Annotated in this window: 99 protein-coding genes and 3 tRNA genes (1 of these 102 running past the window's edge); 53 read left to right on the forward strand and 49 right to left on the reverse strand. The window is 65.2% G+C overall.

Annotated features, from left to right (window positions below):
• Positions 1-192 precede the first annotated feature (192 nt).
• Positions 193-366, reverse strand: a complete 174-nt coding sequence (locus U5A65_RS17445; RefSeq protein ID WP_321909188.1) for a hypothetical protein — start codon at positions 364-366, stop codon at positions 193-195.
• A 132-nt stretch (positions 367-498) separates the two neighbouring features.
• Between U5A65_RS17445 and U5A65_RS17450 the strand changes: the two genes are divergently transcribed.
• Positions 499-669 (forward strand): hypothetical protein, encoded by a 171-nt coding sequence (locus tag U5A65_RS17450; RefSeq protein WP_321909186.1) that lies wholly within the window; start codon positions 499-501, stop codon positions 667-669.
• A gap of 25 nt (positions 670-694) precedes the next feature.
• On the opposite strand, the gene U5A65_RS17455 is transcribed toward U5A65_RS17450, so the two are convergent.
• The 4 genes from U5A65_RS17455 to U5A65_RS17470 form a co-directional block, all read right to left on the reverse strand.
• A complete protein-coding gene (locus U5A65_RS17455) occupies positions 695-2047 on the reverse strand; it encodes an MATE family efflux transporter (RefSeq protein ID WP_415765080.1) in 1353 nt (450 codons plus the stop codon).
• Entirely contained in the window at positions 2044-2352 is a 309-nt protein-coding gene (locus U5A65_RS17460; RefSeq protein WP_321909182.1) for a DUF2288 domain-containing protein, read from the reverse strand. The genes U5A65_RS17455 and U5A65_RS17460 overlap by 4 nt, the downstream gene beginning before the upstream one ends.
• A 658-nt stretch (positions 2353-3010) precedes the next feature.
• Complete coding sequence (locus U5A65_RS17465; protein ID WP_321946878.1) at positions 3011-3739, reverse strand: peptidoglycan DD-metalloendopeptidase family protein; 729 nt, start codon at positions 3737-3739, stop codon at positions 3011-3013.
• Between the two features lie 165 nt (positions 3740-3904).
• Positions 3905-4819 carry an aldose epimerase gene (locus U5A65_RS17470; protein WP_321909179.1) on the reverse strand — a complete coding sequence of 305 codons (915 nt, stop codon included), beginning with the start codon at positions 4817-4819 and terminating at the stop codon, positions 3905-3907.
• Positions 4820-4856: 37 nt separating this feature from the next.
• On the opposite strand from U5A65_RS17470, the gene U5A65_RS17475 reads away from it, so the two are divergent.
• The 3 genes from U5A65_RS17475 (at position 4857) to U5A65_RS17485 (ending at position 6336) form a co-directional block, all read left to right on the forward strand.
• Entirely contained in the window at positions 4857-5087 is a 231-nt protein-coding gene (locus U5A65_RS17475; RefSeq protein WP_321909177.1) for a hypothetical protein, read from the forward strand.
• Positions 5088-5312: 225 nt separating this feature from the next.
• On the forward strand, positions 5313-6143 hold the full coding sequence (locus tag U5A65_RS17480) for an undecaprenyl-diphosphate phosphatase (protein ID WP_321909176.1): 831 nt from the start codon (positions 5313-5315) through the stop codon (positions 6141-6143).
• Positions 6144-6259: 116 nt separating this feature from the next.
• Positions 6260-6336, forward strand: a tRNA-Arg gene (locus U5A65_RS17485).
• Positions 6337-6419: 83 nt separating this feature from the next.
• Here U5A65_RS17485 and U5A65_RS17490 read toward each other — a convergent pair.
• Both U5A65_RS17490 and U5A65_RS17495 read right to left on the reverse strand, forming a co-directional pair.
• Complete coding sequence (locus U5A65_RS17490; protein ID WP_321934988.1) at positions 6420-6905, reverse strand: PH domain-containing protein; 486 nt, start codon at positions 6903-6905, stop codon at positions 6420-6422.
• Positions 6906-7092: 187 nt separating this feature from the next.
• A complete protein-coding gene (locus tag U5A65_RS17495) occupies positions 7093-8676 on the reverse strand; it encodes an acid phosphatase (protein ID WP_321946879.1) in 1584 nt (527 codons plus the stop codon).
• Positions 8677-8964: 288 nt separating this feature from the next.
• On the opposite strand from U5A65_RS17495, the gene U5A65_RS17500 reads away from it, so the two are divergent.
• Positions 8965-10383, forward strand: a complete 1419-nt coding sequence (locus U5A65_RS17500; RefSeq protein WP_415765084.1) for a cytochrome-c peroxidase — start codon at positions 8965-8967, stop codon at positions 10381-10383.
• Between the two features lie 21 nt (positions 10384-10404).
• On the opposite strand, the gene U5A65_RS17505 is transcribed toward U5A65_RS17500, so the two are convergent.
• Positions 10405-10665 (reverse strand): hypothetical protein, encoded by a 261-nt coding sequence (locus U5A65_RS17505; protein ID WP_321946880.1) that lies wholly within the window; start codon positions 10663-10665, stop codon positions 10405-10407.
• A 184-nt stretch (positions 10666-10849) separates the two neighbouring features.
• Here U5A65_RS17505 and U5A65_RS17510 point away from each other — a divergent pair, with 184 nt between their 5' ends.
• Together U5A65_RS17510 and U5A65_RS17515 are read left to right on the forward strand one after the other, a co-directional pair.
• Positions 10850-11248: an RT0821/Lpp0805 family surface protein gene (locus U5A65_RS17510; RefSeq protein WP_321909169.1), complete on the forward strand. Its 399-nt coding sequence runs from the start codon at positions 10850-10852 to the stop codon at positions 11246-11248.
• Between the two features lie 7 nt (positions 11249-11255).
• A complete protein-coding gene (locus tag U5A65_RS17515) occupies positions 11256-11705 on the forward strand; it encodes an NUDIX hydrolase (RefSeq protein ID WP_321909168.1) in 450 nt (149 codons plus the stop codon).
• An 81-nt stretch (positions 11706-11786) separates the two neighbouring features.
• On the opposite strand, the gene U5A65_RS17520 is transcribed toward U5A65_RS17515, so the two are convergent.
• On the reverse strand, positions 11787-13505 hold the full coding sequence (locus U5A65_RS17520) for a glutamine--tRNA ligase/YqeY domain fusion protein (protein ID WP_321946881.1): 1719 nt from the start codon (positions 13503-13505) through the stop codon (positions 11787-11789).
• A gap of 156 nt (positions 13506-13661) precedes the next feature.
• On the opposite strand from U5A65_RS17520, the gene U5A65_RS17525 reads away from it, so the two are divergent.
• Positions 13662-14216: an RBBP9/YdeN family alpha/beta hydrolase gene (locus U5A65_RS17525; protein ID WP_321946882.1), complete on the forward strand. Its 555-nt coding sequence runs from the start codon at positions 13662-13664 to the stop codon at positions 14214-14216.
• Positions 14217-14234: 18 nt separating this feature from the next.
• Here U5A65_RS17525 and U5A65_RS17530 read toward each other — a convergent pair whose 3' ends face one another.
• The gene (locus U5A65_RS17530; protein ID WP_321909164.1) at positions 14235-15455 is read right to left on the reverse strand and encodes a CaiB/BaiF CoA-transferase family protein; all 1221 of its coding nucleotides are present in this window, start codon (positions 15453-15455) and stop codon (positions 14235-14237) included.
• A 319-nt stretch (positions 15456-15774) separates the two neighbouring features.
• On the opposite strand from U5A65_RS17530, the gene alaS reads away from it, so the two are divergent.
• Positions 15775-18402, forward strand: coding sequence for an alanine--tRNA ligase (alaS, locus tag U5A65_RS17535; RefSeq protein ID WP_321946883.1), 2628 nt, complete (start codon positions 15775-15777; stop codon positions 18400-18402).
• A gap of 83 nt (positions 18403-18485) precedes the next feature.
• On the opposite strand, the gene U5A65_RS17540 is transcribed toward alaS, so the two are convergent.
• Positions 18486-19427 carry a LysR substrate-binding domain-containing protein gene (locus tag U5A65_RS17540; RefSeq protein WP_321946884.1) on the reverse strand — a complete coding sequence of 314 codons (942 nt, stop codon included), beginning with the start codon at positions 19425-19427 and terminating at the stop codon, positions 18486-18488.
• A 97-nt stretch (positions 19428-19524) separates the two neighbouring features.
• On the opposite strand from U5A65_RS17540, the gene U5A65_RS17545 reads away from it, so the two are divergent.
• The 3 genes from U5A65_RS17545 (at position 19525) to U5A65_RS17555 (ending at position 21953) form a co-directional block, all read left to right on the forward strand.
• Positions 19525-20745, forward strand: coding sequence for a YbfB/YjiJ family MFS transporter (locus tag U5A65_RS17545; RefSeq protein WP_321946885.1), 1221 nt, complete (start codon positions 19525-19527; stop codon positions 20743-20745).
• A 181-nt stretch (positions 20746-20926) separates the two neighbouring features.
• Positions 20927-21457, forward strand: coding sequence for an NUDIX domain-containing protein (locus tag U5A65_RS17550; RefSeq protein WP_321946886.1), 531 nt, complete (start codon positions 20927-20929; stop codon positions 21455-21457).
• Positions 21458-21509: 52 nt separating this feature from the next.
• A complete protein-coding gene (locus U5A65_RS17555) occupies positions 21510-21953 on the forward strand; it encodes a thioesterase family protein (RefSeq protein ID WP_321909155.1) in 444 nt (147 codons plus the stop codon).
• A 17-nt stretch (positions 21954-21970) separates the two neighbouring features.
• Here U5A65_RS17555 and U5A65_RS17560 read toward each other — a convergent pair whose 3' ends face one another.
• From U5A65_RS17560 to U5A65_RS17570, 3 genes are all read right to left on the reverse strand, one after another.
• Entirely contained in the window at positions 21971-22882 is a 912-nt protein-coding gene (locus U5A65_RS17560; RefSeq protein ID WP_321946887.1) for an ATP adenylyltransferase family protein, read from the reverse strand.
• An 8-nt stretch (positions 22883-22890) separates the two neighbouring features.
• Positions 22891-23376, reverse strand: coding sequence for an adenosine-specific kinase (locus U5A65_RS17565; RefSeq protein ID WP_321909151.1), 486 nt, complete (start codon positions 23374-23376; stop codon positions 22891-22893).
• Positions 23377-23591: 215 nt separating this feature from the next.
• Positions 23592-24854 carry an MFS transporter gene (locus tag U5A65_RS17570; protein WP_321946888.1) on the reverse strand — a complete coding sequence of 421 codons (1263 nt, stop codon included), beginning with the start codon at positions 24852-24854 and terminating at the stop codon, positions 23592-23594.
• A gap of 429 nt (positions 24855-25283) precedes the next feature.
• On the opposite strand from U5A65_RS17570, the gene U5A65_RS17575 reads away from it, so the two are divergent.
• Positions 25284-26966 (forward strand): methyl-accepting chemotaxis protein, encoded by a 1683-nt coding sequence (locus U5A65_RS17575; protein ID WP_321909149.1) that lies wholly within the window; start codon positions 25284-25286, stop codon positions 26964-26966.
• A 73-nt stretch (positions 26967-27039) separates the two neighbouring features.
• Here U5A65_RS17575 and iolB read toward each other — a convergent pair whose 3' ends face one another.
• From iolB to U5A65_RS17610, 7 genes are all read right to left on the reverse strand, one after another.
• Positions 27040-27843, reverse strand: coding sequence for a 5-deoxy-glucuronate isomerase (iolB, locus tag U5A65_RS17580; RefSeq protein ID WP_321946889.1), 804 nt, complete (start codon positions 27841-27843; stop codon positions 27040-27042).
• Complete coding sequence (iolE, locus tag U5A65_RS17585; protein WP_321946890.1) at positions 27840-28754, reverse strand: myo-inosose-2 dehydratase; 915 nt, start codon at positions 28752-28754, stop codon at positions 27840-27842. Before iolE ends, iolB begins: the two co-directional genes overlap by 4 nt.
• Before the next feature lie 30 nt (positions 28755-28784).
• Complete coding sequence (iolD, locus tag U5A65_RS17590; RefSeq protein ID WP_321946891.1) at positions 28785-30785, reverse strand: 3D-(3,5/4)-trihydroxycyclohexane-1,2-dione acylhydrolase (decyclizing); 2001 nt, start codon at positions 30783-30785, stop codon at positions 28785-28787.
• Positions 30782-32797 carry a bifunctional 5-dehydro-2-deoxygluconokinase/5-dehydro-2-deoxyphosphogluconate aldolase gene (locus U5A65_RS17595; protein WP_321946892.1) on the reverse strand — a complete coding sequence of 672 codons (2016 nt, stop codon included), beginning with the start codon at positions 32795-32797 and terminating at the stop codon, positions 30782-30784. Before U5A65_RS17595 ends, iolD begins: the two co-directional genes overlap by 4 nt.
• A gap of 37 nt (positions 32798-32834) precedes the next feature.
• Positions 32835-33644: an ATP-binding cassette domain-containing protein gene (locus U5A65_RS17600; protein ID WP_321909142.1), complete on the reverse strand. Its 810-nt coding sequence runs from the start codon at positions 33642-33644 to the stop codon at positions 32835-32837.
• Positions 33645-33657: 13 nt separating this feature from the next.
• Positions 33658-34821, reverse strand: coding sequence for an ABC transporter permease (locus U5A65_RS17605; RefSeq protein WP_321909139.1), 1164 nt, complete (start codon positions 34819-34821; stop codon positions 33658-33660).
• Between the two features lie 237 nt (positions 34822-35058).
• A complete protein-coding gene (locus U5A65_RS17610) occupies positions 35059-36120 on the reverse strand; it encodes a sugar ABC transporter substrate-binding protein (RefSeq protein WP_321909138.1) in 1062 nt (353 codons plus the stop codon).
• Positions 36121-36404: 284 nt separating this feature from the next.
• Between U5A65_RS17610 and U5A65_RS17615 the strand changes: the two genes are divergently transcribed.
• The 4 genes from U5A65_RS17615 (at position 36405) to U5A65_RS17630 (ending at position 39747) form a co-directional block, all read left to right on the forward strand.
• Positions 36405-37295 carry a MurR/RpiR family transcriptional regulator gene (locus U5A65_RS17615; RefSeq protein WP_158757465.1) on the forward strand — a complete coding sequence of 297 codons (891 nt, stop codon included), beginning with the start codon at positions 36405-36407 and terminating at the stop codon, positions 37293-37295.
• Positions 37288-38310: an inositol 2-dehydrogenase gene (gene iolG / locus U5A65_RS17620; protein ID WP_321946893.1), complete on the forward strand. Its 1023-nt coding sequence runs from the start codon at positions 37288-37290 to the stop codon at positions 38308-38310. The genes U5A65_RS17615 and iolG overlap by 8 nt, the downstream gene beginning before the upstream one ends.
• A gap of 36 nt (positions 38311-38346) precedes the next feature.
• Positions 38347-39402: a Gfo/Idh/MocA family oxidoreductase gene (locus U5A65_RS17625; RefSeq protein WP_321946894.1), complete on the forward strand. Its 1056-nt coding sequence runs from the start codon at positions 38347-38349 to the stop codon at positions 39400-39402.
• 117 nt (positions 39403-39519) lie between these two features.
• Complete coding sequence (locus tag U5A65_RS17630) at positions 39520-39747, forward strand: sulfurtransferase TusA family protein (protein ID WP_028214640.1); 228 nt, start codon at positions 39520-39522, stop codon at positions 39745-39747.
• A gap of 77 nt (positions 39748-39824) precedes the next feature.
• On the opposite strand, the gene galU is transcribed toward U5A65_RS17630, so the two are convergent.
• Together galU and U5A65_RS17640 are read right to left on the reverse strand one after the other, a co-directional pair.
• On the reverse strand, positions 39825-40706 hold the full coding sequence (galU, locus tag U5A65_RS17635) for a UTP--glucose-1-phosphate uridylyltransferase GalU (protein WP_028208043.1): 882 nt from the start codon (positions 40704-40706) through the stop codon (positions 39825-39827).
• Positions 40707-40785: 79 nt separating this feature from the next.
• Positions 40786-43653, reverse strand: a complete 2868-nt coding sequence (locus U5A65_RS17640; protein ID WP_321946895.1) for a valine--tRNA ligase — start codon at positions 43651-43653, stop codon at positions 40786-40788.
• Between the two features lie 235 nt (positions 43654-43888).
• On the opposite strand from U5A65_RS17640, the gene U5A65_RS17645 reads away from it, so the two are divergent.
• Positions 43889-46270: a UvrD-helicase domain-containing protein gene (locus U5A65_RS17645; RefSeq protein ID WP_321909130.1), complete on the forward strand. Its 2382-nt coding sequence runs from the start codon at positions 43889-43891 to the stop codon at positions 46268-46270.
• Between the two features lie 43 nt (positions 46271-46313).
• Positions 46314-47132 (forward strand): 5'-methylthioadenosine/adenosylhomocysteine nucleosidase, encoded by an 819-nt coding sequence (locus U5A65_RS17650; protein WP_321909128.1) that lies wholly within the window; start codon positions 46314-46316, stop codon positions 47130-47132.
• 4 nt (positions 47133-47136) lie between these two features.
• On the opposite strand, the gene U5A65_RS17655 is transcribed toward U5A65_RS17650, so the two are convergent.
• From U5A65_RS17655 to U5A65_RS17680, 6 genes are all read right to left on the reverse strand, one after another.
• Positions 47137-49038, reverse strand: coding sequence for a propionate--CoA ligase (locus U5A65_RS17655; protein ID WP_321946896.1), 1902 nt, complete (start codon positions 49036-49038; stop codon positions 47137-47139).
• A 167-nt stretch (positions 49039-49205) separates the two neighbouring features.
• The gene (locus tag U5A65_RS17660; protein ID WP_321934962.1) at positions 49206-49841 is read right to left on the reverse strand and encodes a hydrogenase maturation protease; all 636 of its coding nucleotides are present in this window, start codon (positions 49839-49841) and stop codon (positions 49206-49208) included.
• Between the two features lie 281 nt (positions 49842-50122).
• Positions 50123-50986 (reverse strand): HlyD family secretion protein, encoded by an 864-nt coding sequence (locus tag U5A65_RS17665; RefSeq protein WP_069268663.1) that lies wholly within the window; start codon positions 50984-50986, stop codon positions 50123-50125.
• A 40-nt stretch (positions 50987-51026) separates the two neighbouring features.
• A complete protein-coding gene (locus U5A65_RS17670; protein ID WP_321909219.1) occupies positions 51027-51230 on the reverse strand; it encodes a DUF1656 domain-containing protein in 204 nt (67 codons plus the stop codon).
• Positions 51217-53475 carry an FUSC family protein gene (locus U5A65_RS17675; RefSeq protein ID WP_321946897.1) on the reverse strand — a complete coding sequence of 753 codons (2259 nt, stop codon included), beginning with the start codon at positions 53473-53475 and terminating at the stop codon, positions 51217-51219. The genes U5A65_RS17670 and U5A65_RS17675 overlap by 14 nt, the downstream gene beginning before the upstream one ends.
• Positions 53476-53486: 11 nt before the next feature.
• Positions 53487-55097 carry an efflux transporter outer membrane subunit gene (locus U5A65_RS17680; RefSeq protein WP_321909119.1) on the reverse strand — a complete coding sequence of 537 codons (1611 nt, stop codon included), beginning with the start codon at positions 55095-55097 and terminating at the stop codon, positions 53487-53489.
• Between the two features lie 156 nt (positions 55098-55253).
• Here U5A65_RS17680 and U5A65_RS17685 point away from each other — a divergent pair, with 156 nt between their 5' ends.
• The gene (locus U5A65_RS17685) at positions 55254-56192 is read left to right on the forward strand and encodes a LysR family transcriptional regulator (protein ID WP_321909118.1); all 939 of its coding nucleotides are present in this window, start codon (positions 55254-55256) and stop codon (positions 56190-56192) included.
• Positions 56193-56347: 155 nt separating this feature from the next.
• Positions 56348-56491 (forward strand): hypothetical protein, encoded by a 144-nt coding sequence (locus tag U5A65_RS17690; RefSeq protein ID WP_199272076.1) that lies wholly within the window; start codon positions 56348-56350, stop codon positions 56489-56491.
• 22 nt (positions 56492-56513) lie between these two features.
• Here the strand turns inward: U5A65_RS17690 and U5A65_RS17695 are convergent, their stop codons facing one another.
• The 4 genes from U5A65_RS17695 to wrbA all read right to left on the reverse strand — a co-directional run bounded on the left by U5A65_RS17695 (position 56514) and on the right by wrbA (position 59972).
• Positions 56514-57320: a metallophosphoesterase gene (locus U5A65_RS17695; protein ID WP_321909217.1), complete on the reverse strand. Its 807-nt coding sequence runs from the start codon at positions 57318-57320 to the stop codon at positions 56514-56516.
• A 53-nt stretch (positions 57321-57373) separates the two neighbouring features.
• Positions 57374-58810 carry an FAD-binding oxidoreductase gene (locus tag U5A65_RS17700; protein WP_321909117.1) on the reverse strand — a complete coding sequence of 479 codons (1437 nt, stop codon included), beginning with the start codon at positions 58808-58810 and terminating at the stop codon, positions 57374-57376.
• A 119-nt stretch (positions 58811-58929) separates the two neighbouring features.
• Positions 58930-59286, reverse strand: coding sequence for a DUF2069 domain-containing protein (locus U5A65_RS17705; protein WP_321909214.1), 357 nt, complete (start codon positions 59284-59286; stop codon positions 58930-58932).
• A 68-nt stretch (positions 59287-59354) separates the two neighbouring features.
• Positions 59355-59972: an NAD(P)H:quinone oxidoreductase gene (gene wrbA, locus U5A65_RS17710; protein ID WP_321909115.1), complete on the reverse strand. Its 618-nt coding sequence runs from the start codon at positions 59970-59972 to the stop codon at positions 59355-59357.
• Positions 59973-60065: 93 nt separating this feature from the next.
• On the opposite strand from wrbA, the gene U5A65_RS17715 reads away from it, so the two are divergent.
• A complete protein-coding gene (locus U5A65_RS17715) occupies positions 60066-61367 on the forward strand; it encodes a YihY family inner membrane protein (protein WP_321909112.1) in 1302 nt (433 codons plus the stop codon).
• Between the two features lie 46 nt (positions 61368-61413).
• Here the strand turns inward: U5A65_RS17715 and U5A65_RS17720 are convergent, their stop codons facing one another.
• The 3 genes from U5A65_RS17720 to U5A65_RS17730 form a co-directional block, all read right to left on the reverse strand.
• Positions 61414-61734 (reverse strand): Mpo1-like protein, encoded by a 321-nt coding sequence (locus U5A65_RS17720; RefSeq protein WP_158757479.1) that lies wholly within the window; start codon positions 61732-61734, stop codon positions 61414-61416.
• Positions 61735-61829: 95 nt separating this feature from the next.
• On the reverse strand, positions 61830-62669 hold the full coding sequence (locus U5A65_RS17725) for an alpha/beta hydrolase (RefSeq protein WP_321934959.1): 840 nt from the start codon (positions 62667-62669) through the stop codon (positions 61830-61832).
• Positions 62666-64000 (reverse strand): O-acetylhomoserine aminocarboxypropyltransferase, encoded by a 1335-nt coding sequence (locus tag U5A65_RS17730; RefSeq protein ID WP_321934997.1) that lies wholly within the window; start codon positions 63998-64000, stop codon positions 62666-62668. Before U5A65_RS17730 ends, U5A65_RS17725 begins: the two co-directional genes overlap by 4 nt.
• A gap of 319 nt (positions 64001-64319) precedes the next feature.
• Between U5A65_RS17730 and U5A65_RS17735 the strand changes: the two genes are divergently transcribed.
• The 3 genes from U5A65_RS17735 to aroC all read left to right on the forward strand — a co-directional run bounded on the left by U5A65_RS17735 (position 64320) and on the right by aroC (position 68121).
• Positions 64320-64775, forward strand: a complete 456-nt coding sequence (locus U5A65_RS17735; RefSeq protein ID WP_028214657.1) for a CBS domain-containing protein — start codon at positions 64320-64322, stop codon at positions 64773-64775.
• Positions 64776-64887: 112 nt separating this feature from the next.
• Positions 64888-66873 (forward strand): MFS transporter, encoded by a 1986-nt coding sequence (locus U5A65_RS17740; RefSeq protein ID WP_321946898.1) that lies wholly within the window; start codon positions 64888-64890, stop codon positions 66871-66873.
• A gap of 147 nt (positions 66874-67020) precedes the next feature.
• The gene (gene aroC / locus U5A65_RS17745; protein WP_321909107.1) at positions 67021-68121 is read left to right on the forward strand and encodes a chorismate synthase; all 1101 of its coding nucleotides are present in this window, start codon (positions 67021-67023) and stop codon (positions 68119-68121) included.
• A gap of 96 nt (positions 68122-68217) precedes the next feature.
• Here aroC and U5A65_RS17750 read toward each other — a convergent pair whose 3' ends face one another.
• Entirely contained in the window at positions 68218-69891 is a 1674-nt protein-coding gene (locus U5A65_RS17750; RefSeq protein WP_321946899.1) for an electron transfer flavoprotein-ubiquinone oxidoreductase, read from the reverse strand.
• A gap of 176 nt (positions 69892-70067) precedes the next feature.
• Here U5A65_RS17750 and U5A65_RS17755 point away from each other — a divergent pair, with 176 nt between their 5' ends.
• Positions 70068-70844, forward strand: coding sequence for an SDR family oxidoreductase (locus U5A65_RS17755; RefSeq protein WP_321909103.1), 777 nt, complete (start codon positions 70068-70070; stop codon positions 70842-70844).
• Between the two features lie 65 nt (positions 70845-70909).
• Positions 70910-71350 carry an acyl-CoA thioesterase gene (locus U5A65_RS17760; protein ID WP_321909102.1) on the forward strand — a complete coding sequence of 147 codons (441 nt, stop codon included), beginning with the start codon at positions 70910-70912 and terminating at the stop codon, positions 71348-71350.
• Positions 71351-71374: 24 nt separating this feature from the next.
• On the opposite strand, the gene U5A65_RS17765 is transcribed toward U5A65_RS17760, so the two are convergent.
• Positions 71375-71947: a LuxR C-terminal-related transcriptional regulator gene (locus U5A65_RS17765; protein WP_321909100.1), complete on the reverse strand. Its 573-nt coding sequence runs from the start codon at positions 71945-71947 to the stop codon at positions 71375-71377.
• 257 nt (positions 71948-72204) lie between these two features.
• Here U5A65_RS17765 and U5A65_RS17770 point away from each other — a divergent pair, with 257 nt between their 5' ends.
• The 16 genes from U5A65_RS17770 to U5A65_RS17845 all read left to right on the forward strand — a co-directional run bounded on the left by U5A65_RS17770 (position 72205) and on the right by U5A65_RS17845 (position 87384).
• Positions 72205-72924, forward strand: a complete 720-nt coding sequence (locus U5A65_RS17770; RefSeq protein ID WP_321909099.1) for a CoA transferase subunit A — start codon at positions 72205-72207, stop codon at positions 72922-72924.
• A gap of 15 nt (positions 72925-72939) precedes the next feature.
• Positions 72940-73581, forward strand: coding sequence for a CoA transferase subunit B (locus U5A65_RS17775; RefSeq protein WP_321909097.1), 642 nt, complete (start codon positions 72940-72942; stop codon positions 73579-73581).
• Between the two features lie 170 nt (positions 73582-73751).
• On the forward strand, positions 73752-74645 hold the full coding sequence (locus U5A65_RS17780; RefSeq protein WP_321909095.1) for an alpha/beta hydrolase: 894 nt from the start codon (positions 73752-73754) through the stop codon (positions 74643-74645).
• A 96-nt stretch (positions 74646-74741) separates the two neighbouring features.
• Complete coding sequence (locus U5A65_RS17785; protein WP_158757491.1) at positions 74742-75095, forward strand: RidA family protein; 354 nt, start codon at positions 74742-74744, stop codon at positions 75093-75095.
• An 88-nt stretch (positions 75096-75183) separates the two neighbouring features.
• On the forward strand, positions 75184-77433 hold the full coding sequence (locus tag U5A65_RS17790; protein ID WP_321946900.1) for a bifunctional (p)ppGpp synthetase/guanosine-3',5'-bis(diphosphate) 3'-pyrophosphohydrolase: 2250 nt from the start codon (positions 75184-75186) through the stop codon (positions 77431-77433).
• A gap of 72 nt (positions 77434-77505) precedes the next feature.
• Positions 77506-77582: transfer RNA gene (locus U5A65_RS17795), tRNA-Val, on the forward strand.
• A gap of 275 nt (positions 77583-77857) precedes the next feature.
• Positions 77858-79765 (forward strand): threonine--tRNA ligase, encoded by a 1908-nt coding sequence (thrS, locus tag U5A65_RS17800; protein ID WP_321934955.1) that lies wholly within the window; start codon positions 77858-77860, stop codon positions 79763-79765.
• A gap of 50 nt (positions 79766-79815) precedes the next feature.
• A complete protein-coding gene (gene infC, locus U5A65_RS17805) occupies positions 79816-80337 on the forward strand; it encodes a translation initiation factor IF-3 (protein ID WP_158759059.1) in 522 nt (173 codons plus the stop codon).
• Between the two features lie 293 nt (positions 80338-80630).
• A complete protein-coding gene (gene rpmI / locus U5A65_RS17810; protein ID WP_004191477.1) occupies positions 80631-80828 on the forward strand; it encodes a 50S ribosomal protein L35 in 198 nt (65 codons plus the stop codon).
• Positions 80829-80858: 30 nt separating this feature from the next.
• Complete coding sequence (gene rplT / locus U5A65_RS17815) at positions 80859-81218, forward strand: 50S ribosomal protein L20 (RefSeq protein ID WP_004192938.1); 360 nt, start codon at positions 80859-80861, stop codon at positions 81216-81218.
• A 223-nt stretch (positions 81219-81441) separates the two neighbouring features.
• Positions 81442-82455 (forward strand): phenylalanine--tRNA ligase subunit alpha, encoded by a 1014-nt coding sequence (gene pheS, locus U5A65_RS17820; RefSeq protein WP_321909089.1) that lies wholly within the window; start codon positions 81442-81444, stop codon positions 82453-82455.
• Positions 82456-82563: 108 nt separating this feature from the next.
• Complete coding sequence (gene pheT, locus U5A65_RS17825; protein WP_321946901.1) at positions 82564-85020, forward strand: phenylalanine--tRNA ligase subunit beta; 2457 nt, start codon at positions 82564-82566, stop codon at positions 85018-85020.
• Between the two features lie 91 nt (positions 85021-85111).
• Positions 85112-85522 carry an integration host factor subunit alpha gene (locus tag U5A65_RS17830; RefSeq protein WP_028204248.1) on the forward strand — a complete coding sequence of 137 codons (411 nt, stop codon included), beginning with the start codon at positions 85112-85114 and terminating at the stop codon, positions 85520-85522.
• Between the two features lie 127 nt (positions 85523-85649).
• The gene (locus U5A65_RS17835) at positions 85650-86048 is read left to right on the forward strand and encodes a MerR family transcriptional regulator (RefSeq protein ID WP_321909087.1); all 399 of its coding nucleotides are present in this window, start codon (positions 85650-85652) and stop codon (positions 86046-86048) included.
• A gap of 93 nt (positions 86049-86141) precedes the next feature.
• Positions 86142-86218: transfer RNA gene (locus U5A65_RS17840), tRNA-Pro, on the forward strand.
• Between the two features lie 227 nt (positions 86219-86445).
• A complete protein-coding gene (locus U5A65_RS17845) occupies positions 86446-87384 on the forward strand; it encodes a DMT family transporter (RefSeq protein WP_321909085.1) in 939 nt (312 codons plus the stop codon).
• A 121-nt stretch (positions 87385-87505) separates the two neighbouring features.
• Here U5A65_RS17845 and U5A65_RS17850 read toward each other — a convergent pair whose 3' ends face one another.
• Complete coding sequence (locus U5A65_RS17850; protein WP_321946902.1) at positions 87506-88903, reverse strand: MFS transporter; 1398 nt, start codon at positions 88901-88903, stop codon at positions 87506-87508.
• A 352-nt stretch (positions 88904-89255) separates the two neighbouring features.
• On the opposite strand from U5A65_RS17850, the gene U5A65_RS17855 reads away from it, so the two are divergent.
• On the forward strand, positions 89256-89576 hold the full coding sequence (locus tag U5A65_RS17855) for a DUF190 domain-containing protein (RefSeq protein ID WP_321909081.1): 321 nt from the start codon (positions 89256-89258) through the stop codon (positions 89574-89576).
• Between the two features lie 186 nt (positions 89577-89762).
• Positions 89763-90623, forward strand: coding sequence for a 3-hydroxybutyryl-CoA dehydrogenase (locus tag U5A65_RS17860; RefSeq protein WP_321946903.1), 861 nt, complete (start codon positions 89763-89765; stop codon positions 90621-90623).
• Between the two features lie 20 nt (positions 90624-90643).
• On the opposite strand, the gene U5A65_RS17865 is transcribed toward U5A65_RS17860, so the two are convergent.
• On the reverse strand, positions 90644-91744 hold the full coding sequence (locus U5A65_RS17865) for an aldose epimerase family protein (RefSeq protein WP_321909078.1): 1101 nt from the start codon (positions 91742-91744) through the stop codon (positions 90644-90646).
• A 58-nt stretch (positions 91745-91802) separates the two neighbouring features.
• Positions 91803-93014 carry a DNA-binding transcriptional regulator gene (locus U5A65_RS17870; RefSeq protein WP_321909077.1) on the reverse strand — a complete coding sequence of 404 codons (1212 nt, stop codon included), beginning with the start codon at positions 93012-93014 and terminating at the stop codon, positions 91803-91805.
• 311 nt (positions 93015-93325) lie between these two features.
• On the opposite strand from U5A65_RS17870, the gene xylA reads away from it, so the two are divergent.
• The 6 genes from xylA to U5A65_RS17900 all read left to right on the forward strand — a co-directional run bounded on the left by xylA (position 93326) and on the right by U5A65_RS17900 (position 103650).
• Entirely contained in the window at positions 93326-94648 is a 1323-nt protein-coding gene (xylA, locus tag U5A65_RS17875; RefSeq protein WP_321909076.1) for a xylose isomerase, read from the forward strand.
• 116 nt (positions 94649-94764) lie between these two features.
• Positions 94765-96255, forward strand: coding sequence for a xylulokinase (gene xylB / locus U5A65_RS17880; protein ID WP_321946904.1), 1491 nt, complete (start codon positions 94765-94767; stop codon positions 96253-96255).
• A gap of 194 nt (positions 96256-96449) precedes the next feature.
• On the forward strand, positions 96450-97478 hold the full coding sequence (xylF, locus tag U5A65_RS17885; RefSeq protein ID WP_321946905.1) for a D-xylose ABC transporter substrate-binding protein: 1029 nt from the start codon (positions 96450-96452) through the stop codon (positions 97476-97478).
• Between the two features lie 79 nt (positions 97479-97557).
• The gene (gene xylG, locus U5A65_RS17890; RefSeq protein ID WP_321946906.1) at positions 97558-99111 is read left to right on the forward strand and encodes a D-xylose ABC transporter ATP-binding protein; all 1554 of its coding nucleotides are present in this window, start codon (positions 97558-97560) and stop codon (positions 99109-99111) included.
• Positions 99108-100307, forward strand: coding sequence for a sugar ABC transporter permease (locus U5A65_RS17895; RefSeq protein WP_321909067.1), 1200 nt, complete (start codon positions 99108-99110; stop codon positions 100305-100307). The genes xylG and U5A65_RS17895 overlap by 4 nt, the downstream gene beginning before the upstream one ends.
• Before the next feature lie 493 nt (positions 100308-100800).
• Positions 100801-103650, forward strand: coding sequence for an ATP-dependent Clp protease ATP-binding subunit (locus tag U5A65_RS17900; protein ID WP_321909065.1), 2850 nt, complete (start codon positions 100801-100803; stop codon positions 103648-103650).
• A gap of 72 nt (positions 103651-103722) precedes the next feature.
• Here the strand turns inward: U5A65_RS17900 and U5A65_RS17905 are convergent, their stop codons facing one another.
• Positions 103723-106014, reverse strand: coding sequence for an ATP-dependent DNA helicase (locus U5A65_RS17905; protein ID WP_321946907.1), 2292 nt, complete (start codon positions 106012-106014; stop codon positions 103723-103725).
• Positions 106011-107738 carry a VRR-NUC domain-containing protein gene (locus tag U5A65_RS17910; protein WP_321946908.1) on the reverse strand — a complete coding sequence of 576 codons (1728 nt, stop codon included), beginning with the start codon at positions 107736-107738 and terminating at the stop codon, positions 106011-106013. Before U5A65_RS17910 ends, U5A65_RS17905 begins: the two co-directional genes overlap by 4 nt.
• A 120-nt stretch (positions 107739-107858) precedes the next feature.
• Between U5A65_RS17910 and U5A65_RS17915 the strand changes: the two genes are divergently transcribed.
• The gene (locus U5A65_RS17915) at positions 107859-108437 is read left to right on the forward strand and encodes a hypothetical protein (RefSeq protein WP_321946909.1); all 579 of its coding nucleotides are present in this window, start codon (positions 107859-107861) and stop codon (positions 108435-108437) included.
• A 112-nt stretch (positions 108438-108549) separates the two neighbouring features.
• Here U5A65_RS17915 and U5A65_RS17920 read toward each other — a convergent pair whose 3' ends face one another.
• Together U5A65_RS17920 and U5A65_RS17925 are read right to left on the reverse strand one after the other, a co-directional pair.
• Positions 108550-109863 (reverse strand): DUF3443 domain-containing protein, encoded by a 1314-nt coding sequence (locus tag U5A65_RS17920; RefSeq protein ID WP_321946910.1) that lies wholly within the window; start codon positions 109861-109863, stop codon positions 108550-108552.
• Positions 109860-110333, reverse strand: coding sequence for a DUF2844 domain-containing protein (locus tag U5A65_RS17925; RefSeq protein ID WP_321909055.1), 474 nt, complete (start codon positions 110331-110333; stop codon positions 109860-109862). Before U5A65_RS17925 ends, U5A65_RS17920 begins: the two co-directional genes overlap by 4 nt.
• A gap of 388 nt (positions 110334-110721) precedes the next feature.
• Here U5A65_RS17925 and bamC point away from each other — a divergent pair, with 388 nt between their 5' ends.
• Positions 110722-111963 carry an outer membrane protein assembly factor BamC gene (gene bamC / locus U5A65_RS17930; RefSeq protein WP_321909053.1) on the forward strand — a complete coding sequence of 414 codons (1242 nt, stop codon included), beginning with the start codon at positions 110722-110724 and terminating at the stop codon, positions 111961-111963.
• Positions 111964-112064: 101 nt separating this feature from the next.
• On the opposite strand, the gene U5A65_RS17935 is transcribed toward bamC, so the two are convergent.
• The 4 genes from U5A65_RS17935 to thiC form a co-directional block, all read right to left on the reverse strand.
• Positions 112065-113663, reverse strand: a complete 1599-nt coding sequence (locus U5A65_RS17935) for an L-lactate permease (RefSeq protein WP_321946911.1) — start codon at positions 113661-113663, stop codon at positions 112065-112067.
• A 237-nt stretch (positions 113664-113900) separates the two neighbouring features.
• A complete protein-coding gene (locus tag U5A65_RS17940; protein ID WP_321946912.1) occupies positions 113901-114290 on the reverse strand; it encodes a hypothetical protein in 390 nt (129 codons plus the stop codon).
• A 357-nt stretch (positions 114291-114647) separates the two neighbouring features.
• The gene (locus U5A65_RS17945) at positions 114648-114869 is read right to left on the reverse strand and encodes a glycine zipper 2TM domain-containing protein (RefSeq protein WP_321934936.1); all 222 of its coding nucleotides are present in this window, start codon (positions 114867-114869) and stop codon (positions 114648-114650) included.
• 190 nt (positions 114870-115059) lie between these two features.
• Positions 115060-115343: the final stretch of a phosphomethylpyrimidine synthase ThiC gene (gene thiC, locus U5A65_RS17950; protein ID WP_321909047.1), read on the reverse strand. It continues 1648 nt past the right edge of the window; the window shows 284 of its 1932 coding nt (coding positions 1649-1932); its start codon lies off the right edge, out of view — the gene reads right to left on this strand; its stop codon occupies positions 115060-115062.

The following is a 115343-nucleotide window of genomic DNA, read 5'->3' on the forward strand; positions in this document are numbered from 1 at the left end:
TCTTATGCTGTAACGTCCAGAACCCCGGTGTCTCCGAAAGAGAACCGGGGTTCTGGCGTTTGGGCTGGCGTTGAAATGAAAGCGCGAGTCTGCCGTTCGCGAAACGACGTAGCGAAAGCCGACACACGGCCAGCTCGACTGGCCGCGGCGAGAGTCAGGCAATGTGCACGCCGTGGAATACCGGCGCTGGGTTCAGTGCCTGCGGCGAACCCTGTCAAGCACGTGATGCTCGGCTAGCCAGTGATGCATCATGCCTTCGCCGTCGTGCTCCTTCCGGTAGGCGCGCGATTCGAAAATCGATAGCCCGAGCAGAACGATCAGACCCACACCAAGACCGATCAGACCCGCAATAGTTTCGGCATCCATGGCAGCCTCCTGTCGATTGCAGCCATGTCCGCATCTTAGAACAATGTGGCAACGGAAAAAATAGCGAGTTCAGCCGCTTCGCAACCTCTCGGGAGCGCTGATCGGATCATCATTCAGAAAGGATTTGAGGCGATGCCCCGTGTTTATCTGGCCCTTGCAATGGCCGTTTTGCTTTCGGCATGCGCTGATAACGCAACGAATCACCGCCACGGCACCCCGCCGCAGGACCCGCCCGACTACCACGGCGTGCCGACCGACGATCGGCCGCCGATGATGATCGACAACCCGCCACCCGCTCAATAAGCGCCGATGCCGGGCGCGAGCACGCTCAGCGCAACTGCGCAGACATAGGGCCGATCGCGCCGCTAATGCGCGGCAGCAAGGGCGAGAGCGTCATGCCGCGCGCGGCCATGAAGACAAGCAGGGCAATCCACAATCCATGATTGCCGAGCGGCCCGACCAGCGCCCAGGACGCACAAAGAAACACAGCCAGCGACACGGCCATGGCTTGCATGAGCTCGCGTGTTCGCGTGGCCCCGATGAATACGCCGTCCAGCAGAAATCCCCACACGGAAATGAGCGGTGACAGCGCCGCCCATGGGAGGAATGCCTCGGCGGCGGCACGCACCGCTGGCTGATCGGTGAGCTGAGCGATGATCCACGGGCCACAGACCCAATAAACCAGCGAAAAACCAACGGCGCCTAGTGCTGCCCAGAACAGGTTGATCTTCACGGCTTGACGGAACGCATGACGATTGCCTGCGCCGATCGCCGCGCCCACCAGCGCTTCGGCTGCATGGGCGAACCCGTCGAGACCGTAGGCCATGAAGGTCTGGAAGTTGAGCAGCAGCGCATTTGCGGCAAGGATCGCGTCGCCTTGCTTGGCGCCCAGATGTGCGAACCACCCGAACGAGCCCAATAGACAGAGCGTGCGCAAAAAGATGTCGCGATTGATCGCGACGAGGCGCTTGAGCGCCGCGGGGGCGAGCACGATTTGCAGCGCAAGCGGTGCGAGCCCGCGAGGACGTAGCCTCCACAGCACGCAGGCCCCAAAGACAAAACCGAGCGTATCTGCCGTCGCTGTTGCCGCGCCGATACCGGCGATGCCCCATCGCAACGCGTACACGTAGGCGAGCACCGCGACGACGTTCGTGAGATTGATAAAGATCTGCGAAAGCAGCGCAATGCGCACGCGCTGCGTGCCGAGCAGAAAGCCGAGCACGACGTAGTTAGCCAGGGCGAACGGCGCCGAGCCGATGCGCGCAAGGCAGTAGACCCCGGCGTTGCGTTGCACCTCGATGCTGCCGCCAATGGCCGCGAGCGTGTACCGGATCAAGGGAGCTTGAATCAGCAAGATCGCGGCGCCGATCGCGAATGCCAGGAGCAGGGCGCGTACGACATTCGCGCGCAGGGCGGGGAGGTCGCGCGCGCCGTAGGCCTGTGCGACGAGTCCGGTCGTCCCCATGCGCAGGAAGCCGAAGCCCCAAAACACGAAGTTGAAGAACAGGCCGCCCAGTGCGACGCCGCCAAGGTCGGCCGCACTGCCGAGGTGACCTGCCACAGCCGTATCGACGGCACCGAGGATAGGCTGTGTGAGATTGGCGAGGACGATGGGAAACGCGAGCGTCAGCACGCGCCGATGCCAACCTCGTTGATCGGGCAGGGCCTCGGCGCCGCTCAAGCGCGTTCCTGCACGCACACCCACGGCGAGACGACAACCGCCCACAACTCGGGCTTGCGAGCCGCGTAATCCGCTGCGGTTTCCGCCTGCATGCGTTCGACGAGGCCCGAAGACAGCCATTGCGTGACGACCGCACTATTGTCGCTGGCAATGGCCTCGGCCACGCTCACGAGGTCGAGGTCGCGCGCTACGCTCAACAGCTTGCCTTGCGCAAAGAAGCGCTCGAGATCTTGCCAGTCGATCTTGGCGGTTTCGCCGAGCAGCTTGGTGTACGTCGAACTGGGGTTGGCGTCTTCGATAGTCATGGTAGTGGGGAATTCGTTGCGGCCGATACTATAAACGATAGTCGGTCTGCCGGCCGCTGGCCGGATGGCGAACGCCAAAGCAGCGGGATTAATCACATTAATTGTCGATATCCAGGCTTTCGCCGCCAAAATACAGACAATAAGCAACATTAAATCGGCCAAACATCTGATCTAAGCGTGCTGCGAATTGATGTTTCAAATTTGTACAGCACGCCGAATAAATGCGCTGTTACGTGCGCTCGCCCACTAAAGCCAGTGGCCTCGAAAATGCACAAATCGCCATGCTTTAAACCACCGATTCGGGCTTGCGAAAAGCCCTCGAAAGCGCAATCGACGTCAGCCTGAATGTCCCGTCCAGCAAGCCTTTGCGCCATTCGACGAGTTGTCGTCTTGTGTCATTGAAGCGCGCGATTCGGTGCACCCGAACAGTTGATTCGGCGTCCTCATTCGTTGCTGAAAAGTGATGCGACACATAATCCGTGCGGCGTAGCACATTTTCGGGCTAATTAAGTGATTGCGCCGCAGGAAGCCCGTTGATAGATTGCGATTCGGCGCATGGTAAACCGGTCCTTTGCCGATATGCGCCAAACCCCCGTTAGCCCGGCGCCATGCCGGGCTTTTTTTTTGTTCATTGATCGGCTGGCAGCAACGGCCAGTGTCAGCGCGCGGGGAGTTGTCGAGTTGGATCGATCGAGCGCCCCTGGTATCGCAGCTCGAAATGCAGCATCACGCGATCGTTGTCGCTGTTGCCCATTTCCGCGATCTTTTGCCCTTGCGTGACGCTTTGACCTTCCTTCACGAACAATGCCTGATTGTGTGCATAGGCTGTCAGGTAATCGCCGCTGTGCTTGATGATTAGCAAGTTACCGTAGCCCCGCAGTCCATTGCCTGCATAGACCACGGTGCCGGGCGCGGCAGCGACGATCGGCGTGCCGGCCGCATTGACGATGTCGATGCCCTTCGAATTGCGGCCATCGAAGCCGCGGATGACCTGTCCGCTAGTCGGCCAGACAAGCGAAATCGAAGGCGCGGCCGCTGTCGACGGTGCGGACGACTCCGCGGGTGACGGCGCAGCAGCCGTGTCGGCTGCATTGGCACTCTCGCGCGGCGCAGCTGCACTACGTGGCGCGCCACCGGTACGGGCGCTCGCTGTACCGGCGGGCGGCTCCACGCGCAGGACCTGGCCGACTTCGATGGCGTCGGGATTCGACAGATTGTTCCAGCGCACGATGTTCTGTACGGACTGGCGATTGCTGCGCGCGATCTTGTACACGGTGTCGCCGCGTTCCACGCGGTAAAAGCCGGGGCCGACTGGAGCCGATCCGCACGCCGCGAGCAACGCAACGAGCGCCGCACACGCAATCCGTCTGATTCCTGGTGCCAACATTGAACCTCGCATGACCTTGCCTCGACGGACCGAAGTCCGCCGCGCTGGCAAAACGCCCGATTTTAGCGGTTTTGCCAAAGCAACTGGGGTTTTGCCTGACGAATGACTGACGAAAGCGGCAGCGCCCATGTCCGTGCCGGCACCAGAGGAGGCCTGCGGGCGCGATTAGCCACCGAGCGTCTCGACGCCGATGCGCAGCGTCGCCGTCTCCGTTTGACCCGGTGCGAGCCAGCGCAGGCCGAGCCCGTTATGGATCGCATCAGGCAGGCCAAGCCAGGGTTCGACGCAGTAGAAGTCCGAGTCCGCGGCTTCCGTCCACGTCGTCACGGCGTACCAGGGGAGCGAGCCGGGCCGGTTCAGATCGATCGTCACCGCGCGGCCGAGTCCCGGTGCGACGAGGCGCACCGGCGTGGCGGGCGGCGTGGGTTCGAGCACATGGAAACGGTCGATGATGCTGGCGTCGTCGAGTCGGTATTGCGCCTTGCCGGGCTCGGGCGCGCTGATCGAGCCGTCCGCGAGTTGATGACGGCGCTGGGCAGGCGGCAAGTCGAGCGTCGTTTGCGCGCGCTGGGCGTGCGGCAGGGCGAAATAGAAGTGATGGCCCGCGTACCAGGGGAGCGGCTGCGCGCCGGTATTGGTCGCGGCGAGCGTGACTTCGAGCGTATGCGCGTCGGCGAGCCGGTAGGCCGCTTCGAAGCGAAAGGCGAACGGGTAGCCCGTGCGCGTTGCATCCGAGTCGACGAGCGTCATCTTCAGGCCGTGGCCATCGTCGTCGACAAGCGCTGCGAACGGCAGGTCACGCGCAAAGCCGTGCATCGGCAGATCGCGAACCACGCCTTGGGCGTCGCGCCAGCGGCCGATCTGGCCGTCCACACGATGGCGCCCAAGGAACGGGAAGAGCAGCGGATTGCCGCCGCGCACGCGTGCCGGTTCGGCCCAGTTTGCATTCTCCGGCCACACGATGACCGGGCGGCCGTCGACTTGCCACGAGAGCAAGCGGCCGCCGGCCCACGGCGCGAAACGCAACGTCGAGGCACCGCGGGTGAGGGTGAGGATGTCCTTTTCTGGATGAGCGTTCATGGGCGGGCCTGGAGTGGGTGGAAGGAGGGCGGCGCACATGCGCCGGGCAGGCGGATTTTGCGCTGCTTTCTCATGCGTGAAAACCCTTGTCGGGAAAGCGTGGGTATTGTTCAAGGACGAGAGTCAGCATAATCCGCATGACCGTGCGCTGGCGCACAGAGCATTTTCGCAGGAGACCCCGATGGACCTCGCAATGGCAATGAGCATGGCGCTGTTCAGCCTCTTTGTCGGCAGCAGCGCGTATTTCTTCTACAAGATGGCGCGCTGATCGCGCGACGTTCCGTCCCCCTCATCCGGTTCTCGCAAGCGCGACACGCGCGTTCGCGCCAGAATCCGTGTCTTCGCAGCCAACTTTGTTGCGACGCAGTAACTTTTCCGACAAATCCCTCTCCAGGCTTGGCGCTGCAATACGGCCCAGGCATAATCGGTGCGCTTTGCCGCACCGGCTCCGCAACGGTCCGGCCCCTTACACCATCATTACGAGGATCCGCGCGTGAGTCTCTGGTTTCTATTCTTCCTGAGCGTGTTGCAAGGCGTCACCGAACTGTTCCCCGTGAGCAGTCTTGGCCATACGCTGCTCGTGCCCGCGCTGTTCGGCATGCACATCGACAAGCACGCGCCGCAACTGCTGCCGTTCCTCGTCGCCTTGCATCTGGGAACCGCGGTCGCTCTCCTCTGGTATTTCCGTGAACGCTGGGTCGCGCTGATCAGCGGCTTCTTCAGTTCGCTGGCCGGCCGCAAGAACGACGACGGCCATATGATGTGGGCGCTCATCATCGGGACGATTCCGACCGGCATCGTTGGCCTCGTGCTCGAAAAGCGCATCGAAGCCATCTTTCACGATCTGCGCATTGTCGCGGCCGCATTGATGGTCAATGGCGTGCTGCTGTGGTTCGGCGATCGTCTCCAGCGCGCGCGTGCACATCGTCCGCCCGAGAAGCTCACGTTCCGCCAGGCGTTTCTCGTCGGCCTCGCCCAGATCGGCGCGCTCATTCCCGGTTTTTCGCGCAGCGGTCTCACGATGATCGCCGGCAATGCGGCAGGCCTCACGGCAGAAAAGGCTGCGGAGTTCTCGTTCCTGCTCGGCACGCCGATCATCTTTGCGGCTGGCGTGCTCGAACTGCCGAAGCTCTTTCACGCGCGAGATCAGCTGATGACTGCGGTCGTGGGCGGCGTGCTCACGGGCATCGCGGCCTGGCTGAGCGTGAAGTTCCTGATGAGCTATTTCGAGGGGCGTGGGCGCCTCGCATCGTTCGGTGCGTACTGCCTGATCGCGGGTGCGATCTGCCTTGGCTGGTTTGCGCTCCATCAGCAGCCGGTTTGAATCTGGCGCGAAGGCCCTTCGCAGGCGTGATGAGCAGGGCGCGACCGCATGGGACGATCGCGGTATAATCCAGCCCCGTCTTCGTGCGGCCCGCTTGCGGCCTTGCGCACGTCCACGCGACAGTAGCTCAGCTGGATAGAGCATCGGCCTTCTAAGCCGAGGGTCGGGGGTTCGAGCCCCTCCTGTCGCGCCAGATCAAACAAACAAAAAGCCCGGCCTTCACCGCCGGGCTTTTTGCTTTTTCACACACCGCGAATCGACGCGGAATCAATACCCTCACGCCACGAGCCGCAACGGCACCGGCTCCTCGGCCGCTTGCGCGAGAAACACCATACGGCGAAACTCATGCGGATTCGAAATGCCGGGAATCGGCGTCGCGATGAGGCCCCCACCACCAATTACGAGCGAACCGTAGTCGAATATCCGGCCAATCAGGCTTTGCTCGACCCGCACGCTCTCGATCTTCGCAAGCGTCAGCTCCACGGTGTGCCGACGCAGCGCGCCGAACTTCGCCACCACGCGTTTATTTGTCACGGCGAATTCCGTCGTCCACCAGGCGAGCAGCGAGGCGCCGAACAGTCCCAGACCTGCGACGAAAAACCCCACCGCAGCGAACGGCGACGTGCCCATGGTGCCGATGAGCACGCCCCAAACCATGAGCAAAAGGCTGAATGTGATACGCGGACCCATCGCCCAGAAGCAGGGGTGTCCCTCGCAGACGATCCTCTCGCCCGGCAGGAGAGTCGATTCGACGTATTTCACAATGACCTCCGTCAAGATTTGTGCAGTAACCAATCTGTAAGGTAGTGCATCTCGCGCAGAAGGATCCGTGGTCAAACGTCGCGGCTCAGCGCCTGGCGCCGGCGCAATAAAAAAGGGCAGCCCGAGGGCTGCCCGTCAAACCGGATGAGCAACATCCGGTCATCGATGGTCGGTTGGTGTCTCGCGCTTAGAGCTTCACGTCGAGCGCGTTGGTCAGATCGCCCATCGGCTGGGCGCCGTTGCTCTTGAGCGCGGCGTCGCGGTTCGCGAGCCCCGGCAGCGTCGGCAGCGAGAAGCGCCGCGTGATGAGGCGCAGGATCGAGGTCGTGTCGTACTGCGTGTGGTCGACGTAACCCTTCTTCGCATACGGCGAGATGATGAGCGCCGGAATGCGCGAGCCCGGACCCCAGCGGTCGCCCTTGGGCGGCGCAGCGTGATCCCAGAAGCCGCCGTTTTCGTCGTAGGTGACGACCACGACCATGTTGTTCCACTGCGGGCTCTTCTGCAGATGCGCGATGACGTCGGCAATATGTTGGTCGCCGCTCGCCACGTCCGTGTAGCCCGCGTGCTCGTTCAGGTTGCCCTGCGGCTTGTAGAACGCCACTGCCGGCAGCGCGCCTGCGTCGATCGCCTTGATGAACTCCGTGCCGTCCATGCCGCCGTCGAGCAGGTGCTTCGCGCGCGCGTCGGTGCCCGGCGCGTAGTTCGCGAAGTAGTTGAACGGCTGATGGTGGGGCTGGAAGTTCGGCGCCGTCATGTTCGCACCGTAGATCACGCCCGAGGTGCTGTTCTGCGCCGCGCTCACGGCCGCGCCCCACGCGCCGCCGTACCACGCCCACGTCACGCCCGCGTTCGAAAGCAGGTCGCCGATGTTCTGCGTCGTTTGCGCGGGCATCGTGGAGGCGTTCGACGGGTCGGCCAGGTTCGCGTCGCCGCCCGAAGCCGGTGCGTTGCCGCTCGGCTGATACGGCGGCTGCATCGTGTTCACCGCGTAGAAGTCCGGCGTCAGATTGCCCGATTTCACGAACTTCGGAATGCCGTCGAGCGCCGACTTCGGCGAGTTCGACGCGAGCGTGAGCGAAACGCCGTCGGCGTCCACGGCCGAGATCGTCGGCTTGGCCGGGTTCGTGTCCGCGTTCGCGTAGAACGGCGTGCACGCGCAGATCAGCCACTGGTGATTCAGGAACGAGCCGCCGAACGCGCCCATGAAGAAGTTGTCGGCGAGCGTGTATTGCTGGGCGATCTTCCAGAGCGGCAGCTTTTCTGCGCTCGTCGTGTAGTGCCCCATCACGAGACCGCCGGAGTCGGCGTAGGCCGCGAACATGTCGTTCTTGCCGCCGTGGATCTGCATCTGGTTCTCGTAGAAGCGGTGGTACAGGTCGCGCGTCGTGACCGAGAGCGGCACGTTGTAGCCTTTCGCGTCGTCGATGGCGAACGGCGCGTTCGGCATGTTCTCGGTCATTGCCGCGGTCACCACGGGCGTGACGCCCGTTTGCGTGAGGCCGTTCCAGACGGTCGGCAGCGTGGCGAGCACGGAGCCGTCGCGATCGAGCTGCTGCGTGCTTTGCGCGCTCAGGTTCTGCAGGCCATTGGCGCCCGGGAAGCTGCCGTACAGGTTGTCGAAGCTGCGGTTTTCCGCGTAGATCACGACAATGTTCTTCACCGACGAAAGGCCGGGCTTGCTGTTGTCGTTGCCGCCGCAAGCGGCGACGGCCAGGGTCGCCGCCGCTACCGCGATCGGCGTGGCATAGAACCACTTTTTGTTGATCATTTTTTCTCTCTCTCGCGTTGGGGGCCCGCATGGAGGGCCGGCGCGAATGACACCGGCCTTCGGGCGAGGCGCAGTGTCGCAATCGTTTTTGACAGCGATATGTAAAAAATTACATTTAGCTTTTTTGTGCCCTTTGATTGCATGACATCTGTCTTACTGCATGTCATTTGAGCGTCACATCCCTGACATACGCTTTCGCGACTTCGATGTGCGGGTGAGCGCATCGGCATTCGCACTGCAGCGGCGCGGCGGCAAGCGCGCGTCGCGCTCAAGCTTCGGGGACCAGGCATGTTGCGTAGATTGGCGCGTCGTACGGCGCGAACATACGGTGAGACGCGCGCTCGATCGCACGGCGGCGCGCGCCGCCAGGCGGGGCGCTTCCTGATGGCGGCGGCGCTGTCGTCGCTGCTGATCGCGTGCGACGGCAGCATGTCCGGTTCCGCGACCGCCGATGCAACGACAGGCGCATCTGGCAGCGCCTCGCGTGCGCAAGACGCCAATGCGAACGCGCGCGCCGCACAGGGCGTGAAGCTGATGAAAATCGCCGCGCCCGCGCAAGGTGGACAGACGCGTGCCGAGGTCTACGCGCAGGTGCGCCGCATGACGGTGCTCGGCAAACAGATGTTCTTCGACCCGTCGCTCTCGGGCTCGGGCAAGATGGCGTGCGCGTCGTGTCACAGCCCGGACCACGCGTTCACGCCGGCCAACGCGCTCGACGTGCAGATCGGCGGCACGGACATGCGACGCCAGGGCATGCGCGCCGTGCCGACGCTCAAGTATCTGCAGGCGGTGCCGGCGTTCGCCGAGCACTATCACGACTCCGACGACGAAGGCGATGAGAGCGTCGATGCGGGTCCGACCGGCGGGCTCACGTGGGACGGCCGCGTCGATCGCGGTTCGGACCAGGCGCGCATTCCGTTGCTCTCGACGTTCGAGATGGCGAGCTCGCCGAAGAAGGTAGCCGAGGCGGTGCGGGCGGCACCTTACGCTGAGGCGTTTCGCGAGGCATTCGGCGCGCGCGTCCTGGCTGACGACGATGCAACCTTCAAGGCCGTGCTGAAGTCACTGGAGACATTCGAGCAATCGCCCGAGGTGTTTTATCCGTACACGAGTAAATACGACGCGTATCTGGCCGGCAAGGCCACGCTCGGCGCCGCCGAGCTGCGCGGGCTGCAACTCTTCAACGACGAGAAGAAGGGCAATTGCGCGAGCTGCCATATCAGCCAGCGTGCAAAGGACGGCTCGCCTCCGCAATTCAGCGACTTCGGTCTGATCGCTGTGGGCGTGCCGCGCAACCGTGCGCTTACCGTGAATCACGACCGCAAGTTTTTTGATCTAGGGGCATGCGGCCCGGAACGCACGGACCTCGATCATCGCGCGGAATTTTGCGGACTCTTTCGCACGCCGACGCTGCGCAACGTCGCGCTCAAGAAGTCGTTCTTCCACAACGGCGTTTATCACTCGCTGGAAGATGTGCTGCGTTTCTACGCGCGGCGCGATACGAATCCGGAGGAGTTCTATCCGGTGGTGAAGGGCCGCGTGCAGAAGTTCGACGATCTACCGCGCCGCTACTGGGTGAATCTGAACACGGACCCGCCGTTCGATCGCAAGCCGGGCGACGCGCCAGTGTTCAGCAACGCTGAAATCAAGGACGTGATCGCGTTTCTCGACACGCTCACCGACGGCTGGCAGCCGGGGGCGCATTGAGCGTGGACTGAACGCGCGGCGTCAGACGCCCGCGATCAGCAGGCAGGCGCCGGCGAGCACGACGAAGGAGACGAGCAACGCGACCGTACCGATGCGCACCGTGGCGTCCGGCCAGCGCGGCGCGTGCTCGGTGCGCTCAGGGCGCTCAAGGTGTATTGCGAGGTTCGGGCCAGGTGTTTGCGTTTGTGGCGCGTGCGTGTAGTGCGCGACGAACGACATCAGGCCGATGCAGATGAGGGCCAGCAGGACCGCAAAGACCCTTAGGGCGATGGCGTAGGTCATGTCAGATATTCCTGATGGAGGTGTAAGTGGGCGACGGACCCATCGTAGTGATCGGTGCTAGCCCTCACCATCAGATCAATCTGAAAAGAAACCGGGCGCGAGCGCGGCCTCGCTCGGTGAGCCGAAAAAAGGGCGCGTGTTATGCTTTTCGCCGAATCGCTCAGTCAGTCGAGGAGAACACAAAATGTCGAGAATGCCCCGAACCCTGCATACGCTGAGCGCCCTGGGCGCGGCGCTCTTTGTCACGGTCGGCATGGGCAACGCACATGCCGCCAACCTGGGTTTTCTGAACAACACGCCCATGTCGTTCATGAACCAGGCGGACTACAGCTCGCTGCAGAACGCTGTGCGCGATGCCGTCGAGCACAAGGCCGATGGCGAGGCCACGGCGTGGTCGAACGAGGGCTCGCGTAATGGCACGCGCATCACCTCGACCATCACGCCGTCGAATACGCAAAAGGAAGGCGACAAGACCTGCCGCGACACCGAGGTCGTCATCAACGCGAAGGGCCAGTCGATGACACTGCGTCCGCACTTCTGCCGCACGGGCCAGGGCGCGTGGGTTTTCCAGAAGCAGCACTGAGCGCGCGGTGAACGGCAAGATCGTTTCGTGCGGCATCGTGCTGCTCGATCCTGAAGGCCGCGTGCTGCTCGCGCACGCAACCGGCACGAATCACTGGGACATTCCGAAGGGGCAGGGCGAGCCCGGCGAGTCCGAATCGCAAAGCGCGCGCCGCGAGATGGTCGAGGAGACCGGCATCGAAGTCGCGGCGTCGCGGCTCGTCGATCTTGGGCGCTATCTGTACCGGCGCGACAAGGATCTGCATCTCTTCGCCGCGCGCGCGAGCGCCGATGAACTCGATCTCTCGCGTTGCGTTTGCGTGTCGCTCTTTCCGCGCAGGGAGGACGGCGTGATGATCCCGGAAATGGACGCCTGGCGCTGGACCCCGCCAGGCGAAGTCGATCGCTACGCGAGCCGCAGTCTCGCGCGCCTTTTCAACACGACGCTTTCGCTCGCCGAATTGCATCGCAAACTTTAGGGCGTTCTCGCTAGCCGCTGTCGAAAAGAAAAAGCCCGCACAAATCTGTGCGGGCTTTTTGCTTGCTGGCGGGCGCGCGCCTTACTTGCCCCAGCTGTCGCGCAAACCGACGATGCGGTTGAACACCGGCGCACCCGGCTTCGAATCGTAGCGGTCGGCGACGAAGTAGCCATGGCGTTCGAACTGATAGCGGTCTTCGGGCGCGGCGTCGCGTGCGCCCGGTTCGACAAAAGCCTGAACAACGCGCTTCGAGTCCGGATTCAGCGCCTCGAGGAAGTTGCGGCCGCCCGCATCGGGCTGCTCTTCGCGGAACAGGCGGTCATAGAGGCGCACTTCGGCTGGCACGGCGTTGTCGGCGCTGATCCAGTGGATCGTGCCTTTGACCTTGTAGTTGCTCGCGCCTTCGGTGCCCGATTTGCTGTCGGGGAAGTAGTTGCAATGCACGGCAATGATGTTGCCGTCGGCGTCCTTCTCCGCGCCCGTGCATTCAACGACGAAGCCGTACTTCAGCCGCACCTTGTTACCCGGGAACAGGCGGAAATAGCCCTTCGGCGGCGTTTCCTGGAAGTCCTCGCGCTCGATCCACAGTTCGCGCGAAAACGTGAACGCGCGATTGCCGCGCTCCGGATGATGCGGATGCACTGGCGCGCTACATGCCTCGGACTGGCCTTCGGGGTAGTTGTCGATCACGAGCTTGAGCGGGTCGAGCACGGCCGTCGCACGCGGCGCCTTGTCGTCGAGGTCGTCGCGCAGCGCGCCCTCGAACACGCTCATGTCGATCCACGAATCGACCTTCGTCACGCCGATGCGCTCGCAGAAGAGCTGGATGGCTTCGGGCGTGAAGCCGCGGCGGCGCACGCCGACGATGGTCGGCATGCGCGGGTCGTCCCAGCCGTCCACGTGGTTTTCGGTCACGAGTTGCAGCAGCTTGCGCTTGCTCGTGATCGCGTACGTGAGGTTCAGACGCGAAAACTCGATTTGCTGCGGCAGCGGGCGCGCGAACACGCCGGCGTCGGCCAGTTCGCTGAGCACCCAGTCGTACAGCGGACGGTGGTCTTCGAACTCGAGCGTGCACAGCGAATGCGTGATGTTTTCCAGCGCGTCCGAGATGCAGTGCGTGTAGTCGTACATCGGATACACGCACCACTTGTCGCCGGTGCGGTAGTGATGCGCGAAGCGGATGCGGTAGATGACCGGGTCGCGCATGTTGAAGTTCGGCGACGCCATGTCGATCTTCGCGCGCAGCACGTGCGCGCCTTCGGCGAATTCACCGGCCTTCATGCGGCGGAACAGGTCGAGGTTTTCCTCGACCGAGCGATCGCGGAACGGCGAGTTCTTGCCGGCCTCCGTGGCCGAGCCACGGTTCGCGCGCATCTCTTCCGGCGACTGGCTGTCCACATACGCCTTGCCGCGCTGGATCAGCAGTTCGGCGAACTCGTAGAGCTTGTCGTAGTAGTCGCTCGCGTAGAAGAGGTATTCCTGGTCGTCCTTCTTCCACTCGAAACCAAGCCACTCCACAGCGTCGATGATGGAGTTGACGTACTCGACGTCTTCCTTCTCCGGGTTCGTGTCGTCGAAGCGCAGGTGGCACACGCCGCCGTAGCTTTTCGCCACGCCGAAGTTCAGGCAGATGCTCTTCGCGTGGCCGATGTGCAGATAGCCGTTCGGCTCCGGCGGGAAGCGCGTTTCGACGCGCTGCGCCCACTTGCCCGACTGGTTGTCGTCGTCGATGATGTTGCGGATGAAATTGGATGCCGCAGGCGCGTCCGTGCGGTCGGCGTCTTTACGTTCGGTATTCATGCGAAAAGGGAGTCGTTCGAGGGCACCCGTCAAAAGGATAAAAGCGCGTAACCGGGCACCCGATGGTGTCTTCCATTCTACCTGACGCGACCCGCCGTGCCAGTCCCGGTGCCGGATCGTCGCGCGGACCACAACAAGCGAGGAAAAAACGTGACGATGATTGAAACGTCTGTGCTGGTACTGCCGGGCTATATGGATTCGGGGCCGGGGCACTGGCAGACGCGCTGGGAAGCCGCACACACGGGCTTTACGCGGGTGCAGATGCCCGACTGGATGCACCCGGACTGCGAGGCGTGGTGCACGACGCTCGAAGCCGCCGTGCAACGCGCGCCTGCTGGCGTGCGCCTCGCCGCCCACAGCCTGGGCTGCCTGACCGTGGCGCACTGGGCCGCGCATCACGCGAGCGCCGCGACCCGCGCGAAGGTGGCTGGCGCGCTGCTGGTGGCGCTACCCGATCCACACGGTCCCGAATTTCCGCGCGACGCACGGGGCTTCGATCCGGTGCCGCTGGCGGCGCTGCCGTTTGCGAGCGTCGTGGTCGCCAGCAGCGACGATCCGTATGGCGGCGTGGCGTTCTCCGAACGCTGCGCGCAGGCGTGGGGCAGCCGCTGGTTCGAGATCGGCGCGCGCGGCCATATCAACGCGGAAAGCGGGCTCGACGACTGGCCGCAGGGGCTCGCGTGGCTGATGTCGGCGGGGAACCGCGGCTAGCCGCCCTGGGCGTCGTGGTTACACCACGCCCTTGCCGCGCAACGCCGCTACCTGCTCGTCGCCGTAGCCGAGCACCTCGCGCAGTACCGTATCGGTATGCTCGCCGAGCGTGGGCGGATGGCTCGTCACGCGCGGCGGGGTCTCGCTCATGCGGATGGGGTTGCCCACGAGCCGCGCCGTGCCGCCCGAAGGATGCGGCACATCGACCTGCAGCCCGCGCGCGATCACCTGCTCGTTATCGAACACTTCCGCGAGGTTGTTGATCGGCCCGCACGGCACGCCCGCGGCTTCGAGCGCGCCGATCCAGTCGGCTTTCGTGCGCCCGCGAATCAACCCGGCGACGATCGGCACGAGCGTGTCGCGATGGCGCACGCGCGCCGGATTGGTCGCGAAGCGCTCGTCGTCGGCAAGCTCGGGCTGGCCCGCCACTTCGACGAACTTGCGGAACTGTCCGTCGTTGCCCACCGCGAGGATGATCCAGCTGTCGCTCGTCTGGAATGCCTGATAGGGCACGATGTTCGGATGCGCGTTGCCCCAGCGCGCAGGCGGATTGCCGCTTGCGAGGTAGTTCGAGTTCATGTTCGCGAGCATGGCGACCTGCACGTCGAGCAGCGCCATGTCGATGTACTGGCCCACGCCCGTGCGGTCGCGGTGGGCGAGCGCCGTGAGCACGGCGATGGTCGAATACATGCCGGTCATCAGGTCGGCGATCGCGACGCCCGCCTTTTGCGGGCCGCCGCCCGGCAGCGCGTCGCGCTCGCCGGTAATGCTCATGAAGCCGCCCATGCCCTGCACGATGAAGTCGTAGCCTGCGCGCGAGGCGTAGGGCCCCGTTTGGCCGAAGCCGGTGACCGAGCAGTAGATGAGGTCGGGCTTCACTTCGCGCAGCGACTCGTAGTCGAGCCCGTACTTCTTCAACTGGCCCGCCTTGTAGTTCTCCAGCACGACATCGCTTTGCGCGGCCAGCTCGCGCACGATGCGCTGCCCCTCGGGCGTGGCGATGTCCACCGTCACCGAGCGCTTGTTGCGGTTCGCGGCGAGGTAGTAGGCCGCTTCCGCGGTGTCCGCGCCGTCGGGCGTTTTCAGGTACGGAGGCCCCCAGTGGCGCGTGTCGTCGCCGGCGCCGGGGCGCTCGACCTTGATCACGTCGGCGCCGAAGTCGGCGAGGGTCTGTGCGCACCACGGTCCGGCGAGGACGCGGGTGAGATCGAGTACGCGAATATGGCTGAGAGCGCCCATGCTGTGTCTTCCAATGTCGTTCTAAGGCAGGCCGCGAGCGCACATGGCGCGCAGGCCGATGCCGCCCATAGTAAGCGAAAAGGCGGGGAGCGCGTCAATATTCGGTACAGGGTTCCGCACTGCGGAACATAACCGCGCGACCCCTCGCCGCCGCCCACCCTGTCGCGCCCATGCAAACCGCGCCGGACGCGCCGCCGCGAGCGCTCGGCGATCCCGTATAATCGTTCGATTCAGCATCGGGGTTTTCGCCACCGGCCGGGGCCCCGACCACGACCAAGATTGAAGCACCGGACGCCCCAGGAAGGACCCAACGCACGCCATGAAAGCCGCCGACATCCGCGAGAAATTCCTCAAGTTCTTCGAATCGAAGGGCCACACGATCGTGCGCTCGTCGAGCCTCGTGCCGGGCAACGACCCGACACTGCTCTTCACCAACTCGGGCATGGTGCAGTTCAAGGACGTGTTCCTCGGCACCGACAAGCGCCCGTACTCGCGCGCCACGACCGCGCAGCGCAGCGTGCGCGCCGGCGGCAAGCACAACGACCTCGAGAACGTCGGCTACACGGCGCGCCACCACACGTTCTTCGAGATGCTCGGCAACTTCTCGTTCGGCGACTATTTCAAGCGCGACGCGATCCACTACTGCTGGGAACTGCTGACCAAGGTCTACGCGCTGCCGGCAGAGAAGCTCACGGTGACCGTCTACCAGGAAGACGACGAAGCCTTCGACATCTGGGCGAAGGAAATCGGCGTGCCGGTCGAGCGCATCATCCGCATCGGCGACAACAAGGGCGCGCGCTACGCTTCCGACAACTTCTGGCAGATGGCCGATACCGGCCCGTGCGGTCCGTGCTCGGAAGTGTTCTACGACCACGGCCCGGAAATCTGGGGCGGCCCTCCGGGGTCTCCTGAGGAAGACGGCGACCGCTTCATCGAGATCTGGAATCTCGTGTTCATGCAGTTCAACCGCGACGCCCAGGGCAACATGACGCCGCTGCCCAAGCAGTGCGTCGATACGGGCATGGGTCTCGAGCGCCTTGCCGCCGTGCTCCAGCACGTGCACAGCAACTATGAGATCGACCTGTTCCAGAACCTCATCAAGGCGGCTTCGCGCGAAACGAACACGCCCGATCTCACGAACAATTCGCTGAAGGTCATCGCCGACCACATCCGCGCGTGCTCGTTCCTGATCGTCGACGGCGTGATTCCGGGCAACGAAGGCCGCGGCTACGTGCTGCGCCGTATCGTGCGCCGCGCGATCCGCCACGGCTACAAGCTCGGCAAGAAGGGCGCGTTCTTCCACAAGCTGGTGGGGGATCTCGTCGCCGAAATGGGCGCGGCTTACCCGGAACTCGCCGAAGCGCAGCAACGCGTGACGGACGTTCTGCGCCAGGAAGAAGAGCGCTTCTTCGAGACCATCGAGAACGGCATGTCGATCCTCGAAGCCGAACTCGCAGACCTCGAGGCCAAGGGCCGTAAGACGCTCGACGGCGAACTCGCGTTCAAGCTGCACGACACGTACGGTTTCCCGCTCGACCTCACGGCCGACGTGTGCCGTGAGCGCAACATGACGGTCGACGAGCCGGCGTTCGACGAAGCGATGGCGCGTCAGCGCGAGCAGGCGCGCGCGGCAGGCAAGTTCAAGATGCTGACGCAGGGCCTCGAATACTCGGGCGCGAAGACGACGTTCCACGGCTACGAAGAAATCGTGTTCGACGACGCGAAGGTCGTCGCGCTCTACGTGGACGGCTCCTCGGTCAACGAAGTGAAGACGGGCCAGGACGCCGTGGTCGTGCTCGACCACACGCCGTTCTACGCGGAATCGGGCGGCCAGGTGGGCGACCAGGGTGTGATCTCGAACGCGAGCATCCGCTTCGCCGTTGCCGACACGCTCAAGGTTCAAGCCGACGTTTCCGGCCACCACGGTACGCTCGAGCAAGGCACGCTCAAGGTTGGCGACGTCGTGAAGGCGGAAATCGACGCCATCCGCCGCGCCCGCACCGCGCGCAACCACTCGGCCACGCACCTGATGCACAAGGCGTTGCGCGAAGTGCTCGGTGCGCACGTGCAGCAGAAGGGCTCGCTCGTCGACGCCGATAAAACCCGTTTCGACTTCGCGCACAACGCGCCGATGACGGATGACGAAATCCGCCGTGTCGAGCAGATCGTCAACGCGGAAGTGATCGCGAACGCGCCCGGCATCGTGCGCGTGATGTCGTACGACGATGCCGTGAAGGGCGGCGCGATGGCGCTGTTCGGCGAGAAGTACGGCGACGAAGTGCGCGTGCTCGACCTCGGCTTCTCGCGCGAGCTGTGCGGCGGCACGCACGTGCATCGCAGCGGTGACATCGGCCTCTTCAAGATCGTAATGGAAGGCGGCGTGGCCGCGGGCATCCGTCGCGTGGAAGCGATCACGGGCGACAACGCCGTGCGCTTCGTGCAGGACCTCGACGCCCGCATCAACGCGGCAGCGGCGGCGCTGAAGGCGCAGCCTTCGGAGCTCACGCAGCGCATCGCGCAGGTGCAGGACCAGGTCAAGTCGCTGGAAAAGGAACTGGGCGCGCTCAAGTCGAAGCTCGCTTCGAGCCAGGGCGACGAGCTCGTCGGCCAGGCGATCGAAGTGAATGGCGTGCACGTGCTCGCCGCGACGCTCGACGGCGCCGATTCGAAGACGCTGCGCGAGACCGTGGACAAGCTCAAGGACAAGCTCAAGAGCGCGGCCATCGTGCTGGCGGCGGTGGAAGGCGGCAAGGTCAGCCTGATCGCCGGCGTGACCGCCGAGGCGAGCAAGAAGGTCAAGGCCGGCGAACTCGTGAACTTCGTCGCCCAGCAGGTGGGCGGCAAGGGCGGCGGCCGTCCCGACATGGCGCAGGCGGGCGGCACGGAGCCTGCCAACCTGCCGGCCGCGCTTGCCGGCGTGAAGGGCTGGGTCGAAGCGAAGCTGTAATGCCGCGCGCGGCGGCTTGATCGCCGCTTGGCAATGAAAAAAGGGCTGTCCGCGAGGGCAGCCCTTTTTGTTTTCCGCGCGGCTTAAATGGTGTGCAGGCCTGCCGCCGTCGCTGCAGCTTCACCCGCTAACGGCAACGCCGCACAGCCTGTGTGTTGCGCATGCTCCATCAGCGCGTCCTTCAACGCGCCGAGCGCGGGCGAAAAGTGGCCACGACGCCAGGCAAGCAGCGTGTCGATCTGGCCGAGCTTGCCAAGGGAATGCACCGTGACCTCGTCGGCGCTGCGTTGCAGTTCGAGCACCGAGCGCGGCGCGACGGCCACACCCGCGCCCGCCGCCACGCACGCGACGATCGCGTGATACGAGCCCAGTTCCAGCACGCGTGACGGCCGGATGCCATGCTCCAGATACCAGCGCTCGACGTAGGCGCGATACGCGCAGCCGCGCTCGAACGCGACGAGCGTGGAGAGCGCGATATCGCGAGGCTGACGGATTGCCCGGTGCCCGCGCGGCGTGAGCATCACGAGTTCCTCGCGATAGACCGGCACGACGTCGAACACCTCGGGGTCCGGCAGGCCGTCGAGCGGCGTGGCGATCAGCGCGGCATCGATTTCGTATTCGCGCAGACGTTCGATCAGCGTGCCCGTCGTGCCCGTTTCCAGTTCGAGCGTGACCTCGGGCCACGTCTGGTGATAGTGCGCAAGCAGGCCGGGCAGACGGCTTGCCGCAGCGCTTTCCATGGTGCCGAGCCTCAGGCGTCCCGCCGGGCGCCCGGCCTTCAGCGCATGGCGCGCTTCGTCGGCTAGCGCGAGCAGACGCTCGGCGTAGGGCAGCAGCGTTTCGCCCGCGGGCGTGAGAATGAGGCGGCGGCCCTCGCGCGTGAAGAGCGGCGTGCCGAGCTGATCTTCGAGTTGCTTGATGCGCGTCGTCACGTTCGACTGCACGCGGTTGAGCTTGGCGGCGGCCCGCGTCACGCCGTTTTCCCGCACGACTGCCCGGAAAATCGCCAGTTCGGCGAGGTCCATAGTTCTCTCCTCGGGATGCATTGATTCATGATAATTCATTTTTCGTGAACGATAGAATTGCCTACGATGGTAGGCAATCGCTTAACGCAATGAACTCATGAACGACTACGTCCCCCGCGCCGCCTGCGTTTCCGGGCCACGCCCGCATGCCGGGCGCCGCGCGGCGTTGGCCTGCATGGTGACCCTCGCCGTCGCCTTGGGTGTCGGGCGCTTCGCGTTCACGCCGCTCTTGCCACTGATGCTGCACGGCGGCGCGCTCGACCTGCGCCACGGTGGCTGGCTCGCATCGCTGAACTACGCGGGCTACTTCGTCGGCGCGCTCAGTTGTGTGGCGCTGCGCATCGCGCCCGCAAAGATCGTACGCGCCGGCCTCGTGGCCACGGTGCTCCTCACGCTCGCGATGGGCCTCACCGAGCAGTTCTGGATCTGGGCGGCGGTGCGTTTCGTGGCGGGCGCGGTGAGCGCATGGACGTTCGTATTCGCCTCGCAATGGGGCCTGCGGCGGCTTGCGCAACTGGGCGCGAACGAGTGGGGCGGCGTGATCTACACCGGTCCGGGCGTCGGCATTATCGCGACCGGGCTGTTCGTGAGCGCGGCAGGCGGTCTCGGCGCGCGCGCGGGTTGGCTAGGCTTCGGGCTCATCAGCGCGCTGCTCGCCGTGCTCGTCTGGCCCGCGTTTGGCGAGGACATGCGCGCGCTGGCGCCGCGCCCCGCTGCGAGCACGACGGCCGGCACCGCGCACGACACCGGCGAAGACCGCCGCGCGGACGCTCTCTGGCTCGTGCTGCTGTATGGCGTGCCCGGCTTCGGCTACATCATCACGGCGACGTTCCTGCCCGTGATCGCGCGCCACGCGCTGCCCGGCTCGGCGTGGCCCGACCTGTTCTGGCCGATGTTCGGCGCGGCGCTGATCACCGGCGCGCTGCTGGCGGCGCGCTTCCCGCTGCATTGGGACAACCGCGTGATGCTGGCGGGCGCGTACGTGCTGCAGGCCGTGGGTATCGCGCTCGGTATCGTCTGGCCCAACGCCGCGGGATTTTCGTTCGGCAGCGTGTTGATCGGATTGCCGTTCACGGCGATCACGCTCTTCGCGATGCGCGAGGCGCGCCTTCTGCGCGGCGAGCATGCGGCCGCGCTGATGGGCTATGCGACGGCTGCCTATGGCGTCGGGCAGATCGCGGGGCCGCTCGTGGCCGCGCCGCTCGCGGCGTCGACGGGCTCGTTCTCGCCATCGCTGTGGCTCGCGGCGGGCGCGCTCGTGGCCGGGGCGCTCGGACTGCTGTGGCGGGTGTGGCTCACGCGCGAGGCGGCGCGCTAGTGTGAGCCGTGAGGTCGTGCAGAGGCGTGAAAACGGCGGGCACGCGGCATCGCACCGGTTTTGCGCGGTCGCACGCGCGTGCCGATAGCGCACTAGAATGGACGCTTTCGCGCGAGCCGCGAGCGTGCCCGCCGGGCCGCGCAGCGGGTTCGCAGCGCCATCGACCCGTGCCTTTTTCCCCATGAGCGACTACCAGTTTTGCCCGCGCTGCGCCACGCGCCTGACCGAGCGCGCCGATCCCGACCACGAAGGCGGCCGCGTGCGTCTCGCCTGCCCGGACTACGCCTGCGGCTACGTCCACTGGAACAACCCGCTGCCCGTCGTGGCGGCGATCGTCGAGTACGAGGGCCGCATTCTGCTCGCCCGCAACGCCGCGTGGCCCGAAGGCATGTTCGCGCTCATCACCGGCTTTCTCGAAAATGGCGAGACGCCCGAAGAGGGCATCGCGCGCGAGGTGTGTGAAGAGACCGCGCTGCGCGCCGAGAGCGTCGAACTGGTTGGCGTGTATGAATTCATCCGCAAGAACGAACTCATCATCGCGTATCACGTGAGGGCGTCGGGCACGATCGCGCTCTCGCCGGAACTGCTCGAATACCGCCTCGTCGAGCCCGCGAAGCTGCGGCCGTGGCGCGCCGGCACGGGGCAGGCGCTCGGAGAATGGATGCGCCGGCGCGGCCTGCCGTTCGAGTTCGTCGAGCGTCCGGGCCAGTGATGGCCGCAAGACGCTCGACACTTTCCCGCTACGCCTTCCCTGGATCACGCTGATGAATCGACCCGTCACCGTCGCCCGCTCCGGGTATCGTCATTTCCTGCCGATCGGCACGCGCTGGATGGACAACGATGTCTACGGCCACGTGAACAACGTCGTCTACTACAGCTACTTCGACACCGTCGTGAACGAGTATCTGATACGCGCGGGCGCGCTCGACATCGAACACGGCACGACGATCGGGCTCGTGGTCGAAACGCAGTGCAACTACTTCGCGCCGCTCGTGTTTCCGGAGCGCGTGGAGGCGGGGCTGCGTGTGGCGCGGCTCGGTTCGTCGAGCGTGCGCTATGAGGTAGGCCTCTTTCGCGAAGGCGAGGACGCACCCGCGGCGCAGGGGCATTTCGTGCACGTCTACGTCGATCGTGCGACGCGCCGGCCCGTGAGCGCGTTGCCCGATGCGCTTCGCGCGGCGCTCGAGCCGCTCGTTGTCGAGCGCTGAACGCACGTCAGCGCACCTCAGCGCGCCACACTCACGCGTTCTAGCGCCGTCATCGGGCCGAGTTGCGTGAGCGTCTGCAACTGCGCTGCGTTGCGCACGAAGAACGAACCGGCAAAGCCGAGCGAGTTCACCGAGATTCCCTCGACGCATTCCGCCGTGCGCGGCACGACCAGCATCCACTTGCGCGTGACGAGCAGGTTGTACGGCGCACTCTGATGCGCGACGCCGCCCACGTCGATAGCGCTCACGCCCGCCGCGTCTAGCAGCGCGCGATAGCAGTCGAGTGCGACCTGCGCGGCGGCGTCCGGCGTGGCCTTGTCGGGGCCGAGGTCGAGGCGCGCGAAGGCGTGGCGAAACGCGAGCCCTGGCACGATCGCGATGGGGCGCGCGCCGTGAACCGCCTGCGCGCTGCCGAGCAGCGCTTCGAGGGGCGTCACGCGAGGCCCGTCGCCTGCGAGCGGCAGCGGCACCATCTGCAGATGCTTGTGCGGCTGGCTCGCGCCTGCGGCCGCGCCGCCGTTGTAGAACGCGAGACCGTCGATCTCGCGCAGCGCCTCGACCAGTGCGGTGAAATCGGCCGCGTCAAGCAGCGCTTCCTGCGGCTCGTAGCGGCGCGTCACGATCAGCAGGTGCTGGTCGATCACATTGAACTTGTTGAGCAGCGCGACGTGCGTGGGCGACAGGTCGCAGACAAACAGATCGGGTTCGTAAGGCAGGAACGGATCGCGCGGCGGCTGCGAGCCGGACGCAACCGAAGTCTGCGACGTGAGCCGCGCCGCTTCCTTGCGCGCAAGATTCCCGGCCACGCGCACATAGAAGCGCATACCGCCATCGTCGATGAAGGTATGCGCGGTCTCAATGGGGTGGAGCGCGCCGCACGCGAGCGCGTGCGCCGTCTGCCGCTCGATGGCCTCGCGCAGTGCTGCCATGGGCGCGCTCAGGCCTTGTAGCCGATCGCGCGCAACAGGTCCTTGCGCCAGCGCACGTCGTCCTCGGCCTCGACGCCGAGCGGCGGCATGCCGTCCACCACGCCGACGATGCCGCGTCCTTGATCGGTTTCCGCGATCAGCACCTGTGTCGGGTTCGCGGTGGCGCAGAAGATGCGGCAGACCTCGGGCACGGCCTTGATCGTGTTGAGCACGTTGATGGGGAAAAAGCCGTCGCCGAGAAAGACGATGAAGCAGTGACCCGCGCCGATGCGCAGTGCGTTTTGCGTCGCCATCTCGATGAGCGCGTCCTGCGTGCCCGAGCGCCGCACGAGCCGCTTGCCCGACGCCTCGCAGAACGCGAGGCCGAACTGGATGCCCGGCACCGTGCCGTAGAGCGCCTCGTGCAGGTCCTCGACGGATTTGATGAAGTGGGTCTGGCCAAGGATGAAGTTGGTGGCTTCGGGCTTTTCGATCTCTACCGTGGACAGTTGCATGACGGACCTCGTGGGCGGGCGTCTCGGAAGCGCCGCATCTCGCCTCGTCTGGCCGGACATGGCCGGGATGGCTGGCGGGCGAGCGCCGGCGGCCAACAACAAGCCTAGTACGAAGTCGCGGCGAGGCAAAGCGTGTGCAGGCGCACAAAGCAAAACGGCCGGAGCCCCGAGGGGCGTCCGGCCGTTTTGCTGGGCAATGAGGCGTGCTGCAGCGCTTATGCGGCCTTCTTCGCGCGCTTGCCTTCCACGTTGGGCAGCAGCACGGTGAGGATGCCGATGAGCGGCAGGAACGAGCAGACCTTGTAGACGAAGGCGATGCTCGTGGCATCGGCCAGTTGGCCGAGCACCGCTGCGCCGATGCCGCCAAGGCCGAACGCGAAGCCGAAGAACAGACCCGCGACCATGCCCACCTTGCCCGGAATCAGCTCCTGGGCATACACGAGGATGGCCGAGAACGCCGAGGCCAGCACCACGCCGATGATGACCGTGAGCACGCCGGTCCAGAACAGGTTGGCGTAGGGCAGCAGCAGCGTGAAGGGCGCCACGCCGAGAATCGAGACCCAGATCACGTACTTGCGGCCGATGCGGTCACCCACCGGACCGCCGATGATCGTGCCTGCGGCAACGGCGGCGAGGAACACGAACAGATGGATCTGCGCGGCCTGCACGGAAAGGTGGAAACGGTCGATCAGATAGAACGTGAAGTAGCTGTTGATGCTCGCGAGGTAGAAGTACTTCGAGAACACGAGCAGCACGAGAACGCCGATGGCGCCCGCCACGCGTGCGCGCGAGAGCGCCACGTGTGGCACCTCGGCGCGCTTTTTCTTCAGCGCGGGATGTGCCTTGTACCAGCGGCCGATCTGCGTGAGCACGACCATGCCGACGAGCGCGGCTGCCGAGAACCACGCAATGCTGCGCTGGCCGTGCGGAATGACGATCGCGGCGGCGAGCAGCGGCCCGAGCGACGAGCCCGCGTTGCCGCCCACCTGGAAGAGCGACTGCGCCAGACCATGCTGGCCGCCCGAGGCCATGCGGGCGACGCGCGACGATTCCGGATGGAACACGGACGAGCCGCAGCCCACCAGCGCCGCTGCCACGAGCAGCACGCCGAAACTTGGCGCGACCGACATCAGCAGGAGGCCGCACAGCGTGAAGCCCATGCCGACGGGCAGTGAATACGGCAGCGGCCGCTTGTCGGTATACACGCCAACCAACGGCTGCAGCATCGATGCCGTGATCTGGTAGGTGAGCGTGATGAGCCCGATCTGCGTGAACGACAGCGAGAAGTTGTCCTTGAGCATCGGGTAGATGGCGAGGATCAGCGACTGGATCATGTCGTTGAGCAGGTGCGAGAAACTGATCGCACCGAGCACCGAATAGACGGTGCGTTGCACCGCGGCGGGGGCGGGGGCGGAAGCGGCCGCGGACGAACCCGCGGCGGCGCCCGGCAGAGCGCCCTTGTCGAGACTGGTTTCCATGTTTTCGGTAGCAGCAGAGAGTTTTCAGCGGGAACCACTCCAGGCGGGCAGCGGCGACGGCATGAAAGGACATGTATAAGAGTTATGAGCGCAGTGTAATGTGTCTTGCTCGAACTGTACGGACAAGATTTGTCGAGAATCGGACACGGGCGGCACACGGTTGCCCTGCGGCCCAATGCCGCAATAGGCTGGAGCCAATACTCGAAATTGATCCGGGATTTTTGGCGTTTCATTTTGGCCATGTATAAACCGGCGATGTGCGCGCCCACGAGGTGCGCAATACGGGGCCGGAATACGAGCCGCGCCGCGCGCCGCAGGGGTAAAAGGCGGGGTTAAAGATTGCGCGACGGCGTGCCGTAGACCGGAGTTGAGGCGTAACGCACATCAAGAACGGTGGCGTTAGGCCGAACAACAATGCTGGAGACCAAAATGAAAGCAGTACCGCAAGGCGGCAGGCACGCGGGCTTCGTGCCGCTGGATCCGGCAGGCAGCGCGGCGAACGCGCAATTGCACAAGGGTGGACGCACCGGCGCTGCAACGCGCAGTTCCCGGCTTTCCGTGAAGGCCACACTGCGCCTCGCCTTCGCGCTGGTGCTGATCGGCACGCTTGCGATCGGCGCTGTTTCACTCGCGCAAATCAGCCGTCTCAACGGCTCGACGCAATCGATCTACGAACAGGGCTACGTCGCGAGCCGCGCCGCCGAGGAAGCGCGCGGTCACGTGCTGCGCGCGAGCCGCGCCCAGAAGATGCTGCTCACGGCGACCACGGCGCGCGAGCGCGAAGAACTGGGTCAGGACATCGACAAGGATCTCGGCGCGCTCGAGCGCGGCGTAAGCCAGCTGCAGCAATACGCGCAGGAGCAGGGCGGCGACGCGCTCGCACTGCAAAAGAAGCTCGCGGACGCGACCACGACGTGGAGCGGACACTTGCGCGACTTCGTGACGCTCGTGAAGCAGCAGCCGCTCGATCTCTCGCAGATGAGCTGGCAGGTGGGCACGCAGGACGTGTCGCTGCTCGTGGAGACCGGCAAGCTCGAAACGCTCGTGAACGACCTCGTTGCGCAGCGCGGCACAGCCGCGAAAGCCACGATCGAGAAGGCGGAGTTCATCTTCAAGTCGTCGTTCGTGATGATGGCCGTGGCGACCGTGGCCATGTTCGTGCTCGCGTTCTTCGTGAGCGAATGGGTCGTGCGCCGCATCGCACGGCAACTGGGCGGCGAACCGGCGCACGCCAAGGCCATCGCGGCCCGTATCGCGGCCGGCGATCTCGCCCAGCCCGTCTCGGTTCATGCGCGCGACGCGGCAAGCATGCTGGGCGCGCTGCGCGACATGCAGAAGGGCCTCTCGACCACGGTGGCCGAGATCGCCGCGAGCGCCGAGGCGATCGCCTCCGCCTCGGGCGAAATCTCGACCGGCAATCTCGATCTCTCGCGCCGCACCGAAGAGCAGGCCATGGCGCTCGAACGCACGGCAAGCAGCATGGAGCAGCTCACATCCACGGTGCGCCTGAACGCCGAGAACGCGGAGCAGGCCAGCACGCTCGCGGGCAACGCGTCGGCAATCGCGGAGAAGGGCGGCTCGGTGGTGGGCCGCGTGGTCGCAACCATGCAGGAGATCAACGACAGCGCAAAGAGCATTGCCGACATCATCGGCGTGATCGAAGGCATTGCGTTCCAGACCAACATTCTCGCGCTCAACGCGGCCGTGGAAGCAGCGCGCGCGGGCGAGGACGGACGCGGCTTCGCGGTGGTGGCGGGCGAGGTGCGCAGCCTCGCGCAGCGCAGCGCGGCGGCGGCCAAGGAGATCAAGGCGCTGATCGGCGCATCGGTCGAGCGCGTGTCCAATGGCTCGACGCTGGCGCAGGACGCGGGCTCGACGATGGACGAAGTCGTGAAGGCCGTGAGGCGCGTGAACGACATCATCGGCGAAATTTCTGCGGCTTCGCGCGAGCAGCGCTCGGGCATCGAGGAAATCAGCCGCGCGGTCACGCAGATGGATGCCGGCACGCAACAGAATGCGGCGCTCGTGGAAGAGGCGACCGCCGCGGCGCAATCGCTCGACGATCAGGCGAAGGTGCTCAAGCGCCTCGTGGGGAAATTCAGGCTGGCTTGATACTCGCAACCTGGTTGCGTGCACAACAAAAACGCCGCGTGGTGCTACACGCGGCGTTTTTTTTATGGACCTGTCACTTCGCGTCGCGCTCGATGATCCACTCGTGCGCCGGGTCGTTGTGGAAGTGCCACTCGCGCGTCGGGCCCGCCATCACGTTCAGGTAGTACGAGTCGTAGCCATACGGGACGACGACCGGGTGATAGCCGCGCGGCACCATCACGACATCGTGATTTTCCACGGCCATCGTTTCGTCCAGATCGCGCGCGTCGGTGTACACACGCTGGAACGCGAAACCCTGCGGCGGATTGAGCCGGTGATAGTAGGTTTCCTCGAGCGCGCTCTCCTGCGGCAAACGGTCGGCGTCGTGCTTGTGCGGCGGGTAGCTCGACGAGTGGCCCGAAGGCGTGCGCACCTCGACCACGAGCAGCGATTCCGCGGGCGCGTCTTGCGGCAGGATATCGCACACGTAGCGCGTATTCGCGCCTTTGCCGCGCGTGGAACGCTTCATCTGCGCGGGTTCGATGAGGCGAACGGGCAGCGTGCCTTTGGCGGGCGCGCTCGCAACGCCCACTTCGGCGTTGCGTTTCGCGCGCACGGTCGCTTTGACGCAGGGCGGCACGTAGAGCGCATACGGCGCGGCGTCTTCGAACACGCTGTCGCGCGAGCCGAGGCTCGTCCAGCGCTCGCCGCCCGCTTCGATATCGACCGCACCCGAAAGCACGACGATGCAGCTTTCGCGATCGGGTTCGGATACGTAGACCACTTCATCCGCCTCGAGCCGATAGGCGGCGAAGCCGACATAGCGCCAGCCCGCGGTGTCGGGCGTGACGCGCGCGATCGTCTGGCCCTCGCGCGCGGCCTTGACCAGCAGTGTCATGCTGCCTCCTTCGATTGGGTGTCCGTAGCATCGACGAGCGTGCGCAGCGTACGATACCCCTTTTGCGCATATTCGTACGACGGTGCGATCACCGGGTCCTGTTCGGCTTCGACAACGAGCCAGCCGCGATAGCCGTGGCGTTTCAGGCGCGCGATGATCGCGGAGAAATCAACGGCGCCGTCGCCGGGTACGGTGAACGCGCCGGCCAGCACGGCGTCGAGAAAGCTCCAGTTGCGGTTGCGCGCCAGCTTCATGACGGCAGGACGCACGTCCTTGCAGTGCACATGGCACACGCGCGCAATGTGCTTGTCGAGTTCGGCAACCGGGTCGCCGCCGGCAAACGTCATGTGGCCTGCGTCGAACAGCAGGCCCACGGCGTCGCTCGTGCGCGCCATGAGCTTGTCGACGTCGGCGGGCGTTTCGACGTAGGCGCCCATGTGATGATGGTACGCGAGCCGCACGCCGCGCGAGAGCGTGTGGCGCGCGAAGGCGTCCACGCGCGCGGCGTATTCGTCCCACTGCTTGTCGCTGAAAAAGCGCGGCCGTTGATAGAGCGGGCGCGACGCGCCCTGGATCGAATCGGCGACCTCGCCGTACACCATCACCGTTGCGCCGTTCTGCGCGAGCAGGTCCAGATGCTTGTCGACAGCGGCGATCTCTTCCTCGACGCTGCGCCGCGCGAGCATGCCCGAATACCAGCCGGACACGAGCGAAAGATCGTATTGCGCGAGGAGCGCCTTGAGCGCCTGCGGCTCGCGCGGAAACTTGTTGCCTAACTCGAAGCCCTCATAGCCGATCTCGCGGCCCTCGGTCAGCGCCTGGGAGAGCGGCGTCTCGCCGCCGAGCGAGGGCAGGTCGTCGTTCATCCACGACAGCGGGTTGATGCCGATGCGTACTTCAAATGCGCTCATGTGCGCTCCTCGATGTCTGTGTCGTCCGCGTTATGCATGGCCGGGTTCGTCGTCGCCGGCGGGCGCGTTTTCGTTGGATTCGGCCGCTTGCACGCGGCCGCCGCGCTCGGCGACATGTTCTTCATAGCGCTCGCGCGCCTCGCGCACGGCCGCGCGCGCGGATACCTCGGGCACCGCGACCTCCCACCACCAGCCGCCTTCCTCAGTCGTGCGCGCGGGATCGGTGTCGATGCAGACCACGTAGGTGCGCGTCGAAGCGCGCGCGCGTTGCAGCGCCGCTTCGAGTTCCGCGACGTTCGCCACGTGTTCGGCCTGCGCGCCGAGCGAGCGAGCATGCGAGGCGAAGTCGATGCGCGGCGCGCCGAGCGGTCCTTGCGCGCAGTCGTCGAACAGATTGTTGAACGGCGCGCCGCCGCATGCCTGCTGCAACCGGTTGATACAGCCATAGCCGCGGTTGTCGAGCACGACGATGATGAGCTTCGCACCCAGCATGACCGAGGTGGCGATCTCGCTGTTCATCATCAAATAGCTGCCGTCGCCCACCATCACGATGACTTCGCGATCGGGCCGCGCGAGCTTCGCGCCGAGGCCGCCCGCGATCTCGTAGCCCATGCACGAATAGCCGTATTCAACGTGATAGGCGCCGGGCTGGCCCGCGCGCCACAGCTTGTGCAACTCGGCGGGCAGCGTGCCGGCTGCGCACACGACGATATCTTCGGTGTACGAACGGCTCGACGAGCGCTGCACGGCACCAATCACATCGGCGTCGTAGGGCAGGCAATTGCGTTCCTGCGGCGCATGCGTCAGGCGCTCGACGCTCGCACGCCACTCGTTGGCAAGACGTTGCGCGTGGGCGGTCCAGTTCGCGTCGGCACGCCAGTTGATCAGCTCGTCGTTGAGCGCGGCGAGCGCCTGGCGCGCGTCTGCCTGCACGGCGAGGCCGTCGTGCTTGAGCGCGTCGAAGGCATTGGCGTTCACGCCGACCACATGCGCATTGGCGAAAAGCGAGTTCGAGCCGGTCGTGAAGTCCTGCAAACGCGTGCCCACGGCGAGCACGCAGTCGGCGTCGCGCGCCAGTTCGTTGGCGGCGGGCGAGCCCGTCACGCCAAGCGCGCCGACGTTGAGCGGATCGTCCCACGCGAGCGAGCCTTTGCCCGCCTGGGTCTCCGCCACGGGAATGCCGCGCGAGGCGGCGAGCGTCTGCAAGGCCTGCGAGGCGCGCGAATAGAGCACGCCGCCGCCCGCGACGATCAGCGGGCGTTTCGCGCGATGCAGTTGCGTGAGCGCCGCATCGATCTCGGTCTGAATGGGGGCGGGCGCGTGGAACGTCACGAGGCGCGGCGTGAAGAAGCTCACCGGATAGTCCCATGCCATGGCCTGCACGTCCTGCGGCAACGCTAGCGTGACCGGGCCACAGAGCGCGGCGTCGGTGAGCACGCGCAGCGCGCGCGGCAGCGCCGTGAGCAACTGCGCGGGATGCACGATGCGGTCGAAGTAGCGCGATACGGGCTTGAGCGCGTCGTTGGCGGAAATGCCGCCATCGTGCAGGTCCTCGATTTGCTGCAGCACCGGATCGGGTTCGCGTGAAACGAAGATGTCGCCGGGCAGCAGCAGCACGGGCAGGCGGTTCACATGCGCGAGCGCCGCCGCGGTCACGAGATTCGTCGCACCCGGGCCGATCGAGGTCGTGACCGCCATCATGCGGCGCCGGAAGTGCGCTTTGGCATAAGCGATCGCGCTGTGGGCCATGGCCTGTTCGTTGTGCGCGCGCAGCGTGGGCAACTCGTGCCGATGCTGATAAAGCGCCTCGCCGATGCCAGCCACATTGCCGTGACCGAAGATCGCGAACACGCCGCCGAACAGCGGCTCGGTGCGGCCCGAGCCGTCCTCGCTCGCCACGCGCTGGGCGGCGAGATAGCGCACGAGCGCTTGAGCCGCGGTGAGCCGCACGGTGCTCGCGTGCGCGCCGGACGATGCGTGCGGCGCGCTTTCCTGCGAGGCGTAGTCGCCAGGAGCGATGCGTTGGTTCATGCCGCCTTCTCCTCATGGTTGGCGTGCGTGCCGTCTGCTTCGGCGCGCGCGGCGCGCCATGCGCCGATCAGCGTTTCGAAGGCGCGGCGAGCGCGGGCGATCACTTCGTCGTCGCTAATCTCGCCGGCGAGCCACGCGAGGCTCGGCTCGTAGAAGATCGAGCGGCCTACCGTAAAGCCTCGGCAGGTGTTCGAGGCGGCCGCCGCGCGGAAGCCTTCCACGAGTTGGTCGATCGGTGCGGAGAGACCGAGCAGCACGACGCCGCGGCAATACGGGTCGCGCTCGGCGATCAGCGCGTCGATCTCGCGCCATTGCGCCGCGCTCGTCGGCTCGAGTTTCCACCACTCCGGATAGAGGCCGATGTTGTACAGCCGCTTGAGCGCGCGATAGACCGTATCGGGCGCATTCGGTTTGCCACCGAGCTTCGGCGGAATGACTTCGAGCAGCAGTTCGTGGCCGCTTGCCTGCGTTGCGTCATAAAGCGCGCGCAACTGCGCTTCCTGTTCCAGACGCTGTTCGATCGGCTCGTCAGGATGGAACTGCACAAGGCACTTCACCGTGTGGTCGATAGGCCACGAGGCGAGTGTCGTGCCGATCGAGCGGCCGTGGTCGAACACGAGCGGCACCGACCCAGGAAGCTCGACCGGGCGGCCGATCCACCAGCCGCGGCCGGTCGCGGCGTTGAGCGCGTCCTGGCCGTAGCGGTCGTCGATCAGGACGCCGATGCGTCCCTGCAGGCCGAGCGTGCGTTCGGTCTGCGCCACCGCCTCGACGAAGAGATTCTTCAGATACGCAATGCGCGCTTCGCTCACGCCGGTTTGCTGCGCCAGATCGAAGAACTGGTTGCGATGATCGAACGCGAAGCCGAGCACTTCGTCGTGCCGCTTGCGCGCGGGGGTCACGCGATGCAGGCGCGCGAGCGTCGCGTCGCGATCGGGGCGGCGCATGCGCACGGGGTCGGCGGCGGCTTCGCGCAGGAAGTAATCGAGTTCCACCGGCGTCGGCATGGCGGGCGCGCAACCGTGTCGCGAGACGACGAGCGCGCCGCATGCATTGGCCGCGCGCGCGCAGTCTTCGAGCGAGGCGTCGCGCAACCAGCCCGAGAGGAAGCCGGAGGCGAACGCGTCGCCCGCGCCGAGCACGTTGAGCACTTCGACTTCCACGCCGCGCTGCATCGGCAAATCGTCCATCGAGGCGGGTACGGCGCCTTCCACGATCTGGCAGCCAAGCGGCCCACGCTTGACGAGCAGCGTCGCGCCCGTCACTTCGCGCACGCGCTTGAGCGCATCGACGAGCGTGTCCTTGCCGCCCGCAATGCGGAACTCCTCTTCGGTGCCGATCACGAGATCGAAATGCGGCAGGATGCGCTGCAAATGCGCGCTCACGCCTTCGCTCGCGACAAAGCGCGTCTCGCCGTCGGCCTTGCCCGTGAGGCCCCACAGCACGGGCCGGTAGTCAATGTCGAGCACGGTGCGCACGTTGTTGCGGCGCGCGTAGTCGAGCGCGGTGAGGCTCGTGCGATTCACCTGCTCGGTCGAGAAGTGCGTGCCGGTGATCAGCAGTGCTTTCGAAGAAGCGATGAAGGCTTCATCGAAGTCGCCCGAATCGACGGCCATGTCGGCGCAGTTCTCGCGATAGAAAATGAGCGGGAACGTGTCGCGGTCTTTCAGACCCAGCAGCACGAGCGCCGTAAGGCGTTCGTGATCCACGCGCACGTGGCTCGTGTCGCAGCCTTCCTTCGTGAGCGTTTCGACGAGAAAGCGCCCCATGTGGTCGTCGCCCACGCGCGTGAGCATGGCCGACTTCAGGCCAAGACGCGCGCAGCCGAAGGCGATGTTCGCGGAGGAGCCGCCCAGATACTTCGCGAACGTGGAAACGTCTTCGAGCCGCGCGCCCACTTGCTGCGCGTAGAGATCGACACCCAGGCGGCCAAGGCAGACGATGTCGCGGCTGCGCCCGGCGGCGAAGCGGCCTGGCGTTGAACGGGGCGGGGTGGATTGAGTCAGGGCCATGAGTATTCCTGTTGAGTGCTGTGCCGTGCGCGCGTGATCAGATGGTCGCGCCGTCGAGTTCGGCGATCATCTTCTGCATCTCCGCGCCGCCCGCCATCATGTCGAGCACTTCGTTCTTGCTGATGGTGTCCTTCGTGTAGGTGCCGAGCGAGCGGCCGCGATTGAGCAGCGTGAACGAGTCGCCGATCGGGTAGGCGTGGTGCACGTTGTGGGTGATGAAGATCACCGAAATGCCCTTCGCGCGCGCCGCATGAATGAGCTTGAGCACATTGAAGCTCTGCTTCACGCCGAGCGCGGCAGTCGGCTCGTCGAGAATCAGCACGCGCGCACCGAAGTGAATGGCGCGCGCGATGGCCAGACACTGCTTCTCGCCGCCCGACATCGTGCCGATGGCCTGATGCGGGTCGCGCACGTTGATGCCCATGCCGGCGAGTCGGTCCTTCGCAATCGTTGCGCTCGCATCGAGATCCATCACGTTGATAAAGCCGAACAGCTTCTTCTGCGGCTCGCGGCCCATGAAGAAGTTGCGCGCAACCGAGAGCAGCGGCACGAGCGCGAGATCCTGATAGACGGTGGCGATGCCGAGGTCGAGCGCGTCTTTGGGCGAATCGAACGCCACGGGCTTGCCGTCGACGAAATACTGGCCGGAAGTGGGCTGGTGCACGCCCGCGAGCGTCTTGATGAGCGTGGACTTGCCCGCGCCGTTGTCGCCGAGCAGGCAGTGCACCTCGCCGCGTTTCAGGCGCAGCGTGACGCCGTTGAGCGCAATGACCTTGCCGAAGTACTTGCTGACGTTCTCGAGCGCGAGAATCGTGTCGTCGTTGGCGGTGCTGGTGGTATCGGACATTTGAGCCTCCGGCTTACGATTGCGCGACGCGGCGGCGCACATAGTGATTGAAGAGCACGGCAATGAGCAGCATCACGCCGAGGAACACGCGGAACCAGTCCGAATCGATGTTCGTGTAAGTGATGCCGATCTGCACGACGCCGAAGATGAGCGCGCCGAACGCCGCGCCGATGACCGAGCCGTAGCCGCCCGTGAGCAGCGTGCCGCCGATCACCGCGGCAATGATCGCTTCGAACTCCTTCTGAAGACCGCGGTCGGCGGCGGCCGAACCGATGTCGCACACTTGCAGCACGGCAAAGAGGCACGAGCAGAACGCGGTGAGCATGAAGAGCGAGATCTTCACGCGCTTCACGGGTACGCCCACGTTCTTTGCTGCGTTGGAGTCGCCGCCTACGGCGAGAATCCAGTTGCCGTAGCGGGTCTTGGCGAGCACGAATGCGCCGATGGCCACGAGCGCGAACCACCAGAGAATCACCTTGGGAACGCCCGGCACGAGCGGCTGGCCGTTGTCGAGCATCTTGCCGATGCCGATATGCGCGAGCGCGACGAACAGGCCTTTGAACGCCGTGCCGTGAAAGAGCAGGTTGGTGATGAAGTCGGCTTTGGCCACGTCGCCCACACCCGAGACGATCGTGCGGTCGGCGAACATGATCGAGAGCGCAAGAGTCAGGCCGCGCAGGATGAACAGGAACGCGAGCGTGACGATGAACGAGGGCAGCCGCGTGCGCATCACGAGGTAGCCATTCAGCGCGCCGAGCGCGGTGCAGCCCACGAACGCGAACAGAATGGAAAGCGCGATGGGCCAGTGGAAGTACATCGTGGGGATCGCCACCATCATGCCGGCGAAGCCGATCATCGAGCCGATGGAGAGGTCGAACTCGCCGGCGATCATGAGCAGGCACGCGCCGACGCTCAGGATACCGAGGTAAGCGGCGACCTGGGACCAGTTCATCACGCCGTCGAGATCGAACATGCCCGATCCGCCCGCGCCGATCGCAAAGACGGCGAAGACCAGCACGGTGCCGGAAATCGCGGCGAATTCGGGGCGGCCGAGCAGATGGCCGAACCACGATTCGCGGCGCACGCGTTCGTCGCCGGCGCCCGGCTGCGGCGTGGGCGCGTCTTGCGCGCCGCTCTCCTGAGCGTGCGAGGGGAAGTGTTTGCCGGCTACACCCATGATGTCTCCTGTATCGACCCGAGTGGGCGCATTAGCGCGTGACTCCGGTCCTATGCACGGCTTTCGGCCGTGTGAGGCGCATTCGCACCTGCGTTGGCTCAAATGCCCGAGCGCATTCCCCACAAGCAACAGCCTTGCAGTAGAAGCAACACGGTGAATGGCGCGCGGCGAGGCTGGCGAGAGGCGATGGGCATCGGAAGATGCTAGCCGCCGCCGCGCGTGGCTGACGAAAAAAGCTTAGCGGTACTGACCTGCGTACTTCACAACCTTGTCGACATTCTCCTTGGTGATGAAACCCGGACCGGAGCGGATATTCTTCGGCCCGTACGAGGGCTGCAGGCCATAGGTTTCAAGGCGCTGCTTGAACTTCGGATTCGCTTCGAGAATCTGGCGGATCTTCTGCGGGTCGGTGGTGTGTTCCTTCTTCACGATCGCGAGCACGGCCACCGGGATATAGCCCTGCAGGTACGGCTGCTGGTCGATCGCGAACTGGATGGTGCCCGCGCGGATCGCCTTGGCAATGTCATCCGAGAAGTCGAACGTGCAGAAGTAGATCTTGCCCGCGAGGCCCATCTGGTCGACGGCCTTGAGCGTAGCGGCCGCCGGCACCGGGCCGAGCGTGAGGATCGCGCCCGTGTTCGGATGGTTGCGCAGATACGCGCTCACCTTCGACTGGATTTCGGTCGGGTCCTGGCCGGAGTCGATCGTCGAGGTCTTGTAGTCCACGCCGAGCGCATCGGCAAAACCGCGGCAGCGTTCGAACGACACGGCGTTGGTGGCGAAGTGGTTCACGCACAGGAACGACTTCACGCCGGCGGCCTTGGCTTTTTCGCCGGCGGCTTTCCCCGCCACGTATTCAGGCTGGCCCACGTGCATGATTGCGCCGAGTTTCTCGCTCTGTTCCTCAGTGCCCGAGTTGATCGTCACGAGCGGGATCTTCTTTTGCGTGACCTTGCCGATGGCACTCTTGAGCACGTCGTAGTCGGCAATGGTGACGATCACGCCGTCATAGTTGCGCGCGGCGGCCTGTTCGATCAGGCGCGACATGTCGGCGATATCGCCGTTGGGCGGATTGCGGTAGTCGGTTTCGACGTTCCAGTCGTCATCGGCCTGCTTGATGGCGTTCTTGATCGTGTTCCACCACGAGTCGGAATCGGGCGCGTGGCTGATCAGCACGAAATGCGCGTCGGCGGCTTGTGCGGTTTGCGCGCTGAGCACGCTGGCACCGGTCAGTCCCGCTGCCAGCGCGAGCACTGCGGCCAACTTTCGGAGCATGGTCTTGCCCTTGCGTTGAGTCATTGTCTCCACCTTTCTCGGTCTGTCGTTCGTTCTTGGGGTGAGCGTCGCAGCCGCGCTTTTTACATGCCGCTTGCTACATGGACCGAATGGACCAACTGCCGCGCTCATCGACAAGATTAGGACATCGCCTCGCGACTTGCAACGAAAATTTCATTGCAAATAAAAATGGAAAATCTGTTCCATTCGTGTGACACGCTGCCTATAATCGGCTCCGTCGGCATGCCGTGGAATGCAAGCCGGATAAGGCTTTGCGGCAATGCGGCAATCAGCGAAGGAAAACGATCATGGCGGATGACACAACCGACGCCGTAGCGGGCGTAGACGAATTGATGCAGCGCATCGCGCAGGATTACGAGGCGCTGCCGCGTCAGCTGAAAAGCATCGCGACCTACATCGAACAGCACCGCGCGAGCGTGATGATGGACCGCACGAGCGACATTGCGGCGAGTTGCGGCGTGCATCCCTCGGCGGTGGTGCGCTTTGCGCAGCGCTTCGGTTTCTCGGGCTTCTCCGATCTACAGGCGGTGTTCCGGCAGGCGTATGCGGGGCAGGGCGCCTCGGCCACGAGCTATCAGCAGCGCATTCGCCAGCTGATCGACGCCAAGGAGGGCGAGACGAGCCCCGACATGGGCGGCGCCGTCGCGCGCGAATTCATCGGTGCGTGCCGCAGCGGGCTCGACGAACTCGAAGCGGGCCTCGACGGCGCGCAGTTCGACGAAGCCGTGAAGATGCTCGAGCAGGCGGACAACATCTACGTGATCGGCGTGCGGCGCTCGTTTCCGGTGGCGAGCTACATCGTTTATGCCTTGCAGCACACGCGCAAGCGCGTGCACCTGGTCTCGGGGCTCGGCGGCATGTATCACGAGCAGATCCGCAGCGTGAAGAAAGGCGACGTGGTGATCGCCATCAGCTTCGCGCCTTATGGCAAAGAGACACAGTACTGCCTGCGCGTCGCGCAGCAGCATCACGCCAAAACGCTCGTCATCACCGACAGCCAGCTTTCGCCGCTCGCGCGCCACGCGAACGCGCAACTCTATGTGAAGGAGGGGAGCGCGTTCGCGTTCCGCTCGCTCACCAGCACTTTCTGCCTGTGCCAGGCGCTCTTCATTGCGCTTGCGTACCGGCTCGAACTCAACGTGGAAGAATCGACCGACACCGGAGGATACGATGACTAGTGCAGCAAGCGGAGCCGCGAAAACGCTGGATGTGGCGGTATTCGGCGCGGGGCGCATTGGCCGCATTCATGCGGGCAATCTCGCGCGCCAGCCGGGCGTGCGTCTGAAGTACGTGATCGACGTGAATCGCGAAGCCGCCGCCGCGCTCGCCGCGCAGCACGGCGCCCAGGTGGTCGACGTGGACGCCGCATTCGGCGACGCCTCGATCGGCGCCACGGTAATCTGCTCGAGCACCGATACGCACTCCGAACTGATCCTGAAATCGGCGGCGGCCGGTAAGCATATCTTCTGTGAAAAACCCGTCGATTTGACCATCGAGCGCGCACGCGCTTGCGCAGAAGCGGTTCAGCGTGCGGGCGTCGTGGCCATGATCGGCTTCCAGCGTCGCTACGATCCCACGTTCGCCGCGCTCAAGACGCGCCTCGACGCAGGCGAGATCGGCACGCCGGAAATGCTGATCGTCACGAGCCGCGATCCGGGCGCGCCGCCCGTGGAATACATCAAGCATTCGGGCGGCATCTTCAAGGACATGCTGATCCACGACTTCGATATCTTCCGCTGGATTCTCGACGACGAAGCGCTGAGCGTGCATGCCACGGGCAGTTGCCTGTCCGATCCGGCGATTGCCGATGCGGGCGACATCGACTCGACGGCGGTGACGATCCGCACGAAGCGCGGGCGCCTTTGCCAGATCAACACGGCGCGGCGCGCGGCTTACGGCTACGACCAGCGTTTCGAGGTGCTCGGCAGCGAGGGCATGCTGCAGGCCGGCAACATGAAGCCGACCGAAGTGGTGGCGTGGTCGAAGACCGCCGTGGCGCAGGACGTGCCCGAAGCCTTCTTCCTCGAACGCTATCGCGCGGCCTACGCGCGCGAAATGGCGCACTTTCACGAAGCGGTGACGCTGGGCACGCCGGTGCGCACGTCGGTTGCCGACGGCCTGAAGGCGCTGGAGCTGGCCGAAGCTGCCTCGCTGTCGTGGCGCGAGGGCCGTGTGGTGACACTGGGCGACTGAAACCGGTCTAACGTGGATCAAGCGAGGAGACGAGGAATGCAGGCAATCGATCGTGCCCAGCCGTTGCGCGTGGGTGTGGCGGGACTGGGGAGGCTGGGGCGGCGGCATGCGCAGAACCTGGCGTATCGCGTGCCGGGCGCGACGCTCGCGGCCGCGTGCAGTCCGCTCGAAGCGGATCTCGCATGGGCGCGCGAGGCGCTGCCCGCCGCGCGGCTGTATGGCGAATATGCAGACTTGCTGGCGGATCAATCGGTCGATGCGGTGTGGCTCGTCACGCCTTCGGCTTTGCACGCCGAGCAGATCGTGCAGGCGCTCGAAGCGGGCAAGCATGTGTTTTGCGAGAAGCCGCTTTCGCTTGATGTGGCTGAATGCGAGCGGGTGGTGAACGTGTCGCGCCGCCATGCTGACCGGCAGGTGACGATCGGCTTCATGCGCCGCTTCGATCCGAGTTATCAGGATGCCTATGCAAAAGTGCAGGCGGGTGCGATCGGCAGGCCGTTTCTCGTGCGCTCGCAAACCTGCGATCTCAACGATCCCGAAGGCTTCTTCGTGCGCTTCGCGCCGACCTCCGGCGGGATTTTTCTCGACTGCACGGTGCACGATATCGACGTCGCGCGCTGGCTGCTCGGCAAGCCGCGCGCCACGCGTGTCTATGCCGCTGGTGCGATCGCGCTGCACGAGGGCCTGCGCGAAGCGGGCGATGTGGACAACGGCGTGGCGATCTGCGAGTTCGAGGACGGGCGTCTCGCGATGTTCTACGCGTCGCGCACGATGGCGCACGGCAACGACACGTCGAGCGAGGTGATCGGCACGGCGGGGGCGCTTACGATCGGGCGCATCCCGCGCGCGAATCGCGTGGATGTCTACGACGCGACCGGCGTGCGCAGCGTTTGCACGCCCACGTTCTTCGACCGTTTCGAAGAGGCGTTCCTGATCGAAGCGCAGGCGTTCGTCGCGGAAGTCGCGGCGCGCAAGGCGGGGGCAGCGGAGAACGGAAGCCTTGGCGCGACGCTCGAAGACGCGCTGGAGGCCACGCGCATTGGCCAGGCGCTGCGCGAATCGCTGCATACGGGGGCGGCGGTCACGCTGTAAGCCGTGCCGCGATCGGGGGCAAGCGGCGGCTGGCGTGGCTGCGGTAAAATCGACGCTATTGCCAGCACCGTCTCACGCCGCGACGGTGCGCCACCGAAGGATCCAACCCCGATGCAGATTCAGGTTCACAAGGAAGTGGATGCACGCGGGCTGAACTGCCCGCTGCCGATCCTGCGCGCCAAGAAGGCGCTCGCCGACATGGAAAGCGGCCAGATCCTCAAGGTCCTCGCGACCGACCCCGGCTCGCAGCGCGATTTCGCCGCGTTCGCGAAGCAAACCGGCAACGAGATCGTGGAAAGCTCGAAGCAGGAAGAGACGTTCGTGTTTTTGATGCGCCGGCGCTAAACACCGAACGCCGAAGCAGATAAAAAAATGGCCCGCATGAGAATGCGGGCCATTTTTGTTTGTGCAGCCGGGGGCGCCTAGCCTTCCAGCACCGGCTTGCGCGTACGCAGATACTCGTCGAAATCGGCGCCGACTTCCGGGTGGCGCAGCGCGAACTCCACCGTCGCCTTCAGATAGCCGAGCTTGCTGCCGCAGTCGAAGCGCGTGCCGTGGTACTTGTACGCGAGCACCTGCTCGTCGGCGAGCAACGACTGGATCGCGTCGGTGAGCTGCAGTTCGCCGCCCGCGCCGGGCTTGATCGACTTCAGATGCTCGAAAATGCGCGGCTTGAGCACGTAGCGGCCCACCACGCCGAGGTTCGACGGCGCGACTTCGGGCGCCGGCTTTTCGACGATGCCCGAAAGCTTGACGATCGAGTCTTCCCACTCCTTGCCGTCGACAATGCCGTACGAGCGCGTTTCCGAGGGCGGGATCTCTTCCACGCCGAGCACCGAGCTATGGTAGTGGTCGAACACCTCGACCATCTGCTGCATGACGGGCGGCGTGCCGTAGAGCAAGTCGTCGGCGAGAATCACGGCGAACGGGTTGTCGCCCACGAGCTTTTCCGCGCACAGCACGGCGTGGCCCAGGCCGAGCGCCTCCGGCTGACGCACGTAGAAGCAGTCGACGTTGTTCGGCTTGATGTTGCGCACCAGTTCGAGCAGCTTGGCCTTGCCGCGCGCTTCGAGTTCGGCCTCGATCTCATACGACTTGTCGAAATGGTCCTCGATCGCGCGCTTGCTGCGCCCGGTCACGAAGATCATTTCCGTGATGCCCGCAGCCACGGCTTCTTCGACCGCGTACTGAATGAGCGGCTTGTCGACCACGGGCAGCATTTCCTTCGGGCTGGCTTTCGTGGCCGGAAGGAAGCGCGTGCCTAGGCCCGCTACCGGGAATACCGCTTTTGTCACTTTCAGCATGTCTTTAGTCCCTGTCCTGGTGCTCGTGTGACGCCGCGGGTGCGACGTCACACGGTACAGCCTTTGGCCGGTATGGCGCTCAGGCCGGCAACCGCGTGAGTTGCGCGGTCAGCTTGTCCAGCGTTGCCTGGTATTCTGCCAGTCTTTTCTGCTCCTGCTCAACGACTGCGGGCGGTGCTTTTGCTACAAAACTGTCATTTCCTAGCTTGGCCTTGCACTTCGTCACCTCATTGCTGAGGCGGGCAATTTCCTTCGACAGGCGTTCGCGTTCGGCGGCGACATCGATCTCCACCTTCAGCACGAGCTTGTCCGTTCCTACGATAGCAACTGGCGCGCCTGCCGAGGCGGCGTCGAGCGCGGCTTCGTCGGCGATGATCTGGACCTCCGAAAGCTTCGCCAGCGCCTGCGCATAAGGCGCGAACGTCGCGAGGCGCTCGGCGTTGCCCGTGGCGAGCAGCGGCACCTTGGTGGCGGGCGAGAGGCCCATTTCGCCACGCAGGTTGCGGCATGCGTCGATCACGGCCTTCAGGTCGGCGGCCCACTGCTCAGCGGCTTCGTCGATCTTCTTCGCATCGGCCACCGGGTAACGCTGCATCATGATCGATGCCTCGCCTTCGGCCGCGCCTTGCGGGTACGCGTCGGTGAGCGGCGCCACCTTCTGCCACAGCGCTTCGGTGATGAACGGAATCACCGGATGCGCGAGGCGCAGCACCGTTTCCAGCACGCGCAGCAGCGTGCGGCGCGTGGCGCGCTGCTGCTCGGGCGTACCCGTCTGGATCTGCACCTTCGCCAGTTCCAGATACCAGTCACAGTATTCGTCCCAGACGAACTTGTATATGGCGTTGGCCACGTTGTCGAAGCGATAGTCCGCGAAGCCCTTCGCGACTTCGGCTTCCACGCGTTGCAGGAGCGAGACGATCCAGCGGTCGGCCTGGGAGAAGTCGGTGTAGCCGCCGGGGCCGCAATCGCCGGGCTGGCAATCGCCCGGCTTGCTGAAACCGCAGTCGTGGCCTTCGCAGTTCATCAGCACGAAGCGCGTGGCGTTCCAGAGCTTGTTGCAGAAGTTGCGATAGCCTTCGCAGCGCGCGAGGTCGAAGTTCACGTTGCGGCCGAGCGTGGCCATCGAAGCCATCGTGAAGCGCAGCGCGTCGGTGCCGAACGCGGCAATGCCGTCCGGGAACTCCTTGCGCGTCTTCTTCTCGATGGTCGCGGCCTGCTTGGGATTCATGAGGCCGGTCGTGCGCTTGGCCACGAGCGCTTCGAGGTCGATGCCATCGACGATATCGATCGGGTCGAGCGTGTTGCCCTTGCTCTTGGACATCTTCTGGCCTTCGGCGTCGCGCACGAGGCCGTGCACGTACACCGTGTCGAACGGCACCTTGCCGGTGAAGTGCGTGGTCATCATGACCATGCGCGCCACCCAGAAGAAGATGATGTCGAAGCCCGTGACGAGCACGGAAGAGGGCAGGAAGGCCTTCAGTTCAGGCGTTTCCTGGGGCCAGCCGAGCGACGAGAACGGCACGAGCGCCGACGAGAACCACGTGTCGAGCACGTCTTCGTCGCGCTTCAATGCGCCCTTGTAGCCCTTGGCGTCGGCTTGCGCGCGCGCTTCTTCCTCGTTCTTCGCAACGAAGATCTCGCCGTTCTCGCCGTACCACGCCGGGATCTGGTGGCCCCACCAGAGCTGGCGCGAGATGCACCAGTCCTGGATGTTCTCGAGCCACTGGTAATAGGTCGTCGTCCAGTTTTCCGGCACGAACTTGATCTGGCCGCTGCGCACCACGTCGAGCGAGGTTTCGGTGATCGACTTGCCGGGGTTGAAGGTGCCCTCAGGCGCCGGCTTCGTCATCGCGACGAACCACTGGTCCGTGAGCATCGGCTCGATCACCACGCCCGTGCGGTCGCCGCGCGGCACCATGAGCTTGTGCGGCTGGACCGAGTCGAGCAGACCCAGCGCTTCGAAGTCGGCCACCACCTGCTTGCGCGCCTCGAAGCGGTCGAGGCCGCGGTATTTTTCAGGGGCGTTGTCGTTGATCTTCGCGTCGAGCGTGAGGATCTCGATCATCGGCAGGCCGTGGCGCAGGCCCACCTGGTAGTCGTTGAAGTCGTGCGCGGGCGTGACCTTCACGACGCCCGTGCCGAACTCGCGGTCCACGTATTCGTCGGCGATGATGGGGATCTCGCGGTCCGCGAGCGGCAGCTTCACCGTCTTGCCGATCAGGTGCGCATAGCGCTCGTCTTCCGGGTGCACCATCACGGCCGTGTCGCCGAGCATGGTTTCCGGGCGCGTGGTGGCGACCGTGAGGTGGCCCGAGCCGTCCGCGAGCGGGTAGCGCAGGTGCCACAGGTTGCCGTTTTCCTCTTCGCTCGCCACTTCGAGGTCCGAGACGGCGGTGAGCAGCACCGGGTCCCAGTTCACGAGGCGCTTGCCGCGGTAGATCAGGCCCTGTTCATAAAGGCGCACGAACACGTCGCGCACGGCGGCCGACATCTTGTCGTCCATCGTGAAGTATTCGCGCGACCAGTCGATCGAGGCGCCCAGACGCCGCACCTGGCCCGTAATGGTCGAGCCCGACTGCTGCTTCCACTCCCATACGCGCTCGACGAACTTCTCGCGGCCGAGATCGTGGCGCGAGATCTTCTGCGCGTCGAGCTGGCGCTCCACGACGATTTGCGTGGCGATGCCCGCGTGGTCCGTGCCCGGCACCCACAGCGTGTTCTCGCCGAGCATGCGGTGGTAGCGCGCGAGGCCGTCCATGATCGTCTGGTTGAACGCGTGCCCCATGTGCAGCGTGCCGGTGACGTTGGGCGGCGGCAACTGGATCGAGAAGTTCTTGTGGCCGGGCTCGAAGGTCGCGGCGGCGTAGCCTCGACGCTCCCATTCGGGGCCCCAATGGGCCTCGATCGTTTGGGGCTCGAAGCTTTTCGCTAGCGTGCTGTCGCTCATGGGTGGAATCTGCCGAAAAAAGGATGCGGAAACGTTCGATTATAAGGGGAAGTCCTGTCGGAGCCGACGTGCCAGCCGAGGCCGGGCCAAGCGCGGGCCGACGCGCGACGCCCGGGCTGCCCGAGCCGCCGCGTGCGCGCGCACTTATAATGGCGGTCTGCCATTCAACGGCGCGCCTTTGCCGCGCGCCACGTCCCTGCGGTGATGTCCCCAGGGGCACGCTCCTTTTCAGCCCATGCCCGAACTGCTCGCGAACCTGAACCCCGAACAACTCGCCGCCGTCACGTTGCCCAACGAACCGGCGCTCATTCTGGCCGGGGCCGGCAGCGGCAAGACGCGCGTGCTGATCACGCGCATTGCGTGGCTGATCCAGCAGGGCATGGCTTCGCCGTCCACCATTCTGGCCGTGACCTTCACGAACAAGGCCGCGCGCGAAATGATGAGCCGCCTTCAGGCGATGATGCCCATCGACACGCGCGGCATGTGGATCGGCACGTTCCACGGCCTGTGCAACCGCATGCTGCGCGCGCATTTCCGAGACGCGGGCCTGCCGCAGACCTTCCAGATTCTCGACACCGCCGACCAGCTCTCGGCCATCAAGCGCCTGATGAAGGGTCTGAACGTCGACGACGAGAAGTACCCGCCCAAGAACTTGCAGTACTTCATCAACAACGCGAAGGAGCAGGGCCTGCGTCCGAAGGACGTGGACGTGAGCGACGACTTCAACCGCAAGTTCGTCGAGCTCTACGAAGCCTACGACCAGCAATGCCAGCGCGAAGGCGTGGTCGACTTCGCCGAGCTGCTGCTGCGCTGCTACGAACTGCTTGCCTACAACCCGCCGCTGCGCGCGCACTATCAGGGGCGCTTTCGCGACATTCTGGTGGACGAGTTCCAGGACACCAACAAGCTTCAGTACGCGTGGCTCAAGCTGCTCGCGGGGCCGGGCAACGCGATCTTCGCGGTGGGCGACGACGACCAGTCGATCTACGCGTTCCGCGGCGCGAACGTCGGCAACATGCGCGACTTCGAGAACGAGTTCCGCGTGAAGCACATGATCAAGCTGGAGCAGAACTACCGTTCGCACGGCCATATTCTCGATGCGGCCAACTACCTGATCGCCCATAACTCGCGGCGTCTGGGCAAGAACCTGCGCACCGATGCGGGCCACGGCGAACCGGTGCGCGTGTACGAGGCGGCGACCGACTCGCAGGAAGCGGGCTGGATCGTCGAGGAGATTCGCGCGCTCATCAATCAGGGGCTCGCGCGCCACGAAATCGCCATTCTTTACCGCAGCAACGCGCAGTCGCGCACGATCGAGCACACGCTCGTGAACGCGGGCGTGCCGTACAAGGTGTACGGCGGGCTGCGCTTCTTCGAGCGTCAGGAAGTCAAGCATGCGCTCGCGTATCTGCGCTTGATCGACAATCCGAACGACGACACGGCGTTCGCGCGTGTCGTGAACTTCCCCACGCGCGGCATTGGCGCGCGCTCGATCGAACAGCTGGCGGATGCTGCGCGCCTCTACAACTGCTCGATGGCTGCGGCGATTCCCTACGTCACGGGCAAGGCGGGCACGAGCCTCGGTTCGTTCGCCAATCTGGTCGCGAAGATGCGCGCCGAGACGGCGCAGATGAGCCTGCCGGAAACCGTCGAATACACGGTGCGCATGAGCGGCCTCGCCGAGTTCTATCAGACCGAGCGCGAAGGGCAGGATCGGCTGGAGAACTTGCAGGAACTCGTGACCGCGGCCACGGCGTTCGTGAGCGAAGCGGGCTATGGCCTCGACACGCCCGCACGCTCGATTCCGCTGCGCCCGGGTGCGAGCGCGGTGCCCGAGCTTGTCTCGCAGGACGGCGAGATCGAGGTGCTCGATGCGCCCACGATCACCGACCCCGCGCAGAACCCCGACGTCATGACGCCGCTCGCGGGCTTCCTCTCGCACGCCTCGCTCGAAGCCGGCGACAATCAGGCGCAGGCGGGCCAGGACGCCGTGCAGCTGATGACGGTGCACGCCGCCAAGGGCCTCGAATTCACGGCGGTCTTCATCACCGGTCTCGAAGAGGGCCTGTTCCCGCACGAGAACAGCGCGATGGAAGCCGACGGCCTCGAAGAAGAGCGCCGCCTGATGTACGTGGCGATCACGCGCGCGAAGGAGCGGCTCTATATCTCGTTCGCGCAGAGCCGATTGCTGCACGGCCAGACGCGCTACAACGTGCGCTCGCGCTTTTTCGACGAGCTGCCGCAGGAGTCGCTGAAGTGGCTCACGCCCAAGGTCGAAGCGGGTGCGCGTTGGGGCGGACGCTCCGACAACGCAGGCTGGGGCCGCGACTGGTTCTCGAAGCCGGGCGGCGCTGGCAATGGCGAGAGCGGCGGCGGCCGCCGCGAGCGCGACGCCTATATCGCGGACAAGAGCCCGGCGCCCGCGTTCGCCAACGAGCAGCGCGCAGCCGAAACGGGCTTCCGTGTGGGGCAGGGCGTGTTCCACACGAAGTTCGGCGAAGGCACGATCACGGCGCTCGAAGGCAGCGGCACCGACGCCAAGGCGCAGGTGCGCTTCAAGCGCCACGGCGAGAAGTGGCTCGCGCTGGCGGTGGCCAAGCTGCAGCCGGTGGAGTGAGCGCGCCTCAGTTTTTGACGAACCAGACGGACAACCTTCAACGATGAACTCTTCGATCCAGGCGAGCGGCACGGCCGCCCGTCCGCTCGGCGTGCTCGCCGCGCTGCCCCAGGAACTCGGCGATCTGATCGCGGCGATGCAGGCTGAATCGGGTGTCGTCACGCGCACGTTTGGCCGGCGTGACTATCACCTCGGCACGGTGCATGGCGCGCCTTGCGTGGTGACGCTCGCGCGCGTGGGCAAGGTGGCCGCCGCCGCGACCGCGAGTGCGCTGATCCATGCGTTCGATGTGGAAGCGATCGTCTTTACGGGCGTGGCCGGCGGCGTGGGCGAGAACGTCCACGTGGGCGACGTGGTCGTGGGCGAAACGCTGCTCCAGCATGACATGAACGCCGAGCCGCTCTTTCCGCGCCACGAGATTCCGCTGCTCGCGCGTTCGCGCTTCGACGCCGACCGCGCGCTCGCCGACGCGCTTGCCGCTGCCTGCGAGCGCTTCATCGCGGAGGAAGGCCCGTCGCTCGCCGCGCATTTCGGCGCAGCGTTGCCGCGTCTCGCGAGTGTCGCGCCGCAGGTGCACCGCGGGCTCGTGATCAGCGGCGATCAGTTCGTGGCGAGCGCGGCCGCCGTGGGCGCGCTGCGCGCGCAGTTGCCCGACGCGCTCGCCGTCGAGATGGAAGGCGCGGCGATCGCTCAGGTCTGTCACGAGTACGACGTGCCCTGCGCGGTCGTGCGCACGATCTCCGATACCGCCGACGAACACGCGAGCACCTCGTTCTCGAGCTTCCTCACCGATATCGCGGGCACGTATTCGACAGGCATCCTCAAGCGTTTTCTCGCCGGGTACCGCCCGCTCGCGCGTTAAGCGATCAACCGTTGTTGCCCGCGCTGACCGCCTCGCGAATCGACTGCAGCGCGGAGGCGTCCTCAATGGTCGGCAGCTCGCCCGGATCGCGGCCTTCGGCGAGGGCCGCAATCGCGCGGCGCAGCAGCTTGCCGGAGCGGGTTTTCGGCAGCATCGGCACGAAGTGCACGCGCGCGGGGCGGCCGATCGCGCCGAGCTGGCGGTCCACCGTCACGGCTAGCGCGTGCGCGAGCTTTTCCGCATCGGCGGGATGGGCGGCCGCGTTCGCGTCGCGCAGCACGACGAACGCCAGCGCGGCCTGACCCTTCACCGCATCGTTCACACCCACCACGGCCACTTCCGCGACCGCCGCGTGCGACGAGATCGCCTCTTCGATCTCGCGCGTGCCGAGACGATGGCCCGCCACGTTGATCACGTCGTCGGTGCGGCCGAGGATCGTCACGTAGCCGTCGCTATCCTGCACACCCCAGTCGAAGGTCGAATACACCGGCTGGCCGGGCACGCTTTCCCAGTACGTCTTCACGAAGCGCGCGTCGTCGCCCCACACCGTTTGCATGCAGCCGGGCGGCAGTGGGTAGCCGAGCGTGATCACGCCTTTCTCGCCTTGCGCGCAGGGCTCGCCCGTGTGCTCGTTGCGCAGCACGAGGTCGTAGCCGTAGCAGGGCACGCCCGGCGAGCCGAGCTTTTGCGGCATGGGGTCGACGCCGCGCTGGATCGCGAGCATCGGCCAGCCGGTTTCCGTTTGCCAGTAGTTGTCGACGACGGGCTTGCCGAGCGCGTCCGAGATCCATTGCGCCGTGGGCTCGTCGAGTGGTTCGCCCGCGAGAAAGAGCGTGCGCAGGCTCGAAAGATCGGCGCAGTGCAGGAGCGCCGGGTCCTGCTTCTTGAGTACGCGAATGGCCGTGGGCGCAGTGAACATCAGGTTGATGCGGTGCTGCTCGACGAGCCGCCACCAGATGCCGCCGTCGGGGCGGATCGGCGTGCCTTCGTACATCACGGTGGTCATGCCCGCGAGCAGCGGCGCATAGATGATGTAGCTATGACCCACCACCCAGCCGATGTCCGACGCCGTGAACATCGTGTCGCCCGCGCGCCCCTCGAAGATGTATTCCATCGAAGCGGCGAGCGCCACGGCGTAGCCGCCCACGTCGCGCTGCACGCCCTTGGGTTTGCCCGTCGTGCCCGAGGTGTAGAGGATGTACGAAGGCTCGTTCGATTCGAGCCATTCGCACGGAATCTGGACGTCGTAGTGTTGCTCGCGCAGCGGCTCGTAATCGACGAGATACGGCGCGTTCAGCCGCTCGGGCGCGAGCTGGCGATCGATCAGCAGCACCTTGGGCGGCGCGAATTCGGCGCGCGCCATCGCTTCGTCCACGAGCGGCGTGTAGTCGATCACCTTGCCGCCGCGCGCGCCGGCGTCGGCGGCGACGAGCAGCACGGGCTTCGCGTCGTCGATGCGCGCGGCGAGGCTCGGCGCGGCGAACCCGCCGAACACCACCGAGTGGATCGCGCCGAGGCGCGTGCAGGCGAGCACGGCGAACACGGCCTCGGGAATCATCGGCAGATAGATCAGCACGCGCTCGCCGCGCGTCACGCCGAGCGAGCGCATCACGGCGGCCATGCGGTTCACTTCGGCGTGCAGGTCGGCGTAGGTGTAGCGGCGCTCGATGCCGGTTTCGGTCGAGACATAGACGAGCGCGTTCTGGTGCGCGCGCGACGTGAGGTGGCGGTCCACGGCGTTGAAGCACAGGTTCGTGCGGCCGCCGCAGAACCAGCGCGCGAACGGCGGGTTCGAGCGGTCGAGCACCTGGTCGAAGGGCGTCTCCCAATGGATACGCGCGGCTTCGCGGCGCCAGAAGTCGTCGGGGTTCGCGATCGACTCGCGGTGAAAATCGCGGTAACGCATGACTGCCTTCCTCCCGTGCTGATGGTGCAGGCGACCGGTGCGGTGATCCAGCACAGTGGTCCGGATCTGGCGCAGTTTTTCAGGATAGTGCAGTGCAATGCATGCGGGCAACGCGGGTTCTCCCGCGGGTTCTGCCGCAGATTCTCAATGACGGCTGTACGCGGCCTTCAGCCGCGCAGGTCCGGATGCGCGAGACGCGGCAGTGGTGCGGCGCGCCAGCGGTGCAGCCAGCCGCGCGCGGCTTCGACCGTGGCATCGAGTTGCGCGCGCACCAGGCTCGACAAGCTCGCGCCGTAACAGTCGCTGGCCTGCGGCTGCACGCCGATCAGCACGAACTCGCGCGGCGAGCGGCCGCTCAACTGCGCGCAGGCGAGCGCATCGGCGAAACCCATGCCTGGGCGGCTCGGACGACACATGTAGAGACGTTCAGCCGCCGCGTCGCCGGTGAGCACGCGAAGCGCGCCCGGCGCGAGCCCGAAATCGATTGCCGTGAGCACGATCAAACGCTGCGTGGATTCGACGACGGGCAAGAGCGCACGGCCGCGCGTGCCGCCTTCCACGAGTTCGACCTGGGCGGGGCATTGCCAATTCGTCTTCAACTGCTCTAGCGCCAGAACGCCCACGCCAGCATCGCCCCATTGAACGTTGCCGAGGCCGAGCACGACCACGCGCTGCGGCGCGCTGGCCCGGCGGTTCGCGAGCCCGGCCAGCGCGCGGTGCGCGAAGGCGCGCACCGCGCCAGGCTCGCGCGTTGCCTGCGGGATGTTGCCGATCTCTGGGGGGCGATGTAGGCGAGGGATCACGTTGAGGGTGGGTAGGGAGAGTTTGCGAATAGGAATAATCCGAGTAATTCGGGAAATCTCTGTTGATGCGTATCAATCGAGATAGGTTTTATCGTGATAAGGACAATGTTTTGCAATACTCATCGATTGGCCGTCAGAACAACGTGCGGCAGCCGCTAACACTCCGTCTGCGCGCAGCAACAAAAAAGGGGAACGCCAAACTGGCGTTCCCCTTTTGCGTGCGCTTTTGCGTCGTCCGGCTGGCGGCGCGTGCGCGGTCAGCCGGTTCCGTCGCCGTTCCATCACGTCCCCGGCTTCACCACCACCGTGCAGGTCGTGCCGGCCGCGAGCACCATGTCGTCCGGCACCTTGTCGATATGGATGCGCACCGGCACGCGTTGCGCGAGCCGCACCCAGTTGAAGGTCGGATTCACATCGGCGAGCAGTTCGCGGCTTTGCGGATTGTCGCGGTCGTAGATGCCGCGCGAGATGCTTTCCACGTGACCTTGGAGCGTGCCACCGCTCATCAGCTTGATATCGGCCTTGTTGCCCACCTTCACGTGCGGCAGCTTGGTTTCCTCGAAGTAGCCGTAGACCCAGAACGAATGGCTGTCCACCACGGCGAGCTTGGCCTGGCCCGAGATCGCGTAGTCGCCCTGGAACACTTGCAGGTTCGTGATGTAGCCGTCCACCGGCGAGACCACGCGCGTGCGTTCGAGGTTCAGCTTGGCGGCGTCGAGCGCGGCGATGGCCTGCTGATATTGCGCCTGAGCCGAGTTTGCCGTGTGCGAAGCGTTCTCGCGGTTTTCCGCCGAGACCACTTCGCTGTCCATGTCAGCGCGGCGGCGCGCGTCGTCCTGGCGCATGGTCAGCTCGGCCTTGCGCGCGGCCACGGCGGCTTCGGCCTGCTCGACGGCGATCTGATAGTGCGACGGGTCGATCTGCATGAGCAAGTCGCCCTTGTGCACGAACTGGTTGTCCTTCACGGGCAGCTCGACCACGGCGCCCGAGACGTCGGGGGCGATATTCACCACTTCGGCGCGCACGCGGCCGTCGCGGGTCCACGGTTCGTCCATGTAGTGAACCCACAGGACGCGCCCGACCAGAATGGCGACGACGAAGATGATGGCCGTCGCGATAAAGCCAATGAGGTTGCGGATTGTCATGATTCGGTTGATTCGTTCAGCGATGCATTCAGCGGCGCAATTAGTGATAAACCGCGAGGCCGAGCACGCAGCACACGACCACGAGCAGGCTCACGCGAAAGAGGGATGGGTGCCACACGACCCGATACAGGCCGGTTCTGGCCAGCACGGAATCGAGCACCCAGGTGACCGCCGCGCCCAGAATGAAGAGCAGCACGATCGCCGGGATATAGGCGTCGAGAAACGCGACGTCACGAGGCATGATTGGCTCCCCGATTGTCTTTATGAGGTTGACGGGCACTCTCGCCCTCGCTGCCCGCATAGGCCGCGAGCGGCGATTGCGGGTCGATGAGCGCGGTGCGGATGAAATGCAGATGGCTCTGGATGCGCTGCAGCTGGTGGCGCTCTTCGCGCGGCGGCGTGTCGCCACGCTCGGCCGCGCTCGCTGCATCGGGCTTCCACATGCCTTGCAGCACGCTCTGGCTTGCGTCGATGGCGTGCACGGTTGCCGCAAGCGCGGCGCGGTAACGTGCCTCGCTTGGGCGCTCGAAGAGCGCGCCCACGGCCTTGAGCGTCGCGTCGATCGCCACGCGCCAAGCCGTTCCCCGTGCGTACTGCGGATGCGCGGGCAGCGTGGCCAGTTCGTGGCGCAGATCGAGCGCGGCGTTGCCCACTTCGAGCGTCGAAAAGAGCCAGCGCAGCGTGTCGCGGCGTTGCGCGTCGTCGTTGCCGGCGATCGCCGAGAGCTGGAACATCAGGTCGCGCGCGCCGCTCTCGAAGCGGTTGCGCAGTCCCTTCAGGCGCGCGCGGCAGGCCTGCACGGCGCCGCCGCGCAGGTCGGCGAGCAGTCGCCGACGCAGCCACGGCGTGGAAGGCGGCAGCAGCACGGCGAACGCGAGCGCCGAGACAGCCATCGACGCGATCAGCGCGAGCGCATCGTTCATATAGCTGCTCGGGTTGTACTGCACGACGTTGTCCGGGCCCGCGAGAAAGCACAGGAAGATGCAGTAGCCCACGCCGTAGCCCGCGTATTTCGGGCGCGTGGTGAGGAACACGCCGAGCGCGAGCGCGGGCGTGAGCGCGACGCACAGCATGGCGAAACCGTCGATATGCGGAAATACGCCGAACGTGAGAACCATGCCGACGAGCGACGCGAGCACGGTGCCGAGCGCCATCTGCGTCGCCATGCGCGAGGGCTGCGGTGCCGCCGAGGCAAGCGCGCAGGTCGCGGCGGCATTGAGCACGAGGGTCGAGCCGCTCGGCCATGCGGTGGCGATCCAGAACGCGCCGAGCAGCGTCATCACGATCGCGGCGCGCACGCCCGAGACGCCTGCTGCGATCAGGTTCGTCTTCGGCACGTAACGCGCAATCCATTTTTCGCGCGAGTGCGTGTCGACGGCGAGCGAGGCGTAGGTGGCCGTGTACTCGGTCATCTCGTGTACGAAGCGGTAGAACAGTTCCGTGGCGGTGTCGAAGTCGAGCAGGCGCGCATTGCCTTGCGCTTCGAGTTCGGCGCGCGTGGTGCGCACGCGCTTCGGCAGCGCCGAGCGGTAGTCTTCGAGTTGCTTCGAGGCGTGCGTTGCATCCGCGGCTGTGAGCACCGGCTCGCCCGCTTTCGCGAACAGCGGCGCGATCTCGCGGAAGTACGGTTCGAGCGCATCGACGGTGACCACGGAGCCGTCCGCGCGCAGACGGTTCATCAACTGATGCAGCGCGTGAAAGCGCGTGGAGACCGTCATGAACTCGGTGTTCAGACGCGCGAGGCGCCCCGAGCGCATGCGCGCGTCGGGAGACTCGAACACGGCCATGCTGCGGTTCGCTTCGAGGCCCACGACGTCGGCGACGAAGCGTGCATTGCTCGCTTCGATATGCGAACGATCGATACGGCCGGCGAGCGCTGCGGACACGTAGTCGACGAACGACGAGAAACGGCGCCGCACGTTCGAGCGCAGCAGCTCGCCCGTAAACTGCGGAAACACCACGGCGCTGACGAAGCCCGAGCAGAGAATGCCGATCGAGATCTCGCCCACGCGCGTCATGGCCGACATGAACGCGCCGTCGGGATGCTGCGAGGCCGGAATGCCGATGAGCGCCGCCGTATAGCCCGCGAGCACGAAGCCGTACGAGCGGAAGTTGCGGTTGCGCGCCGCGCCCGCGGTGCACAGCCCGACCCACAGCGCCGTCGAGACGATGAAGAGTTCCGGCTGTTGCGCGAAGAGGCCGATCAGCGCGAGCATCACGACGAGGCCCACGAGCGTGCCGCACAGCCGGTAGAAGCTCTTTGCGAACACCGGGCCGCTTTGCGGCTGCATCACGATGAACACGGTCGTCATGGCCGTGCGCGGCTGCGGCAGGTCGAGCTTCATGGCGATGCCGAGCGCGAGCAGGGCGGCTGCGATCGCCTTGAAGAGATAGATCCAGACGAGGCCGTCGGTGCGCGCCCAGTCGGCGAGCGCCGCATAGAGGCTTTGGCCGCCCGGCTGCGAAGGTGAGGAGGTGGACGCCTGCATCTTCGGCTGCCTTAGTGCGCCGCGCCCGATGCGCTGGCATCGGCGGCGTCGGGACCGGACGAAGCATGCGAGCCGTGCGGCGCGAGCAGCGCCGCGGGCATCAGCGGCACGTCGCGCGTCTTCTTGCCGTGCGCGGGCAGTTGCTCGGCGTCGGTCGGGCCTTTCGCGGCGGCATCGCTCGATGCGTCGATCATGCCGCCGCCCAGCGCCGCGACGAGCGTGGCGTGTGCGGCGAGGCGCTCGGCCTGGATGTGCGCCACGCCTTCCTGCGCGCGCAGCAGCTGCGTTTGCGCAATCAGCACGTTCACATAGTCGGTCAGGCCACGGCGGAAGCCTTCCTGCGCGAGATCGTAGTTGCGCTGCGCGGCTGAGACCGAGCGGTGCGCATCGTCTTCCTGCGTCGCGAGCGAGCGCATGCGCACGACCTGATCGGCGATTTCCTTGAGCGCGGTGACGATCGTCTGGTTGTACTGATCGACGGCGATGTCGTACGCGGCGGACTGCGCGCCGAGCTGCGCGCGCAGGCGTCCGCCGTCGAAGATCGGCAGCGAGAACGCGGGGCCAGCCGCGTAACTGCCGCTCATCGACTTGAGGAACTGGAACAGCGGGCCGGCCGCCGCGTAGCCGCCCATCGAAACGAGCAGGTTCACGTTCGGATAGAAGTCGGCCTTCGCGACGTCGATGCCGCGCGCTTGCGCGGCGACGAGCCAGCGCGCCGCGACCACGTCGGGGCGATAGCCGATCAACTGCGCGGGCAGCGCCGAAGGCAGGCCTGCGGGTGCGGCGAGCGAGAGCGCCGGGCGCTCAATCGATTCGCCGGCGCCCGGGCCCTTGCCCGCGAGCGCCGCGAGCTGGTTCTTGCCGAGCGCGATGGATTCTTCGAGCGCGTCGATCTGGCGCTCGTACTCGGGCAGCGGCGTTTGCGCCTGGCTCACTTCGAGCTGGGTGCCGATGCCGCCCGCGAGACGCTTTTGCGCGAGCGCGAGAATGCGCTGCTGCTGGCCGAGCGTTTGCTTCGCAATGTCGAGCAGCGCGTAGTTCATCGACATCTCGATGTAGGTGCGCGTGACATTGACTTCGAGTTCGAGCTGCGCCGCGCGCGCGTCCGCAGCGGTGGCGTGCGCCACGTCGAGCGCGCGCTCGGCGTTGTTCTTGTCCTGGCCCCAGAGGTCGAGGTGATACGAGAGGCCGAGCGTGGCCGTGTTGTTCCACGTGTTCGAGCCCGCGAGCGACCCCGGTCCGTAGTAGATGTTGTCGGACCATTGCTGGCGCTGGATGGACATGCTGCCGTTGATTTGCGGCAGGAGCCCGGCCTGGGCCACGCCCACCATCGAGCGGGCTTCGCGCACGCGCGCCTGGGCGGCGGCAAGCGAGGGGTTGCCGGCCACGGAGGCCTCGATCCAGGCGTTCAGTTGAGGGTCGTTATAGCCGCGCCACCAGTCGCTGGCGGGCCAGCTCGCGTCGGTGTTGGCCGCGCGGATCGCCGATCCGGCGTCGAGTTGCGCGGCTTCGGCCTGCTTCGCTTGCGGTGCGATGCCCCCGGTACTGGCGCAGCCCGCGATTATCAACGAGAACGTAAGAACCGTGAGTGCGGCTAGTCCTTTCGGTACCGGAGACTGCACGATTTACTCCTTATCTTGACTATGAATCACTGTGCGTCATTATATTTTTTGCGCGATTGGTGAATAACCGGTAAGGATGCAAGGCATTTTTACGAAACATGAGACAATCGATCTTACGAAATATGAAACAATTCGTGAGTCAGATAGAGGATTGGTATGGATACGCTTCAAAACATGCGTGTATTCGTCCGGGTGGTGGAGGCGGGCAGCTTCACGGGCGCGGCGCAATACCTGAACACGACCACGGCTTACGCCTCGCGCGCGGTGTCCGATCTGGAGGCGCATCTGCGCACGCGCCTCTTGAACCGCACGACGCGCCGCATCGCGCTCACCGAGGCGGGCGAGCGCTACCTGCAGCGCTGCGAGCAGATCCTCGCCTACGTCGATCAGGCGGAAGCGGAAGCCGGCGACGCGCATGCGCGCCCCTCGGGCAAGCTCAAGGTCCATGCCATGACGAGCTTCGGCCAGCACTATGTGGTGCCGGCGGTGGGGCAGTATCAGCAGCGCTATCCCGACGTGCACGTGGAGCTGACGCTTGCGCAGCGCATGCCGGACCTGCTCGACGAGGGGTATGACGTGGCCCTCGTGGTCGCGACCGATCTGCCGGATTCGGGTTTCGTGTCGCAGCGGCTCGCGAGCGCGTTCAGCATCGCGGTGGCGTCGCCGGCGTATCTGGAGAAGCGCGGCGTGCCGCAAAAACCCGCCGATCTCGCGCAGCACACCTGCCTGCAGATGGTGACGCCCGTGTTCCCGACCGCCCAGTGGCACTTTACGGGCCCTGAAGGCGAGGCCACGGTCGATCTCGGCGCGGCGACTTTCCAGGTGAACGTGGCAGAGGCGATGGCGGTGGCCGTGCGCGAGGGCATGGGCGTGGGCCTGCTGCCGATCTATTCGGCGATCAGCGGTCTGCGCAGCGGCGAGCTGCAGTGGATCCTGCCGGAGTACAAGTCGCAGGAGATGAACGTCTTTGCGGTGTACCCGTCGCGCCAGTATCTCGACGCGAAGATCCGCACATGGGTCGAACTGCTGCGCGAGAGCATGCCGTCGACGCTCGCACGCGATCAGAACGAGTTGCGCCAGTTCGCACGCACCTGAGGCGCCTGCGCTTGATCAAGAGGCGCGCGCGGGCTGTGACAGCCTGTTACAGCTTGCGCAGATGGCAACACTTGCTTACGCCCGGCGGCGCGGCGGCTTGGTAAGGTAGCGGGACTGTTTCACGCAACCCTCTTCTGCCAACACCGGGAACTTACATGGATACGCATCTGATGATCGGCATCGCCGTGATGATGGGCCTGATCGGCATCGCGGCATCGCGCGATCTGCTGCGCATGCGCCGCGCGCAGCTGCAGCCCGTGACGCTGCGCGTGCGCCGCGACGACGCGCGCATGCACTAAACCCGCAGGCGCATTCGCCTCGCTAGATGTCCACCACCTTGTCCCATGCAAAGGCCGGATTCTCCGGCTGCCCCGTGCGGCGGTCGCGATAGCCGCGCGGATTGCACACCACGCGCGTGCCGTTGACCGTGTAGTCGAAGCACGTATGCGTATGGCCATGTATCCATAGCGCGACAGGCGCGCGCACGAGCGCGTCGAGATCGCTCACGAATCCCGCCGACACCTGATCTTCCGCATAGCGCGGCGCAAGGCTTTGCCTGTGCGGCGCGTGGTGCGTCACCACGATCGTCTCGCCCGCGAAGGGCTTCGCGAGTTCCGCTTCGAGCCACGCGCGCGAACGCGCATGGAGCGCGAGCGAGTCGGCTGGGGTGAAGTCGCGCGCCAGCGCTTGCGGGCTATCGGGCCAGGACACCTGGATCAATCCGCGAAAGTCGAGCATCACGCGCATCGCGGCCGCAATGGCGGCTTCGCGCGCGGCGTCGTCGGCGCCAAAGAGCGCGAAGTCCGCCCACAGCGTCGTGCCGAGCACGCGGAAGCGGCCCGCCGGATCGACATACACGCCGTCGTTGAGGAAATGCACGTTGTCGAGCGTGGCGGCGGCGTCGCGCATCGCCGTTTCCAGCGCGCCGAGATCGCCGTCGTAGTACTCGTGATTGCCGGGCACGTACACCACCGGCACCTGCGGATCGAACGTCTCCGCCGCCCAACGCAAACCGAGCCCGTGATTGTGGATGTCGCCCGCAAGCACGACGAGATCGGCCTGCGCATGCGGGATCGTGTCGGGCTCGTCCTGCTCCAGATGCAGGTCGGACAGCACGCGGATCTTCAGCGGGGTTTTCACCGAGTCTTTCACCGGGTCTTCCACGATTCTCGCTCCTTCGATCAGGGCAGCACTTTCCCCGGATTCATCAGGTTCAACGGATCGAGCGCGGTCTTGATCGCACGCATGAGCGCAATTTCGACCTCGCTCTTGTAGTGCATGTTCTCGTCGATCTTCAACTGCCCGAGGCCGTGTTCCGCGCTGATCGTGCCGCGATGGCGATCCACGCTGTCGTAGACGATACGGTTCAGCGTCTTTTCGTTTTCGGCGAGAAAGCGCTTCGGGTCGCCGCCTTCGGGCGCCTGCACGTTGTAATGCAGATTGCCGTCGCCGAGATGGCCGAACGTGACCATGCGCGCGCCGGGCACCGTGCGGGCGATCTCGGCGTCGGTTTCCTCGATGAAATGGCCGATACGCGAGATTGGCACGCCGATATCGTGCTTGATGTTCAACCCTTCCTGCGCCTGCGCGAGCGGAATGTGCTCGCGGATATTCCAGAACGCCTGCGATTGCGCGAGGCTTTCGGCGACTACGGCGTCTTCCACGAGACCTTGTTCGAGCGCGTCTTCCATGAGCCGCTCGAAGAGTGCGCGTGCGTGTTCCTCGCTTTCGTTATCCGAGAGTTCGAGCAGCACGACCTGTGCGTGATGCTCCGCGAACGGATAACGCATTTGCGGGAAATGACGGCCGACGAGCTGCATGCAGAAGTCCGACATCAGCTCGAAGCCCGTGAGCAGCGGTCCGGCGTAGCGCTGCGCGAGCGCGAGGAAGTCGAGCGCCGCGTGCGCCGAGCCGAGCGCGGCGAGCGCGGTGACGCGCGCGGCCGGCAGCGGATGCAGCTTCATCACGGCGGCGGTGATGATGCCGAGCGTGCCCTCCGCGCCAATGAAGAGATCGCGCAGATCGTAGCCGGTGTTGTCCTTGCGCAGCCCGCGCAGGCCGTCCCAGATCTCGCCTTGTGGCGTGACGACTTCGAGGCCGAGACACAGCTCGCGCGTGTTGCCATAGCGCAGCACGCCGGTGCCGCCGGCGTTGGTCGACAGATTGCCGCCGATCGTGCAGCTGCCTTCGGCAGCGAGCGACAGCGGGAAGAGGCGGCCCGCATCCTTGGCGCGCGCCTGGACTTCGGCGAGGATCACGCCGGCTTCGACGGTGATCGTGTTGTTGTGCGCATCGATTTCCCGCACGCGGTTCAGACGGCGCAGGCTCAGCACGGCCTGGCTGCCGCTCGCGTCGGGCGTTGCGCCGCCCGCGAGGCCCGTGTTGCCGCCTTGCGGCACGAGCGCGACGCGATGCGCGTGCGCGAGCTTCACGACAGCGGCCACTTCCTGCGCGTTGGCCGGGCACAGCACGGCGAAGGCCGCGCCCTGGTAGCGGCGGCGCCAGTCGGCGAGGTAGGGCGCGGTGTCGTGCGCGTCGGTCAGCACGTTTTGCGCGCCGATGGCGGCGGCGCAGGCGTCGAGAAAGGCTGGGCTGGCGGTCGGGGTGGAGTCGGTCATGGTGTCTCGGAGTGTCGCGCCTGCGCTGGGCTGGCGCGCGGCACGATTGTCGTGAAGCTCAAACGCCTAGTGTGACACGGCGATAGCCTTCACGCAGCGTGCGCGGTGGAGAGAGCCGCTCAGGCCGACTCGCGCTTCGCGGACTTTGCGGCAGGTTTTGCAGCACGTTTCGCGGCACGCTTGTACGGCGCGACATAGGCAAGCGCGCACGCGAAGAAGCCGAGCGAAAGTGCGACTTCCACCCAGCCGAGCCGGTTGCCGGGCGCGGGATCGGTCATGCCGCGCACGATGCCCTCCGCGAAGTAGAGCAGCACGAGCATCGCCGCCCATTGCAGCGTGTAGAGCCTGCGTCGCAGCACGCCGGGCAGCGCAATGGCGAGCGGCACCGCTTTGAGCACGAGCGCGCTGCCACCCGGGCGCAGTGGCGCGAGCCGCCATTCCCACGCGATGCACAGCAGCGTGAGCGCGGCGAGCATCGCAAAGGCGCCGAGCGCGGCGCCGCGACGCTGGGCGATGGGCTCGGTGACGCTCTCCACGCTGGCATTCACAGCCGCTGGCCTCGCTCGCTGGGCGCGAGCGCGAGCGCCGCGCGCGCCAACCGTACGCCCAGCGCGCTCGCGAGCGTCTTCTCTTCGGGGCTCAAGCCGTGGCCGCGCGCGTCGTGGCGCGCGTGATGCGAGGCGCCGTAGGGCGTGCCGCCGCCCTGCGTAGTCGTGAGCGCGCTTTCGGTGTAAGGGATGCCCACAAGCAGCATGCCGTGATGAAGCAGCGGCAACATCATCGAGAGCAGTGTGCTTTCCTGGCCGCCGTGCAGGCTGCCCGTCGACGTGAACACGCACGCGGGCTTGCCCGCGAGCGCGCCCGAAAGCCACTGGGGCGTCGTGCCGTCGAGAAAGTACTTGAGCGGCGCGGCCATATTGCCAAAGCGCGTGGGCGAGCCGAGTGCGAGACCCGCGCATTCTTCGAGGTCGCGCAGTTCGACGTAGGGCGGCCCGTCGGAGGGGATATCGGGCGCGGTGGCCTCGCAGACCGTCGAGACGGGTGGCACCGTGCGCACGCGCGCCTCGGCGCCGGGAACACTGTCGATACCCTGGGCAATTGCGCGCGCGAGCTCGCGGGTTGCGCCATGTCGACTGTAGTAGAGCACAAGAATCGGTTTCATCGGGCCTCGTCGGTGGACGGGATATTATAGGGGTTGGGTTTGCCGCCGCCGCGCGGCAGTCAAAGTGTTCACGGTGGCGAGGAAGACGGGCCAATGGATGTGCTGTCGACAGTGAAGATCGATCTGGACATCGTGAAGCGGCTCGCTCGCTTCGCGGCGCGGCGCAGCCGCGAAGATCGCATTCCGCAGGTCGCGGGCAGCCTCACGTTCACCACGCTGCTCTCGCTCGTGCCGCTCGCCACGGTTGCGTTCGCGCTCTTCACTGCATTCCCGATCTTCGCGTCGTTCCAGAACTCGCTGCAGGCTTTTCTCGCCGATCACCTCATGCCGGCGCAGATCAACAGCCAGATCTTCAAGTACCTGAACCAGTTCGCCTCGAAGGCCAAGGGCCTCACGACAATGGGCATGATCGTGCTGTTCGTCACGTCGGTCATGACCATGATGACTGTGGAGTCGGCCTTCAACCTGATCTGGCGCGTGCGCAAGGCGCGGCCGTTCGCGCAGCGCGTGCTCGTCTACTGGGCCATCCTCACGCTCGGGCCGATCCTGATCGGCGTGAGCCTGTCGATCTCTTCCTACGTGTTCACGCGTTCGGCTGTGATCGCGACCGAGCAGCACGTTTCGGTCATTCTCGACTGGATGCTCTTCGGCGCTTCGCTGCCGCTCACGGCGCTCGCGTTCGCGATGCTCTATGTGTACCTGCCGAACTGCCGCGTGCAGTGGCGCGATGCGCTGGTGGGCGGCATCGCCGCGGCGATCGCGTTCGAGGCGGCCAAGCGCGGCTTCGGCTACTACGTGCGGCGCATTCCGACCTATACGGCCGTTTACGGCGCGTTCGCGGCCGCGCCGATGTTCCTGCTGTGGATGTACCTGAGCTGGTTCATCACGCTCGTGGGCGCAATGATCACCTCGGCGTTGCCCGAAATCCGCACCGGGCGCTTCGACCGGCCGCGCTTTCCGGGCAGCGATCTGCTCGATGCGCTCGAACTGCTGGCGGGCCTCGCCGAAGCGCGGGAAGCGGGCGAGCCGGGCCGCACGACCGAGCAACTCGCGCAACTGCTGCGGCGCGACCTGGCCACGGTCACACGCCTGATCAACGGTCTCGAAGAAGATGAACTCGTGGGGCGTCTCGAACAGGACGACCGCGCGAAAACGCTGTTCCTGCTGATCGGCAATCCCGCGCGCATCACGGTGGCGCGCATCTTCGACCGCTTCGCGATCGATCGCGAGGAACTGGCGTATCAGCTCAAGTCGAGCAGCATCGACGCGCCCATGCTGCTAGGCGCGCTCGACAACGACAGGCTGTCAATTTCACTCGCGTCGCTGATTGCGACGCGGCGTTTCCCGGCGCTAACGGAAGAGCACGCGCCGGTGCTCCCGCACCCGGCGGCGTGACGGTACGGCGCGCCTGCGAGAGGCGCGCCACCGCGTCCGATCGCGATCAGAGAGAGATCTTGCCGCGGCAGATATCCGCGAACATGACCCAGTCGCCCATCAGGCTGTAGATGGGGTGACGGAAGGTGGCCGGGCGGTTCTTCTCGAACTTGAAATGTCCGACCCACGCGAAGCCGTAGCCGCACACGATGGCGAGCGGCAGCCAGAGCCAGTTGCCCGTGGCGATCGCCATGCAGACGAAGCCGATCACGCCGAGCGACCCGATGAAATGCAGCCGCCGCGAAACGGGATGGCTATGCTCGCTCAGGTAGAACGGATAGAACTCCGCGAAGCTCGAAAAATGCTCGGTATGCGTGGTGGGTTGCATTGTCTCCTCCTTTCTGCGTGGGCCGCAGGGGATGGTTGATTCGGCCATTTTCCGGCGTTCCGAACGACCGTGCAACCAGGGCAGGCGTCTAAATCTCAGCCGTTGCCCACGCGCGGCACCTGCTGCGTTGCAAAAGCGTAGAGCGCGTCGAGCGTTGCATCGGGCTGCTCGGTCATCAGCGCGTGGCCCGCGTCCAGCGTGACGGTGTCCACCGGCGTGCCGGCTTGCGCGAAGGCGTCGGCGAGGGCGCGCGCCGCGCGTGGGGGCGTCATCGCGTCGCGTTTGCCGACGATCAGGCGCACCGGGCAGCGCACCTTCGCTGCACTAGCGAGGCCATCCACGTAAGCGTTGCACGCCGCGAAATCCGTATGGAAAAGCTGCGGCTCGCCGCGTGCGGCGACACGCTCCATCAGCCGCTGGTTCATGCCGCGCAGCCAGAAACCGGGCCCGGGGCTCGACGGCTTGGCGGCAAGCGTCGAGTGCGACCACGCGTTGACGAGCGCGATCGCCTCCGGTTCGCGCTCTCGCGCGGCTTCGAGCAAGCTGGGCGCGACCGTCATCGGAAACGCGGTGGCGAGCAGGGCGATGCGCTGCGCGCGCTCAGGATGGCGGGCCGCGAATTCGAGCGCGATGAGCGAGCCCATGCTGTGGCCGGCGACGAAGGCCTGCGGCGCGTTCACCGCGTCGAGCAGCGCAGCCACCCAGTCGGCGAGCGCGCCGATGCTCGTGAGCGCCGGGCCCGCGCTGCGCAGGTGGCCGGGCAGATCGACGGCCAGCGCATTGAAGCCGTGGTTCGCGAAATAGCGCGACTGCAGCCCCCAGACGCTATGGTCGTGCTGCGCGCCGTGGACGAACACCGCGAACGGCAGCGCGGGGTCGATCGCGCGCGAGGCCGTGTAGGCATAGACCGGCTTGCCGGCGACATCGACGATCATGACGCCTCCCTGCCGGCGGCCTTGGCCTTCGACGCGTCCGCTTTCTGCGACGCCTTCAGCGCGCGCTTGAGGTCGTCGACCAGGTCGGCGGGGTCTTCGAGTCCGATCGAGAGCCGGATCGTGCCTTCTGCGATGCCGGCGGCGGCCAGCGCCGCGGCGTCCATGCGGAAATGCGTGGTCGAGGCAGGGTGGATCACGAGCGAGCGCGCGTCGCCGACGTTGGCCAGGTGCGAGAACAGCGTGAGCGATTCGATGAAGCGCTTGCCTGCCTCGCGTGCCCCGCGCAAGTTGAAGCTGAACACGGCGCCCGCGCCGCGCGGCAGCAGACGTTTGGCCAGCGTGTAATCGGGATGGCTCGGCAGTTCGGGCCACGCAACCGATTCGACCGCCTCGTGCGCAGCGAGAAATTCGACGATGCGCCGCGCGTTCGCCACATGCCGTTCCATGCGCAGCGGCAGCGTTTCGATGCCTTGCAACAACTGCCAGGCGGCCTGCGGATGCAGGCACGCGCCGAAGTCGCGCAGGCCCTCGCGGCGCGCGCGCAGCAGGAACGGCGCGACCGTGCTTTCCTCGCTGAACACCATGTCGTGAAAGCCCGCGTAGGGCTCGGTGAGTTCGGGAAAGCGGCCCGACGCTTCAAAGTCGAACGTGCCGCCATCCACGAGCACGCCGCCGATCGTCGTGCCATGGCCCCCAAGGAACTTGGTGGCCGAGTGATAGACGAAATCCGCGCCATGCTCGAAGGGGCGCAGCAGGTAAGGCGTGGTGAACGTCGAATCGACGAGGAGCGGCACGCCGTGCTCGTGCGCGATGTGCGCGACGGCTTCGATGTCGAGTACGTCCAGGCCCGGATTGCCGAGCGTTTCGCCGAACAGCAGGCGCGTGTTGGGCCGCAGCGCCGCGCGCCAGGCGTCGAGGTCGCCGGGCTTCACGAAGGTCGTCTCGATGCCGAAGCGCTTGAGCGTGTAGTGCAGCAGGTTGTGCGAGCCGCCGTAAAGCGCCGCCGAGGCGACGATGTGCGAGCCCGCGCCCATCAGCGTGGCGATCGCGAGATGCAGCGCCGCCTGGCCGCTCGCGGTGCCGATCGCGCCCGCGCCGCCTTCGAGCGCGGCCACGCGCTCTTCGAACACAGCGACGGTCGGGTTCGAGATGCGCGAATACACGTGGCCCGCCCGCTCCATGTTGAAGAGCGCGGCGGCGTGGTCGGTGTCGCGAAACGAGAACGAGGTGGTGAGGTAGATCGGCGTTGCGCGGGCGCCGGTGGCGGGGTCGGGCGCCGCGCCGGCATGCAGCGCGAGCGTGTCGAAACGGCTATCGGGATTCGATGACATCGTGGCGGCGCGGCCGGCGCGAACCGGCCTGGTGTCGAAGGTGAAGGGCATCGTAACACCGGCGGCGGGGCGCAGGGACGCCCGGCCAGGCGTTTTTCGGGCCCGATGGAGGGCCGCCCGCGTGTCTGCCCGCGAGGCCGCGCGGGCGGCCAGTCTTGCGCCGGAAAACCTTTCGCCACGGGTTTCGGCAGACGTTTCGGAGCGCCGTGGACCGCCCGCCGCGCGGCTTTCCTTTTAACAATCTTTCCGCTAGGATCGAATGAGGTAGGCATCTTTTCAGCATTTCCCCCATTACTAGCGGCATTCCTGGAGACACATCATGCGTGTCAGCGACATCCTCAAGGTGAAGGGCAATACGCTCTTCACCGTCACGCCCGATACTGCGCTGCACGAGGCAGTCAACACCATGGCCGAGCACGATATCGGCTCGCTCGTCGTCATGGAGTACGGCGATCTGGTCGGCATGCTCACGTTCCGCGAGATCATCCTTACGCTGCGCGCGAACGGCGGCAGCGTCGGCACCACGACGATCCGCAAGGTCATGGACGATCATCCGATCACCTGCACGCCGGAAACCGAGGTCGACGAAGTGCGCCGCATGATGCTCGAGCATCACGTGCGCTATCTGCCGGTCATGGAAAGCCGCTCGCTCATGGGCGTGATCTCGTTCTACGACGTGGCGAAGGCCGTGGTGGAAGCGCAGGGCTTCGAAAACAAGCTGCTCAAGGCCTATATTCGCGACTGGCCGGAAGAGGAACGCCAGCCGGCGCGCTGAGCGCAGCCGTCCTTCCGTCCAACGCCTGGGTTGGTCAGCATGAAAAAGCGCGCGTCAGGCGCGCTTTTTCGCGTCTGGGCCTCACGAATTCCGTCAGTGCGACTCCTACTCGATGAACGATAGACCGATGCCCGCGGCGCAGCGCGACAAGCGCAAAGCACACCATGAGGGTGATCACGCATCGCAATTCACGCTGCTGCGCCAGCGCCGTTTCGCGCCGTTTTTCTGGACACAGTTCCTTGGGGCGATGAACGACAACGTGTTCAAGATCGGCTTTACGTCGCTCGTCACGTATCAGGCTGCGCGGTTTTCCGGCGTCGATCCGAAGACGGTCGCGTTTCTGATCTCGGCCATTTTCATTTTGCCGTTCGTGCTGTTTTCCGCGACCTCGGGCCAGGTCGCCGACAAGTACGACAAGGCGATGCTCACGCGCTGGGTCAAGACCTTCGAGATCGCGGTCATGCTGATCGGCGCGGCCGGTTTCTGGATGCACAGCGCGCCGCTGCTGTATGCGTGCACGTTCCTGATGGGCGTGCATTCCACGGTGTTCGGGCCGGTCAAGTACGCATACCTCCCGCAACGGCTCACGCCCGAAGAACTGGTTGGCGGCAACGGGCTCGTCGAGATGGGCACGTTCGTCGCGATTCTGCTCGGCACGATCGTGGGCGGCGTGGCGGCGGGTATCGGGGCGATGGATCCCGCGTCCGCGCATGCCGACGCTGGGCCGCCGCTTGGCGCATGGTGGCTCGGCGGCATGTGTATTGTCATCGCGCTCGTGGGGCGGGTGGCCTCGGGTTTCGTGCCGCCGTGCGAGCCGTCGCAGCCGGATCTGCGCATCAACTGGAATCCGTTCTCCGAAACCTGGCGCAACCTGCGCCTCGCACACGGCAACCGCACCGTCTTTCTGAGCCTGCTCGGCATCTCGTGGCTCTGGTTCGTCGGCGCGACGTTTCTGGCGTCGTTCTTCAATTTCGCCAAAGATGTGATGTCGGCCGATCCCGACGTCGTGACCGTGCTGCTCGCGATGTTCTCGCTTGGCATCGGCTCGGGGTCGCTGCTGTGCGAGCGGCTCTCGCGGCGGCGCATCGAGGTGGGCCTCGTGCCGCTCGGCTCGATCGGCATCAGCGTGTTCGGCATCGATCTCTTCTTCGCGAGCCATGCGTTGCCGGCCGCCTCCCATCTGCTTTCGGTGGGCGAATTCCTGCGCACCGCCGCGCACTGGCGCGTGCTCGCCGACCTGTTCCTGCTCGCCATGTTCGGCGGTTTTTACAGCGTGCCGCTCTACGCATTGATCCAGAGCCGCAGCGCGCCCAGCCACCGCGCCCGCATCATCGCCGCGAACAACATCCTCAATTCGCTCTTCATGATCGTCTCGGCGCTCATGGCGATGGCGCTCACGTCCGCAGGCGTCGGTATTCCGGGCATTTTCCTCACCACGGCGCTGCTCAATATCGTCGTGGCGGCGTATATCTACACGCTCGTGCCCGAGTTCCTGCTGCGTTTCGTGGCGTGGGTGCTCGTGCACACGGTCTACCGCGTGCGGCTCGTGCACACCGAGCGCATACCGGCAGAGGGCGCGGCGGTGCTCGTCTGCAATCACGTGAGTTATGTCGATGCGATCGTGATCATGGCCGAGAGCCCGCGGCCGATCCGCTTCGTCATGGATCAGCAGATCTTCCGTTCGCCGTTCTTCGGCTGGGTGTTCCGTCACGCCAAGGCCATTCCGATTGCGCCCGCTCACGAAGATCCGGCTGCGCTTGCTGCTGCCTATGACGCGTGCGCGGCTGCGCTGGCCGAGGGCGATCTTGTGTGCATTTTTCCGGAAGGCAAGCTCACGCGCACGGGCGACATGAACCCGTTCCGCCACGGCGTGACCGAGATCTTGCGGCGCACGCCGGTGCCCGTCGTGCCGTTGGCGTTGCGCGGGCTGTGGGGCAGCGCGTTCTCGCGCTTTCCGGCATCCGGGCAGGACCGGCCGCTACGACGGGGTTTGACGAGCCGTTTGACGCTCGCGGTGGGCGAGCCGATCGCGGCGGCGGACGCCACGCTCGAGCGCTTGCAGGAGACGGTGGCGGAGCTGCGCGGCGCGCGGCGCTGACGCAAGCGGCATGCGGGGCACGCGGGGCGGCAGGCTGTGCCGCCCAAACCGGCGTCGCGCCGCCTTTTCGCCCAACCGAGCGGTCGGGCGTCGCCGCGCGCGGGCTGGCATAATGCTGGATTCCCCGATTCACTTTGGACGACCGCCATGTCCGGCAACACGCTCGGTACGCTTTTCACCGTCACCACCTTCGGCGAATCCCACGGTCCGGCCATTGGCTGCGTCATCGACGGCTGCCCGCCCGGCCTGGCGCTCACCGAAGCCGATATCCAGATCGACCTGGACCGCCGCCGCCCTGGCACGTCGCGTCACGTGACGCAGCGCCAGGAAGAGGACAAGGTCGAGATTCTCTCGGGCGTGTTCGAAGGGCGCACCACGGGCACGCCCATCGCTCTGCTTATCCGCAATACCGACCAGCGCAGCAAGGACTACGGCAACATCGTCGAGACCTTCCGTCCCGGTCACGCCGACTACACCTATTGGCAGAAGTACGGCATTCGCGACTATCGCGGCGGCGGCCGTTCGTCGGCACGCCTCACCGCGCCCACGGTCGCGGCGGGCGCCGTGGCGAAGAAGTGGCTGCGCGAGCGCTTTGGCGTGGAAGTGCGCGGCTACATGCGCGCGCTCGGCGAGATCGACGTGCCGTTCGTGAGCTGGGAGCACGTGCACGAGAACCCGTTCTTCGTGCCCAACGCCGACGTCGTGCCGCAGCTCGAAGACTACATGGACGCGTTGCGCAAGGACGGCGACTCGATCGGTGCGCGCGTGAACGTGGTGGCGAGCGGCGTGCCGGTGGGTTGGGGCGAACCGCTGTTCGACCGGCTCGACGCCGACATCGCGCACGCCATGATGGGCATCAACGCGGTGAAGGGCGTGGAGATCGGCGCGGGCTTCGCGAGCGTCGCGCAACGCGGCTCGGTGCACGGCGACGAGCTCACGCCGAACGGCTTTCACGGCAACCACGCTGGCGGCGTGCTTGGCGGCATTTCGACGGGGCAGGACATCACCGTGTCGATCGCCATCAAGCCGACCTCGAGCATTCGCACGCCGCGCCGCTCGATCGACAAGGCGGGCGACCCCGCGACGGTCGAGACCTTTGGCCGCCACGACCCGTGCGTTGGCATTCGCGCGACGCCGATCGCCGAGGCCATGCTCGCGCTCGTGCTGATCGATCACGCGCTGCGCCACCGCGCGCAGAATGCCGACGTCGTCGTGACGACGCCGAAGATCGCGGCCAGCGACGAGTGATGTTCGCCGGTGCGGCGCGAGCCGCACTCGTTGCGCGGGCAACAAAAAAGCCGCTTCAGGCTGACACCTGAAGCGGCTTTTTTTCGCTTGCCGAACTTACATGTTCGGATAGTTCGGACCGCCGCCGCCTTCCGGCGTGACCCACACGATGTTCTGCGTCGGGTCCTTGATGTCGCACGTTTTGCAGTGCACGCAGTTCTGCGCGTTGATCTGCAGACGGTCGCTGCCGTCGTCGTTCTTCATGAACTCGTACACCGCAGCAGGGCAGAAGCGCGCTTCCGGGCCCGCGTAGGTGCGCAGGTTCACGTTCACGGGCACGCTTGCGTCCTTGAGCGTCAGGTGCGCGGGCTGATTCTCTTCGTGGTTCGTGTTCGAGATGAACACCGAGGAGAGCCGGTCGAATGTGAGCTTGCCGTCAGGTTTCGGATACTCAATTGGCTTACATTGCGAAGCGGGCTTGAGCATCTCGTGATCGCGGTGCTGGTGATGCAGCGTCCACGGCACGTTGCCGCCCAGCAGCTTCTGCTCGATGCCGACCATCAGCGTGCCGAGGTACAGACCCTTGCTCATCCACTGCTTGAAGTTGCGCGCCTTGTACAGCTCCGTGTAGAGCCACGACTGCTTGAACGCTTCGGGGTAGGCCGCGAGTTCGTCGCTCTGGCGGCCAGCCTGCACGGCTTCGAACGCGGCATCGGCAGCCAGCATGCCGGTTTTGATCGCCGCGTGGCTGCCCTTGATGCGCGAGGCGTTCAGGAAGCCCGCGTCGTCGCCCACGAGCGCGCCGCCCGGGAACACGAGCTTGGGCAGCGACATCAGGCCGCCTGCGGTGATCGCGCGTGCGCCGTACGACACGCGCTTGCCGCCTTCGAGGTACTTGCGGATTTCCGGATGCGTCTTGTAACGCTGGAACTCTTCAAACGGCGAAAGGTACGGGTTCTGGTATGCGAGACCGACAACGAAGCCCACCATCACCTGGTTGTTGTCGATGTGGTACAGGAACGAGCCGCCGTACGTATCGGATTCGAGCGGCCAGCCCGCCGTGTGGATCACGAGACCCGGCTGGTGCTTCGCCGGATCGATTTCCCACAGTTCCTTGATGCCGATACCGTAGACCTGCGGGTCCGAATCCTTGCCCAGCTTGAACTTCTCGTTCAGCTGACGGCCCAGGTGTCCGCGGCAGCCTTCGCAGAACAGCGTGTACTTGGCGTGCAGCTCCATGCCGAGCTGGAAGTTCTCGGTGGGCTCGCCGTCCTTGCCGACGCCCATGTTGCCGGTGGCGACGCCCTTCACCGAGCCATCGTCGTTGTAGAGCACTTCCGCAGCCGGAAAACCGGGGAAGATTTCCACGCCCAGCGCCTCGGCCTGCTGGCCCAGCCAGCGCGTGACGTTGGCAAGGCTGATGACGTAATTGCCGTGGTTCTTGAAGTTGTCGGGCAGCGCCCAGTTCGGCACAGATTTAGCCCCCGTTTCGGAAAGAAAAAGGAACTTGTCCTCAGTCACGGGCACGTTCAGCGGTGCGCCTTGCTCTTTCCAGTCCGGCATCAGCTCGTTCAGGGCACGCGGATCCATGACCGCGCCCGAGAGGATATGCGCCCCGATTTCCGAGCCCTTTTCCAGCACGCAAACGCCGATTTCAGCGCCTTTTTCCGCGGCCAGCTGCTTCAGGCGGATCGCAGCGGACAGCCCGGCGGGGCCACCGCCGACGATCACGACGTCGTATTCCATCGACTCGCGTGGACCGTATTGCTCTAAAAGACTTGCGGGGGTCATCAATGCTCCTCTTGCCATTAGAATGCTTTTTTCGGGTTCGTATTGTCGGGTAACGTTCCCCGTGCCGCAACCCAACAGGCTAACATTAGCACGACCGTTCTATTCTATGGCGTCAGATTTGGTGTGCCGGTCAGGCCGCGTTCTGGCGCTTATTCACCTCTGAACAGGAACCGGAAATGGGCCGTTCGATCAATCTGGAAGGCAAGGTCGCGATGATCACGGGGGCCTCCAGCGGGCTCGGCAAGCGCTTCGCCCAGGTGCTCTCGCAGGCGGGCGCAAAGGTCGTGCTGGCAAGCCGCCGCGTGGAGCGGCTCAAGGAACTGCGCGCCGAAATCGAGGCGAGCGGGGGCGCCGCCCACGTCGTGTCGCTCGACGTGACCGACTACCAGAGCATTCGCTCGGCAGTCGCGCATGCGGAAACCGAGGCGGGGACCATCGACATCCTCGTCAACAACTCGGGCGTGTCCACGACGCAAAAGCTCGCCGACGTCACGCCCGCCGACTTCGAATACGTATTCGACACCAACACGCGCGGCGCCTTTTTCGTGGCCCAGGAGGTCGCCAAGCGCATGATCATGCGCGGCAGCGGCGGCCCGAAACCGGCATACCGCATCATCAATATTGCTTCGGTGGCGGGTCTGCGCGCGCTGCCGCAAATCGGCCTGTACGCGATCAGCAAGGCCGCGGTCGTCCATATGACGAAGGCGATGGCGCTCGAATGGGGGCGTCACGGCATCAACGTGAACGCGATCTGCCCGGGCTACATCGACACGGAGATCAACCATCACCACTGGTCGACGGAGCAGGGGCAAAAGCTCGTCGCGATGCTGCCGCGCCACCGCGTCGGCATGCCCGAAGACCTGGATGGCCTGCTGCTGCTGCTCGCCGCCGACGAGTCGTCGTTCATCAACGGTTCGATCATTACCGCCGACGACGGCTTCGGGCTCACCTGAGTGCAGGCGAGTCCGGCCGCCGGCCGGCATTCCGTTTTTTCGCAACAGCAAGAAGTTGAAGTGCAATGAGTGACTACCACCCCGTTTTTGAGATGACCATGCCGATCCGTTGGGGCGACATGGACGCGTTCGGCCATGTGAACAACACGGTCTACTTCCGCTACATGGAGCAGGTGCGGATTTCCTGGTTCGAGCATCTGGGCGTGGCCGCGGAGAGCGGCGACGGCCAGGGGCCCGTGATCGTCAATGCTTCGATGGAATTCCTCAAGCAGTTGCATTACCCTGGCGACATCGTCTGCACGATGACGGTCGGCCAGCCTGGCCGCAGCAGCTTCGACACCGGTTTCGAGCTGCGCCGCGCCGACGAGCCCGACACGCTCTACGCACGCGGAAACGCGCGCTGCGTGTGGATCGATTACGCGGCGGGCAAGTCGGTGCCGATTCCCGACATGCTGCGCTCGACCATCGAGCATGCGGGCCTCGTCAAGTCCGACCGGGTAGGCTGAGCCTTACGTCGCAGGCGCGCGCCTTTACTGGCCGAGCAACCGCTGCAGCAGCTCGGTGGCGTTGCCGGTGTCGTACTTGCGCATGAGGCGCGCACGATACACATCCACGGTGCGCGGGCTGATATCGAGAATCCGCCCGATCTGCTTGCTGGTCTTGCCGGTCACGAGCTGCGCGGCGATTTCGCGCTCGCGCGGCGTGAGCTCGATGGCCACGCGTCGCGTCGCGCTAAGGTCTTCAAACGTCCAGACGCCCGCCGCGTGCGGCTCGGCGCGGTCGAGCGAGCGCCCCGTAACGTGACACCAGAAGAGCTCACCGTTGGCGCGCTTCATGATGCGGTCGTCGGCGTAGCTGCCTTGCGCCGTCATGATCGGCGGGATGCGTGCGCCAATGCGCTCGAACTCGTCCGCAGAAGGGTAGAGCACCTGGAACGACTGGCCGATCAGGGCCTCGCGTGCGCAGCCGAAGATCGCGGCGACCTGGTCGTTGCAATCGACGATGGTGCGCTCGCGCGCAAGCACGAGGCCGATGGGCGCGAGATGGAACGCGGTCTGGTAGTCGAGAGCGGAGCGTTCGGCGGGTTGGATTGGAGCGGCCATGGCGGACGGTGCGGGTATTGCTTTATGTAGTTTTGCGTATTGTGCCGCAACAGGGGGCCAGCGTACGCTTTGCACCCATCGGAGGGGCAGATTTCAAGGCTCGCGCAGCTCGTTAGAGCCCGTGCGAGCCGCCCGGCCGGGCTGCCGGCTTCACGGCAACGCCACCGGGGCATGACTAGAATTGAGCATCCGGACGCGCTCGACGTCCGCGCGACAAACCGGATTGGCGGATTTCCATTCGAGGAAGGGACACACTGATGAACAAGGTCTATAAAAGCGCGGCTGCCGCGCTCGAAGGCATCGTCAAGGACGGGCAGACATTCGCGGTTGGCGGCTTTGGCCTCTGCGGCATTCCGGAAGCGCTGATCGGCGCACTGCGCGATACGGGCGTGAAGGGCATCACCTGCATCAGCAACAACGCGGGTGTGGACGGCTTCGGCCTCGGCTTGCTGCTGGAGACGCGCCAGATCAAGAAAATGATCTCGTCCTACGTGGGCGAGAACAAGGAATTCGAGCGCCAGTATCTGTCGGGCGAACTCGAACTCGAATTCACGCCGCAAGGCACGCTGGCTGAAAAGCTGCGCGCGGGCGGCGCCGGCATTCCGGCGTTCTTCACGAATACCGGCTTCGGCACGCTGATCGCCGAGGGCAAGGAAACGCGCCAGTTCGGCGACAAGCACTACGTGCTCGAGCATTCGCTCACGGCCGATGTCGCGCTCGTGAAGGCGTGGAAGGCCGACAAGTCGGGCAACCTGGTCTTCCGCCGCACGGCGCGCAACTTCAACCCGATGTGCGCGATGGCCGGCAAGATCACCGTGGCGGAAGTGGAGGAGATCGTCGAGAACGGCGCGCTCGATCCGGACGCCATCCATACGCCGGGCATCTTCGTGCAGCGCATCGTGCTCAACGCGCACCCGGAAAAGCGCATCGAACAACGCACCGTGCGCGCCGCAGCCGGCAACGCCGCGAGCAACTGAGCAAGGAGACCGACCATGGCATGGAATCGTGACGAAATGGCCGCGCGCGCGGCGAAGGAACTGCAGGACGGCTTCTACGTGAACCTCGGCATCGGCCTGCCGACGCTCGTGGCCAACCACGTGCCCGCGGGCATGGAAGTGTGGCTGCAGTCGGAAAACGGCTTGCTCGGCATCGGCCCGTTCCCGACCGAAGAGGAAGTGGACGCCGACATGATCAACGCCGGCAAGCAGACCGTGACGACGCTGCCGGGTTCGTCGATTTTCTCGTCGGCGGACTCGTTCGCGATGATTCGCGGCGGCCACATCAACCTGGCGATCCTCGGCGCCATGCAGGTGAGCGAGAAGGGCGACCTGGCCAACTGGATGATCCCCGGCAAGATGATCAAGGGCATGGGCGGCGCGATGGACCTCGTGGCGGGCGTTGGCCGTGTGGTCGTGCTGATGGAGCACGTGGCAAAGGGCGACCAGCACAAGATTCTCGACGCCTGCACGCTGCCGCTGACGGGCGTGGGCGTGGTCGACCTCATCATCACCGATCTCGGCGTGATGGAAGTGAGCGATGCCGGTCTGAAGGTGACCGAGCTGGCGCCGGGCGTGACGGTGGACGAGATCAAGGCCAAGACTGGCGCGCCGCTCGATGTGAGCGCTGTGAGCTGAAAGTCGTAGCGTAAGCACGATTGGCGGCGGGCGAGACTTCGGTCTCGCCCGTTTCGTTTTGGCCGTGCTTTTCGGTGCGGGTTGCGTGCGGCTTTGCCACCGATGCCGCGCGGCAAAGCCGTTTACAATCGGCCGAAAGTCTTGATGCGCCTTCGAGCGAGGATCCCGCGATGACCGAATCGACCGCCGTGCCGCGCCAGCAATATGTGCAGTGCCTGAGTCCCGCGGGCCTGCACCGCATCGCGTACACCGAGTGGGGCGACCCCGCCAATCCGCGCGTGCTCGTATGCGTGCACGGACTCACGCGCTCGGGACGCGACTTCGACCGCTTTGCCGCTGCCATGGCCGACGAATACCGTGTTGTCTGCCCCGACGTGGCCGGGCGCGGTCTCTCATCGTGGCTGCTCGACCCGCGCGGCTACGGCGTCGCGCAGTACCTCGCGGACATGGTTACGTTGATCGCGCGCACCGGCGTGGAGAAAGTCGACTGGTTTGGCACCTCGATGGGCGGCCTGATCGGCATGGCGCTCGCGGGGCTGCCGGGCTCGCCCATTGGCCGCATGCTGCTCAACGACATCGGGCCGCATATCGAACCCGCGTCGCTTGCTCGCATCGGCGAGTACGTCGGGCAAGGCGGGTCTTTCGCTACGCTTCAGGAAGGCATCGACAACGCGGCGCTTCTCGCGGCTTCGTTCGGCCCGCTCAGCGCCGGGGAGTGGCGCGAGATCAATACGCCGTTGCTGCACGAAGTGGACGGCCAGTGGCGCTACCGCTACGACCCGCGCATTGCCGAACCCTTCAAGTCGACCACGCCGGAGCAGAACGAAGAGGGCGAGAAGTTTCTGTGGCGCTCGCTCGCCGCGTTCGAGGGGCCCGTGCTTGTCGTGCGCGGAGCGCTTTCGGACCTGCTTTCGCGCGAAACGGTCACGAAGATGGTCGAGACCGGGCGCAACGTATCGAGCGTCGAAATCGAGGGCGTCGGGCATGCGCCCGCGTTCCTCGCGCCCGACCAGATCGCGATCGCGCGCCGTTTTTTCGACGGCGAGGGCCTTCGCGCGTCATAATATGAGATTCGCCGGCATATTCCGGTGCGCTTGCATGCGCGCTGGCTCGCGCCGGCCCGGAAGTCGATCGTTTTTCACTTCTCAACAGGAATTTTCATGGCAGTCATTCGTCACCACGTTGGCCCGCGTCTTTCGGAAACCGCCATCCACAATGGCACCGTCTACCTGGCTGGCCAGATCGCCGAGGACACGAAAGAGGACATCGCCGGCCAGATGCGCGAAGTGCTCGGCCACATCGACCGCCTGCTGGGCGAGGCGAACAGCGACAAGTCGCTGCTTCTCTCGGTGCAGATCTATATCGCCGACATGAAGGATTTCCCCGGCATGAACGCCGAGTGGGACAAGTGGGTTGCGCAAGGCGCGACGCCGCCGCGCGCGACGGTCGAAGCGAAGCTCGCGAATCCGGAATGCCTCGTCGAGATCGTCGTGGTGGCTGCGCAGCGCGATTGAGTGCAAGTCGTTCAGTCGGCGTAGTTTCACCGAGTGTGTTTGATCCTTTTCGTTGTCGCCCGTCCGGCATGCCGGCGGGCATCGCCTCATGAGTAGCGACACCGTTCCTCCCGCCCCCGCGGTTTCCGCCGATACCGGCGCGCTGCCGTCGCTCGACGACGCGCTTGCGTTCGTGCGCGAGCACGCCGGCGACGCACGTCTTTCCACCGGCGAGCCGCTCATCGAGCACGCGCAGGGCACGGCGTCCATCATGAGCCGGCTCAACGTCGATCCGCCTGCCGTGCTCGCCGCGGCGCTCTTCAATCTCGCGCCGCATCTCGACGATCCGGAAGCCACGCTCGAAGCGCGCTTCGGCGCGGAAGTCGCCAAGCTGGTGTTCGACGTGCGCAAGCTGTTGCGGCTTGGCAGCGTGAGCCTGCGGGCGGCGCAGCAGGCCGTGCCCGAAGCCGGCCGCGAAGGGCGCGACGCCCAGGCGGCGCGGCGCGCGCAGGTCGAGTCGTTGCGCAAGATGCTGCTCGCGTTCGCGCAGGACATCCGCGTCGTGCTGATCCGGCTCGCGTCGCGCCTGCAGTCGCTGCGCTTTTATGCGGCGGCCAAGATCACGCCCGCGCCCGAGATCGCGCACGAGTCGCTCGAAATCTACGCGCCGCTCGCCAACCGGCTGGGCATCTGGCAACTCAAGTGGGAACTCGAAGATCTCGCGTTCCGCTTTCAGGAGCCCACTACCTACAAGCGCATCGCGAAGCTGCTCGACGAAAAGCGCGTGGAACGCGAGAGCTACGTGGCCGAGGCGATCGCGCGGCTGCAGAGTGAGCTTGCCGCCGCGCATATCCCCGCCGAGGTGAGCGGACGGCCCAAGCACATCTACAGCATCTGGAAGAAGATGCGCGGCAAGGAGATCGACTTCTCCGAGCTTTACGATGTGCGCGCGTTCCGCGTGATCGTGCCCGACATCAAGGATTGCTACACGGTGCTCGGCATCGTGCACAACCTCTGGCAGCCGGTGCCGAAGGAGTTCGACGACTACATCTCGCGGCCCAAGCCCAACGGATATCGCTCGCTGCACACCGTCGTGATCGGCGACGACGGCCGCGCGTTCGAGGTGCAGATCCGCACGCAGGAGATGCATCAGTTCGCCGAGTACGGCGTGGCCGCGCACTGGCGCTACAAGGAGGCCGGTGCGAAGGGCTACGGCGGCCAGTTCAGCGCAAGCAGCAGCTACGACGAGAAGATCGCGTGGCTGCGCCAGTTGCTTGCCTGGAAGGACGATGTCTCGGACGCTCGCCAGCCGTGGGAGCAGTTGCGCCAGGCCACGCTCGACGACGACCACATCTATGTTCTCACGCCCCAGGCGCGCGTGATCGCGCTGCCGCAAGGCGCGACGCCGCTCGACTTCGCGTATCACCTGCACAGCGAACTGGGCCATCGCTGCCGTGGCGCGCGCGTGGACGGCGCGATGGTGCCGCTCAACACCCAGCTTCGCAACGGCCAGACGGTCGAGATCGTTTCGGTGAAGGAGGGCGGGCCGTCGCGCGACTGGCTCAATCCGCAGCTCGGCTATCTGCATAGCCCGCGTGCGCGCCAGAAGGTGCGCGCGTGGTTCAACGCGATCGAAGCGCAGGAAAACATCGCCAACGGCCGCGCGATGGTGGAAAAGACGCTGCAGCGCGAGGGCCGCACGTCGGTCAATCTCGATCAGCTCGCGGCCAAGCTCGGCTTCAAGTCGCCCGACGACCTCTTCAGCGTGGTCGGCAAGGAAGAGTTCAGCCTGCGCAATGTCGAGCACGCATTGCACGACGCGCCCGCGGCCGAGCCCGAGGAGGAAACGCCCGAACAGCTCACCAAGCGCGCGAGCGGCGCGAACGTCGCGCATGGCGGGTCGTCGGGCGTGCTGGTGGTCGGCGTGGATGCGCTGCTGACCCAGCTCGCGCGCTGTTGCCGGCCCGCGCCGCCCGACGCGATCAGCGGTTTCGTCACGCGCGGCAAGGGCATGTCGATCCATCGCAGCGATTGCCCGACGTTCCTGCGCATGGCTGACCGTGCGCCCGAGCGCGTGCTGCATACCACCTGGTCCGCCGACGTGATGGGCGGGCGCGGCCAGTCGGTCTACCCGGTCGATATTTCGATCGAGGCCACTGACCGCCAGGGTTTGCTGCGCGACATCTCCGAAGTGTTCGCGCGCGAGAAGATGAATGTGATCGGCGTGAAGACGCAGTCGCGCCGCAATGCGGCGTACATGCAGTTCACGGTGGAAGTGTCGAATTCCGCGCAGATCCAGCGCGCCTGCGTGCTGCTGGGCGAGGTGGGCGGGGTGCAGCGGGCGTCGCGCAAGGGCTGAGGCGGGCAGAATTGGCGCGCTGCAAAAAAAGCTTGCCAAGTCTGCGGGTACTTCATATAATCTTTCTTCTTCAGGCTCGTAGCTCAGCTGGTTAGAGCACCACCTTGACATGGTGGGGGTCGTTGGTTCGAGTCCAATCGAGCCTACCAACGAAATCGAGGTCGCGGCGGTGGTTTTGCCGAGGCTTCACATGCAGTAAAAAGCGCTCTGCGCTCAAGGCGACTACGGTTATGACACCGCGAACGTTTACCGAAACTACTTCGGAGCGACGCTAGTCGAGGACCTCTTTCGCCTCTGCAGTCTGGTTTGAAAAGTGAATGCGGCCCCTCGAAAGCGGGGCCGCATTTTTTTTCGCTGCGAAGTTTTCCGCGGTCTGTTCCCACGAACAATACGATGTGCCTTCGCGGCACTTCTGGAGAAAAACATGGTTGCGATACGTCTGCCCGACGGTTCGGTTCGACAGTACGATCATCCCGTCACGGTCGCCGAAGTGGCGGCTTCGATTGGCCCCGGCCTCGCCAAGGCGGCGCTCGGCGGCAAGCTCGACGGCGAACTGGTCGATACGTCGACGCTGATCGATCGCGACGCATCGCTCGCCATCGTCACGGACAAGGATGCCGACGGCCTCGACATCATTCGTCACTCCACGGCGCACTTGCTCGCCTACGCGGTGAAGGAGCTGTATCCGGAAGCGCAGGTCACGATCGGGCCGGTCATCGACAACGGTTTCTACTACGACTTCGCGTACAACCGTCCCTTCACGCCCGAAGATCTCGAGAAGATCGAAAAGCGCATGCAGGAGCTCTCGAAGAAGGACGAGCCGGTGTCGCGCCGCGTTGTCACGCGCGGCGAAGCCGTGGACTACTTCAAGAGCATTGGCGAGAAGTACAAGGCCGAGATCATCGAGTCGATTCCGGGTGCGGAAGAGATCAAGCTGTACTCGCACGGCGGCTTCACGGACCTGTGCCGCGGCCCGCACGTGCCGTCCACGGGCAAGCTCAAGGTCTTCAAGCTCATGAAGGTCGCAGGCGCGTACTGGCGCGGCGACTCGAAGAACGAGCAGCTGCAGCGCATCTACGGCACGGCCTGGACGAAGAAGGAAGACCAGGACCAGTACCTCCATATGCTCGAAGAAGCCGAGAAGCGCGATCACCGCAAGCTCGGCAAGCAGCTCGACCTGTTCCACATGCAGGACGAGTCGCCGGGCATGGTGTTCTGGCACCCGAAGGGCTGGACGCTGTGGCAGCAGGTCGAGCAGTACATGCGCGGCCGCCTGCGCGTGGCTGGCTACGACGAGATCAAGACCCCGATGATCATGGACCGTTCGCTCTGGGAAGCGTCGGGTCACTGGCAGAACTATCGTGAAAACATGTTCACGACGGAGTCGGAAAAGCGCGATTACGCGATCAAGCCGATGAACTGCCCGGGCCACGTCCAGGTGTTCAATCACGGCCTGCGCTCGTATCGCGATCTGCCCCTGCGTTACGCGGAGTTCGGCTCGTGTCACCGCAACGAGGCGTCGGGCGCGCTGCACGGCCTGATGCGCGTGCGCGGCTTCGTCCAGGACGATGCGCACATCTTCTGTACGGAAGACCAGATCATCAGCGAGTCGATCGCCTTCAACACGCTGGCGATGAGCATCTACAAGGATTTCGGGTTCGATCACATCGACATCAAGTTGTCGCTGCGCCCGGATTCGCGCGCGGGGACGGATGAGACGTGGGATCGCGCCGAGCAGGGCCTGCGCGAGGCGCTCACGGCCTGCGGCCTGCAGTGGGAAGAGCTGCCGGGCGAGGGCGCGTTCTACGGTCCGAAGGTCGAGTACCACATCAAGGACGCGCTCGGCCGCTCGTGGCAGTGCGGCACGCTGCAGCTCGACATGGTGCTGCCGGAGCGCCTCGGCGCCGAGTACGTGGCCGAAGACAACAGCCGTCGCCGCCCGATCATGCTGCACCGTGCCATTCTTGGTTCGATGGAGCGTTTCCTCGGCATTCTGATCGAGCACCATGCCGGCGCGATGCCGCCGTGGCTCGCTCCGGTGCAGGCCGTTGTGATGAATATCGCGGAAAGTCAGGCCGAATATGCCGCCAATCTGGTCCAATCGTTGCAAAAACAAGGGCTTAGAGTGGTAGGCGATTTGCGCAACGAGAAAATTAGCTATAAAATACGCGAGCACACGCTTGAGAAGGTCCCGTACCTGCTTGTCGTCGGCGACAAGGAGCGTGAAGCACAAACGGTAGCCGTGCGTGCCCGTGGCGGCGTCGATCTGGGTGTCATGCCTGTCGATGCCTTTACAGCGCGTCTTGCGGAAGACGTCAAGACGTTCAGGTAAGCCACTGCGGCAGCGCGGCTCGTTTTTTTAATTTTTAGAGGAAACGTAACATCGCTACGGATAAGTCGCATCGCATCAACGGTGAAATCACTGCACCCGAGGTGCGTCTCGTCGGAATCGAGAATGAGCCGCTCGGCATCGTAAAGCTGGCCGATGCGTTCCGCATGTCGGAACAGCAGGACGTCGATCTGGTTGAAATTGCTCCTCAGGCGGTGCCTCCCGTATGCCGCTTGATGGACTACGGCAAGTTCAAGTACCAGGAATCGAAGAAGCAGCACGAGGCCAAGCTCAAGCAGAAGGTCATCCAGGTCAAGGAAGTCAAATTCCGCCCGGGTACCGATGACGGCGATTACAACGTCAAGCTGCGTAATCTCGTCCGCTTCCTCGAAGATGGCGACAAGACGAAGATCACGTTGCGTTTCCGGGGCCGCGAAATGGCTCACCAGGAAATCGGTATGCGTATGCTCGAGCGCCTGCGCACCGACCTCGATGAAGTCGGTCAGGTCGAGCAAATGCCGAAGATGGAAGGGCGCCAGATGATCATGGTGCTCTCGCCGAAGAAGAAGAAGTAATTGGCGCGCCGCGCGGGTGTTCGATGCGCGGCGGCCGAAAGCAGTTTTCAATGACGTCTTCGACGCTATTGCGTCGAAGGCGGCAAGCAGGTTCCGGAACGGCGCCCGCGCGCTGCACGTGAAGTGCGGCAAACGGGCGTTTTTCCTGAAAGCGGCGGCGAGCTTGTTTTTCAAAAAGCCAGCCAGTCGCCAAAACAAGTGGAGTGGGTTTCGAAGGGCGGAAGTCCCGGCAAGGTGTGTGAACACCGCGCCAACCGCACACCCATGTCCATCAAATAATGGAGTAGTCTGTCATGCCGAAGATGAAGACCAAGAAGAGCGCTGCAAAGCGCTTCGTGGTTCGTCCGGGCGGTACCGTCAAGCGCGGTCAAGCCTTCAAGCGTCACATCCTGACGAAGAAGACCACCAAGAACAAGCGTCATCTGCGTGGTGCAACGGCCGTTCATGATTCCGATCTGAACTCCGTGCGCGCAATGCTGCCGTTCGCGTAATCCTCAACCGATAACTCATAGGAGCGAAACATGCCTCGAGTCAAACGTGGGGTTACCGCACGGGCCCGCCACAAGAAGATCATCAACCTGGCCAAGGGTTACCGCGGCCGTCGCAATAACGTCTACCGCATCGCCAAGCAGGCGGTCATGCGCGCTGGCCAATACGCCTACCGCGATCGCCGCAACAAGAAGCGTGTGTTCCGCGCACTGTGGATCACGCGTATCAACGCGGCGGTGCGTCAGCACGACATGACCTACAGCGTGTTCATCAACGGCCTGAAGAAGGCTTCGATCGAACTCGACCGTAAGGTTCTGGCTGACATGGCTGTGTTCGACAAGGCTGCATTTGCTGCGATCGTCAAGCAGGTGAAGGCCGCCGTCGCTGCCTGATAGCAGGTATTGCGCAGGTTCGTTGCAGCAGCGTCCGGTTGTTTCGGTGATGCTGCAACAAAAACGGGGCTCCTCACCGAGCCCCGTTTTTGTTGGTAATTACGCTTCTTGCGCCGCTTCATGCAGTGCCTTCGCGCCGTCATTGCCACGCTCGATCATCGCGGGTCGTGATGGCGCATCGCTGCGCTAAGTCTCAAACTCTGACGCTGAAAAGATGGGATCAATGGATCTGGACCAGATTGTTGCCGACGCGCAAGGCGCGTTCGCTTCCGCCCCCGACGTCAACACGCTTGAAAACGAAAAGGCCCGCTTTCTCGGCAAGTCCGGCGCGCTGACCGAACTGCTCAAGGGTCTCGGCAAGCTCGACCCGGAAACGCGCAAGACCGAAGGCGCGCGCATCAACGCCGTCAAGCAGCAGGTGGAAGCCGCACTCAACGCGCGCCGCCAGGCGCTCGCCGACGCGCTCCTGAACCAGCGTCTCGCCGCCGAGGCGATCGACGTCACGCTGCCGGGCCGCGGCACGGGTACGGGCAGCCTGCACCCCGTGATGCAGACGTGGGAACGCGTCGAGCGCATCTTCGGCTCGATCGGCTTCGACGTGGCCGACGGTCCCGAGATCGAAACTGACTGGTACAACTTTACCTCGCTCAACAGCCCGGAAAACCATCCGGCGCGCTCGATGCAGGACACGTTCTACGTGGACGGCAAGGACGCGGATGGCCGTCAGCTTTTGTTGCGCACGCACACGAGTCCGATGCAGGTGCGCTACGCGCGCACGCACACGCCGCCTATCAAGGTGATCGTGCCGGGCCGCACGTATCGCGTGGACAGCGACGCCACGCACTCGCCGATGTTCAACCAGGTCGAAGGCCTGTGGATCGAAGAGAACATCAGCTTCGCCGACCTGAAGGGTGTCTACACCGACTTCCTCAAGAAGTTCTTCGAACGTGACGACATCAAGGTGCGCTTCCGTCCGTCGTACTTCCCGTTCACGGAGCCCTCGGCCGAAATCGACATGATGTTCGAGCAAGGCAAGAACGCCGGCAAGTGGCTCGAGATCTCGGGTTCGGGCCAGGTGCATCCGAGCGTGATCCGCAACATGGGCCTCGACCCGGAGCGCTACATCGGCTTTGCGTTCGGCAGCGGCCTCGAACGCCTGACGATGCTGCGTTATGGCGTGCAGGATTTGCGCCTGTTCTTCGAAGGCGATCTGCGCTTCTTGCGTCAGTTCGCCTGAACGGAGCGACGCACTCGCTTGCAGAGCGCGAGGCGGACGCAGCACTGAATGAAGGTGCGCGAGAACCCGCTTCGCGACGGTCACAATCTGTCTGGAACGTAAAACCAAATGCTATTCCCCGAATCCTGGCTGAGAAGCTTTGTCGATCCGAAACTCACGACCGATGAACTGGCCCACGCGCTCACGATGGCCGGCCTCGAAGTCGAAGGCCTGAGCCCGGCCGCGCCTCCCACCACGAAGATCGTCGTGGGCCGCGTGCTCGAAGTCGTGAAGCACCCGGACGCGGACAAGCTCAACGTCACGCAGGTCGATGCCGGCACCGGCGCGACGCTGCAGATCGTGTGCGGCGCGCCCAATGTCGCGCCGGGCATCAAGGTGCCCGTGGCGCTCGTGGGCGCCGAACTGCCGCCCGCGGAAGAGGGCGGCAAGCCTTTCGCGATCAAGCTCTCGAAGCTGCGTGGCGTGGAAAGCCAGGGCATGCTGTGCTCGGCGCGCGAACTGAAGCTCTCGGAAGACCACAGCGGCCTGATGATCCTGCCGGAAGACACGCCGATCGGCCAGGACATCCGCGAAGCGCTGAACCTCGACGACACCATCTTCGAAATCAAGCTCACGCCGAACAAGGCCGATTGCCTTTCGGTGTACGGCATCGCGCGCGAAACGGCTGCGATCACCGGCGCGCCGTTGCAGGCGCCCGTGTATCCGAAGGTCGAAGTGAAGCTCGACGAAAAGCTGCCTGTGAAGATTTCGGCGCCGGACCTGTGCGGCCGCTTCTCGGGCCGCGTGATCCGCGGCGTGAACGCGCACGCGAAAACGCCGCTGTGGATGGTCGAGCGTCTCGAGCGCTCGGGCCAGCGCAGCATCTCGGCGCTCGTCGACATCTCGAACTATGTGATGCTCGAACTGGGCCGTCCTTCGCACGTGTTCGATCTCGACAAGATCCACGGTTCGATGGACGTGCGCTGGGGCAAGAAGGGCGAAACGCTCAAGCTGCTCAACGGCAATACGGTCGAAGTCGATGAAACGGTCGGCGTGATCGCCGACAACCGTGAGATCGAAAGCCTTGCAGGCATCATGGGCGGCGACAGCACGGCCGTCACGCTCGACACCACGAACATCTATCTCGAAGCCGCATTCTGGTGGCCGGACAGCATTCGTGGCCGCTCGCGCCGCTACAACTTCTCGACCGATGCAGGCCATCGTTTCGAGCGCGGCGTGGACTGGTCGACGACGGTCGAGCACATCGAGCGCATCACGCAACTGATCCTCGACATCTGCGGCGGCGCAGCCGGCCCGATCGACGATCAAACCGTGAACGTGCCCAAGCGCGAGCCGGTGACGATGCGCGTCGCGCGTGCGAACCGCATCATCGGCGTGAAGATCAGTGCCGACGAGATCGCGCAAATCTTCACGCGCCTTGGTCTCACGTTCACGCGCAGCGTCGACAATGCGGGCGACGAGCGCTTCAGCGTGACGCCGCCGCCGTACCGTTTCGACATCGAGATCGAAGAAGACTTGATCGAAGAAGTCGCGCGTATCTACGGCGTCGAAAAGATTCCCGCGCTGCCGCCGGTGGCGCGCAGCGAAATGCGCGCGACCAACGAAACGCGCCGCTCGATTCACGCCATTCGTCACGCGCTTGCCGCGCGCGATTACGCTGAAACGATCAACTTCAGCTTCGTCGACGCCGAGTGGGAGCAGGACTTCGCGGGCAACGCGGATCCCGTGAAGCTGCTGAACCCGATCGCGAGCCAGCTCTCGGTCATGCGCACGACGCTGTTCGGCAGCCTCATCAACGTGCTGCGCCATAATCTGAACCGCCGCGCCGACCGCGTGCGCGTGTTCGAAGCAGGCCGCGTGTTCCTGAACGATCCATCGATCAAGGCCGGCGAGATGGCGGTGGAAGGTTTCGCACAACCGAAGATGATTGGCGCACTCGCCTACGGTCCCGCGCTCGAAGAGCAGTGGGGTGCGCAGACGCGCGGCGTCGACTTTTTCGACGTGAAGGGCGATCTCGAAGCGCTGTTCGCATCGCTTGGCGCGGCCAAGACGCCGCGTTTCGTGAAGGCCGAGCACCCGGCGCTGCATCCGGGACGTAGCGCGCGCATCGAAGTCGATGGCAAGTCGGTGGGTTGGATTGGCGAGCTGCATCCGCGCTGGATGCAGAAGTACGACCTGCCGCACGCACCGATGCTCTTCGAGGTCGAGGCCGACGCACTGATGGCGCGCGAGCTGCCCACGCCTACCGAAGTCTCGAAATTCCCGCCGGTCCGTCGCGACATCGCTCTTGTTGTCGATCAAAAGATCGAGGTGCAAGCACTGCTCGACGAGTTCCAGAAAGGCATGCAAGACGAGGCTTGCCGGATTGTGCAGAGGGTTGCGCTTTTCGATGAATTTCGTGCAAAATCAAATACTTCCGGACTTGGCGCGGACGAGAAAAGCCTTGCCTTCCGGGTGACCCTGCAAGATACTGGCGGAACCCTTCAGGACGAAACGGTCGATGCGGCCATCAAGTCCCTGGTGGATCGCCTGGCTCGAGTGTATGGCGCCCGGTTGCGCGGATAAGCTCCTCGGCTCATCACGTACCGACATCGCTTTCTGGTTTGCGAGGTTGCAGATCAACTTCGCAACCGGAAGCGCGCCATTTCATAGATAGATGAACGAAATGAACTCGAGTGATTTCGAAGCCCTTCTTGCGGCACAGCGTAGCGCCATGATTCGCGACATTCCTGCCTCGTCGGCAAGCGCCACGAACGACACGCCCACGCTGACCAAAGCCGAACTCGCAGAGCTGCTGTTCGACAATGTTGGGCTCAACAAGCGCGAAGCGAAAGACATGGTCGAAGCCTTCTTCGAAGTGATTCGCGACGCGCTGGAAAGCGGCGACAGCGTGAAGCTGTCCGGCTTCGGCAATTTCCAGTTGCGCGACAAGCCGCAACGCCCCGGCCGTAATCCGAAAACGGGTGAGGCGATCCCCATCGCGGCGCGTCGCGTGGTGACGTTCCATGCGAGCCAGAAGCTCAAGGCGCTCGTGGAGAGCGGCGCCGAGGCAAGCTTCCCGCGTTGATGCGTTGAGCTTGTCTGCCCGCGGCGGTGGCAATATGGCGGGCGTGAACGAATAAGTAGAAAGAGCGGACTTCAAGGACCCAGGCGGCGACGCCTCATTGCGCAACCACCACGACGGCAAACCGGCGATGACATCGACAAGCGAAAAGGTCGTCTTGCCTCCCATACCCGCCAAGCGCTACTTCACCATTGGCGAGGTGAGCGAGCTGTGCGGCGTGAAGCCACACGTACTTCGGTATTGGGAGCAGGAGTTCACGCAGTTGAAGCCGGTGAAGCGGCGCGGCAATCGCCGCTATTACCAGCATCACGAGGTATTGCTGATCCGTCGCATACGCGAACTGCTTTACGAGCAGGGCTTCACGATCAACGGCGCGCGCAATCGGCTCGATTCGCATGGGGCGGCGGCCGATGAAGCGGGGCAGTCGGAAGCGGTGGGGGCGCAAGCTTCTGAAGGCACGACAGCGCTCGTGGACGTCGACCAGTTGCGCAAGGAATTGCTGCACGTGCTCGATGCGCTCGGGCGTTGATACACCTCTCAGAACGCATGCATGTGAGTCGTTCACGAATTACGTGCGAAGCGGTTCTAATTAGAGAAACTCTCTGTTATACTTTCTAGCTCTCGGGGCGTAGCGCAGCCTGGTAGCGTACCTGCATGGGGTGCAGGTGGTCGGAGGTTCAAATCCTCTCGCCCCGACCAGAAAATAGAGCCCGCGTAATCGAAAGATTACGCGGGCTTTGTCTTTTGGCGCGCTGCAAAACAGGTGGCGCGATGACACCGCAAGATCCGGCTGTCAATTTTTCTCACATATCGGTGAGAATCCTTCGTTATACGGCGCGTGCCGCTCGCCTTACGATACGCGTACTTCGCGCCCGTGATACGTCGCATCGCGCGCCCGCGCGCAACCCCATACAGCGTCACTTCACATGAACCCGATCGAACTCGTGCAGCTGGTCATCCTCGCCGCCCTATGGGGCGGGTCGTTTCTGTTCATCCGTGTCGGCGTGACCGATTTCGGCGTCGCGCCGCTCATGGCGCTGCGCGTTGGCATCGGCGCGTTGTTCCTTCTGCTCGTGCTGTTCTCGCGGCGCCCTGCACGCGAAGCGCTCGGCACGCTGCGCGAACGCGCATGGCCGCTCTTCGTCGTCGGCATCCTCAATTCGGCCGCACCGTTCTGCCTCTTCGCGTGGGCCGAGCTCACGCTCTCCGCGGGCGTTACGTCTGTGATCAACGCGACCACGCCGCTGTGGGGCGCAGTCGTTGCGTATGTCTGGCTCAAGGATCGTCTGAGCGGGTTGCGTGTGGTCGGGCTGGCAATCGGATTCGCGGGTGTGCTCGCGCTCGTCTGGGATCAGGTCGTGACGCACGCCGGCGACGGCGCGTCCTCCACGAGCGCCGTACTCGCCGCCCTTGCTGCGCTGGTCGCAGCGGCGCTGTACGGCGTGGCTGCGAGCTACACGAAGCGTCATCTCACGGGCGCCGATCCGCTCACGGTCGCTGCCGGGACGATGACGGGCGCGACTCTCGTGCTCGCGCCTATCGCTTTGGTCACCTGGCCCGCAGCGCCCGTCTCACTGCATGCGTGGGGCGCGGTGCTCGGCCTGGGCGTAGCGTGTACGGGTGTCGCCTATCTGTTGTTCTTCAGGCTGATCGCAGCCGTGGGCCCGGCGCGCGCAATCACGGTGACGTTCGTGATCCCTATCTTCGGCATTCTGTGGGGCGCGCTCTTTCTCGGCGAGCGCGTGTCGATGGGCATGGTCGAAGCGTGCGCGGCGATTCTCGTGGGCACGGCGCTCGCGACTGGCTTCGTGAAGCGCTTGCCGGGCTTCACCGCGCGTCGCAGCGGAGCAGGCGCGGAGCGCTAGCAAGACAGCGCATAGTGCGTTGCGTGCGCTGTGCGCGCCGCGCGGCACACTGCCTTGCGCGCAGGATCCACGAAATCGCGCGGCGACTGCCGTCGCGCGTTTTTCACACCTGCCAGCTTGCTCAAGCCACCGCACGCGGCGCGGCTTTGACTTCCTTCTCACGACCGCTGCGCCCAATCGGCAACGTTGCCACAATCATCGCTCCCAGCACGAGCAGCACCGCGGAATAGATGAGCCCCGCCGCATAGCTGTGCGTCGCATCCTTGAGCCAGCCCACGACGAGCGGATTGGCCGCCGAACTGATATTGCCGATCGCATTGATCACCGCGATGCCCACCGCGCGCGCTTGCGGCGTGAACGCCTGATCGGGCGTGGTCCAGAAGATCGACATCGCCGTGTACGACCCCGCCGATGCGAGGCACACGCCGAGCAGCTGCACGAGCGGTGCGCCGCCTTGCGCCGTCAACACGCAGCCAATCCCCGAGAGCAGCATCGGCGCGGCAAGGTGCCATTTGCGTTCCTGGCGCCGGTCCGAGCGGCGGCCCCACGCGATCATCGCGACGATCGTGACGAGCTGCGGAATCGTCGCGACGAGGCCCACGGTGACGTTGCTCGCCCCTGCGCTGAAACCCTTCACGATCAGCGGCGCCCACACGGCGACCATGGCGAGTGTGTTGACGAGGCAGAAGTACGCCGCCGCGAAGCGCAGAACCACCGGCGAGCGCAGTTGCTGCCAAAGGCTGCGTTCGTTCGCTGCGTGCGCCGTGGTCGAAGCGAGCGCGTCGTCGGCCGGCTCGGCGAGCGCGGCTTCGAGCGTGCGTTTTTCCTCCGCGCTGAGCCAGCGCGCGGCGCGTGGCGTGTCGTCCAGGTAGAAGAACGCCACGCAGCCGAGCAGTGCAGCCGGCATGCCTTCGAGCACGAAGAGCCATTGCCAGCCGGCCAGTCCTGCATGGCCGTCGAGCTTGAGGATATAGCCCGAGACTGCAGAGCCGAGTGCAGCCGTCACGGGCATGGCGATCATGAAGAGGGCATTCGCCCGCGCGCGCCACGCGCTCGGGAACCAGCAGGTCAAATAGAGCAGCATGCCGGGCAAGAAGCCTGCCTCGGTCACGCCAACCAGCATACGCAGCCAGTAGAGCGTGGTGGCGTTGGTGGCGAACATCGTCGCGGTGGAGGCGAGGCCCCACGCAATCATGATGAAGCTGATCCAGCGGCGCGCGCCGATGCGCGCGAGCATGAGATTGCCCGGAATGCCGCATGCGATATAGGCGACGTAGAAGAGGGTGGTGGCGAAGCCGAACTGCGTGCTCGTCAGGCCGAGGTCTTTCATCATCGTCAGGCCTGCGAAGCCGATGTTGATGCGGTCGAGAAACGACACGACGAACAGCAGGAACAGGAAACCGAGCAAATGGCGCGAGACCTTGCGGGTGACCTGTTCGGTGGCGGCTGCGCAGTTTGACTGCGTTTGCGCGGACGTGTGCGGCACGCGCGAAGCATGCCCTTGCGGGATTGGGCTCATGTGTCTCCTCCTAAGCACCGGGACGTGAGCGTGGCAAGGCTTATGGCGTTGTTGTTTGCCGCGGATCACAATTCACGCGGATTATGCGAGGGGCGCGCGCGCCGTCTGTCCTCAATTTGGGTACAGCCGAGCTTTAAGCCCTTCATCGCGGCGGGCGTGGGCTTTCTCTTTCTCTCGCCTGTACGGCAAACGCCCGAGCGCGCGACGTCGACGTCGTTGCAGTTCGGAGTCAGACCATAACCGTCGGCGCGCCGGCACCCGAAAGGACGCGTGCTAGAATTTTTTTGCATGCCGCCCGTCGCGCGGCGCTCATCCGACCATTCGACGTACTTCCGAGCGCATGGAGGGCCCCATGCCCGCAGGCAGTCAACTGACGCTCTACACGAGCCGCAAACACAAGAAGGGCCACAAGTCCGCGGTCTCCTGGATCATTGACGCCGCGCGTGCGCAGGGTGTCTTCGGCGTGACCGTGCTGGAAGGCTACGAGGGCCTCGACGCCCACGGAAAGATGCATGCCGCTCACTTCTTCGATCTGGCCGACGAGCCCGCTGTGGTGCTGATCGTCGCCGACGAGCCCTCCATCGACGCGCTCCTCGTCACACTGGAAGCGGGTGGCGTCGAACTCTTCTATACGCGCACGCCAATCGACTACGGCCGTCTCGGCGGTGTCTGACGGCCAGCGTCTTTTCGCGCCGCTGCGCAGGCATTCGGCTGGGGGCCCCCCGTCACGCGAGTTCCGGCCAATTCCCACTACCCGTTACACTGTGGGTATTGGTGCGGTGCACCACGCGTAGCGCCGCATGACCGGCATTTCCCATAGCGACTCGCCGGGGTCGCAGACAAGGAGTGAGGACGAGGCATGGCAATCGAAACGGTAGGGATCGTGGGCGCAGGCACGATGGGCAACGGCATCGCCCAGGCGGTGGCGGTGGCGGGGCTCAAGGCGGTGATGATCGACGTGACCGACGCGGCGCTCGCCAAGGGCGTCGCGACGCTCACGCACAGCCTGGAGCGGCTCGTCTCGAAGGGCAAGCTCGATGCGGGCGTGCGCGACGCCGCGCTCGCCCGAATCGAAACGACCACCGACTACCAGCGTCTCGCGGGCGTCGATCTCGTGATCGAGGCGGCGACCGAGAACGCCGAGCTGAAAACGCGCATTCTCAAGCAGATCGAGGCCGCAGCCCGCCCCGACGCGATCATCGCGTCGAACACCTCGTCGATCTCGATCACGGCGCTCGCGAGCACGCTCGCCGATCCGTCGCGCTTCATCGGCATGCACTTCTTCAACCCGGTGCCGATGATGCCGCTCGTCGAGGTGATCAGCGGCCTGCAAACGCGCGCGGAGGTGGCCGAGTCTGTGCGCGAAATGGCGCAGTGTCTCGACAAGACGCCGATCGCCGTGAAGAACGCGCCCGGCTTCGTCGTGAACCGCATTCTGGTGCCGATGATCAACGAGGCGTTCTTCGTGCTAGCGGAAGGCACTGCGAGCGCCGAGGAAATCGATGCCGGCATGAAGCTCGGCGCCAGTCACCCGATCGGCCCGCTCGCGCTGGCGGACCTGATCGGCCTCGACGTGTGCCTCTCGGTGATGGACGTGTTCCTGAAGGACTTCGGCGACTCGAAGTATCGCGCGTGCCCGCTGCTGCGCGAGATGGTCGCGGCGGGCCAGCTCGGCCGCAAGACCGGCCGCGGTGTCTATCAGTACGACAAGGCCGCCTGACCGATTGCGCCCGGCTGGCTTCAGTCGAGCACGCTAACGCGGTATTGCGTGACCTGTTGATACGTCTTGCCGGGCCGTAGCACCACTTCGTCGCACGCGGGCGCTTCCATGTTGATCTGGTTCGGGAAGCCGCCCGCTTCGAGGCACAGCCCCGCGTAGCGCGCGCACGTCGCGCCGCGGCGTCCAGGCTGACCTTCCAGATAATTCCCTGTATAAAGCTGCAGCCCGCGCTGGTCGGTCGAGACGGCGAGCTCGCGCCCGCTGCCCGGCTCGTACACGCGTGCGACCGGCCGCACGGGCCAGCGGCCCGGCGCGGCGTGCAGCGTGCCCGCCGTGCTCTCGGGCGCGCGTAGCACATAGCAGTGGTCGAAACCGCGCGCGCGTTCGAGCTGGTCGTTCGGCCAGTCGAGCCGCGCGCCCAGCGGCGCACCGTGGCGGAAGTCGAACGCGCTGCCCGAGACGTCGGCAATGCGCTCGGGAATCAATTGAGGATCGACTTCGAGGAACGCGTCGGCGTCGATCGTCAGCACGTGGCCGCGAATGTCCGGGCTCGTTTCGCCGGAGAGGTTGAAGTAGCCGTGGCTCGTGAGATTGAGCGGCGTGGGCGCATCGGCCACGCCCTCGTATTCGATCGTGAGCGTGCCGTCGTCGTCGAGCGTATAGCGCACCTGCACGCTCACGTTGCCCGGAAAGCCGCCATCGCCTTCCGGCGAATCGAGCCGCAGCACCAGCGCGCCCCGATCTTCTTCCACCTGCCATATCTGCCGGTGAAAGCCGTTCACGCCACCATGCAGAAGATTGCCGTTCTCGTTGCGATCGAGCGGATAGTCGATTCCGTCCAGCGTGAAGTGCGCACTCCTGATGCGGTTGGCCCAGCGCCCGACCAGCGCGCCCATGTACGTGGTGGCCGCGAGATAGTCGGCGGGCGTGTCGTGGCCGAGCAGGATGTCTGCGAGGCGGCCGGCGCGATCGGGGGCGAGCCACGAGACGAGCGTCGCGCCAAGATCGCTGACCGTCACCTTCATGCCCTGCGCGTTGCGCAGCGTGTAGAGCCGCACGGCGTCGCCGCCGGGCAGGGCGCCCCACGGTTCGGAAGTCGGATGGGCAGCAAGAGTGTTCATGAGGTGAAGAGAACGTATGAAGAAAGCGTGATTGTCCGGGTTGGCCGAAGCCGCTTTATCAAGTGGACAGGCGTGGGCCCGAAGCGTTCGCGACACTGTCCTGATATTCGCGCGGCGTGCATCCCAACTCACGGCGAAATACGGCGTACATATATTGCAGCGACGTGAATCCGCAGCGGATCGCCACCTCCGCGCTCGAAGCGTCGCGGCTCGCGAGCATTGCTTTCGCGGCATCGAGCTTGTGGCGCAAGATTTCCTGGTGGACCGTGCACCGGAGTTCACGCCGGAAATATTCTTCCAGCGACGAGCGCGATACGCCCACATAGTCGGCCACCTGCTCGGTCTTGATGCCCTGGCACGCGTACTGGCGGATGAAATGGCGCGCGCGCATGACGTGCGGGCTCGACAACGGTTCATGCCGGGTCGATTCGAGCACATTGATGCCGACGGGCGGAACCAGAATGCGTTGTCCCGGAAAACGCGCGCCGCGCAGCATCTGGTGCAGCAAGTGGGCGGCCGTCTTGCCCATTTCCTCCGTGCCCTGAATGACCGACGAAAGCGGAATACGCGTGAGCGTGCGGGTGAGCGGGTCGTTGTCGATGCCGATGATCGCCACCTGCTCGGGCACTGCAATACCGTGAATCAGGCATGCCTGAAGCAAATGCCTCGCCCGCGCGTCGGTCACAGCGATCACGCCCACGGGCTTGGGCAGGCTGTGCAGCCACGCGCTCAACTGTTCGATGTGCTGGTTCCAGGCGCTGGCGCTGGTGGCCTGACCCCGATAGATCGGCGCCTGCAGGCCTTCTTCGCGGGCGAGCGCCTGGAATGCCAGCTCGCGCTCCTGCGCCCAGCGGTTTTCCTGCGCGACGGGCAGGCTGTACATCGCGAGATTCGGCAAGCCTGCGCCGATCAGGTGCGTCCACGCGAGCGAGACCAGTTTGCGGTTGTCGGTCGCGATATAGGGTATGTCGGCCGGGTACTGGCTGGCGTCTTCGAACGACGAGCCCACGGCGACCACCGGCAGGGGGCAGCCGCGCAGCGCGTCGGCCACGGCGGGGTCGTCGAAGTCGGCGATGATGCCGTCCCCGTCGAAGCGCTCGATGCCCGCGAGCCGGCAGCGGAAGTCTTCTTCGAGAAAGAGGTCCCACGCCACGCGTGTGGAGCGCAGATAGTGGCCAATCCCCGCAATGATCTCGCGGTCGTACACCTTGTTCGCGTTGAAAAGCAGCGCGATACGATGGGGCGTCTGGGAAGCGGGGGCACGGGTCATGTCGTGTCGGCGGCTGGTCGCCCGGCGCGCAACGCCTGCGAAAAAACCGCCATGTCTCCATTTCGGGCGCGGTGCGCGCAAATGAGCGCCGCGCTACGATGTCTTTCGCGCCTCTGGCGCGTCGTTTTAAGCGTCCGGCTATTTTAGGCCCAGATTCGCGGGCGCGGGCGCGCCGGCCGCGCCAGTCGGCAGGAAACATTAAAGGTCTCACGCAATTTCGCAATTGCCGCGCTTTGCGCCTCGCGGGCAGTATGGCGTCACACAGAGGGATGCACGCCGCGCCGCTGCGCTGCAACAACATTGGAGACATCATGTCGTATTTCGAACATATCCCCGCTATTCGATACGAAGGCCCGCAGTCGGACAACCCGCTTGCGTACCATCACTACGACCGGACCAAAAAGGTGCTCGGCAAGACGCTCGAAGAGCATCTGCGCATCGCGGTGTGCTATTGGCATTCGTTCGTGTGGCCCGGCAACGATATTTTCGGGCAAGGCGCGTTTCACCGCCCGTGGCAGCAGCCCGGCGACGCCATGGAACGCGCGCGCCAGAAGGCCGATGCCGCGTTCGAATTTTTCTCGAAGCTCGGCACACCTTATTACACGTTCCACGACACCGATGTGGCTCCGGAAGGCAAGGACCTGAAGGACTACACCGAAAACTTCAAGCGCATGGTCGACTACCTCGGCGAGCGCCAGCAGGCAAGCGGCGTGAAGCTGCTGTGGGGTACCGCAAACCTGTTTTCGAATCCGCGCTATGCGGGCGGCGCCGCCACGAACCCCAACCCCGAAGTCTTCGCGTATGCGGCCACCCAGGTGTGTCATGCGCTCGACGCGACGCGCAAGCTCGGCGGTGAGAACTACGTGCTGTGGGGCGGCCGCGAAGGCTACGACACGCTGCTCAATACCGACCTCAAGCGCGAGCGCGAACAGTTTGCGCGTTTCCTCTCGATGGTGGTCGAGCACAAGCACCGCACCGGTTTCACCGGCACGCTGCTGATCGAGCCGAAGCCGCAGGAGCCGACCAAGCATCAGTACGACTACGACGTCGCCACGGTGCACGGCTTCCTCACGCAATACGGGTTGCAAAACGAAATCCGCGTGAATATCGAGGCGAATCACGCGACGCTCGCGGGCCACTCGTTCCATCACGAAATCGCAACGGCGTTCGCGCTGGGCGTGTTCGGCAGCGTCGACGCGAATCGCGGCGACCCGCAGAACGGCTGGGACACCGACCAGTTCCCGAACAGCGTCGAAGAACTCACGCTCGCGTTCTACGAGATTCTGCGCCACGGCGGCTTTACGACGGGCGGCATGAACTTCGACGCGAAGGTGCGCCGCGCAAGCGCCGATCCGGAAGACATGTTCTACGGCCACGTGGGCGCGATCGACGTGCTCGCGCTTGCGCTCGAGCGCGGTGCGGCGCTCGTGGAAAACGACCGGCTCGAACAGTTCCGCAGCCAGCGCTACGCGGGCTGGGACAGCGAGTTCGGCCGCAAGATTCTCTCGGGCGGCTATTCGCTTTCGTCGCTCGCCGCCGACGCGCTCGCGCACGGCATGAATCCGCAGCACGCGAGCGGCCAGCAGGAGCGGCTCGAGAATGTCGTGAATCAGGCCATCTACGGCCAGCGCTAGCCGTACCACGGCGCGCGAAAAGAAACGCCTGAAAAAACATTAGCGCGCGCCGTCAAATTCGCAATTGCGCTGCTTCCCATACAAGGCAAACTGGCGCAAAAAAGAAGGACGGAGACATGTTTATCGGTATCGACCTCGGCACGTCGGGCGTGAAGGCCGTGCTGCTCGATCGCGCCGGCGACGTGCTCGGCAGCGCGAGCGCGCCGCTCACCGTGAGCCGGCCGCAGCCACGTTGGTCCGAGCAGGCGCCGCAAGACTGGTGGCTTGCCACGCAGGATGCCTTGCGCGCACTGATCGACGAAGCGCGTGGGCGCGGTATCGACCCGGCGCGTATTGAAGCCCTCGGCTTGACCGGTCAGATGCACGGCGCGACGCTGCTCGACGCGAGTGGGCAGGTGCTGCGTCCCGCTATCTTGTGGAACGATGGTCGTTCGGATGCCGAATGTATCGAGCTGGAGCGCGCCGTAACGCAGTTGCATGCCATTGCCGGCAATCTTGCGATGCCGGGCTTCACGGCGCCGAAGCTGCTGTGGGTGCGCAAGCACGAGCCGGAGATCTTCGCGCGCATTGCGCATGTGCTGTTGCCGAAGGACTATTTGCGCTGGCTGCTCACGGGCGTGTTCGCGACCGACCCGTCCGACGCCGCCGGCACGCTGTGGCTCGATATCGCGAAGCGCGACTATAGCGAGACCTTGCTCGAGGCGTGCGGTCTCACGCGTGCGCAGATGCCGGACGTAGTCGAAGGCAACCACGTAACGGGCCGGCTTCGGCCCGAACTCGCGCGGCAATTCGGCCTGCGCGAAATTCCGGTCGTGGCGGGCGGCGGAGACAATGCGGCGGGCGCCGTGGGCGTGGGCATCGTGCGGCCCGGCGACGCCATGCTTTCGCTCGGCACGTCGGGCGTTTATTTCGCGGTGTCGGACGGCTTTCTCGCCAATCCCGACTCCGCCGTGCACAGCTTCTGCCATGCTTTACCGCACACGTGGCACTTGATGTCCGTGATGCTGAACGCGGCCAGTTGCCTCGACTTCACTGCGCAGTTGACGGGTTACGAAAGCGTTGCCGCGTTGCTCGCTGACGCCGAAGCAAACTCAAACGCCGCGCGCGACGCGCGCCGGCCGTGGTTCTTGCCGTACCTTAGCGGCGAGCGCACGCCGCACAACAATGTGAACGCGAAGGGCGTGTTTTATGGCATGACGCCGCAGACCGCGCGCGCCGATCTGGCCAACGCGACGCTGGAAGGCGTAGGCTTCGCGCTGCTCGACGGTATGGATGCGCTGCACGCGGCGGGGCTCGTGCCGGAGACGATCACGGTCATTGGCGGCGGCTCGCGCAGCGCCTGGTGGACGCAAATGCTCGCCGATATCAGCGGCCGCGCGCTTACGCTGCGCGCCGGCGGCGAGGTCGGCCCGGCGCTGGGCGCGGCGCGCCTCGCGCATCTCGCGCTCGAACCGGGCGCGACGCTCGAGCAGGTGTGCCCGCAGCCACCTGTGCTCGCGATACGCGAGCCTGACGCCGCACGCCACGCGTGGTATCGCGAGGCGCGCCGTCCAACCTTTAGCGCGCTGTACCGCGCGCTCGAACCGGTTTTCGCAACCGGCGCCTGAGAGAGGGCGCCGGTGCAGAAAAACTGCACGGCCAGTGTAGTCGTGCAGTCGATTGGTAGTCCTACGGTTATACCGCACGCCTTGCCTTTTCGCGTGTGTTCCGCAATTACATCGGCAACCGCCTGATAACCATCGCCGCGGCGGCGACGCGTACGCGCGCGCCTGCGCATCGGCATCAAGAGGAGTATGGAGACATGAATTTCGCCAAACGTCGTTCGGTTCTGAGTTCGCTCGTATGCGGGGCCGTGCTCGCGAGCCTGTCGCTTGCCGCACCGCTCGCACACGCGAGCAAGGATCACCCCGAGATCGGCTTCTGTATCGACGACCTGCGTGTCGAGCGCTGGTCGCGCGATCGCGACTACTTCGTCGCCGCCGCGGAAAAGCTTGGCGCGAAAGTGTCGGTGCAGTCGGCCGACGCCAGCGAGGAACGCCAGATCTCGCAGATCGAAAACCTCATTTCGCGTGGCGTCGACGTCATCGTGATCGTGCCGTTCAACTCGAAAACGCTCGGCAACGTCGTCGCCGAAGCGAAGAAGGCGGGCATCAAGGTCGTTTCGTATGACCGCCTGATTCTCGATGCCGATATCGATGGCTACATCTCGTTCGACAACGAGAAGGTGGGCGAGCTTCAGGCGAAGGGTGTCTACGATGCGCAGCCCAAGGGCAATTACTTCCTGCTGGGCGGCGCGCCCACCGACAACAACGCGAAGATGCTGCGTGAAGGACAACTGAAGGTCCTCAAGTCCGCTATCGACCGTGGCGACATCAAGGTGGTCGGCCAGCAGTGGGTGCCGGAATGGAGCGCTTCGACGGCGCTGCGCATCATGGAAGACGCGCTCACCGCGAACAACAACAAGATCGACGCCGTGGTCGCTTCGAATGACGGCACGGCGGGCGGCGCGATCCAGGCGCTCGCCGCGCAGCATCTCGCGGGCAAGGTGCCGGTGTCGGGCCAGGACGCGGACCTCGCGGCAGTCAAGCGCGTGGTGGCCGGCACGCAGACCATGACGGTCTACAAGCCGCTCAAGCTCATCGCGGGCGAAGCCGCGAAGCTCGCCGTCGATCTCGCGAAGGGCCAGAAGCCGGCATACAACGCGCAGTACGACAACGGCAAGAAGAAGGTCGATACGGTGCTGCTGCAGCCGACGCTGCTCACGAAGACCAACGTGGACGTCGTCGTGAAGGACGGCTTCTACACGCAGGCGCAACTGGCAAGCCAGTAACGTCTATGGCCTGACGGCCCGCGCGCGCCACGAATGTGGCGATGGCGTCGCGCGGGCCTTCGCAGCGAGTGACCAGCGTATGACCGAACCCTTGCTGACGATGCGCGGCATCGTCAAGTCCTTTGCGGGCGTGAAAGCGCTCGACGGCATCGACCTCACGGTGCAGCCCGGCGAATGCGTGGGCCTGTGCGGCGAGAACGGCGCCGGCAAATCGACGCTCATGAAAGTGCTTTCGGGTGTGTACCCGCACGGCACCTGGAGCGGCGAAATCCGTTGGGAAGGCGCACCGCTCGAAGCGCACAGCGTGCGCGACACCGAACGGGCGGGCATCGTCATCATCCACCAGGAACTGATGCTCGTGCCCGAGCTTTCGGTGGCCGAAAACATCTTTCTCGGCAACGAAATCACGCTGCCGGGCGGCCGCATGAACTACGCGGCGATGTATCAGCGCGCCGACGAATTGCTGCGCGAGCTGAATATCGACGCCATCAATGTGGCGCAGCCGGTGATGAACTATGGCGGCGGCCACCAGCAGCTCATCGAGATCGCAAAGGCGCTGAACAAGCGCGCGAAGCTGCTGATCCTCGACGAGCCTTCGTCTTCGCTCACCGCGGCCGAAACAAAGATCCTGCTCGATATCGTGCGCGACCTGAAGCGCCGCGGCGTGGCGTGCGTCTACATCTCGCACAAGCTCGACGAGGTCGAGGCCGTGTGCGATACGGTGAGCGTGATCCGCGACGGCCGTCACGTGGCGACCGAGCCCATGGCGACGCTCACTACCGACCGCATCATCGCGATGATGGTGGGGCGCGAAATTCGCAATCTCTTTCCGCGCGAGCCGCACGACATTGGCGAGGTCGTGTTCGAGGCCCGCAACGTGACCTGCTACGACGTGACGAATCCGCGCCGCAAGCGCGTGGACGACGTGTCGTTCTCGGTGCGGCGCGGCGAAATCGTGGGTGTGGCCGGGCTCGTGGGCGCGGGCCGCACGGAGACCATGCAGGCGATCTTCGGCGCCTATGCGGGCGCATGCACGGCGACGGTGCTGCTCGAAGGCAAGCCGCTGAAAATCCGCTCGCCGCTCGACGCGATCGATGCGGGCATCGCCATGGTGCCCGAGGACCGCAAGCGCCACGGCATCGTGCCGCAACTGGGCGTGGGCCACAACATCACGCTCTCAGTGCTGCAGCGTTTTTCGAAGCACGGACGCATCGACACGGCCGCCGAACTCGACACGATCCGCACGGAGATGCAGCGTCTTTCGGTGCGCGCGGCGAACCCGATGCTGTCGATTGCGAGCCTTTCCGGCGGCAATCAGCAGAAGGCCGTGCTCACCAAGATGCTGCTCACCGACCCCAAGGTGCTGATCCTCGACGAGCCCACTCGTGGCGTGGACGTCGGCGCGAAGTACGAGATCTACAAGCTGATCTTCCAGCTCGCCAAACGCGGCGTGGCGGTCGTGATGGTGTCGTCCGAGTTGCCGGAGGTGCTAGGCATCAGCGACCGCGTGCTCGTGATCGGCGAAGGCGAGTTGCGCGGCGACTTCGTCAATGACGACCTCACGCAGGAAGACATTCTTGGCGCGGCGATCCAGAGCGTGCGCGCCCAACCCGATACAGCGAGTGCAGTATGACCCCCGACGTCACGACCCAAAACGCGCGCGAAGAACAGCAGCCAGGCGGCAATGGTTTTGCCATGCGTTTTCAGCAACTCTTCGCTCGCTACAAGATCCTCGCGCTGCTGCTTGCAGTGGCGGTGATCTGGCTGTTCTTCTCGCTGCTCACGCATGGCGCGTTCGTCACGCCACGCAACGTGTCGAACCTGCTGCGGCAGATGTCGATCACGGGGATGCTCGCGTGCGGCATGGTGTTCGTCATCATCGCGGGCGAGATCGATCTCTCGGTGGGCTCGCTGCTGGGCCTGCTCGGCGGCGTGGCCGCGATTCTCGACGTGAACCGCGGCTGGCCCATCGGCGTGACGGTGCCGGTGGTGCTCGCGCTCGGCGTGCTGGTGGGCCTGTTTAACGGCTGGTGGTCGACGTACCGCCGTGTGCCGTCATTCATCGTGGGTCTCGGCGGCATGCTCGCGTTTCGCGGCGTGCTGCTCGGCATCACGGGCGGTTCGACCATCGCGCCGGTGTCCGATCACTTCGTGTTTCTCGGCCAGGGCTATTTGCCGCGCGTGGCCGGCGACGTGCTCGCGCTCGCACTTTTCGTGCTGCTTGCCGTGCTCACAGTGCGCCAGCGTGCGAACCGCAGGCGCTATCAGCTGAGCGTCGTGCCGATCTGGCAGGACGGGGTGAAGATCGTCGGCGCGGGCGCGATCCTGCTTGCGTTCGTGCTGATGCTCGACAGCTATGGCGGCATTCCGGTGCCCGTGCTGCTGCTGCTCGCGCTGCTCGGTATCTTCACATGGATCGCCACGCAAACCGTGTTCGGCCGCCGCATCTATGCGGTGGGCTCGAACCTCGAAGCCACGCGTCTTTCCGGTGTCAACACGAACCGAGTGAAGCTCGCGATCTTTGCGCTCATGGGGCTTATGTGCGCGTTTGCGGGCATCGTCAATACGGCGCGTCTCGCGGCCGGTTCGCCGTCGGCTGGCACGATGGGCGAACTCGACGCGATCGCGGCCTGCTTTATCGGCGGCACGTCGATGCGTGGCGGCTCCGGCACCGTGTATGGCGCGCTGATCGGCGCGCTCGTGATGGCGAGCCTCGATAACGGCATGTCGATGCTCGACGTGGACGCGTATTGGCAGATGATTGTGAAGGGCGGCATTCTCGTGCTCGCTGTGTGGATCGATGTCGTGTCGGGGTCGAACCGCCGCTGAGCAACAGGCGGCGAACACGATTGCAAACCTGCTTGCGCAGTGAGTTTGATGACAGTGTTCTTGCACCGCGCGTGACATCGCAACGCATCGGATGACGTCACGCGCAGTTGCTCTCCTCACGCGCCCCGAGCGCGTTCTCAGGGCGGGACTGATGTCCCGCCCTTTTTCTTTCATGTAGTCGACCGTCAACCGCACACCGAGCGGAACATGTTCGACGCGTTGGCAATCGTTTCCTGCCACAATCGTTTGCACCTGTGTCGGGCGGCAGATTCACGTAACGCACGCTAAGCGCACAAGGCAATCCGTCCGCAAGGTCATCGTCAGCCAAAGCACTGCGCCGCTATGGTGTTGCTGCGCGTGCTCGCCGATTTGTCGCTTTGCTGGTGCACCCGCTGCGTGAGCGGCCGCGTTGCACCGAATCGCGCCGCGAGGTTGTGGCAGGGTTTCGCCAACTTCGGCGGCGCGATTCCGATCCTCCGGAGACAAGCCGACCATGCCCACTCTTTGCGAAATCTGTAATGCCCGGCCCGCAGTCGCGCGCGTGACTGTCGTGCAAAACGGGCAGCGCAAGTCCATGTCGATCTGCGACTACGACTACCGCCAACTGATGCGTCACCAAAGCATGCTCAACCCGTTCGACTCGCTGCTGGGCGGCAGCGGCCTGTCGCGCTTTTTCGGCGGACAAGGCGGCGAGGACGAACATGACGACGAGCACGATCTCGCCGCCGAGGTGCCGCGCGAATCCGTGGACGCGACCGATGCGTTCAGCGAGCAGACGCTCGAAATCCTGCAGCGCGCCGCGGAAAAAGCCCATGAATTGCAGCGTAATGAACTCGACACCGAACATCTGCTGTACGTGCTTGCCGACACCGATGTTTGCGCGGCACTCCTGAAGGAGTTGAAGCTCTCGCCGCAGGACATCCAGGGCTATATCGATCAGCATGCGCAAAAGGGCACGGCCGCGCCCGACGCGCCCATCGACAAGATGACGATTTCGCCACGCCTGAAAAAAGCGTTTCAGTTCGCGTTTCAGGCGTCGCGCGATCTCGGCCACTCGTACGTCGGCCCCGAGCATCTGTTGATCGGTCTCGCTGCGGTACCCGACAGCATTGCGGGCACGCTGCTCAAGAAATACGGCGTCACGCCCGAGGCGCTGCGCCAGAAGGTCGTGAAGGTCGTGGGCAAGGGCGCGGAAGATGGCCGCGTGGATGCGCCCACGGGCACGCCCACGCTCGACAAGTTCGGCCGCGACCTTACGGCCATGGCGCGGCAGGGCAAGCTCGATCCGGTGCTGGGGCGCGCGCTGGAAATCGAGAACACCATCGAGGTGCTCGCGCGGCGCAAGAAGAACAACCCGGTGTTGATCGGTGAGCCGGGCGTCGGCAAGACCGCCATTGTCGAAGGGCTCGCGCAGCGTATCGTCAACGGCGACGTGCCCGAGGTGCTGCGCGGCAAGCGGCTCGTGGAGGTGAACATCAACTCGATGGTCGCGGGCGCGAAATACCGTGGCGAGTTCGAGGAACGCGCAAAGCAACTGATCGACGAAGTGACTGCCAAGCACGACGAGCTGATTCTCTTCATCGACGAATTGCACACGATCGTGGGCGCGGGGCAGGGAGGCGGCGAAGGCGGGCTTGATATTGCCAACGTGTTGAAGCCTGCGCTCGCGCGCGGCGAGTTGAGCCTCATTGGCGCGACGACGCTCAACGAGTACCAGAAGTACATCGAGAAAGACGCGGCGCTCGAACGGCGCTTTCAACCCGTGCTCGTGCCCGAGCCCACGGTCGAGCAAACCATTGTGATCCTGCGCGGCCTGCGCGACAAACTCGAAGCGCACCACCAGGTCACGTTCGCCGACGACGCCTTCGTGGCCGCGGCCGAACTGTCGGATCGCTACATCACGTCGCGCTTTTTGCCCGACAAGGCGATCGATCTGATCGATCAGGCAGCGGCGCGCGTGCGCATCGGCGCGACCTCGCGCCCCGCCGACATGCAGGAGCTCGAAGCGGAGATCGCACAGCTCAAGCGCGAGCAGGATTACGCGGCTTCGCGCAAGCGCTTCGACGAAGCGAAGGGGTTCGAAGAGCGCATCAACGAAAAACAGGCGAAGCTCGACGAACTGACCGAAGCGTGGCAGCGCAAGACGGGTTCGGAAACGCTTGAAGTCACGGTGGCCTCGATTGCCGAGGTCGTCTCGCGGCTCACCGGCATACCGGTTGCGGACCTCACTCAGGAAGAGCGCCAGAAGCTGCTCAAGATGGAAGCCACGCTGCGCGAGCGCGTGGTAGGCCAGGAAGACGCCGTAGTCGCGGTGAGCGACGCCGTGCGTCTTTCGCGCGCGGGCCTCGGTCAGTCGAACCGGCCGATTGCGACCTTCCTGTTCCTCGGGCCGACTGGCGTGGGCAAGACCGAGCTTGCGAAGGCGCTTGCGGAAACCGTGTTCGGCGACGAGCAGGCCATCATCCGCATCGACATGAGCGAGTACATGGAGCGCCATGCGGTGGCGCGGCTCATCGGCGCGCCGCCGGGCTACGTGGGCTACGACGAGGGCGGCCAGCTCACCGAGCGCGTGAGGCGGCGCCCGTACAGCGTGATTCTGCTCGACGAGATCGAGAAGGCGCACGCCGATGTCTACAACGTGCTGCTGCAGGTGTTCGACGACGGGCGCCTGACGGATGGCAAAGGCCGCGTGGTCGACTTCAGCAACACGATTCTGATCGCCACGAGCAACCTGGGCGCGTCGATCATCATGGACAACCTCGAGCGCCCCGAGAAGTCGCGCCTCGACGACAAGACGATCCGCGCGGAACTCATGAAGGTGCTCAAGGGCCATTTCCGGCCCGAGTTCCTCAATCGCATCGACGAAATCATCGTGTTTCATGCGCTCTCGCGGGAGAACATCCGCGCGATCGTGCATATCCAGCTCGAACGCGTTACACGCACGGCGGCTGCACAGGGCATCACGTTGATTATGGGGCAGACGCTCATTGATCACCTCGTTGAGGCGGGCTATCAGCCGGAGTTCGGCGCGCGCGAGCTCAAGCGGCAGATTCGCCAGGAAGTGGAAACGCGCCTTGCCAAGGAGATACTCGGCGACGCGCTGCAGACGGGGGATACCGTCGAGATCGGTTACGACAAGACGAACGACGAAGTGACGATCAGCAAGGTCGCCGTGCCGCCCGACGTGAAGGAGAGCAAGCCCGCGAAGAAGACGAAGAAAGCGGAGTCACCGCCGGTTGATGAAGTCGCGAGCGAGATCGCTGCTGACGACATGGAAGGCGATCCGCCACCGCCGCCTCCGAAGAAGAGCGGGAAGGGAGGAGGAAAGGCGAAGCCTGCCTGATCGTATGAAAAACGGCTGGCGCACCGAAAGGTGTGCCAGCTTTCTTCATGCGGATACGATAAGGAATCCAGATCAACTGGAAGCGATGCGCCACCACGCCGGCAGCAGCGCACGCACCCCGGGCTGCGCAAAGCGGTCGTCCAGCAGATGCACGACACCGCGATCGTGTTCGGTACGGATCACGCGGCCCGCGGCTTGCACGACCTTGCGCAAGCCCGGAATCAGGTACGTGTAATCGAAGCCATCGCCGTAAAGCGTATCCATGCATGCGCGCATTGCCTCGTTCAGGGCGTTCACCTGAGGCATGCCGAGCGTGGCGATGAATGTGCCGATGAGGCGCGTGCCAGGCAGATCGATGCCTTCGCCGAACGCGCCGCCGAGCACCGCGAAGCCAATGCCGCAGCCGCCTTCCACGAAGCGCGCGACGAAGGCCTGCTGGCCCGCTTCGTCCATCGTGCGCGACTGAAGCCACACGTCCACTTGCGGATGGCGCGCCATGAACACATCGGCGGCTTGCTGCAGATAGTCGTAGCTGCTGAAAAAGCATAGATAGTTGCCGGGGCGCTCGGCGTATTGCGCCGATACGCGCGCGACCAGCGCTTCGAGCGAACGCTCGCGGTCCTTGAAACGCGTCGAGATATGGCGGGCGATGTGGACGTCGAGCTGCTCGGCGCGAAACGGCGTGTCGATGTCGATGCTCACCGTGTTGGCGGGCAGGCCGAGCATGTCGCTGTAGTAGTGCGTGGGCGAGAGCGTCGCCGAAAAGAGCGTCATGCTGTGCGCCGTGGCGATCCGTGGGCGCAACGCATCCGCGGGCACGATATTGCGGATCGCGATCGTCGAGCGCGGGCGGCGCGCGCTCTGCTGCGCAAGCGGCGTGATGTCGAAGAGCGAATGCGTATCGAAGCGTTCGGCAATGCGCGTGAAGTGCAGGGCATCGAAATAGAAGCGTTCGAGCTCGGGGTCGCGCACGAGCGCGGGCTCGGCGAGCTGATCGCCAATCGCGCCGATTACTTCGCCGAGCGCGGCGACGAGGCCTTCGGGCAAGGTGTCGCTTGCGCGCCAGGCGTCGGGCTGTACCGCGTTTTGCGCATTCCAAAGCTTCTGTAGCCGTGCGAGCGCGCGCTTGAGCGGTGCGCTCGCGGCTCGGCGCACGGTGTCGATGCGCGTTTGCACGAGTTCCGCCGAGTACATCGCGCGGGCGCGCTCGGGCAGGTTGTGCGCTTCGTCCACGAGCACGCTCGCGCGCCACTGGTTGTGCGCGGCGAGCATGAACAGCATGGCGCTCGCGTCGAACCAGTAGTTGTAGTCGCCGACGATCACGTCGCTCCAGCGCGCCAGTTCCTGGCCAAGGTAGTAAGGGCAGACGGCGTGCTCGCCCGCCACCGCGCGCAGTGCTGCGCGATCGAGCCGCACGCGTTCGAGCGCCGCCGCGCGCGCGGCCGGCAGGCGGTCGTAAAAGCCGCGCGCGAGCGGGCAGGATTCGCCATGACATGCCGCTTCGGGATGCTCGCAAGCCTTCTCGCGCGCAACGAGTTCGAGCACTCGCAAGGGGAGGGTCGTTCGCTGCGTATTGTCGGTGGCTTCCTCTGGTGCGGTGGTCAGCGTGGCGAGCGCATCGAGCGCCAACTGGCGGCCTGAGCTTTTCGCGCTCAGAAACACGACTTTGTCGATGGCCGCGCGCGGACAAGCCTTCAACTGCGGAAAGAGCGTGCCGATGGTTTTGCCGATGCCGGTAGGCGCCTGCGCGAGCAAACATCGCCCCTGCGTGGCGGCGCGCCAGACGGCTTCGGCGAGATCGCGCTGGCCGGCGCGAAATTGCGGGTGCGGTAGGCACAGCGCGGCCAGCGCGGCGTCGCGCGCGGTGCGGTGCGCGTATTCCTGCTCGGCCCAAGCGACGAAGCGGCGGCATTGCGTTTCGAACGCGGCGCGCAGTTCCGACGCGCTCGCCTGCTCGACCAGCGCCGTCTCGCGGCCCGAACCGATGTCGTAGTACACCAAAGCGAGTTCGAGCGCCTCGAGGCCGAGCGTGTCGCAGAGGAGCGCACCGTAGACGCGCAACTGCGCCCAGTGAAGCGCACGCTGATTTTCGCGCATCGCTTCGAGGTCGCCGCGATAGGTCTTGAATTCTTCGAGCCTGCGGCGCGCGGGATCGTAGCCGTCGGCGCGGCCGCGCACGGTGAGCGATTCGAACGTGCCGGAGAGCGCGATCTCGGTTTCGTAGCCGGGCGCACGCCTCGCGGCGATGGCCGCGTGGCCGGCGCGACCGTCGCTTGCATCGGGCGAGGGCGTGAAACGCAAGTCAAGGTCGCCGCGCTTCGCGGTGAACTCGCACAGCGTGCGCACGGCGACGGTGTAGCTCATGGCGCGCGCAACGCCGATGCAGCGTTTTCGTCGGTCTCGTCAGCCAGATCGGGCCAGCGCACCTGCAACACGGAAACCGGCATGTCGTGCTGCGCACAATAGGCAAGCCAGCGACGCTGGTTGTCCTGCAGGCGGTCGCCGGGGCCTTTCACCTCGATCAGTTCATAGCGCCGTTCGTGCGGCCAGAAGCGCACGAGATCGGGCAGGCCCGAACGGTTGACAACGGGTTCGCGCAGCAGCCGCTCGAACCACAAGCGCAGATGCGCGGCGGGAAAGCAATCGAGCGCCAGTGCGAGCAGTTCGTCGCTCAGTGCGGGCCACGCGACGAAGGGCGACTGGATGCCGGCCTTTTGTGCATAGCGCCGCTGGATCGAGTCGCGGTAGGTGTGCGTTTCGAGTTCGGCGAGACATGCTTCGAAGTGCGAAGCACGGCGTGCGACGAAATCAGCGGCGTGCAGATCGGCGGGCCCGCGCTGGAACGGATGGAAGAATGCGCCGGGCAGCGGCGCGAACAGCGCGGGCCAGCAGAGCAGGCCGAAGAGGGCGTTGATCAGCGTGTTCTCGACGTAAAACACCGGCGCCTGCGGCGTAGCGAGCGAGAGACGTGCGGCTTCCTCCACGCGGAGTTCCCCGGGCGCCGCCGGCAGCGTGAGTTCAAGCTGCACGAAGCCCGGCTCGGTGCTCGGTTTCGACTTCGCTCGCGTGCGCGCGAGACGCCCGAGTGTGCGCGCGGCGCGCTGCGCTTCCTCTTCGTTTGCAGGCGCATCGGCAATGGTCTGCGCGAGCGCGAGCGCTTCCTCGCGGCGGCTTAGCTGTTCGAGCACGCGCACGCGGCGGTAGCGCGATTCAGGATGGCCGCAGTTCAGATAAGCGCGCCACGCGAGTTCGGGTTCGCCCGCGCGCTCGGCCGCGAGCCCTGTGGCGTGACGCAGCTTGTCGTGGCGAGCGCGCAGCCACGCGTTGGCATGCGTGCGCGGGGCCAGCGCGTCGAGCGCATCGAGTGTCGTGCCGATAGCGATGGCGGCGTCGAAGTCCTGGGTGGTGCTGTCGAGGCCGTCGCGGCAATCGCGCAGCGCGAGATACGTGTCGATGTCTTCACGTCGCTGGAACGCGCGCGAGTCGCGATCGAAGGGCACGCTTTCGTAGCGATAGACGCCGAGGTCGGCAAGCACGAACTCCGACCAGTCCTGATGCAGGTTGCCGAAGAACATGAGGCGCAGGCGCTCGCAGAGCGGGGCGCTCGCGAACAGCAGCACGGTGTCGGGCGAGGACGGAAACCACCCATGCCAGTCGCGCGGGTCGGGCGCGGCGGCGTAGTGCGCCTCGAGCGCTTCGAGCGAGGCCGCGCGCGTGGCGCGCGGTTCCAGCGCGACGCCAAGGTGCGCGGCGAGCGCCTGCAGTTCGGCTTTCGTCACGAGCGCGGCGAGCGAGTCGAGATCGAGCAGGGGCGCCGCGTCGAGCCAACCCGCCGCAACGAGCGGGGCCGCTGCGTCGCGCGGGCAGCCGATTTCGCCGTACGCGAGACGGCTTGCGCGGAAATGGGGCCCCTTGCGCATCAGCATGCGCACGAAGAGCGCACGCGACGCCTGGGGCATGCGGGCGAAATCATCGGCGAAGCGGCGCTCGGCGGCGTCGAACAGGTCGGCGCAGCGTGCCTCGAGCCACGCTAGCGCGCGCTCGAAGTTCGCGAGGTAGTAAAACGGATCGGGAGAGTCGGGAAGCACGCGCGGCACTGTACGGATATACAGCGGCGATGATAGCAGGGTCGCGCGCGGGGGCGAGCGCCGTAAGGGATTCCCCGCCCCGTACGCTACAATTGCCGCAGCCTGAAAAACGGATGAGCAATGAACAAACGTAACGCCTGCTTCGTCGGCCTCGCGGCCGCCGTCACCCTGCTCGCGGGATGCGCGGCGCAGTACCGCAACACCAGCACCTGCGAAGAGGAGATGCGTAACCGCCTTGCCGATACGACGCTCGGCGACCTGAAGGTCACGCATAGCGCGACGACGTATCGTGGCGCGCGCGTGGTGATCGAAGGGCGGCTCGAGAACGGCGCGGCGTCGGCCGCTGTGGCTGCGTCGGCGCCATCTGCGTCGGCGGCTTCGGCTGCATCGGCAACCGTATCGGCGACCGGGCAGACCGCCATGGCGGCGCCGACGATCACGGCACCGTCGGTGCAGGCCGGAGCGCTGCCCGGCACGATTTCGGTTCCGACGGCTCCCGTCGCTCAGGACGGCGTCGCGGGGGGCAAGCCGACCACGCCGGTTGCGGCGCTGGCTGCGAAACTCGGCATCAAGAAGGCCGCGGTGACACCGGCGGCAGCGGAGTGCACCTTCAACGAATCGGGCCTCGCGACGTTCCGCTGGCTCGCGCCGGCGCGGCTCGCAAAGACCACGCCCGACCCGAACGCCGCGAACGACTAAGGCGAATTCACGCGGTTTGCCGTGCCGTTTCGCCGTTCGCGCAATCTGCGCGCATGAAGGCCTCGCTAGAGGCCTTCGTCGTTTGTGACGGCCGTCGCCGCCGCCGGCGCGCTCAGAACGCGAAGAACGGACCATTGCCGGCAGGCGTGACCTGCGAGGCGATCGCCGTGAACACGCGCCGTCCGAAGAAGAACGGCAGCCCCCAGCCGAACGCGCTCGCGTTGTAGCCGGCCAGATTGCCGAATGCCCAGTTGCCGGTGGCGAAGAGTGTGGTCGAACTCGCCACGGAGAAGGTCACCGAAGCGCCCACGCCGTCGATGCCGGCTATCGTCGCGCCGAAGCTTGCGGGCGAGCTCGGGCAATACCAGAAGCCGCAGCGCGTCATCGTCGCGCTGTTGAAGTAGAGCGCGTTCGAGCCGGTGTCGAGATAGCTCAGCGAGTACACGGTGCCGTCCGATGTCGTCGTCTTCACGTAGCCGGTGCCCGAGTTCGCGCGCAGCACGCTTGCGCTGCCGAGCGCATTGTTCGCCTGCGAGCCTATGCCGAAGATCATCGACCCGCTTACTTCGGAGGCGCCGCTGTCCGCCACGGCAGGCAGGTCGATGACCACGCCGTTGTTGTCGGTGGCAAAGGCCGCCACCGGGTTGCTGACCTGCTGTGCGAGCGGTTGCGCGCTCGCCGTGCAGCCGCTCGCCGGGCACGCGTAGTACCACGGCGTGGCTGCCGCCCTCACGCAGGTCGCGCCGCAGTCGGCGCTGAACGGTCCCACGCCGAGGATGCCGTTCGAGCGCAGCGTGGTGGCGCTGTTCATCGCGAGACCGCTGCCGGCGCAGCCGGCCGGTGCGGAGGCGGGCACGGCCGGGTCGGCGATCAGCTGGATCGGCAGGGCGGCGGCCACTTCGCCCGCGAGTTTCACGTCGGCGCTGCGCACCGTCCCCCACGTGTAGCCCGTACCGAACACGGCGCATTCTCCCGCGATGTCGGCGCCCGTGCCGGCTGGCACGGCGGGCAACGCGAAGCCCGCTGGCAGCGCGGTAGCCAGCAGGCGCAGGCCCTGCGAGCCGGTATCGACCTGCACGTTGGCGACGCTCGCGCAGTTCGTGGTGCCCGGCACGCAAACCGTGACGCTCGCCATCAGCATGTTGCGCGTCGAGGTGGCTGTCGGGCCGACTGTGACGGCCACGACGTTGGGCGTGGTCGATTGCGGCACCGTGCCGCTCGTGCTGGTGGTCGACGGCGTGCTCGCGGGGCTTGCCGCACTTGCCGACGACGGGGCGCTAGCGGGTGCGCTGGCGCCTGTGCTCGCGGCGGCGGTGCCACTGCTCCCGCCGCCGCCACAAGCCGTCAGCAAGGTGCACAGCACGATGATGGCGACGTTCTGCCCGATGCCGGGCGCGCGCGATCGGCGCTGGGTGCGGGCCTTCATTGCAAGTCCCCAACGCTTACGCCCACGGGCAGCGCGGCGGGCAGCCACATGCGCCCCACGTAAGCGCGCATGTGGCCGGCCGTCTCCACCACGACCTGCGCGCCGTCCACGCGCGCGGCATGCAGGCCGTCGCGGCCGGCGGCGTGAAGCGCCGCGGCGGCGCTGCGCCAGTCCGCTGCGTAACGGCCCAGCAGCGTCTCCACGTTGGGCTGAGCCGGCCCCTGCCACGTGTACGCGAAAACCGTGCCGGTGGCGTTCCCCACATATTCGTTGATGGTCGTGCCGCCGTCGTCGACATCGCTGACGACGCGCGCCGCGCCGCCGCCGACAACGCGCTGCGTGGCGCCGGCCGGCACCGCTGCGGTGTCGCCGAGCGCGGCGCGAGCGGGTGTGGCGGCGAAGCTCGTGCAACTGAGCGCGCAGGCGAGGGCCGCGGCGCGGCCCGCCTGGGTGAGGCTGCAAGTTTTCATGACGCTCTCCGGTCCTGCTTTTTATGACGCTCTTTTTTGAGATTTCGCTGTGAAATTAGCACCGGGGTCGTTCTCGCAAGCGTCTCAGACCGGAAGGGCGGCGCAGCGCAAAAGGGCGTCTTGACGTGGCTTCGAGTTAGGGCATTGATCTAAAAGGGATTTGCTGGCGATTTAGCAGGTTCGTAGTACCGAATCGAATGTGGATGATTGTTACGGATAGGCGGGTTTTAGGTGTCACGGGTACGGTCGCGCGAGCTTCGCCGCGGCTGAAGCTGGACCCGGATTCAGTGCGACTCCGTGGTTTTTGCACATCGGGCCGCCGGACCGGTAAAATGTTTGGTTGATCCACGGAAACTGGCCGTGGCGTAGCCGAAGGGATTACCCGAACATGAGTGATTTTCATCAACGTCTTGCCGCACGCGCGCTTGCGCTTCTGATGGCGGGCGGGCTGGTCGCCGGCTGCAGCTCGCCGACGCCAGGCAAGATCGATTACCGTAGTGACGCCAAGGCGAAGCAGTCCTCGCTCGCTGTGCCGCCGAACATGCTCGACGAAGCGTCTGACCAGCGCTCGCTCGCGCCGCAGGGCGGCGAAACCTCGCTGTCTTCGCTCAAGGAGACCCAGGCCGCGGCGCCGCAGTCCGACCAGAGCCAGGTGGTCCCGCAAGTGCCGGGCATGCATATCCAGCGTGACGGCACGGAAAGCTGGCTTGTCATCGACAGCCGCACGCCCGACCAGGTCTGGGCGCAGGTGCGCCGCTTCTGGCAGGAACAGGGCTTCCTGCTCGTCGTCGACCAGCGCGACAAGGGCGTGATGGAAACGGACTGGAACGAAACCCATCCGAAGATCAGCGACGGTTTGATCCGCAACACGCTGTCGTGGGCCACGGGCAACTCGTACGTGACGGCCGAGCGCAACAAGTACCGCACGCGCCTCGAAACGTCGCCTACGGGCGGCACCTACGTGTTCATCAGCCAGAAGGGGCTGAGCGAACAGCTTTCGGGCACCAATAACGACTCCAGCAAGTGGGTGCCGAAGCCCAATGACCCGGCGCTCGAAGCCGAGTACCTCAAGCGCCTCATGATGACGCTCGCGAATGCGAAGCCGGGCGTGCCCGACGCGCAGGTCGCAGCCGAAGCCGACGCCAAGGCCAACAGCAAGGGCAGCGACGCGAAGTCGAAGGCTCCGGATGCCGCCGCGGCCGCCGTGGCCGCGCAAAACGTCGCCGCCGTCGGTCAGCAATCGGGCAGCGGCTCGAAATCGGGCGCACAGGGTACGTCGGGTCAGTACACGTCGACCGAACTCACGCTCGGCGAGCCGTACGACCGCGCCTGGGTGCGCGTGGGCATTGCGCTCGATCGCGCCAACTTCACGGTGGACGACCGCGATCGCACGAAGGGCATCTACTACGTGCGCTACGTCGATCCGAAGGATCTGAGCTCGGACGAACAGGGCTTCTGGAACCAGATCTTCCACGGCCGCAAGGAAAAGATCGCCAAGCAGTACAAGCTCAACGTGCGCGCCGTGACGGACAACCAGACGCGCATTGCGATCGTTGACGACAGCGGCCAGATCGACTCGTCGCGCCCGGCGCAGGAGATCATGAGCCTCGTGGTCGACGAACTGCATTAAGCCTTGCGCTCAAGCCAGCAACCGCTGGCTTGTGTGGCAAAAGAAAAACCCGCCTGCGCTTCGCCGCGCAGGCGGGTTTTTTCATGCAGGCGCGCTTCGGCTCAGTGCGGAATCATCCAGGTGAACACGTTCTGCTGCAGCCACACGAGGATGCCGAGCAGCACCGTCAACAGGATCGAGTGCTTGAAGGTCTTCGCGAACACATGGCCTTCCTGGCCCTTGAGGTCCGTGGTGGCGACGCCGGTTGAGATGTTTTGCGGCGAGATCATCTTGCCCATCACGCCGCCCGACGAATTCGTCGCCGCCATCAGGATGGGATTGAGGTTGAGCTGTTTCGCGGCCACCACCTGCAGGTTGCCGAACAGCGCATTGCCCGACGTGTCGCTGCCCGAGAGGAACACCGCGACCCAGCCGAGAAAGGCTGAAACCAGCGGGAAGAACGCGCCGACCGAAGCCACGCCGAGACCGAGCGTATAGGTGAGCCCCGAATAGTTCATGAGGAACGCGAGCCCGACGATGGTCGCGACCGTGAGGATGGCGATGCGCGTCTGCCCCCAGGTATCGACGATCGCGCTGCCGAAATCGGCGGGCTTCAGGCGCACGACGAACGCGGTGATGATGGCCGCAACGAGGATCGCCGTGCCGGTGGCGAGCGGCTGGAAGTCCCAGATCGCGCCATAGGGCGTGTTGTAGAGCGTGATGAACACGGCCTTGTCGAGGCCCGGCCACGGCACTTTCACGTCGCCGATCGTAAAGATCTTCGCGACGGTCCAGATGATCACCACGGCCGCGACGATGATCCACGGATACCAGCCCTGTGCACCCGTCACGGCGCCGCGGGTTTCCTTCGCGCGATCGACCTTGATCGCGAAGCGCGGATCGGGTACAGGCTTCCACACGCGAAGGAACAGGATGGTGAGGATCAGCGAGACGAGCGACGAGAGCACGTCGGTGAGGCTGTAGTTGATGTAGTTGGCCGTGACGAACTGCGTGAGGGCGAAGCTGCCGCCCGCGACGAGCAGCACCGGCCAGATGCGCAGCATGCTGCTCACGCCCGCATAGATCGCGATTACGTAGAACGGCAGCAGCAACGCGAAGAACGGCAGCTGGCGGCCGACCATCTGGCCGAGCAGGTCGGCGGGCAGGTGCGTCACGGCGCCGAGCACGGTGATCGGCACGCCGAGCGCGCCGAACGCCACAGGCGCCGTATTGAAGATAAGCGTGAAGGTCAGGGCTTCGAGTGCCGGGAAGCCGAGCATGATGAGCAGCGAACTCGTGATGGCGACGGGCGTGCCGAAGCCGGAAATCCCTTCGAACAGGGCGCCGAACGAGAAGCCGACCACGACGAGCACGATGCGCCGGTCATTGGGCAGATTGTCGAGCAGCCACATGCGGAACGCCGCGAAACGGCCTGAGCGCAGCGCGATGTTGTAGAGCAGGATCGCCGTGACGACGATCCACATCACCGGCCATAGCGCGAACACCACGCCCGCGAGCACCGCGCTGATCGCGAGATTGACTGGAAACTGCCAGCCGGCGATCGCGACGATCAGGCCGACTACGAGTCCTGCGAGCGAGGCTTGCCATGCGGGCCGCCGCGCCCAGCCCAGCAGGGCCAGCACGGTGACAATGGGCAGCACGGCGATGAGAAACGAAAACAGCAGCGAATTGCCGATAGGGGTCAGCAGCTGGTGGAACATCACGTCTCCTTTATGCTGGTTCGTTATCGGCGCAGCAATGCGGCAGCGTGCGCCGGGGCGCGTCGTCGGCTGTGGAGTTCGGTGCCCGGCCAGACGGCCGAGTTAAGGCGGTGCTTCAATCCCCGCTAGCCCACTTGGAGGATAGATAACGAAACGGGAGCGTCAAGGAGGGAAAGTACGGTCCGGCACCGTTTTGCGGTGCACCTCGCGTCGTGGTTTCGCGTGTGAGCGTCGATGTCAGTGATGCCTGTGTCCGCCGCCGCCGCTCCAGTAGCCGAAGCCGAATGAGACGGCGGGTGCGCCCCAGCCCCAGCCGTACGCGGGGTAAGGGTAATACGCGGGGTAGGCGGCCGGATAAGCCGGATAAGCCGGATAAGCGGGCCACGCAGGCACGGCAATCGCAACGGGCTGCGTGGAATAGAGCGGACCGGGATACTGTGCGTCGGGCACGGCAACTGGCGCGGGGTTCGGCGCGGTTTGCACGACTGCGGTTTCCTGCTGGGTGGCCGCTACGGGCACGGTGCCGTAGTAGTACGGCGGGTAGCCGTAGGGGGCGTAGTAGTAGCAGCCGGAAAGCGCGGGGAGCAGGGTCGCGGCGGCGATCATACGCACTAACGGACGTTTCATGGCGGGCTCCGCGAATGGCGAACGGCCGCGCAGGGTTATCGCGTTCAGGCTCGGGCCGTTTGATCGTTCGAGCTTACGCCGGACCGGGGCGTTTTGCGTTGCGGCTCGTGAACGGAATGTTTCAAGCGAATCGTTCAAGCGCATGTTTCACGTCGCGCGTGCGTTGACGCTTGACCCACGCAAACGCGGCGCAGCCCGTGTGGGTCTGCGCCGCGCATCCTTCCCTGATGCACGCCTTGAATGGCGTGTTGCCTGTCGTGTCGTTACGGTTGCGTGCCGTCGCATCGATCGTGAGGCTGAACGCGTAGCCGCATCGTCGGTTCGTCCGGCCTTAGGCCTTAATGCTTGCCTTGATGCTTATTTGCCAACCTGATTGCCGATCAAGCCGCCGACTGCCGCGCCGCCCACGGTGGAGAGCGCATTGCCGCCAATCGCAGCGCCGGCCACGCCGCCCACACCCGCGCCGATGACCGTATCGCGGTCGCGTCTCGACATGTTGTCGCATGCAGTCAGGCTGCCCAGCACAGCGACGAGTGTCGTTACCGTGAGCAGCATGCCTGCGCGTTTGAGTGTTTTCATGGGTCGACTCCCTACGCATAGTGCGTTTGAGTGTGAGGTGCGACATGCGCTTTGCGCGCACGCCGCGCCTTCAATACCCTCATCCTAGGCAGCCAACCCGTATCCGGGTGTGTGCGCTTGTCAGAGAGTTGTGGGAGTCGTTAGAAAATGTATCGGCGGGCCGCAAGGGCCCGCCTGGGACACGGTGAGCTTACTGGCGCTGATAAATCTCGGCGCCTTGCTTGATGAACTCGACCGCCTTCACTTCCATGCCTTTTTTCAGGGCTTCGTCGTCGCTCACGCCTTGCTTCGCGGCGAAGTCGCGCACGTCCTGGGTGATCTTCATCGAGCAGAAGTGCGGGCCGCACATCGAGCAGAAATGCGCCACCTTGGCCGAGTCCTTCGGCAGCGTTTCGTCGTGGAACTCGCGCGCCTTGTCCGGATCGAGACCGAGGTTGAACTGGTCTTCCCAGCGGAACTCGAAGCGCGCCTTCG

The organism is Paraburkholderia sp. J10-1, from assembly GCF_905220165.1.
GTDB lineage: Bacteria > Pseudomonadota > Gammaproteobacteria > Burkholderiales > Burkholderiaceae > Paraburkholderia.

Coding starts and splice junctions, on each gene's coding strand:
- U5A65_RS17600 (WP_321909142.1), bottom strand. CDS start 33,644: ATGTCCGATACCACCAGCACCGCCAACGACGACACGATTCTCGCGCTC.
- U5A65_RS17640 (WP_321946895.1), bottom strand. CDS start 43,653: ATGAGCGACAGCACGCTAGCGAAAAGCTTCGAGCCCCAAACGATCGAG.
- U5A65_RS17750 (WP_321946899.1), bottom strand. CDS start 69,891: ATGACCCCCGCAAGTCTTTTAGAGCAATACGGTCCACGCGAGTCGATG.
- U5A65_RS17655 (WP_321946896.1), bottom strand. CDS start 49,038: ATGCGTTACCGCGATTTTCACCGCGAGTCGATCGCGAACCCCGACGAC.
- iolB (WP_321946889.1), bottom strand. CDS start 27,843: ATGACACTGCTGGTCAAGGCCGCGCGCGAGGGCCAGACGATCGCGCGC.
- U5A65_RS17470 (WP_321909179.1), bottom strand. CDS start 4,819: ATGAACGCTCATCCAGAAAAGGACATCCTCACCCTCACCCGCGGTGCC.
- U5A65_RS17865 (WP_321909078.1), bottom strand. CDS start 91,744: ATGAACACTCTTGCTGCCCATCCGACTTCCGAACCGTGGGGCGCCCTG.
- U5A65_RS17720 (WP_158757479.1), bottom strand. CDS start 61,734: ATGCAACCCACCACGCATACCGAGCATTTTTCGAGCTTCGCGGAGTTC.
- U5A65_RS17845 (WP_321909085.1), top strand. CDS start 86,446: ATGAACCCGATCGAACTCGTGCAGCTGGTCATCCTCGCCGCCCTATGG.
- U5A65_RS17790 (WP_321946900.1), top strand. CDS start 75,184: ATGAGTAGCGACACCGTTCCTCCCGCCCCCGCGGTTTCCGCCGATACC.
- galU (WP_028208043.1), bottom strand. CDS start 40,706: ATGCTGAAAGTGACAAAAGCGGTATTCCCGGTAGCGGGCCTAGGCACG.
- U5A65_RS17475 (WP_321909177.1), top strand. CDS start 4,857: ATGCGCCGGGCAGGCGGATTTTGCGCTGCTTTCTCATGCGTGAAAACC.
- U5A65_RS17685 (WP_321909118.1), top strand. CDS start 55,254: ATGGATACGCTTCAAAACATGCGTGTATTCGTCCGGGTGGTGGAGGCG.
- U5A65_RS17520 (WP_321946881.1), bottom strand. CDS start 13,505: ATGAATACCGAACGTAAAGACGCCGACCGCACGGACGCGCCTGCGGCA.
- U5A65_RS17755 (WP_321909103.1), top strand. CDS start 70,068: ATGGGCCGTTCGATCAATCTGGAAGGCAAGGTCGCGATGATCACGGGG.
- U5A65_RS17765 (WP_321909100.1), bottom strand. CDS start 71,947: ATGGCCGCTCCAATCCAACCCGCCGAACGCTCCGCTCTCGACTACCAG.
- U5A65_RS17530 (WP_321909164.1), bottom strand. CDS start 15,455: ATGGGCGCTCTCAGCCATATTCGCGTACTCGATCTCACCCGCGTCCTC.
- U5A65_RS17460 (WP_321909182.1), bottom strand. CDS start 2,352: ATGACTATCGAAGACGCCAACCCCAGTTCGACGTACACCAAGCTGCTC.
- U5A65_RS17505 (WP_321946880.1), bottom strand. CDS start 10,665: ATGACCTACGCCATCGCCCTAAGGGTCTTTGCGGTCCTGCTGGCCCTC.
- thrS (WP_321934955.1), top strand. CDS start 77,858: ATGGTTGCGATACGTCTGCCCGACGGTTCGGTTCGACAGTACGATCAT.
- U5A65_RS17760 (WP_321909102.1), top strand. CDS start 70,910: ATGAGTGACTACCACCCCGTTTTTGAGATGACCATGCCGATCCGTTGG.
- rpmI (WP_004191477.1), top strand. CDS start 80,631: ATGCCGAAGATGAAGACCAAGAAGAGCGCTGCAAAGCGCTTCGTGGTT.
- U5A65_RS17730 (WP_321934997.1), bottom strand. CDS start 64,000: ATGTCATCGAATCCCGATAGCCGTTTCGACACGCTCGCGCTGCATGCC.
- U5A65_RS17650 (WP_321909128.1), top strand. CDS start 46,314: ATGAACTCTTCGATCCAGGCGAGCGGCACGGCCGCCCGTCCGCTCGGC.
- xylB (WP_321946904.1), top strand. CDS start 94,765: ATGTTTATCGGTATCGACCTCGGCACGTCGGGCGTGAAGGCCGTGCTG.
- iolD (WP_321946891.1), bottom strand. CDS start 30,785: ATGAACCAACGCATCGCTCCTGGCGACTACGCCTCGCAGGAAAGCGCG.
- pheS (WP_321909089.1), top strand. CDS start 81,442: ATGGATCTGGACCAGATTGTTGCCGACGCGCAAGGCGCGTTCGCTTCC.
- U5A65_RS17700 (WP_321909117.1), bottom strand. CDS start 58,810: ATGACCGACTCCACCCCGACCGCCAGCCCAGCCTTTCTCGACGCCTGC.
- U5A65_RS17550 (WP_321946886.1), top strand. CDS start 20,927: ATGAGCGACTACCAGTTTTGCCCGCGCTGCGCCACGCGCCTGACCGAG.
- wrbA (WP_321909115.1), bottom strand. CDS start 59,972: ATGAAACCGATTCTTGTGCTCTACTACAGTCGACATGGCGCAACCCGC.
- rplT (WP_004192938.1), top strand. CDS start 80,859: ATGCCTCGAGTCAAACGTGGGGTTACCGCACGGGCCCGCCACAAGAAG.
- U5A65_RS17615 (WP_158757465.1), top strand. CDS start 36,405: ATGGCGGATGACACAACCGACGCCGTAGCGGGCGTAGACGAATTGATG.
- xylG (WP_321946906.1), top strand. CDS start 97,558: ATGACCGAACCCTTGCTGACGATGCGCGGCATCGTCAAGTCCTTTGCG.
- U5A65_RS17860 (WP_321946903.1), top strand. CDS start 89,763: ATGGCAATCGAAACGGTAGGGATCGTGGGCGCAGGCACGATGGGCAAC.
- U5A65_RS17835 (WP_321909087.1), top strand. CDS start 85,650: ATGACATCGACAAGCGAAAAGGTCGTCTTGCCTCCCATACCCGCCAAG.
- U5A65_RS17450 (WP_321909186.1), top strand. CDS start 499: ATGCCCCGTGTTTATCTGGCCCTTGCAATGGCCGTTTTGCTTTCGGCA.
- U5A65_RS17610 (WP_321909138.1), bottom strand. CDS start 36,120: ATGACTCAACGCAAGGGCAAGACCATGCTCCGAAAGTTGGCCGCAGTG.
- U5A65_RS17625 (WP_321946894.1), top strand. CDS start 38,347: ATGCAGGCAATCGATCGTGCCCAGCCGTTGCGCGTGGGTGTGGCGGGA.
- U5A65_RS17735 (WP_028214657.1), top strand. CDS start 64,320: ATGCGTGTCAGCGACATCCTCAAGGTGAAGGGCAATACGCTCTTCACC.
- U5A65_RS17830 (WP_028204248.1), top strand. CDS start 85,112: ATGAACGAAATGAACTCGAGTGATTTCGAAGCCCTTCTTGCGGCACAG.
- U5A65_RS17645 (WP_321909130.1), top strand. CDS start 43,889: ATGCCCGAACTGCTCGCGAACCTGAACCCCGAACAACTCGCCGCCGTC.
- U5A65_RS17785 (WP_158757491.1), top strand. CDS start 74,742: ATGGCAGTCATTCGTCACCACGTTGGCCCGCGTCTTTCGGAAACCGCC.
- U5A65_RS17500 (WP_415765084.1), top strand. CDS start 8,965: ATGTTGCGTAGATTGGCGCGTCGTACGGCGCGAACATACGGTGAGACG.
- U5A65_RS17725 (WP_321934959.1), bottom strand. CDS start 62,669: ATGATCGTCGATGTCGCCGGCAAGCCGGTCTATGCCTACACGGCCTCG.
- aroC (WP_321909107.1), top strand. CDS start 67,021: ATGTCCGGCAACACGCTCGGTACGCTTTTCACCGTCACCACCTTCGGC.
- U5A65_RS17575 (WP_321909149.1), top strand. CDS start 25,284: ATGAAAGCAGTACCGCAAGGCGGCAGGCACGCGGGCTTCGTGCCGCTG.
- U5A65_RS17935 (WP_321946911.1), bottom strand. CDS start 113,663: ATGTTCCACCAGCTGCTGACCCCTATCGGCAATTCGCTGCTGTTTTCG.
- U5A65_RS17740 (WP_321946898.1), top strand. CDS start 64,888: ATGAACGATAGACCGATGCCCGCGGCGCAGCGCGACAAGCGCAAAGCA.
- U5A65_RS17715 (WP_321909112.1), top strand. CDS start 60,066: ATGGATGTGCTGTCGACAGTGAAGATCGATCTGGACATCGTGAAGCGG.
- iolE (WP_321946890.1), bottom strand. CDS start 28,754: ATGAGCGCATTTGAAGTACGCATCGGCATCAACCCGCTGTCGTGGATG.
- U5A65_RS17905 (WP_321946907.1), bottom strand. CDS start 106,014: ATGAGCTACACCGTCGCCGTGCGCACGCTGTGCGAGTTCACCGCGAAG.
- U5A65_RS17560 (WP_321946887.1), bottom strand. CDS start 22,882: ATGGCAGCACTGCGCGAGGCCATCGAGCGGCAGACGGCGCACGCGCTC.
- U5A65_RS17770 (WP_321909099.1), top strand. CDS start 72,205: ATGAACAAGGTCTATAAAAGCGCGGCTGCCGCGCTCGAAGGCATCGTC.
- U5A65_RS17565 (WP_321909151.1), bottom strand. CDS start 23,376: ATGCAACTGTCCACGGTAGAGATCGAAAAGCCCGAAGCCACCAACTTC.
- alaS (WP_321946883.1), top strand. CDS start 15,775: ATGAAAGCCGCCGACATCCGCGAGAAATTCCTCAAGTTCTTCGAATCG.
- U5A65_RS17675 (WP_321946897.1), bottom strand. CDS start 53,475: ATGCAGGCGTCCACCTCCTCACCTTCGCAGCCGGGCGGCCAAAGCCTC.
- U5A65_RS17775 (WP_321909097.1), top strand. CDS start 72,940: ATGGCATGGAATCGTGACGAAATGGCCGCGCGCGCGGCGAAGGAACTG.
- U5A65_RS17895 (WP_321909067.1), top strand. CDS start 99,108: ATGACCCCCGACGTCACGACCCAAAACGCGCGCGAAGAACAGCAGCCA.
- U5A65_RS17465 (WP_321946878.1), bottom strand. CDS start 3,739: ATGTTGGCACCAGGAATCAGACGGATTGCGTGTGCGGCGCTCGTTGCG.
- U5A65_RS17495 (WP_321946879.1), bottom strand. CDS start 8,676: ATGATCAACAAAAAGTGGTTCTATGCCACGCCGATCGCGGTAGCGGCG.
- U5A65_RS17900 (WP_321909065.1), top strand. CDS start 100,801: ATGCCCACTCTTTGCGAAATCTGTAATGCCCGGCCCGCAGTCGCGCGC.
- U5A65_RS17780 (WP_321909095.1), top strand. CDS start 73,752: ATGACCGAATCGACCGCCGTGCCGCGCCAGCAATATGTGCAGTGCCTG.
- U5A65_RS17525 (WP_321946882.1), top strand. CDS start 13,662: ATGATTGAAACGTCTGTGCTGGTACTGCCGGGCTATATGGATTCGGGG.
- U5A65_RS17595 (WP_321946892.1), bottom strand. CDS start 32,797: ATGGCCCTGACTCAATCCACCCCGCCCCGTTCAACGCCAGGCCGCTTC.
- U5A65_RS17510 (WP_321909169.1), top strand. CDS start 10,850: ATGTCGAGAATGCCCCGAACCCTGCATACGCTGAGCGCCCTGGGCGCG.
- xylF (WP_321946905.1), top strand. CDS start 96,450: ATGAATTTCGCCAAACGTCGTTCGGTTCTGAGTTCGCTCGTATGCGGG.
- U5A65_RS17850 (WP_321946902.1), bottom strand. CDS start 88,903: ATGAGCCCAATCCCGCAAGGGCATGCTTCGCGCGTGCCGCACACGTCC.
- U5A65_RS17540 (WP_321946884.1), bottom strand. CDS start 19,427: ATGGACCTCGCCGAACTGGCGATTTTCCGGGCAGTCGTGCGGGAAAAC.
- U5A65_RS17925 (WP_321909055.1), bottom strand. CDS start 110,333: ATGAAAACTTGCAGCCTCACCCAGGCGGGCCGCGCCGCGGCCCTCGCC.
- U5A65_RS17870 (WP_321909077.1), bottom strand. CDS start 93,014: ATGACCCGTGCCCCCGCTTCCCAGACGCCCCATCGTATCGCGCTGCTT.
- U5A65_RS17940 (WP_321946912.1), bottom strand. CDS start 114,290: ATGAAACGTCCGTTAGTGCGTATGATCGCCGCCGCGACCCTGCTCCCC.
- U5A65_RS17915 (WP_321946909.1), top strand. CDS start 107,859: ATGAACAAACGTAACGCCTGCTTCGTCGGCCTCGCGGCCGCCGTCACC.
- pheT (WP_321946901.1), top strand. CDS start 82,564: ATGCTATTCCCCGAATCCTGGCTGAGAAGCTTTGTCGATCCGAAACTC.
- U5A65_RS17920 (WP_321946910.1), bottom strand. CDS start 109,863: ATGAAGGCCCGCACCCAGCGCCGATCGCGCGCGCCCGGCATCGGGCAG.
- U5A65_RS17570 (WP_321946888.1), bottom strand. CDS start 24,854: ATGGAAACCAGTCTCGACAAGGGCGCTCTGCCGGGCGCCGCCGCGGGT.
- U5A65_RS17545 (WP_321946885.1), top strand. CDS start 19,525: ATGAACGACTACGTCCCCCGCGCCGCCTGCGTTTCCGGGCCACGCCCG.
- iolG (WP_321946893.1), top strand. CDS start 37,288: ATGACTAGTGCAGCAAGCGGAGCCGCGAAAACGCTGGATGTGGCGGTA.
- U5A65_RS17605 (WP_321909139.1), bottom strand. CDS start 34,821: ATGGGTGTAGCCGGCAAACACTTCCCCTCGCACGCTCAGGAGAGCGGC.
- U5A65_RS17665 (WP_069268663.1), bottom strand. CDS start 50,986: ATGACAATCCGCAACCTCATTGGCTTTATCGCGACGGCCATCATCTTC.
- bamC (WP_321909053.1), top strand. CDS start 110,722: ATGAGTGATTTTCATCAACGTCTTGCCGCACGCGCGCTTGCGCTTCTG.
- U5A65_RS17945 (WP_321934936.1), bottom strand. CDS start 114,869: ATGAAAACACTCAAACGCGCAGGCATGCTGCTCACGGTAACGACACTC.
- U5A65_RS17705 (WP_321909214.1), bottom strand. CDS start 59,286: ATGCTCGCCGCGCTCACGCTGCTGTGCATCGCGTGGGAATGGCGGCTC.
- xylA (WP_321909076.1), top strand. CDS start 93,326: ATGTCGTATTTCGAACATATCCCCGCTATTCGATACGAAGGCCCGCAG.
- U5A65_RS17690 (WP_199272076.1), top strand. CDS start 56,348: ATGGATACGCATCTGATGATCGGCATCGCCGTGATGATGGGCCTGATC.
- U5A65_RS17555 (WP_321909155.1), top strand. CDS start 21,510: ATGAATCGACCCGTCACCGTCGCCCGCTCCGGGTATCGTCATTTCCTG.
- U5A65_RS17445 (WP_321909188.1), bottom strand. CDS start 366: ATGGATGCCGAAACTATTGCGGGTCTGATCGGTCTTGGTGTGGGTCTG.
- U5A65_RS17855 (WP_321909081.1), top strand. CDS start 89,256: ATGCCCGCAGGCAGTCAACTGACGCTCTACACGAGCCGCAAACACAAG.